Source organism: Metabacillus idriensis (assembly GCF_050483325.1).
In the GTDB taxonomy this organism is placed as follows: Bacteria; Bacillota; Bacilli; order Bacillales; family Bacillaceae; genus Bacillus_P; species Bacillus_P idriensis_A.
Genome location: NZ_JBCMYF010000033.1, coordinates 57,672 through 172,088, shown reverse-complemented (window position 1 = coordinate 172,088; position 114,417 = coordinate 57,672). Strand labels below are relative to the sequence as shown.

122 protein-coding genes, 1 other RNA gene, 2 pseudogenes and 2 other annotated features (2 of these 127 running past the window's edge) are annotated in these 114,417 nt (G+C 41.5%); of the genes and pseudogenes, 16 read left to right on the top strand and 109 right to left on the bottom strand.

The window, feature by feature from the left end:
* From glyQ to rpsU, 17 genes are all read right to left on the bottom strand, one after another.
* Nucleotides 1–345, bottom strand: partial view of a glycine--tRNA ligase subunit alpha gene (gene glyQ / locus ABEQ24_RS20120; protein WP_430008445.1) — the beginning only. Its footprint begins 546 nt before the window's first position; the window shows 345 of its 891 coding nt (coding positions 1–345); its start codon is at nt 343–345; its stop codon lies off the left edge, out of view.
* Between the two features lie 306 nt (nt 346–651).
* Nucleotides 652–1,407: a DNA repair protein RecO gene (recO, locus tag ABEQ24_RS20115; RefSeq protein WP_430008444.1), complete on the bottom strand. Its 756-nt coding sequence runs from the start codon at nt 1,405–1,407 to the stop codon at nt 652–654.
* Nucleotides 1,408–1,439: 32 nt separating this feature from the next.
* Nucleotides 1,440–1,583 carry a YqzL family protein gene (locus ABEQ24_RS20110; RefSeq protein ID WP_430008443.1) on the bottom strand — a complete coding sequence of 48 codons (144 nt, stop codon included), beginning with the start codon at nt 1,581–1,583 and terminating at the stop codon, nt 1,440–1,442.
* A 137-nt stretch (nt 1,584–1,720) separates the two neighbouring features.
* Entirely contained in the window at nt 1,721–2,635 is a 915-nt protein-coding gene (era, locus tag ABEQ24_RS20105) for a GTPase Era (RefSeq protein ID WP_133310065.1), read from the bottom strand.
* Nucleotides 2,628–3,026 (bottom strand): cytidine deaminase, encoded by a 399-nt coding sequence (locus ABEQ24_RS20100; RefSeq protein ID WP_430008442.1) that lies wholly within the window; start codon nt 3,024–3,026, stop codon nt 2,628–2,630. Before ABEQ24_RS20100 ends, era begins: the two co-directional genes overlap by 8 nt.
* 116 nt (nt 3,027–3,142) lie before the next feature.
* Entirely contained in the window at nt 3,143–3,520 is a 378-nt protein-coding gene (locus ABEQ24_RS20095; RefSeq protein ID WP_430008455.1) for a diacylglycerol kinase family protein, read from the bottom strand.
* Nucleotides 3,492–3,962, bottom strand: a complete 471-nt coding sequence (gene ybeY / locus ABEQ24_RS20090) for an rRNA maturation RNase YbeY (RefSeq protein ID WP_430008454.1) — start codon at nt 3,960–3,962, stop codon at nt 3,492–3,494. Before ybeY ends, ABEQ24_RS20095 begins: the two co-directional genes overlap by 29 nt.
* Before the next feature lie 5 nt (nt 3,963–3,967).
* A complete protein-coding gene (locus ABEQ24_RS20085; protein ID WP_430008441.1) occupies nt 3,968–6,145 on the bottom strand; it encodes an HD family phosphohydrolase in 2,178 nt (725 codons plus the stop codon).
* Nucleotides 6,146–6,207: 62 nt separating this feature from the next.
* Entirely contained in the window at nt 6,208–7,167 is a 960-nt protein-coding gene (locus ABEQ24_RS20080) for a PhoH family protein (protein WP_430008440.1), read from the bottom strand.
* A gap of 3 nt (nt 7,168–7,170) precedes the next feature.
* Nucleotides 7,171–8,355: a sporulation protein YqfD gene (gene yqfD / locus ABEQ24_RS20075; protein ID WP_430008439.1), complete on the bottom strand. Its 1,185-nt coding sequence runs from the start codon at nt 8,353–8,355 to the stop codon at nt 7,171–7,173.
* A gap of 16 nt (nt 8,356–8,371) precedes the next feature.
* Nucleotides 8,372–8,659 carry a sporulation protein YqfC gene (gene yqfC, locus ABEQ24_RS20070; protein ID WP_430008438.1) on the bottom strand — a complete coding sequence of 96 codons (288 nt, stop codon included), beginning with the start codon at nt 8,657–8,659 and terminating at the stop codon, nt 8,372–8,374.
* A 61-nt stretch (nt 8,660–8,720) separates the two neighbouring features.
* A complete protein-coding gene (locus tag ABEQ24_RS20065; RefSeq protein WP_430008437.1) occupies nt 8,721–9,167 on the bottom strand; it encodes a hypothetical protein in 447 nt (148 codons plus the stop codon).
* 28 nt (nt 9,168–9,195) lie between these two features.
* The gene (gene floA, locus ABEQ24_RS20060) at nt 9,196–10,188 is read right to left on the bottom strand and encodes a flotillin-like protein FloA (protein WP_070875430.1); all 993 of its coding nucleotides are present in this window, start codon (nt 10,186–10,188) and stop codon (nt 9,196–9,198) included.
* Between the two features lie 16 nt (nt 10,189–10,204).
* Complete coding sequence (locus ABEQ24_RS20055) at nt 10,205–11,530, bottom strand: NfeD family protein (protein WP_430008453.1); 1,326 nt, start codon at nt 11,528–11,530, stop codon at nt 10,205–10,207.
* 91 nt (nt 11,531–11,621) lie between these two features.
* Complete coding sequence (locus ABEQ24_RS20050; protein ID WP_430008436.1) at nt 11,622–11,798, bottom strand: hypothetical protein; 177 nt, start codon at nt 11,796–11,798, stop codon at nt 11,622–11,624.
* Nucleotides 11,799–12,327: 529 nt separating this feature from the next.
* The gene (locus ABEQ24_RS20045; RefSeq protein ID WP_307432223.1) at nt 12,328–12,774 is read right to left on the bottom strand and encodes a GatB/YqeY domain-containing protein; all 447 of its coding nucleotides are present in this window, start codon (nt 12,772–12,774) and stop codon (nt 12,328–12,330) included.
* Nucleotides 12,775–12,787: 13 nt separating this feature from the next.
* On the bottom strand, nt 12,788–12,961 hold the full coding sequence (rpsU, locus tag ABEQ24_RS20040; protein ID WP_015595024.1) for a 30S ribosomal protein S21: 174 nt from the start codon (nt 12,959–12,961) through the stop codon (nt 12,788–12,790).
* A gap of 209 nt (nt 12,962–13,170) precedes the next feature.
* On the opposite strand from rpsU, the gene ABEQ24_RS20035 reads away from it, so the two are divergent.
* A complete protein-coding gene (locus tag ABEQ24_RS20035) occupies nt 13,171–14,118 on the top strand; it encodes a Na/Pi symporter (protein ID WP_430008435.1) in 948 nt (315 codons plus the stop codon).
* 42 nt (nt 14,119–14,160) lie between these two features.
* On the opposite strand, the gene deoC is transcribed toward ABEQ24_RS20035, so the two are convergent.
* From deoC to lepA, 10 genes are all read right to left on the bottom strand, one after another.
* Nucleotides 14,161–14,832 carry a deoxyribose-phosphate aldolase gene (deoC, locus tag ABEQ24_RS20030; RefSeq protein WP_430008434.1) on the bottom strand — a complete coding sequence of 224 codons (672 nt, stop codon included), beginning with the start codon at nt 14,830–14,832 and terminating at the stop codon, nt 14,161–14,163.
* 182 nt (nt 14,833–15,014) lie between these two features.
* Complete coding sequence (gene mtaB, locus ABEQ24_RS20025) at nt 15,015–16,373, bottom strand: tRNA (N(6)-L-threonylcarbamoyladenosine(37)-C(2))-methylthiotransferase MtaB (protein WP_430008433.1); 1,359 nt, start codon at nt 16,371–16,373, stop codon at nt 15,015–15,017.
* Nucleotides 16,374–16,378: 5 nt separating this feature from the next.
* Complete coding sequence (locus ABEQ24_RS20020; protein ID WP_430008432.1) at nt 16,379–17,134, bottom strand: 16S rRNA (uracil(1498)-N(3))-methyltransferase; 756 nt, start codon at nt 17,132–17,134, stop codon at nt 16,379–16,381.
* Nucleotides 17,135–17,147: 13 nt separating this feature from the next.
* Entirely contained in the window at nt 17,148–18,086 is a 939-nt protein-coding gene (gene prmA, locus ABEQ24_RS20015; RefSeq protein WP_223436806.1) for a 50S ribosomal protein L11 methyltransferase, read from the bottom strand.
* Between the two features lie 20 nt (nt 18,087–18,106).
* A complete protein-coding gene (gene dnaJ, locus ABEQ24_RS20010; RefSeq protein ID WP_430008431.1) occupies nt 18,107–19,219 on the bottom strand; it encodes a molecular chaperone DnaJ in 1,113 nt (370 codons plus the stop codon).
* A gap of 218 nt (nt 19,220–19,437) precedes the next feature.
* Complete coding sequence (dnaK, locus tag ABEQ24_RS20005) at nt 19,438–21,264, bottom strand: molecular chaperone DnaK (RefSeq protein WP_430008430.1); 1,827 nt, start codon at nt 21,262–21,264, stop codon at nt 19,438–19,440.
* 24 nt (nt 21,265–21,288) lie between these two features.
* Nucleotides 21,289–21,879 carry a nucleotide exchange factor GrpE gene (gene grpE, locus ABEQ24_RS20000; protein ID WP_430008429.1) on the bottom strand — a complete coding sequence of 197 codons (591 nt, stop codon included), beginning with the start codon at nt 21,877–21,879 and terminating at the stop codon, nt 21,289–21,291.
* 84 nt (nt 21,880–21,963) lie between these two features.
* The gene (gene hrcA, locus ABEQ24_RS19995; RefSeq protein WP_430008428.1) at nt 21,964–22,992 is read right to left on the bottom strand and encodes a heat-inducible transcriptional repressor HrcA; all 1,029 of its coding nucleotides are present in this window, start codon (nt 22,990–22,992) and stop codon (nt 21,964–21,966) included.
* A gap of 177 nt (nt 22,993–23,169) precedes the next feature.
* Nucleotides 23,170–24,321 (bottom strand): radical SAM family heme chaperone HemW, encoded by a 1,152-nt coding sequence (gene hemW, locus ABEQ24_RS19990; protein ID WP_430008427.1) that lies wholly within the window; start codon nt 24,319–24,321, stop codon nt 23,170–23,172.
* Between the two features lie 98 nt (nt 24,322–24,419).
* Entirely contained in the window at nt 24,420–26,246 is a 1,827-nt protein-coding gene (gene lepA, locus ABEQ24_RS19985; protein WP_430008426.1) for a translation elongation factor 4, read from the bottom strand.
* Nucleotides 26,247–26,429: 183 nt separating this feature from the next.
* On the opposite strand from lepA, the gene ABEQ24_RS19980 reads away from it, so the two are divergent.
* Entirely contained in the window at nt 26,430–26,648 is a 219-nt protein-coding gene (locus tag ABEQ24_RS19980) for a hypothetical protein (protein WP_430008425.1), read from the top strand.
* A 107-nt stretch (nt 26,649–26,755) separates the two neighbouring features.
* Here ABEQ24_RS19980 and ABEQ24_RS19975 read toward each other — a convergent pair whose 3' ends face one another.
* The 3 genes from ABEQ24_RS19975 to gpr all read right to left on the bottom strand — a co-directional run bounded on the left by ABEQ24_RS19975 (nt 26,756) and on the right by gpr (nt 29,505).
* The gene (locus ABEQ24_RS19975; protein ID WP_430008424.1) at nt 26,756–27,097 is read right to left on the bottom strand and encodes a YqxA family protein; all 342 of its coding nucleotides are present in this window, start codon (nt 27,095–27,097) and stop codon (nt 26,756–26,758) included.
* 27 nt (nt 27,098–27,124) lie between these two features.
* Nucleotides 27,125–28,321 (bottom strand): stage II sporulation protein P, encoded by a 1,197-nt coding sequence (gene spoIIP / locus ABEQ24_RS19970; RefSeq protein ID WP_430008423.1) that lies wholly within the window; start codon nt 28,319–28,321, stop codon nt 27,125–27,127.
* A 65-nt stretch (nt 28,322–28,386) separates the two neighbouring features.
* Entirely contained in the window at nt 28,387–29,505 is a 1,119-nt protein-coding gene (gpr, locus tag ABEQ24_RS19965) for a GPR endopeptidase (RefSeq protein ID WP_430008422.1), read from the bottom strand.
* Between the two features lie 209 nt (nt 29,506–29,714).
* Here gpr and rpsT point away from each other — a divergent pair, with 209 nt between their 5' ends.
* Nucleotides 29,715–29,981, top strand: a complete 267-nt coding sequence (gene rpsT, locus ABEQ24_RS19960; protein WP_070874389.1) for a 30S ribosomal protein S20 — start codon at nt 29,715–29,717, stop codon at nt 29,979–29,981.
* Nucleotides 29,982–30,024: 43 nt separating this feature from the next.
* Here rpsT and holA read toward each other — a convergent pair whose 3' ends face one another.
* Nucleotides 30,025–31,041: a DNA polymerase III subunit delta gene (gene holA, locus ABEQ24_RS19955; protein WP_430008421.1), complete on the bottom strand. Its 1,017-nt coding sequence runs from the start codon at nt 31,039–31,041 to the stop codon at nt 30,025–30,027.
* Nucleotides 31,042–31,343: 302 nt separating this feature from the next.
* Between holA and ABEQ24_RS19950 the strand changes: the two genes are divergently transcribed.
* Nucleotides 31,344–31,478 carry a YqzM family protein gene (locus ABEQ24_RS19950; RefSeq protein ID WP_070874390.1) on the top strand — a complete coding sequence of 45 codons (135 nt, stop codon included), beginning with the start codon at nt 31,344–31,346 and terminating at the stop codon, nt 31,476–31,478.
* A 49-nt stretch (nt 31,479–31,527) separates the two neighbouring features.
* Here the strand turns inward: ABEQ24_RS19950 and ABEQ24_RS19945 are convergent, their stop codons facing one another.
* From ABEQ24_RS19945 to ABEQ24_RS19935, 3 genes are all read right to left on the bottom strand, one after another.
* Nucleotides 31,528–33,858 (bottom strand): DNA internalization-related competence protein ComEC/Rec2, encoded by a 2,331-nt coding sequence (locus tag ABEQ24_RS19945; protein WP_430008420.1) that lies wholly within the window; start codon nt 33,856–33,858, stop codon nt 31,528–31,530.
* Nucleotides 33,859–33,865: 7 nt separating this feature from the next.
* Complete coding sequence (locus tag ABEQ24_RS19940) at nt 33,866–34,414, bottom strand: ComE operon protein 2 (RefSeq protein ID WP_430008419.1); 549 nt, start codon at nt 34,412–34,414, stop codon at nt 33,866–33,868.
* A 71-nt stretch (nt 34,415–34,485) separates the two neighbouring features.
* A complete protein-coding gene (locus ABEQ24_RS19935; RefSeq protein ID WP_430008418.1) occupies nt 34,486–35,112 on the bottom strand; it encodes a helix-hairpin-helix domain-containing protein in 627 nt (208 codons plus the stop codon).
* A gap of 84 nt (nt 35,113–35,196) precedes the next feature.
* Here ABEQ24_RS19935 and comER point away from each other — a divergent pair, with 84 nt between their 5' ends.
* Complete coding sequence (comER, locus tag ABEQ24_RS19930) at nt 35,197–36,021, top strand: late competence protein ComER (RefSeq protein WP_430008417.1); 825 nt, start codon at nt 35,197–35,199, stop codon at nt 36,019–36,021.
* A gap of 77 nt (nt 36,022–36,098) precedes the next feature.
* On the opposite strand, the gene ABEQ24_RS19925 is transcribed toward comER, so the two are convergent.
* The 8 genes and pseudogenes from ABEQ24_RS19925 to ABEQ24_RS19890 all read right to left on the bottom strand — a co-directional run bounded on the left by ABEQ24_RS19925 (nt 36,099) and on the right by ABEQ24_RS19890 (nt 41,133).
* Nucleotides 36,099–36,842 carry a class I SAM-dependent DNA methyltransferase gene (locus ABEQ24_RS19925; RefSeq protein WP_430008416.1) on the bottom strand — a complete coding sequence of 248 codons (744 nt, stop codon included), beginning with the start codon at nt 36,840–36,842 and terminating at the stop codon, nt 36,099–36,101.
* Nucleotides 36,839–37,195 (bottom strand): ribosome silencing factor, encoded by a 357-nt coding sequence (rsfS, locus tag ABEQ24_RS19920; protein ID WP_430008415.1) that lies wholly within the window; start codon nt 37,193–37,195, stop codon nt 36,839–36,841. Before rsfS ends, ABEQ24_RS19925 begins: the two co-directional genes overlap by 4 nt.
* Entirely contained in the window at nt 37,192–37,770 is a 579-nt protein-coding gene (gene yqeK, locus ABEQ24_RS19915) for a bis(5'-nucleosyl)-tetraphosphatase (symmetrical) YqeK (RefSeq protein WP_430008414.1), read from the bottom strand. The genes rsfS and yqeK overlap by 4 nt, the downstream gene beginning before the upstream one ends.
* Nucleotides 37,760–38,329, bottom strand: a pseudogene (locus ABEQ24_RS19910) (nicotinate-nucleotide adenylyltransferase). Before ABEQ24_RS19910 ends, yqeK begins: the two are co-directional and overlap by 11 nt.
* Before the next feature lie 17 nt (nt 38,330–38,346).
* A complete protein-coding gene (gene yhbY / locus ABEQ24_RS19905) occupies nt 38,347–38,640 on the bottom strand; it encodes a ribosome assembly RNA-binding protein YhbY (RefSeq protein WP_133310040.1) in 294 nt (97 codons plus the stop codon).
* A complete protein-coding gene (aroE, locus tag ABEQ24_RS19900; RefSeq protein ID WP_430008413.1) occupies nt 38,634–39,476 on the bottom strand; it encodes a shikimate dehydrogenase in 843 nt (280 codons plus the stop codon). The genes yhbY and aroE overlap by 7 nt, the downstream gene beginning before the upstream one ends.
* 15 nt (nt 39,477–39,491) lie before the next feature.
* Nucleotides 39,492–40,595 carry a ribosome biogenesis GTPase YqeH gene (gene yqeH / locus ABEQ24_RS19895; RefSeq protein WP_430008452.1) on the bottom strand — a complete coding sequence of 368 codons (1,104 nt, stop codon included), beginning with the start codon at nt 40,593–40,595 and terminating at the stop codon, nt 39,492–39,494.
* Between the two features lie 7 nt (nt 40,596–40,602).
* The gene (locus ABEQ24_RS19890) at nt 40,603–41,133 is read right to left on the bottom strand and encodes a YqeG family HAD IIIA-type phosphatase (protein ID WP_430008451.1); all 531 of its coding nucleotides are present in this window, start codon (nt 41,131–41,133) and stop codon (nt 40,603–40,605) included.
* A 374-nt stretch (nt 41,134–41,507) separates the two neighbouring features.
* On the opposite strand from ABEQ24_RS19890, the gene ABEQ24_RS19885 reads away from it, so the two are divergent.
* On the top strand, nt 41,508–41,648 hold the full coding sequence (locus tag ABEQ24_RS19885; RefSeq protein ID WP_430008412.1) for a sporulation histidine kinase inhibitor Sda: 141 nt from the start codon (nt 41,508–41,510) through the stop codon (nt 41,646–41,648).
* A gap of 26 nt (nt 41,649–41,674) precedes the next feature.
* On the opposite strand, the gene ABEQ24_RS19880 is transcribed toward ABEQ24_RS19885, so the two are convergent.
* Nucleotides 41,675–42,457, bottom strand: coding sequence for a phosphatidylserine decarboxylase (locus ABEQ24_RS19880; protein WP_430008411.1), 783 nt, complete (start codon nt 42,455–42,457; stop codon nt 41,675–41,677).
* A 101-nt stretch (nt 42,458–42,558) separates the two neighbouring features.
* Between ABEQ24_RS19880 and pssA the strand changes: the two genes are divergently transcribed.
* Nucleotides 42,559–43,098, top strand: coding sequence for a CDP-diacylglycerol--serine O-phosphatidyltransferase (pssA, locus tag ABEQ24_RS19875; RefSeq protein WP_430008410.1), 540 nt, complete (start codon nt 42,559–42,561; stop codon nt 43,096–43,098).
* 34 nt (nt 43,099–43,132) lie between these two features.
* On the opposite strand, the gene ABEQ24_RS19870 is transcribed toward pssA, so the two are convergent.
* Nucleotides 43,133–43,297: a hypothetical protein gene (locus ABEQ24_RS19870; RefSeq protein ID WP_430008409.1), complete on the bottom strand. Its 165-nt coding sequence runs from the start codon at nt 43,295–43,297 to the stop codon at nt 43,133–43,135.
* A gap of 423 nt (nt 43,298–43,720) precedes the next feature.
* On the opposite strand from ABEQ24_RS19870, the gene ABEQ24_RS19865 reads away from it, so the two are divergent.
* Entirely contained in the window at nt 43,721–43,861 is a 141-nt protein-coding gene (locus ABEQ24_RS19865; RefSeq protein ID WP_133310034.1) for a YrzI family small protein, read from the top strand.
* Nucleotides 43,862–44,065: 204 nt separating this feature from the next.
* On the opposite strand, the gene sigK is transcribed toward ABEQ24_RS19865, so the two are convergent.
* A complete protein-coding gene (gene sigK / locus ABEQ24_RS19860; protein ID WP_430008408.1) occupies nt 44,066–44,794 on the bottom strand; it encodes an RNA polymerase sporulation sigma factor SigK in 729 nt (242 codons plus the stop codon).
* A 214-nt stretch (nt 44,795–45,008) separates the two neighbouring features.
* Between sigK and ABEQ24_RS19855 the strand changes: the two genes are divergently transcribed.
* Complete coding sequence (locus ABEQ24_RS19855; RefSeq protein WP_430008407.1) at nt 45,009–45,755, top strand: SGNH/GDSL hydrolase family protein; 747 nt, start codon at nt 45,009–45,011, stop codon at nt 45,753–45,755.
* Between the two features lie 62 nt (nt 45,756–45,817).
* Here the strand turns inward: ABEQ24_RS19855 and ABEQ24_RS19850 are convergent, their stop codons facing one another.
* The 5 genes from ABEQ24_RS19850 to ABEQ24_RS19830 form a co-directional block, all read right to left on the bottom strand.
* On the bottom strand, nt 45,818–46,057 hold the full coding sequence (locus tag ABEQ24_RS19850) for a YrhC family protein (RefSeq protein WP_430008406.1): 240 nt from the start codon (nt 46,055–46,057) through the stop codon (nt 45,818–45,820).
* 90 nt (nt 46,058–46,147) lie between these two features.
* Entirely contained in the window at nt 46,148–47,281 is a 1,134-nt protein-coding gene (locus ABEQ24_RS19845; protein ID WP_430008405.1) for a bifunctional cystathionine gamma-lyase/homocysteine desulfhydrase, read from the bottom strand.
* Between the two features lies 1 nt (nt 47,282).
* A complete protein-coding gene (locus ABEQ24_RS19840; protein WP_430008404.1) occupies nt 47,283–48,206 on the bottom strand; it encodes a PLP-dependent cysteine synthase family protein in 924 nt (307 codons plus the stop codon).
* Nucleotides 48,207–48,259: 53 nt separating this feature from the next.
* The gene (mtnN, locus tag ABEQ24_RS19835; RefSeq protein WP_430008403.1) at nt 48,260–48,958 is read right to left on the bottom strand and encodes a 5'-methylthioadenosine/S-adenosylhomocysteine nucleosidase; all 699 of its coding nucleotides are present in this window, start codon (nt 48,956–48,958) and stop codon (nt 48,260–48,262) included.
* 30 nt (nt 48,959–48,988) lie between these two features.
* Nucleotides 48,989–49,630, bottom strand: a complete 642-nt coding sequence (locus ABEQ24_RS19830; protein ID WP_430008402.1) for a class I SAM-dependent methyltransferase — start codon at nt 49,628–49,630, stop codon at nt 48,989–48,991.
* 276 nt (nt 49,631–49,906) lie between these two features.
* Here ABEQ24_RS19830 and ABEQ24_RS19825 point away from each other — a divergent pair, with 276 nt between their 5' ends.
* Entirely contained in the window at nt 49,907–50,107 is a 201-nt protein-coding gene (locus ABEQ24_RS19825; protein WP_430008401.1) for a DUF2536 family protein, read from the top strand.
* 54 nt (nt 50,108–50,161) lie between these two features.
* Here ABEQ24_RS19825 and ABEQ24_RS19820 read toward each other — a convergent pair whose 3' ends face one another.
* The 22 genes from ABEQ24_RS19820 to ABEQ24_RS19715 all read right to left on the bottom strand — a co-directional run bounded on the left by ABEQ24_RS19820 (nt 50,162) and on the right by ABEQ24_RS19715 (nt 71,365).
* Nucleotides 50,162–50,854 (bottom strand): YrrS family protein, encoded by a 693-nt coding sequence (locus ABEQ24_RS19820; RefSeq protein ID WP_430008400.1) that lies wholly within the window; start codon nt 50,852–50,854, stop codon nt 50,162–50,164.
* Nucleotides 50,855–50,908: 54 nt separating this feature from the next.
* On the bottom strand, nt 50,909–52,651 hold the full coding sequence (locus ABEQ24_RS19815; RefSeq protein WP_430008399.1) for a peptidoglycan D,D-transpeptidase FtsI family protein: 1,743 nt from the start codon (nt 52,649–52,651) through the stop codon (nt 50,909–50,911).
* 58 nt (nt 52,652–52,709) lie between these two features.
* Nucleotides 52,710–53,183 (bottom strand): transcription elongation factor GreA, encoded by a 474-nt coding sequence (gene greA, locus ABEQ24_RS19810; RefSeq protein ID WP_070879795.1) that lies wholly within the window; start codon nt 53,181–53,183, stop codon nt 52,710–52,712.
* 314 nt (nt 53,184–53,497) lie between these two features.
* A complete protein-coding gene (gene udk, locus ABEQ24_RS19805; protein ID WP_070879794.1) occupies nt 53,498–54,133 on the bottom strand; it encodes a uridine kinase in 636 nt (211 codons plus the stop codon).
* A gap of 3 nt (nt 54,134–54,136) precedes the next feature.
* Nucleotides 54,137–55,405, bottom strand: a complete 1,269-nt coding sequence (locus ABEQ24_RS19800) for a peptidase U32 family protein (RefSeq protein WP_430008398.1) — start codon at nt 55,403–55,405, stop codon at nt 54,137–54,139.
* Between the two features lie 24 nt (nt 55,406–55,429).
* On the bottom strand, nt 55,430–56,359 hold the full coding sequence (locus ABEQ24_RS19795; RefSeq protein ID WP_430008397.1) for a peptidase U32 family protein: 930 nt from the start codon (nt 56,357–56,359) through the stop codon (nt 55,430–55,432).
* Nucleotides 56,352–57,014, bottom strand: coding sequence for an O-methyltransferase (locus ABEQ24_RS19790; RefSeq protein ID WP_430008396.1), 663 nt, complete (start codon nt 57,012–57,014; stop codon nt 56,352–56,354). Before ABEQ24_RS19790 ends, ABEQ24_RS19795 begins: the two co-directional genes overlap by 8 nt.
* Before the next feature lie 182 nt (nt 57,015–57,196).
* Complete coding sequence (mltG, locus tag ABEQ24_RS19785) at nt 57,197–58,324, bottom strand: endolytic transglycosylase MltG (protein WP_430008395.1); 1,128 nt, start codon at nt 58,322–58,324, stop codon at nt 57,197–57,199.
* Nucleotides 58,325–58,538: 214 nt separating this feature from the next.
* Nucleotides 58,539–58,829, bottom strand: coding sequence for a DUF1292 domain-containing protein (locus ABEQ24_RS19780; RefSeq protein ID WP_070879789.1), 291 nt, complete (start codon nt 58,827–58,829; stop codon nt 58,539–58,541).
* 33 nt (nt 58,830–58,862) lie between these two features.
* A complete protein-coding gene (gene ruvX, locus ABEQ24_RS19775; RefSeq protein WP_430008394.1) occupies nt 58,863–59,279 on the bottom strand; it encodes a Holliday junction resolvase RuvX in 417 nt (138 codons plus the stop codon).
* A 1-nt stretch (nt 59,280) separates the two neighbouring features.
* A complete protein-coding gene (locus tag ABEQ24_RS19770) occupies nt 59,281–59,547 on the bottom strand; it encodes an IreB family regulatory phosphoprotein (protein WP_029279472.1) in 267 nt (88 codons plus the stop codon).
* Nucleotides 59,548–59,702: 155 nt separating this feature from the next.
* The gene (gene alaS / locus ABEQ24_RS19765; RefSeq protein WP_430008393.1) at nt 59,703–62,336 is read right to left on the bottom strand and encodes an alanine--tRNA ligase; all 2,634 of its coding nucleotides are present in this window, start codon (nt 62,334–62,336) and stop codon (nt 59,703–59,705) included.
* Between the two features lie 382 nt (nt 62,337–62,718).
* Nucleotides 62,719–63,780: an AI-2E family transporter gene (locus tag ABEQ24_RS19760; protein WP_430008392.1), complete on the bottom strand. Its 1,062-nt coding sequence runs from the start codon at nt 63,778–63,780 to the stop codon at nt 62,719–62,721.
* A 242-nt stretch (nt 63,781–64,022) separates the two neighbouring features.
* A complete protein-coding gene (locus tag ABEQ24_RS19755; protein WP_430008391.1) occupies nt 64,023–64,127 on the bottom strand; it encodes a DUF3918 family protein in 105 nt (34 codons plus the stop codon).
* Nucleotides 64,128–64,151: 24 nt separating this feature from the next.
* On the bottom strand, nt 64,152–64,343 hold the full coding sequence (locus ABEQ24_RS19750; RefSeq protein WP_430008390.1) for a hypothetical protein: 192 nt from the start codon (nt 64,341–64,343) through the stop codon (nt 64,152–64,154).
* A 14-nt stretch (nt 64,344–64,357) separates the two neighbouring features.
* Entirely contained in the window at nt 64,358–64,858 is a 501-nt protein-coding gene (locus tag ABEQ24_RS19745; protein ID WP_430008389.1) for a PRC-barrel domain-containing protein, read from the bottom strand.
* A gap of 2 nt (nt 64,859–64,860) precedes the next feature.
* On the bottom strand, nt 64,861–67,236 hold the full coding sequence (gene recD2, locus ABEQ24_RS19740) for an SF1B family DNA helicase RecD2 (RefSeq protein WP_430008388.1): 2,376 nt from the start codon (nt 67,234–67,236) through the stop codon (nt 64,861–64,863).
* A gap of 29 nt (nt 67,237–67,265) precedes the next feature.
* Nucleotides 67,266–67,919 carry a tetratricopeptide repeat protein gene (locus ABEQ24_RS19735; protein WP_430008387.1) on the bottom strand — a complete coding sequence of 218 codons (654 nt, stop codon included), beginning with the start codon at nt 67,917–67,919 and terminating at the stop codon, nt 67,266–67,268.
* 77 nt (nt 67,920–67,996) lie between these two features.
* Entirely contained in the window at nt 67,997–69,112 is a 1,116-nt protein-coding gene (gene mnmA / locus ABEQ24_RS19730; protein ID WP_430008386.1) for a tRNA 2-thiouridine(34) synthase MnmA, read from the bottom strand.
* A gap of 27 nt (nt 69,113–69,139) precedes the next feature.
* Nucleotides 69,140–70,282 (bottom strand): cysteine desulfurase family protein, encoded by a 1,143-nt coding sequence (locus tag ABEQ24_RS19725; RefSeq protein WP_430008385.1) that lies wholly within the window; start codon nt 70,280–70,282, stop codon nt 69,140–69,142.
* Nucleotides 70,283–70,297: 15 nt separating this feature from the next.
* Nucleotides 70,298–70,714 carry a cysteine metabolism transcriptional regulator CymR gene (gene cymR, locus ABEQ24_RS19720; RefSeq protein ID WP_070879780.1) on the bottom strand — a complete coding sequence of 139 codons (417 nt, stop codon included), beginning with the start codon at nt 70,712–70,714 and terminating at the stop codon, nt 70,298–70,300.
* Nucleotides 70,715–70,732: 18 nt separating this feature from the next.
* A complete protein-coding gene (locus tag ABEQ24_RS19715; RefSeq protein WP_430008384.1) occupies nt 70,733–71,365 on the bottom strand; it encodes a YczE/YyaS/YitT family protein in 633 nt (210 codons plus the stop codon).
* Between the two features lie 275 nt (nt 71,366–71,640).
* On the opposite strand from ABEQ24_RS19715, the gene ABEQ24_RS19710 reads away from it, so the two are divergent.
* Nucleotides 71,641–72,906, top strand: a complete 1,266-nt coding sequence (locus ABEQ24_RS19710; protein ID WP_430008383.1) for a replication-associated recombination protein A — start codon at nt 71,641–71,643, stop codon at nt 72,904–72,906.
* A gap of 100 nt (nt 72,907–73,006) precedes the next feature.
* On the opposite strand, the gene ABEQ24_RS19705 is transcribed toward ABEQ24_RS19710, so the two are convergent.
* The 5 genes from ABEQ24_RS19705 to ABEQ24_RS19685 all read right to left on the bottom strand — a co-directional run bounded on the left by ABEQ24_RS19705 (nt 73,007) and on the right by ABEQ24_RS19685 (nt 77,861).
* Entirely contained in the window at nt 73,007–73,768 is a 762-nt protein-coding gene (locus ABEQ24_RS19705) for a tRNA threonylcarbamoyladenosine dehydratase (protein WP_430008382.1), read from the bottom strand.
* Nucleotides 73,769–74,009: 241 nt separating this feature from the next.
* Nucleotides 74,010–74,198: non-coding RNA, 6S RNA (gene ssrS, locus ABEQ24_RS19700), on the bottom strand.
* Between the two features lie 62 nt (nt 74,199–74,260).
* Nucleotides 74,261–76,039, bottom strand: a complete 1,779-nt coding sequence (gene aspS, locus ABEQ24_RS19695; RefSeq protein WP_430008381.1) for an aspartate--tRNA ligase — start codon at nt 76,037–76,039, stop codon at nt 74,261–74,263.
* A gap of 20 nt (nt 76,040–76,059) precedes the next feature.
* Nucleotides 76,060–77,322, bottom strand: a complete 1,263-nt coding sequence (gene hisS / locus ABEQ24_RS19690; RefSeq protein WP_430008380.1) for a histidine--tRNA ligase — start codon at nt 77,320–77,322, stop codon at nt 76,060–76,062.
* 70 nt (nt 77,323–77,392) lie between these two features.
* Nucleotides 77,393–77,627, bottom strand: a binding site (T-box leader).
* A gap of 57 nt (nt 77,628–77,684) precedes the next feature.
* Nucleotides 77,685–77,861: a hypothetical protein gene (locus ABEQ24_RS19685; RefSeq protein WP_165970847.1), complete on the bottom strand. Its 177-nt coding sequence runs from the start codon at nt 77,859–77,861 to the stop codon at nt 77,685–77,687.
* Between the two features lie 134 nt (nt 77,862–77,995).
* Between ABEQ24_RS19685 and ABEQ24_RS19680 the strand changes: the two genes are divergently transcribed.
* The gene (locus ABEQ24_RS19680; protein WP_430008379.1) at nt 77,996–79,744 is read left to right on the top strand and encodes an SH3 domain-containing protein; all 1,749 of its coding nucleotides are present in this window, start codon (nt 77,996–77,998) and stop codon (nt 79,742–79,744) included.
* Nucleotides 79,745–79,867: 123 nt separating this feature from the next.
* Here ABEQ24_RS19680 and dtd read toward each other — a convergent pair whose 3' ends face one another.
* From dtd to ABEQ24_RS19645, 7 genes are all read right to left on the bottom strand, one after another.
* Nucleotides 79,868–80,314, bottom strand: coding sequence for a D-aminoacyl-tRNA deacylase (dtd, locus tag ABEQ24_RS19675; RefSeq protein WP_430008378.1), 447 nt, complete (start codon nt 80,312–80,314; stop codon nt 79,868–79,870).
* Between the two features lie 16 nt (nt 80,315–80,330).
* On the bottom strand, nt 80,331–82,523 hold the full coding sequence (locus tag ABEQ24_RS19670) for a RelA/SpoT family protein (RefSeq protein ID WP_070879772.1): 2,193 nt from the start codon (nt 82,521–82,523) through the stop codon (nt 80,331–80,333).
* A 156-nt stretch (nt 82,524–82,679) separates the two neighbouring features.
* Nucleotides 82,680–83,192, bottom strand: a complete 513-nt coding sequence (locus ABEQ24_RS19665; protein WP_223436925.1) for an adenine phosphoribosyltransferase — start codon at nt 83,190–83,192, stop codon at nt 82,680–82,682.
* A 16-nt stretch (nt 83,193–83,208) separates the two neighbouring features.
* Nucleotides 83,209–85,557, bottom strand: coding sequence for a single-stranded-DNA-specific exonuclease RecJ (recJ, locus tag ABEQ24_RS19660; RefSeq protein ID WP_430008377.1), 2,349 nt, complete (start codon nt 85,555–85,557; stop codon nt 83,209–83,211).
* Between the two features lie 60 nt (nt 85,558–85,617).
* Nucleotides 85,618–85,962: a LapA family protein gene (locus ABEQ24_RS19655; RefSeq protein WP_430008376.1), complete on the bottom strand. Its 345-nt coding sequence runs from the start codon at nt 85,960–85,962 to the stop codon at nt 85,618–85,620.
* A gap of 130 nt (nt 85,963–86,092) precedes the next feature.
* The gene (secDF, locus tag ABEQ24_RS19650) at nt 86,093–88,339 is read right to left on the bottom strand and encodes a protein translocase subunit SecDF (RefSeq protein WP_430008450.1); all 2,247 of its coding nucleotides are present in this window, start codon (nt 88,337–88,339) and stop codon (nt 86,093–86,095) included.
* A gap of 40 nt (nt 88,340–88,379) precedes the next feature.
* On the bottom strand, nt 88,380–88,673 hold the full coding sequence (locus ABEQ24_RS19645) for a post-transcriptional regulator (RefSeq protein ID WP_430008375.1): 294 nt from the start codon (nt 88,671–88,673) through the stop codon (nt 88,380–88,382).
* A 145-nt stretch (nt 88,674–88,818) separates the two neighbouring features.
* Between ABEQ24_RS19645 and spoVB the strand changes: the two genes are divergently transcribed.
* Nucleotides 88,819–90,381 (top strand): stage V sporulation protein B, encoded by a 1,563-nt coding sequence (gene spoVB, locus ABEQ24_RS19640; protein WP_430008374.1) that lies wholly within the window; start codon nt 88,819–88,821, stop codon nt 90,379–90,381.
* 3 nt (nt 90,382–90,384) lie between these two features.
* Here spoVB and ABEQ24_RS19635 read toward each other — a convergent pair whose 3' ends face one another.
* Nucleotides 90,385–91,035, bottom strand: coding sequence for a DUF421 domain-containing protein (locus ABEQ24_RS19635; protein WP_430008373.1), 651 nt, complete (start codon nt 91,033–91,035; stop codon nt 90,385–90,387).
* Between the two features lie 151 nt (nt 91,036–91,186).
* On the opposite strand from ABEQ24_RS19635, the gene ABEQ24_RS19630 reads away from it, so the two are divergent.
* Complete coding sequence (locus ABEQ24_RS19630) at nt 91,187–91,567, top strand: TIGR04086 family membrane protein (RefSeq protein ID WP_430008449.1); 381 nt, start codon at nt 91,187–91,189, stop codon at nt 91,565–91,567.
* 59 nt (nt 91,568–91,626) lie between these two features.
* On the opposite strand, the gene yajC is transcribed toward ABEQ24_RS19630, so the two are convergent.
* The 12 genes and pseudogenes from yajC to nadB form a co-directional block, all read right to left on the bottom strand.
* A complete protein-coding gene (gene yajC, locus ABEQ24_RS19625) occupies nt 91,627–91,911 on the bottom strand; it encodes a preprotein translocase subunit YajC (protein WP_430008372.1) in 285 nt (94 codons plus the stop codon).
* 21 nt (nt 91,912–91,932) lie between these two features.
* Nucleotides 91,933–93,075: a tRNA guanosine(34) transglycosylase Tgt gene (tgt, locus tag ABEQ24_RS19620; RefSeq protein ID WP_070879764.1), complete on the bottom strand. Its 1,143-nt coding sequence runs from the start codon at nt 93,073–93,075 to the stop codon at nt 91,933–91,935.
* 29 nt (nt 93,076–93,104) lie between these two features.
* On the bottom strand, nt 93,105–94,133 hold the full coding sequence (gene queA, locus ABEQ24_RS19615) for a tRNA preQ1(34) S-adenosylmethionine ribosyltransferase-isomerase QueA (RefSeq protein WP_430008371.1): 1,029 nt from the start codon (nt 94,131–94,133) through the stop codon (nt 93,105–93,107).
* 18 nt (nt 94,134–94,151) lie between these two features.
* A complete protein-coding gene (locus tag ABEQ24_RS19610) occupies nt 94,152–94,352 on the bottom strand; it encodes a DUF2905 domain-containing protein (protein WP_070879762.1) in 201 nt (66 codons plus the stop codon).
* The gene (ruvB, locus tag ABEQ24_RS19605) at nt 94,349–95,350 is read right to left on the bottom strand and encodes a Holliday junction branch migration DNA helicase RuvB (protein WP_430008370.1); all 1,002 of its coding nucleotides are present in this window, start codon (nt 95,348–95,350) and stop codon (nt 94,349–94,351) included. Before ruvB ends, ABEQ24_RS19610 begins: the two co-directional genes overlap by 4 nt.
* 11 nt (nt 95,351–95,361) lie before the next feature.
* Nucleotides 95,362–95,970, bottom strand: coding sequence for a Holliday junction branch migration protein RuvA (gene ruvA, locus ABEQ24_RS19600; protein ID WP_430008369.1), 609 nt, complete (start codon nt 95,968–95,970; stop codon nt 95,362–95,364).
* A 301-nt stretch (nt 95,971–96,271) separates the two neighbouring features.
* The gene (locus ABEQ24_RS19595) at nt 96,272–96,841 is read right to left on the bottom strand and encodes a BofC C-terminal domain-containing protein (RefSeq protein WP_430008368.1); all 570 of its coding nucleotides are present in this window, start codon (nt 96,839–96,841) and stop codon (nt 96,272–96,274) included.
* A gap of 139 nt (nt 96,842–96,980) precedes the next feature.
* The gene (locus tag ABEQ24_RS19590) at nt 96,981–97,712 is read right to left on the bottom strand and encodes a YhcN/YlaJ family sporulation lipoprotein (protein WP_430008367.1); all 732 of its coding nucleotides are present in this window, start codon (nt 97,710–97,712) and stop codon (nt 96,981–96,983) included.
* A 1,882-nt stretch (nt 97,713–99,594) separates the two neighbouring features.
* Nucleotides 99,595–99,741: pseudogene (gene safA / locus ABEQ24_RS19585) on the bottom strand (SafA/ExsA family spore coat assembly protein); the annotation flags it as partial.
* A 186-nt stretch (nt 99,742–99,927) separates the two neighbouring features.
* Nucleotides 99,928–101,037, bottom strand: coding sequence for a quinolinate synthase NadA (nadA, locus tag ABEQ24_RS19580; RefSeq protein WP_430008366.1), 1,110 nt, complete (start codon nt 101,035–101,037; stop codon nt 99,928–99,930).
* A 13-nt stretch (nt 101,038–101,050) separates the two neighbouring features.
* Nucleotides 101,051–101,881 carry a carboxylating nicotinate-nucleotide diphosphorylase gene (gene nadC, locus ABEQ24_RS19575; protein ID WP_430008365.1) on the bottom strand — a complete coding sequence of 277 codons (831 nt, stop codon included), beginning with the start codon at nt 101,879–101,881 and terminating at the stop codon, nt 101,051–101,053.
* Complete coding sequence (gene nadB / locus ABEQ24_RS19570; protein WP_430008364.1) at nt 101,868–103,454, bottom strand: L-aspartate oxidase; 1,587 nt, start codon at nt 103,452–103,454, stop codon at nt 101,868–101,870. Before nadB ends, nadC begins: the two co-directional genes overlap by 14 nt.
* 83 nt (nt 103,455–103,537) lie before the next feature.
* Between nadB and ABEQ24_RS19565 the strand changes: the two genes are divergently transcribed.
* Nucleotides 103,538–104,722 carry an IscS subfamily cysteine desulfurase gene (locus ABEQ24_RS19565; RefSeq protein WP_430008363.1) on the top strand — a complete coding sequence of 395 codons (1,185 nt, stop codon included), beginning with the start codon at nt 103,538–103,540 and terminating at the stop codon, nt 104,720–104,722.
* Entirely contained in the window at nt 104,709–105,254 is a 546-nt protein-coding gene (locus ABEQ24_RS19560) for a transcription repressor NadR (protein WP_430008362.1), read from the top strand. The genes ABEQ24_RS19565 and ABEQ24_RS19560 overlap by 14 nt, the downstream gene beginning before the upstream one ends.
* 44 nt (nt 105,255–105,298) lie before the next feature.
* Here the strand turns inward: ABEQ24_RS19560 and pheA are convergent, their stop codons facing one another.
* The 12 genes from pheA to minC all read right to left on the bottom strand — a co-directional run.
* Nucleotides 105,299–106,156 carry a prephenate dehydratase gene (gene pheA, locus ABEQ24_RS19555; protein ID WP_430008361.1) on the bottom strand — a complete coding sequence of 286 codons (858 nt, stop codon included), beginning with the start codon at nt 106,154–106,156 and terminating at the stop codon, nt 105,299–105,301.
* A 15-nt stretch (nt 106,157–106,171) separates the two neighbouring features.
* A complete protein-coding gene (locus ABEQ24_RS19550; RefSeq protein WP_430008360.1) occupies nt 106,172–106,615 on the bottom strand; it encodes an ACT domain-containing protein in 444 nt (147 codons plus the stop codon).
* A gap of 66 nt (nt 106,616–106,681) precedes the next feature.
* Entirely contained in the window at nt 106,682–107,968 is a 1,287-nt protein-coding gene (obgE, locus tag ABEQ24_RS19545; protein ID WP_430008359.1) for a GTPase ObgE, read from the bottom strand.
* A 23-nt stretch (nt 107,969–107,991) separates the two neighbouring features.
* On the bottom strand, nt 107,992–108,540 hold the full coding sequence (locus tag ABEQ24_RS19540) for a Spo0B C-terminal domain-containing protein (RefSeq protein ID WP_430008358.1): 549 nt from the start codon (nt 108,538–108,540) through the stop codon (nt 107,992–107,994).
* A gap of 294 nt (nt 108,541–108,834) precedes the next feature.
* Nucleotides 108,835–109,128, bottom strand: coding sequence for a 50S ribosomal protein L27 (rpmA, locus tag ABEQ24_RS19535; RefSeq protein WP_070879464.1), 294 nt, complete (start codon nt 109,126–109,128; stop codon nt 108,835–108,837).
* A gap of 1 nt (nt 109,129) precedes the next feature.
* Nucleotides 109,130–109,483, bottom strand: coding sequence for a ribosomal-processing cysteine protease Prp (locus ABEQ24_RS19530; RefSeq protein ID WP_430008357.1), 354 nt, complete (start codon nt 109,481–109,483; stop codon nt 109,130–109,132).
* A gap of 11 nt (nt 109,484–109,494) precedes the next feature.
* Entirely contained in the window at nt 109,495–109,803 is a 309-nt protein-coding gene (gene rplU / locus ABEQ24_RS19525) for a 50S ribosomal protein L21 (protein WP_070879462.1), read from the bottom strand.
* Nucleotides 109,804–109,818: 15 nt separating this feature from the next.
* Nucleotides 109,819–109,903 (bottom strand) — a sequence feature (ribosomal protein L21 leader region).
* Nucleotides 109,904–109,955: 52 nt separating this feature from the next.
* A complete protein-coding gene (locus ABEQ24_RS19520; RefSeq protein WP_430008356.1) occupies nt 109,956–111,389 on the bottom strand; it encodes an Rne/Rng family ribonuclease in 1,434 nt (477 codons plus the stop codon).
* Nucleotides 111,390–111,448: 59 nt separating this feature from the next.
* The gene (locus ABEQ24_RS19515; protein ID WP_430008355.1) at nt 111,449–112,315 is read right to left on the bottom strand and encodes a M50 family metallopeptidase; all 867 of its coding nucleotides are present in this window, start codon (nt 112,313–112,315) and stop codon (nt 111,449–111,451) included.
* Complete coding sequence (locus ABEQ24_RS19510; RefSeq protein WP_430008354.1) at nt 112,308–113,084, bottom strand: peptidoglycan DD-metalloendopeptidase family protein; 777 nt, start codon at nt 113,082–113,084, stop codon at nt 112,308–112,310. Before ABEQ24_RS19510 ends, ABEQ24_RS19515 begins: the two co-directional genes overlap by 8 nt.
* A gap of 199 nt (nt 113,085–113,283) precedes the next feature.
* Nucleotides 113,284–114,090, bottom strand: coding sequence for a septum site-determining protein MinD (minD, locus tag ABEQ24_RS19505; RefSeq protein ID WP_070879458.1), 807 nt, complete (start codon nt 114,088–114,090; stop codon nt 113,284–113,286).
* A 2-nt stretch (nt 114,091–114,092) separates the two neighbouring features.
* On the bottom strand, nt 114,093–114,417 hold the 3' end of the coding sequence (minC, locus tag ABEQ24_RS19500) for a septum site-determining protein MinC (protein WP_430008353.1). It continues 359 nt past the right edge of the window; 325 of the gene's 684 nt are visible here — the last part of the coding sequence; its start codon lies beyond the right edge, outside the window; it ends in the stop codon at nt 114,093–114,095.

The following is a 114,417-nucleotide window of genomic DNA, read 5'->3' as shown; positions in this document are numbered from 1 at the left end:
CCAGTTATCCTCAACGAAACGGATATCATGTTTCAGCGGATCAATGCCCAAAGCCTTTAAGGAATCCAAGTACAATTCCTGTATATTGTCAGGAGACGGCTTAATGATAACCTGAAATTGATGATGCTGATAAAGACGGTTCGGGTTTTCCCCGTAGCGGCCGTCAGCAGGACGTCGGGATGGCTCTACATAAGCTACTTTCCACGGCTCAGGACCAATTGCCTTTAGGAACGTGTAAGGACTCATCGTTCCTGCTCCTTTTTCAGTATCATAGGCCTGCATTAAAATACAGCCTTGATCTGACCAATGCTTTTGCAATGTTACTATCATGTCTTGAATATTCAAACCAAGCACCTCCACATATTTAATAAAAATATAAAACAAAAAACTCCCGTCTCTATGCTGTATGATTCAGCATAGGGACGAGAGTTAACCCGCGGTTCCACCCTAATTGCCAATGCATTTTATGTGCATCAGCCTCTTTCCGGCAAAGTCGCTCAAGAAACGCCTTTCTTCGCTTGTTATCCCTTAGCTCACACCATCCTAAGGTCGCTTTTCATAACGCTCTGCAAATACTCTTTTTCCTTCACAGCAACATATTAATTTACAAGCATCATAATAGAAACAGAAGACAAAGTCAATATGTATTCATCATGTCAGCTTTCCTTTTAACGATTCAATCTGATCTAAAAATTTCTTTGACTTTAGAAATATTCCGGAGTATTCACTGTAATAGGAATCAATCACCATTTTAATCTCTGCTTTAGTTTCAGGCTTTACAGTCACCCTGCCCAGCCTTTCTAAATCAAAATAATAAAATAAACGCAATAATTTAACGGTTGCCTGGGAAATCTGCAGTCTGTACGGATCTGCCTCAAAACATCTGTGACAGATAAATCCGTTTTCTCTTATCGAGAAATGAAAAGTTCCATCCTTGCTGCCGCAATTAACGCACGAATCAAGCTGCGGGTACATCCCAAGAACATTCACTATTTTCATCTCAAAAATATAAAGCAGGACATCGGGATCGATGCCCTCATTTAAGCGCTGAAGAGTCTGACTGAACAATTCAAAAAGAAAAGGATTAGGTTCATTTTGCTCTGTGCTTTTATCAAGCAATTCTGCGGCATACGAAGCATATGCCGTCAGAAAAATATCTTCCCTGATTCCCCGCATAGAAGAGATCGTCTCGCCCTGCTGCAGTCCTCCGAGTCCGGAAGATTTTTGAAATAAGAAATACCCGTATGTGAATAATTGAGTTGATGAGGTTAGCCTGCTATTAGGCTTTTTTGCCCCTCTGGCCATAACTCCCACTTTTCCAAGTTCACGGGTATAAATTTTCACAATTTTATTTGTTTCACCATAATCATTTGTTCTAATGACAATGCCTTCACATTTTTGAAGCAATCTTTCTCACCATCCAGAAGGATTCGGTCAGATCACGAAATTGGAAAATCTGCTTCAGCCAGCTCATGATCTTGTGAATCGGGTCCGTCACCAGTATCTTTTTCCATTTCCTTAAAAAGAAGATAGGTATCAATATTACCTGTTTGAATAAAGACTTTCCAGGTAAAATCCAACATGTAAACCCCCGCCTTTCTGTCGTTAAGACAAGCAAGCTATAGTCCAATTTCTATATTGTTATCTTGACCTGAGATCCTTCGTTTCATGTTAAACAAATTTTGTTAAATCAAGCGGTTTGCTAAAACACATTCTAAACTCAGTACTCATCTTCTCTAAATCCGAAGTCGCGAAGCTGAGTCATTTTATTGCGCCAATCCTTTTGTACTTTTACCCACAGTTCAAGGAAGACTTTAGTGCCAAGCAATGCTTCGATATCAACGCGGGCACGCTGCCCGACTTCTTTCAGCATTTTCCCCTGCTTGCCTATGACAATTCCTTTTTGGGAATCACGTTCAACAATGACTGTTGCGCTGACATAAATAGACTGATTGTTATCGCGTCTCTCAATAGCATCAATAACAACGGCGACAGAGTGCGGAATTTCTTCCCGCGTTAAATGCAGAACCTTCTCGCGGATCAATTCCGAAATAATAAATCTCTCAGGATGATCCGTTACTTGATCTGCAGGATAGTACTGCGGACCTGCAGGCAAATAGGATTCAATCTGCTCAAGAAGCGTATCGACATTGTTTCCCTGCAGCGCAGAAATAGGGATGATTTCTTTAAATGGATAATAAGCGCGATATTGATCAATTAACGGGAGCAATTGATCGGGGTGAATCTGATCAATTTTATTAATGATCAGAAAGACCGGTGTTTTTGTATGCTGCAGTTTTTCGATGATAAATTCATCTCCGCGGCCGTATCCTTCTTCAGCATTGATCATAAACAAAACAACGTCTACTTCTTTCAGCGTGTTTTGCGCTACTTTCATCATGAAGTCGCCGAGCTTGTGCTTTGGTTTGTGAATTCCTGGAGTATCTATGAAAACAATTTGAGATTCATTTGTCGTATACACGCCTTGTATTTTATTGCGTGTAGTCTGAGGTTTGTCGCTCATAATCGCAATCTTTTGACCAATCACCCGATTAAGGAACGTTGATTTCCCTACATTTGGTCTTCCAATGATGGAGACAAATCCGGATTTGTATTCTGTTTCTTTTTTATTCATGAAGATCCTCCGATGAAAATGCCCCAGGCAATAAATCTGCCACTGTCCATTCTTTTACATCACCATTCAAGTTTGTCAGGATAACCTTCATATCCTTTGGACAAAGCTCAGAAATAACCTGTCTGCAGGCTCCGCACGGTGAAACCGGACCTTCTGTATCAGCAACGATTGCAATGGCAGCGAACTCTTTGTCGCCTTCTGAGACAGCTTTAAACAACGCTGTCCTTTCAGCACAATTTGTCATGCCGTAAGAGGCGTTTTCAATGTTGCAGCCTCTGTATACTTTACCGTCTTTCGTTAATAGAGCAGCTCCAACCTGAAACTTGGAATAAGGAACATATGCCATTTCACGTGCTGCTTTTGCTTCTTTGATGAGTTGATCTGAGTTCAAAGCTCTACTTCCTTTCTGTATGGCGACATCATGTATATTTCTATTTTACCTAAAATAAGGTGAAATTTCACGCAGATGCCGCAAATGTAATTTAATTGTAAGAATTTTCTTATAACTTATAAGATTTTAGGGATAAAGATGATTAACCCTATAATAACTGCTAGCACTGCATAAATCAAAACCGCGCCTGCTGCAGCATCCTTGGCAGCTTTTGCAAGCGGATGATTTTCTGCCGTGACAAGATCAACAAGCCTTTCAACCGCAGTGTTCATCAGTTCAAGCGAGAGCATTCCCCCCATTAAAAAAAGGACAATCAGCCATTCAGTTAAACTGATATGAAAGAAGAAGGCTGCCGCGGCAACAAAAAGAGAAATCACGGTATGTATTTGAAAATTGCGTTCAGCTCCAAACGTGCTCTTTATCCCATCCCACGCATATGAAAAACTCCTGATAAAACGCTCCCGCTCAGATCTCTCTTTTGAGCCCATATGCATCCAGGATTTCTTTTTGTTTTCCAAACATTTTTTTCTCATCTTCCTCTGTCATATGATCATAGCCAAGAAGATGGAGAAGGCCGTGAACAGCAAGAAAACCAAGCTCTCTTGTAAAGGAATGACCATATTCCTCTGCCTGTTCTGCTGCACGGGGTACAGATATTATAATATCTCCTAAAATCGGAGGCATGTCCACCCCTATAATTGAAACTTCCCCTTCCCCCTGCTCTTCCATAGCAAAGGAAATCACATCTGTAACCTGATCTTTGCTGCGGTAATCCCGATTCATTTCTTTTATTTTATCATTGTCAACAAATGTAACCGACAGCTCGGCATCCTGTGCAATGCTTTCTGCATCTGCTGCAAACTGAAGGAGTGTTTCAACCATTTCCAGCTGCTTTTCTGTCAGCAATTCTGTTTCATCTGCCATATCGATGATCATTTTATTCATGCTTGTTTCACCTTCTGTTTTGAAATTTCCGGATATTCAATTCTCGAATGGAATATCCCTTTTAATGTTTCACTGAATGATTTTGCAATCATATCAAGCTCTCTGAGTGTTAAATCGCATTCGCTCAGCTGATGATCCTGAAGCCTGTCTGTTATGATGCCGCGAATCAGTTTTTCGATTTTGTCCGGAGTTGGACTTGCCATGGATCTAACTGCGGCTTCAACACTGTCTGCTATCGAAATAATAGCTATTTCTTTTGTTTGAGGTTTTGGTCCCGGATAACGAAACTCTTCTTCATAAATTTCAGGATGATTTTGTTTTGCTTTATGATAGAAAAACTTCAACAAAGTTGTTCCGTGATGCTGTTCTGCAATATCTGCAAATTCCTTTGGCATTTTGTGCCTGCGGAGAAGCTCTGCCCCATCTGACACATGTGAAATAATCACATTTTTGCTTAATTGAGGCGACAATTTGTCATGCGGATTTTCAATATTCATTTGATTTTCGATAAAATATTGAGGGCGTTTCGTCTTTCCAATATCATGATAATAGGCTCCCACACGCGCAAGAAGCCCATTCGCCCCAATTGCTTCACAAGCTGCCTCAGACAAGTTTGCCACCATGACACTGTGATGATATGTCCCCGGTGTTTCCGTTAATATTTTGCGGAGCAGCGGATGATTTGGATTTGAAAGTTCAATTAGTTTCATTGTAGACAGAATACCAAAACCCGTTTCAAAAAACGGCATAAATCCGATCGTCAAAACGGATGATACAAGACCCGAAGCAAGCGCCATGATAAAGTAAGAACCAAGTTCAATGTTTGAATAGCTTCCATTTTGCATTAACAGGATAGAAGTGATGATCAGGATATTGATCAAGGATACAAATAAACCTGTCTGGAGAATTCTTGAACGGACATTTTGCTCATTCAAAAATAAGACTCCTGCAATACTTCCAAATAGGAAGTAGACACCGATTGTGAAATTGAAGGTGCCCGTAACACCTTCATTAAAGATAATACTCCCGCATATGGCAAAAATAATACTCGTTAATATAGCAAGCCTTTCATGCAGAAGAAGTTTGATAAGCATTGCACCCATCGCAACCGGTACCAGATAACCTACATTAGAATAATCAATCTCCTGAAAGAAACTGATGATTTTTATAACAAGGATTGTAATGCTGAAAATTAACACGTAAAGAATAAGAGAATGATTCTTTCTCTCTGATGGCTTATCTGGAGCTTCAAAATAGTATATGAGTGTGGCAATAATCAGAAGAATAATCAGCATTAGGCCTGCAAACGGCTTTAGTGCAAGCTGATTATCAAGAAGCCCGACAAGATCTAGCTTTCTGTAGATGTCCCGGCTGATGTAACCGCCTTCTTCAACAAGAATCTGGCCTTGTTTTATCTGTACTTCTTTCACATCATCATATGCCTGCTGTTTTTTCTCTTCGGTCGCATCGAGATCAAAAACATAGTTTGCAATAACAGCATATCTTCCAAGCTGTACAGCTGCATTTGATAAGTCAGCCCGAAGTGTAGAAGACTTAAGATCCTCTTCTACCAGGTCCTTTGCTTCATCCTGTTTCTGAAGGGGAATTTCATCGCTCATTACGCGATTAACCGCAGTAATGACAGCATCTCTTGCAATAGACAATTCATTGTCTGAAGAGTCGAGCAGCGCTCTAAAGGTTTCATCGGGAATTTTTTCTCTAATGTCCGCTGTCAGCTTGTCCTTTAAACGTTTAAGCTTTTCATCTGCAGAAATGGAATACACTTCTTCCCCTTCAGTAACATTTTCATTCTGCATTTTTATTTCGTCTGCTGCCTCTTTATTTGTTTCTTTTGCAAAATCAAAAATGGATGTTATGACTTCTACTCTGTTTACAACATAGTCTTTTCTTAGAACATATTCATCCTCCACTGCATCATAGGCTTCCTGGCGCTTATTTTCCGTTTCATATGTATCATCAGCCTGAGTAGGAGCAATGATTGTTTGATCTGAATATGTGAAAAGTTCAACATCAATTGTTTCCGGCTTTACATTGCTGTAAAGCGAGACAAAAATGACCGCGGCGAGCATAATATACATCGAAATATGAATAAATTTATAATTCTTTAATTTATCGATCAGCTGACTAAGTTTTGGCTTTTGCTTCAATTTCATAACATCACCCCCTGCTCCCCTTTGCAATCGTGAAAAAAGTGACCCGAAATCGGGATGTCGGGTCACTTTGTCTGATCATATGCTTCGATGATTTTCGCAACCAGCGGGTGGCGGACAACATCTGATTGCTGCAGTTCGTTAAAAGCAATGCCGCTGACGGTACTTAACGTTTCTTTAGCGGCAGCAAGTCCTGATTTTACGCCTTTTGGCAAGTCTACCTGTGTAATATCCCCGGTGATGACCATTTTGGAACCAAAACCAAGCCTTGTCAAAAACATCTTCATTTGAGCAGGTGTCGTATTCTGGGCTTCATCTAAAATGACAAAGGCATCATCAAGCGTTCTTCCTCTCATGTAAGCAAGAGGTGCAATTTCAATCGTTCCTCTTTCAATTAATCTTTGTGTGTGCTCCGTTCCAAGAACATCATGCAAAGCGTCATAAAGAGGGCGAAGATAAGGATCAACTTTTTCCTTAAGATCCCCCGGCAGAAAGCCCAGGCTTTCACCGGCTTCTACTGCAGGTCTGGTTAAAATGATTTTTTTTACTCCGTTATTTTTCAATGCGCTCACTGCCATGACAACGGCCAGATAGGTTTTTCCTGTTCCTGCAGGTCCAATTCCAAAGACAAGATCTTTACTCCTGATAGAAGAGATGTAATGTCTTTGTCCGAGCGTTTTAACTCTGATTGATTTCCCCCGGGCATCTTTGCTGATTTCATCTACATATAATGCTTCAAATTCATCAAGTTTTAATCGTTTTGCCATCTCAATTCCGTATAGAACGTCGCGTTCACTAATAGTGATTCCTTTTCGGATCAGGACAAGCAGAGATTTTAAAACATCATTCACTGTCTGAACGCTGTCAGGCTCCCCGGAAACATAAACTGCTTCGCCTCTTGTAACAATGGAGACGTTCAGCTCCTCTTCCATTCGCTTTAAATGTGCATCATTGTTCCCAAAAAGAGCAACGGCTTCATTTGGATTTTCTAATTGCTGATTTATCGTAACTAGTTCTTCTGGCATGATTTAATCTCCCTGAACAATTGGTGTTGTTTTTACGATATTTTCTATAACTTGGTAGAGCACTGTTAGTTTTACTTTACCATTCTCGTTCGTCTCGTGCAAAACTTTTTGGCCCTTTATTTCTGCTTCTTCCCCCAATTCATTCATTAATTTTTTCTTGCCCTGCTCAAGCCCGGCTTTTCTCGCTCCTTCTTTGTTGTACGTTCGTGTAACAATTTCTTTTTCACGATATATTTTTTTGCCGTATCCAATCGGCAGCTCCCACTTCAGAAATTTAATGGATCTAATGTCTTCCTCCACTTCAGATTTTGTAAACATGTCCTGTTTAAACCCCCACACCTGAAGCTGCCATGAACCAACTTCTAAATAATACTTCCGCTTTTCATCGCCTGAAAAAACATTAAACGTTGTTTTAATAGGTACAACGACTTCAGCTTGATACCAGGTTTCTCCCAGTATCTCCGCTTTCGCTGCCACCTTCTGCTGATTCTTCTCATTGCCTATTAATCCAGAAACAAGCATTTGCCCTTTTTTTACATGCTCGTTTATAGTGACCGCAGGCTGTCCTTTTTCAACATACATCTTAGTAATAATTGCTTTTTTCTTTGCAACGATATGCTGGGGACTTGAATACGATATTTTTTCAGGTTCATTTTTCTCTACAACTTCAAAATGATAATTTGTGCCCTTCAGTTCAACTCCAACCCAAGTAAGTTCTTTAATATTGTTTGTCAGATTTTTTTGAATGGAATCCGGATCCAGTGTCAGGAATTGCAATTTTCCAGGCTTCACGCCCATAGCATCAAGCTCTTTTCTAATAAGATGCTCCGTGCTGGGCTTAGCTCCCTTAATATCGATTCCCCAGATCATGTTGGATAAAAGGAGAATAACGGTAAAAAACAATACGAACCCTATAACAAATCCGCTGTTTTTCAAGGATTTTTGAACGAGAAAAGGCAGACCCGACACTTTCTTCAAAGAGCATTTGCATTCATTATTTCGGGCTGCTGCCCGGATGGCATGTACATCTTTCAGCCGAATAAAAAAAGAGACCGCCTCTCCCTCTCTCCTTACATTCCACACTGGTACGTCCTTCCTGATGCAGTCATTAATAAACCTTTCTGTTCCCCTCCCTTTAATTGTGACTTTTATGACACCGTAAAAGAAATGCATCCATTGGTTTTTCATCGTGATCCTCCTGTCTTCATGATTGCTCTAAGTAATTGACTTGATCGATTTTCCCCTGTAAAAGGATTTCTTCGGGCAAAATCGCTTTTATGACAAAGGCCTCACCTTTAATCTGAAGCTGCCCCTGTTTGAGGAGAAGCCGCAGTTCATTATCTGTAAAAGTGAGCAGCCCTCTATGATTTTCAATATAAATATGTATTTGGCCGATCATCGTGATACGGGGAAGATCCATCATGACATCCTGGGGTATTTCTGCTGTTCGTGAGATCCATTTCGCTACTTGCTGTCGCCATTTTTTCGCCATAAAAAAGAACCCCCTCTCATCTCATATGTATGAGCAGAAAGGGGGTTCTAACACTTCTTTTTTAAACTCGGCGTTTAGCAGAAGGATGAGGCTTTTTAGATCTTGGCGAACCAAGAATTTCACTCCAGATAAAACCTTGAACAACATTATCCTTATTGATGACATGGTTTGCTTTCGTGTGCTCAGACTGTCTGATTTTAGAAACAGTCATAATTTCAGTCTTGATTTCATCAGCTGCTGAGCCAATTTCATTTCCAAGCTCGCTCGAATCCGTTTTTGCTGCCTGATATCCGGATTCAATTGTTTGAATCGCTTCCTTCATGCGTTCTTTAACCGGCTGCTGATTTGCGGTCTGGTCAATTGAAGGGACAGGCGCAGCAGAGGCAGGTTTTTCTTTTTGCCTCCGCTGTTGTCTTTCCTTCTTTTTTTTGCCGAATAAGGATGATACTGCAAAGATCAGACCCGCGATGACTAATGGATTGCCAAGAATAAAATCTACTAATTCCATTCTTCAGCACCTCCTTTTCGAGCTTTGACTATTTATTATCATGATCCGGCTGATCTTTTGATAACTTTCCGATTGAATCTCTCATATCTGTATCGGCATTTATATTCTCAAAATTCATATAGTCCATTACACCAATTTTTCCATTTCGCAATGCTTCAGCCATTGCAAGCGGAACCGTTGCTTCCGCTTCCACTACTTTCGCTCTCATTTCCTGCGTTTTTGCATTCATTTCCTGTTCAAGAGCGACCGCCATAGCACGGCGTTCTTCAGCTTTAGCCTGGGCAATCTTCTTATCTGCCTCGGCTTGATCGGTCTGTAAGATGGCTCCAATATTTTTGCCGATATCAACATCCGCTATATCAATCGACAGAATTTCAAATGCAGTTCCGGAATCTAAGCCTTTATTTAACACCGTTTGAGAAATCATATCAGGATTCTCAAGGACTTTTTTGTGATTGCCGGAAGAACCGATTGTACTGACAATCCCTTCACCTACACGGGCAATAATCGTTTCTTCGCCTGCGCCTCCGACTAACCGTTCGATATTTGCACGGACCGTGATGCGGGCTTTAGCCTTGACTTCAATTCCATCCATTGCCACACCTGCGATAAACGGCGTTTCTATAACTTTAGGATTTACACTCATTTGAACGGCCTCTAAAACATCCCTTCCAGCAAGGTCAATGGCGGCGCATCGTTCAAAAGACAGTTCGATATTCGCACGTTCTGCGGCAATTAAGGCATTGACTACGCGGTCAACATTTCCTCCTGCTAAATAATGACTCTCAAGCTGATTAATCGTAACACCAAGTCCAGCTTTATGCGCTTTAATTAATGGATTAATGATTCGGTTCGGGCTTACGCGGCGAAGCCTCATTCCAATAAGGGTGAAGATGCTGATTCGAACACCTGCAGCAAGTGCTGAGATCCATAGCGTAATCGGTACAAATGTAAATAATACACCTATTAATATAACTCCAATAACAATTAACCCTAATGTTAACAGCAATGACGGATCCATTGTACTCCTCCTTGTATTAAAGGATTTCTCTCACAACAACACGAGAGCCTTCTACTTTAACAACTTTTATTTTTTGATCTTTAGTAATATACGTGCCTTCTGTCACAACATCGATTCGTTCATCATCTATGAGTGCCGTTCCTGATGGCCTCATGGAAGTAAGGGCAATGCCCGTTTTTCCGATCAGCTCCAGACGGTTCCGGTTTGAAACATACCCGCTTTCAGTATTTGTAGAATCGCGCAAGATCAATTTTTTAAATATATTCATACGTTTTCCAAACACCTTTACAAATATGATGGCTGCCGTAACGGCAACGAGCAGTGCCACACCTAATGAAAATGCCATATATGCAATATCATCAGTTGCGATGAAAAAGCTTAATAGGATCGCTCCAAACCCAATAAAGCCTATTATTCCGCCGGGAACAAAAAACTCAGCGGCCACCAGAATCAATCCAACAATGAACAAAATCACAGTTTCAAGTCCAGCAAGCCCCGCAATATAATGTCCGTAAAAGAACAGGAACAGAGAGGAGAGGCCCATGAAGCCCGGCAGTCCAAAACCAGGACTGTATAATTCAACGATAAGTCCAAGACTTCCAATCGAAAGCAGAATCGGAATCACAATGGGATGGGTCACAAATCTTGCTACTTTTTCAGCGAAGCTCACTTCAATATCAATCACTTCAGCAGAACTTAAGTGCAGTTCTTTTAACAAACTGTCCATATTTTCAGCGATGCCTTCAGCATAGTTTACTTCTAACGCCTGATTTGCAGTCAATGTCAATAAATCACCCTTGCCTGCCCCAAACTCAGGAAGGTCAATATCAGGATCAGCCATCGCAAGTGCATATTTTGAATCTCTGTTATTCTGTTCGGCTGATTCTTTCATTTCAGCGAGCCAGAGAGATTCCGCTTTTTTATCAGCTGTATTGCCCTCGAGATCAATAATTGCCGCAGAACCCATCTTGGCCCCAGGGACCATGTAAATCTGGTCAGCATTTAAGGCAATATAAGCTCCAGCCGATAATGCCCTTCTGTCAATAAAAGCGGTTACAGGGATTTCTGATGCTCTTATTGTGTCCGCAATTTCAAGTGCTGCATCAACCGCTCCGCCCGGAGTATTTATATCGAGAATAATGTGGTCAGCATTTTCAGCTCTTGCTTCCTTAAAAGATCTCTTAATAAATTGTGACAGCCCTTTTTCAACGGTTTCTTCAATTGGAATGACTGCTACTTTTTCAGAATGATTATCTGCAGCGGGCATATACGCGCTGCCGAACAAGGAAAGAAACAAAACACAGCCAAATAATATGTGAAATAAACGGTTATGATTTCCCATCAACTAAATCACAAGCCTCCTTTCAATCGTAAGCTTTAACCGTAATACGTTTCAACTTAAGTATAGGTTTCGTTTTTGGGAAAAATTCTTACTAGAAAAGCGGAATCGCCCGTTTAGCTCCGACAGACAGATAAGGATCAGCCAGTGAAGGCGCTTTTTGCCTTTGCTGGATGATCCGTTCTGGCCGAGGAGTTGGGCGATGGAGCTGGACAATACAGAAAAGCGGAACCGACTGTTCAGCTCCGACAGGCAGATAAAGATTCGCCATTAAAGGCGCTTTTTGCCTTTAATGGCGAATCTGTTCTGACCGAGGAGTTAGGAGGTGGAGCTGGACAATGTGTGATGCAGAAAAACCCGTTTAGCTCCTACAGACAAATAAGGATCAGCCAGTGAAGGCGCTTTTTGCCTTTGCTGGATGATCCGTTCTGGCCGAGGAGTTGGGCGATGGAGCTGGACAATACAGAAAAGCGGAACCGACTGTTCTGACCGAGGAGTTAGGAGGTGGAGCTGGACAATGTGTGATGCAGAAAAACCCGTTTAGCTCCGACAGACAGATAAGGATCAGCCAGTGAAGGCGCTTTTTGCCTTTGCTGGATGATCCGTTCTGGCCGAGGAGTTAGGAGGTGGAGCTGGACAATGTGTAAAGCTAATACCCGGTTCAGTTAAAGTGATCTATTTTCAGCTAAAATGGTTCTTCGACAAGACTATTTTTAAGGGTTGCGGCAGCTGACTTATGATTTCCCCATAAAGACATTAAAAAACACCTTGTTCAAATGAACAAGGTGTTTTCCGTCTTTTTATGATAGCTGTCCAGCTACAGTTTTATTGACAAGCGCGCCATCAGCCTTACCTTTAACCTTAGGCATGATCGCAGCCATAACTTTACCCATGTCTGCTTTAGAAGTTGCGTTTACTTCTGCGATTGTTTCTTTCACAATAGCTTGAAGTTCTTCTTCTGAAAGCTGTTCAGGCATATATACAGTTAAAATATCAAGTTCAGCCTGTGTCTTTTCAACTAAATCTAAGCGATCAGCTTTACTGAATTCCTGGAGGGAGTCTTTACGTTGCTTTAATTCGCGAGAAAACACAGTCAGTTCCTCTTCAGCAGACAACTCCTGTTTACCCAGCTTGATGCCTTCATTTTGTAATGAGGCTTTCACCATGCGGATAACAGCCAGTTTGTCCTTCTCTTTGTTCTTCATCGCTTGTTTCATATCTTGATTCAAACGCTCAAGAAGACTCATAAATCCACCCTCTTTAGAATTTGCGTTTTCTAGCAGCTTCAGACTTTTTCTTACGTTTTACGCTAGGTTTTTCATAGAATTCGCGCTTTCTAGCTTCTTGTATAGTACCGCTTTTTGATACTGTACGTTTGAAGCGACGAAGAGCGTCCTCAAGCGACTCGTTTTTACGAACGACCGTTTTTGACATTCTTATTCCCTCCCTCCGAATACAACCAATCGACATCATCTGTTTAATAAACATGTTTATAGAAAACATGTACTTTGCAATTATAATATAACGTTTCTCAGAGGTCAACTTATATAAAAAAAAGTTCTTAATTTCGTTCATTTGTCCGGTAGATTTTTGTCATGTCCCCATGCGCTTGTCCATATATTTTTTGAATAAGAGGTGATTTGATGTGGGCTGCAGGCTTTTTCCTGCTTTACTTAATTGTCTTTTTAGCGGGTATGCATTTGCTGAAAAAAGGCCTATCTATTCTATCCGGACATGCGATGAGAGACTGGATTTATGCATGTATTAATCATCCCGTCAAAGCTTTTATCGCGGGTATTATCTTTACGGGAATCCTGCAAAGCAGTTCAGCTGTGATGGTCATTGTAATCGGTCTTGTTTCAGCGGGAGTCATCTCGTTTAAACAAACGATAGGAATTATTCTTGGAACGAATATCGGATCTACTTTCACAACCCAGCTAATCACATTGGATATTGGATCATTGATTCTGCCGCTTTTCGTTATTGGATTTCTATGTTTTTTTATGGGAGTTATTTTTAAAAAAGAAGCACTGATTCGAATGTGTGCAGCTTTTATGGGACTAGGAGCACTTTTTTCAGCGATGGCAGGCTTTGGGCGACTTGCATATCCTTTATCCCAATTAGAGCTTGTAAACGAGCTGCTGCTGTATACAAATGAACATTCTTTTGCAGGAGTCATCAGCGGTACGCTTCTTACAGGAATTATTCATTCGAGTGCTGCGACTGTAGGCATCATAATGAGTTTTTTAAATGCAGATATCCTTACGCTCAGTGCAGGCATTGCTTATGTTCTCGGAGCAAACATCGGCACATGTATAACAGGCTGGATGGCCGCTGCAGCTGCGAATCAAGATGCGAAGCTTACTGCCTATGCACATATATGGGTAAATGTTATAGGTGCAGCCGCATTTTACCCTTTCATTTCATTCTGCAGTGCAGCTGTTCAAAATCTATCTTCACAGCCTGACTTGCAGCTTGCTCATTTCAGTTTAATTTTTAATGTCATCAGTTCACTTGCATTGCTTCCTTTTGCAAATGCATTCGGCAGTTTCGTCGTTTCATTTTCAACATTTTTTAGAGGAAAAAAATAAAAAGACTGCCGAAAAAATTTCAGCAGTCTTTTTAGCCTTGTATTAATAATCAGAGTTTGAAACTTCACCTTTAACGATTGAAATTCCGGCACTTGCACCGATGCGGGTTGCACCAGCTTCAACCATTGCGAGCGCTCCTGCACGGTCACGGACGCCGCCTGAAGCTTTCACTCCAACATCAGGTCCTACTGTTTTGCGCATAAGAGCGATATCCTCGACAGTTGCTCCGCCAGTTGAGAAACCAGTAGAAGTTTTAACAAAATCCGCTCCCGCTTTAACTGATAATTCACAGGCTCTTACTTTTTCTTCGTCTGTTAATAGACATGATTCAATGATTACTTTAGTAAGCGCTTTTCCTTTAGCTGCATCTACAACAGCACGGATGTCGCGCTCAACAAGCTCGTCATTTTTATCTTTTAATGCAGCGATGTTGATCACCATGTCAACTTCTGTTGCACCTTTTGCAATGGCATCATTTGTTTCAAATGCTTTTGTTTCAACTGTAGTCGCACCAAGAGGGAAACCGATTACAGTACAAACTTTAACATCTGTACCTTTAAGTAAAGCAGCTGCTGTTTCAATCCAAGTTGGATTTACACAGACGGATGCGAATTTATATTCCTTTGCTTCTGCGCATAATGTTTCGATTTGAGCCTTTGTTGTTTCAGGCTTTAATGCTGTATGGTCAATCATACTGCCAATATTTACTGACATATGTAAGTACCCCTTTTCCATTTAATTAGTCGTCTGACCTCTTACATCTTAACACTTTTTTTAAAAAAATACGAGTACTAACTTAATTTACACAAGCAAAACAATTCTAAACCTCTTTTTTAAAGAAAGTATGTTTTCTGATTTGATCATTTAAATAAAAAAACCCGGTCTGCTCGACCAGGTTAAGAGATGTTTCGCATGCTTTCAGCTGCAGATGCATCTTCCATGACACGCACAAACTGACCTTCTGAATATGGATAGCCAGCTTTAGTAATTTTCACTTTCACAATTTTCCCGACCATTTCTTCTGTTGCAGGGAAAACAATTTTCAGGTAATTATCCGTATACCCGACATAAAGTCCGCTTTCAGGATCTTCTTTGTAGAGTTCTTCCGGGATAACCTCCAGAACTTCATCTTCATATATAGATGCGTATTCTTTCGCAAGCTGATCAGAAAGGGCAATCAGCTGATGAACACGTTCGTTTTTGACGTCCTCATCTACTTGATCTTCCATTCTGGCAGCAGGCGTGCCTGTCCGCTTTGAATATGGGAAAACATGAAGTTCTGAAAATTTATGTTCTTTAATAAAGTTATAAGTTTCCATGAATTCTTCATCCGTTTCACCAGGGAAGCCGACGATTACGTCAGAAGTGACAGCAAGTCCTGGCAATGCCTGTTTCAGGCGTGTTAAACGCTCAGCAAAGAATTCCATTGTGTATTTGCGGCGCATTCTTTTCAATACAGTATTTGAGGCTGATTGAATCGGAATATGCAAATGGCGGACAATTTTATCTGACTGATCAAGCACTTCTATGACTTCGTCAGTAATTTGACTTGCTTCAATAGAAGAGATTCTGATGCGCTTTAAGCCGTGAACCTTAGTGTCCAGCTCACGCAGCAGCATAGCGAAGTTGTAATCCTTCATGTCTTCGCCGTATCCACCTGTATGAATACCTGTTAATACGATTTCTTTATAGCCTGCATCAACTAACTGCTGAGCCTGCTTAATTACTTCTTTTGGGTCACGGGAGCGCATTAAGCCGCGTGCCCATGGAATAATACAGAATGTACAGAAGTTGTTGCAGCCTTCCTGGATCTTCAATGATGCACGAGTGCGGTCTGTAAAAGCAGGTACATCTAGTTCCTCATAAACCCGGGCCTTCATAATATTGCTGACGCCGTTGATAGGCTGTCTTTCGTTCTTAAATTGTTCAATATAGTCAAGCATTTTAACACGGTCAGATGTGCCTACAACGATATCAACACCCGGAATCGCCATAATTTCAGCAGGAGAAGTTTGAGCATAACAGCCTGTTACACAAATAACGCCGTCCGGATTTTTTCTGATTGCACGGCGAATGACCTGGCGGCTTTTTTTATCGCCAGTATTCGTTACTGTACATGTATTTATGACATAAACATCAGCCTTGCTTTCAAATTCAGAACGGTCATAGCCCGCGTCCTTAAATAACTGCCAGATAGCTTCTGTTTCATAATGGTTTACTTTACAGCCAAGTGTATGAAATGCAACGGTTGGCATGGTAATCACCTCGATAATTCAAAATAATAAGAAACAGCAGATAACACATAAAGCGGAGCCGTTTCCGTCCGTAAAATTCTCGGCCCGAGCCCGCAGGCTATAAAACCTGCATCAGTCAGCTGTTTTATTTCTTCTTCCGTCAGTCCGCCTTCCGGTCCAAAAACTACGAGAATGGACTGACCAGTATGACTCTCATTCAATGCTTTTGCAAGGTTCGCGAGTTCCCCATTTTTAGCGGATTCTTCATATGCGACGATTTTTACATCATATGAAGCGGAAGTATTAATGAGTTCCTTCCAGCTGTATGGTTCAGCAACCTCGGGAATTCTGTTGCGATAAGATTGTTCAGACGCTTCTTTTACAATCTTTCTCCAGCGCTCCACTTTTTTGACGGCCTTTTTTGCATCAAGCTTTACAACGGAACGAGCAGCATTAAAAGGGATAAACGAAGCTGCACCAAGTTCTGTGCCCTTTTGCAGAATCCATTCCAGCTTATCCCCTTTAGGCAGCCCGCTCGCTATCGTGACTGATACAGGGAGTTCGTGATCAACAGTCTGCCATTCAATGATCAAGCATACTGCGGTCTCATCATTTACCTCTTCTATCTCACAAAGCGCTGCCTGTCCGTCTGACGTACAGCAAATCAGTCTGCTGCCGGGTTTCATACGCATAACACGGGAGATGTGATGTACGTCGTCTCCCGTGATTGTCATTCTATCTGTTATATTTTCTTTTTTCTCACTTATAAAATAACGCTGCACAGATGAGCACCTCTTATTTTTTTCTTGCGATAAAGGCCACCCAGTCTTCCATAACAACTGTTTCTTCAATCTCAAAACCAGCCTCGATTAAACCGTTTTTAACTTCAGCTTTTTTATTGAGAATGATTCCAGAAGTGATGAACAAACCGCCTTGTTTCAGTATCTGGTTTGCATCGTGGACAAATCGCAGAATGACTTCAGCCAAAATATTTGCAACGACTACGTCTACAGGACCTTGAATACCGTTCAGCAAATTATTTTGAGAGACTGTGACGGCCTGATGCACTTTATTTAATTTCGTATTTAAACGTGCGCTTTCAACAGCAACAGGATCTAAATCCAGCGCCTGAACCTGCTTTGCTCCAAGCATTGCAGAAGCAATGCTTAAAACTCCGGATCCTGTGCCGACATCTACCACTAAATCGTGTTCTTTTACAGAACGCTCAAGCGCCTGAATACAAAGAACGGTTGTAGGGTGGGTACCTGTGCCAAAAGCCATCCCGGGATCAAGCTCAATAATGAGTTCATCCGAATGGACCGGTGTATAAGTTTCCCATGTCGGCACAATCGTAAATCTCTCCGAAATCTTTACAGGATGATAATATTTCTTCCACGCAGTTGCCCACTCTTCATCATTTACCTCACTTATTGAGATATCATTTTTTCCTAAATCGATATCATGAATAAGCAGGTTATTTACAGCTTCTTTAATCTCCTCAACGGTTTCGCCAAGGAAACTGTTTACCGGCAGGTATGCTTTAATAATAACACCTTCATCAGGATAATCATCAGAATTGAGGTGGTAGATTTCTCCATAAACACTTTCACGCTCTTTTAATAGATCCATTTGATCTTCAATGACGACGCCGCTTGCTCCGGCCTCATGCAATATATTCGAAATTGGTTCTACCGCTTCTTGTGTTGTATGAATACTTAACTCGGACCATTTCATTCTACCAGCTCCACTTCTGTTTATTCACCCTTGAACGCACGCTTCACTTTATCAAAAAAGCTTTCTTCATGCTCATCTGGTCTTCCCCCGCTTATTTCAGCGAATTCACGGATAAGCTCTTTTTGTTTTTCTGTAATATTAGTAGGCGTTAATACACGGACGAGAATGTGCTGATCACCCTGTCCGTAACCTCTTACATTTGCGACACCTTTTCCCTTCATGCGGAATTTAGTGCCCGTTTGTGTTCCGGCCGGCACCTTCAGTTTTACTTTGCCGTGCAGAGTAGGCACTTCAATTTCATCGCCTAATGCAGCCTGAGCAAATGTAAGCGGCATTTCACAGTAGATATCGTCTCCGTCTCTCTCAAAGAACTCATGAGATCTTACTTGGAATACGACATATAAATCACCGCTTGGCCCCCCGTTAAATCCTGGCTCTCCTTGTCCGGAAACTCTAAGCTGCTGGCCATCATCGACTCCAGCTGGAATTTTAACGGAAATCTTTTTGCGCTTTTGAACTTTGCCAGCTCCTCCGCAAGTTGAACATTTATGCTTGATCATTTTGCCTGTTCCGCTGCAATGATGACATACGCGGCGGTTGACAATTCTGCCGAATGGCGTGTTCTGCTCAACGTTCAGCTGCCCTGATCCGCTGCAATGTTTACATGTTTCCGGTTTAGTTCCGGGCTTTGCTCCAGATCCGTCACATGTATCACATGTTTCCTCACGCGGAATTTCAATGGTTGTATCCTTGCCGAATACAGCATCTTCAAAGGACAGAGTCATTGTATACTGAAGGTCAGCACCTTGCCTTGGCGCATTTGGGTCACGTCTTCTGCCACCGCCAAAGATTGAACTGAAAATATCGTCAAAACCGAATCCTCCGCCAAAGTCAGATCCTCCAAAGCCCTGATTAGGATCAGTATGTCCAAATTGATCATATTGCGCACGCTTTTGATCATCTGTCAAAACCTCATAAGCCTCTGAAATTTCTTTGAATTTATCGGTTGCATCCGCATCTTTGTTGATATCAGGATGATATTGTTTAGAAAGCTTGCGGTACGCTTTTTTCATTTCATCCTTTGTCGCGCTCTTACTTACTCCAAGCACTTCATAGTAATCACGCTTGCTCATAATTTCTCACTCCCGAATTCTCACATAAAGTAAATTGTATCACTCGATTTAACCTGATTGCAAGATATTGTTTACGTATAGAAGGTGTTTTCATACCCATAATCTATTCATACATTTCTGAAAAGTCTTTTCTTTCTTCATGAAAAAAAGTCAAAGTCAAGACAAGCCTGACTTTGACTTTCCTTATGCGGAATGAAGTCACTCATTTCCGCTCAGTATTATTTTTTATCGTCGTTTACTTCTTCATATTCAGCATCAACTACGTTGTCATCTTGCTTTGCGCCTGCTGCACCTTCAGCACCTTGCTGCTGTTTTGCCGCTTCTTCATACAATTTCATTGATAATTGCTGAACGATTTCTTGAAGTTCATCTTTTTTCGTTCTGATTTCTTCAAGTTCATTTTTTTCAATAGCAGCTTTTAATGCGTCTTTTGCTTCGTTCGCTTTTGCGACGTCAGCTTCGTCTACTTTACCTTCAAGATCTTTCAGAGTCTTTTCAGTTGTGAAAACCAGCTGATCTGCTTCATTGCGAAGTTCAACTTCTTCTTTGCGCGCTTTATCCGCATCTGCATTTTCTTCTGCTTCTTTTACCATGCGTTCGATTTCATCATCACTTAAACCTGTTGAAGATTTAATTGTGATTGTCTGTTCTTTATTTGTGCCTAAATCTTTTGCACGCACATTTACGATACCGTTTTTATCAATATCAAATGACACTTCAATCTGCGGTACTCCGCGCGGAGCCGGCGGGATATCCGTTAATTGGAAACGGCCTAATGTTTTATTATCTGCAGACATTGGACGCTCACCTTGAAGGACATGGATGTCTACAGCTGTTTGGCTGTCAGCAGCCGTTGAAAATACTTGTGATTTGCTTGTTGGAATCGTCGTGTTGCGCTCGATTAACTTTGTGAATACGCCGCCCATTGTTTCAATTCCAAGTGAAAGTGGTGTTACGTCAAGCAATACAACGTCTTTCACATCACCAGTGATGACGCCGCCTTGAATTGCTGCACCAAGTGCTACAACTTCGTCCGGGTTAACGCCTTTTGATGGCTCTTGGCCAAGCTCTTTTTTGATTGTTTCTACAACAGCAGGGATACGAGTAGATCCGCCGACAAGGATTACTTTATCAATTTCATTTTTAGAAAGACCTGCATCTTTAAGTGCCTGGCGAACAGGACCCATTGTTCTTTCAACTAAATCAGAAGAAAGCTCTTCGAATTTAGCACGTGACAATGTTACTTCCAAGTGAAGAGGTCCAGCTTCTCCAGCTGTGATGAAAGGCAATGAAATCTGTGTTGAAGATACACCAGAAAGATCTTTCTTAGCTTTTTCAGCAGCATCTTTCAAACGCTGAAGAGCCATTTTGTCTTTTGAAAGGTCGATGCCGTTTTCTTTTTTGAATTCTGATACTAAATAATCAATGATTACTTGGTCAAAATCATCTCCGCCAAGACGGTTGTCTCCAGCCGTTGAACGAACTTCGAATACTCCGTCTCCAAGTTCTAAAACGGACACGTCAAATGTACCGCCGCCTAAATCGTAAACAAGAATTGTCTGATCTTGGTCTGTTTTATCTAAACCGTAAGCAAGTGCTGCTGCAGTTGGTTCGTTGATAATACGCTCAACTTCAAGTCCTGCAATTTTACCTGCATCTTTAGTTGCCTGACGTTCAGCATCATTGAAGTATGCCGGTACTGTGATAACCGCTTTTGTAACAGGTTCGCCTAAATAGTCTTCTGCATATGCTTTTAAATGCTGAAGGATGATTGCAGAGATTTGCTGAGGAGTATTCTCCTTGCCCTCTACCTCTACTTTATAGTCCGTTCCCATGTGTCGTTTGATGGACATAATAGTATTTGGATTTGTAATAGCCTGGCGTTTTGCTACTTCGCCAACCTGGCGCTCGCCATTTTTAAATGCTACTACTGAAGGAGTTGTGCGGTTGCCTTCTGCATTTGGAATAACCTTAGGTTCTCCGCCTTCTAATACTGCAACACATGAGTTTGTTGTACCTAAATCGATGCCGATAATTTTCCCCATCGTAGAAACCTCCTAATATGTAAGTTATTGATTCACTTTAACCATTGCTGGTCTGATAATGCGGTCTTTCAATTTGTAGCCTTTTTGGAATTCTTCAATGACAACATTGGATTCATATTGATCATCTTCCACCTGCATAACAGCCTGATGAAGATGCGGGTCAAACGGCTGCCCTTCTGCCTGAATGGCTTCAATGCCCTCATTTTGCAGCGCCTGAACCAGCTGGCGGTAAACCATATCCATTCCCTGCAGCAGGGATTGTGTTTTTTCGTCATCCGTATCTATTTTTAACGCTCTTTCAAAATTATCAAGAGCCGGCAGTATTTCGGTTATCAGATTTTGAGAACGATATTTTTGGGCAGCCTCAAGATCAAGACGTGATCTTCTTCTGAAGTTATCCAGATCTGCCTGTACGCGGTACATGCGGTTTTCAGTTTCACTAAGCTTGGCTTCAAGTTCATCAATCTTAGCTTTGGCTGCTGTTAACTCATCAGATTCCTGTGCTTGTTCAGCTTGTGTATCAGAATCCATTGATTCGCCCTCTTGGTTTACCAACGTTTCTTCTTGTGATGCTGTTTCATTTTCTTTTAAGCTTTCTTTTGCGTCGTTAGTCAATTTCTTTCACCTCCCTTAAAGTGCAAAGCCATGGAAAGGGAGCGGAAAACAATTTTCCACTCTCTTACAATATGGACAATGTTTTTATGAGTGATACAGATTTGTTAAGGCTTTGGACATATCTTTTGTGACTCTCTGCAGCAGACTGATCACTCTGGAATATTCCATTCGTGTCGGGCCAAGAACGGCAATCCGCCCTATTTGTTTATTATCAACAGAATAGGTTGCTGTTATCAGACTGCAGTTTTCCATTGCGATATTCTGATTTTCTTTGCCGATTTTAATTGTAATTCCTGAATCATACGCCTGCAGAATGTTATATAATTCCTGCTCTTCTTCAATCATTGTCAAAAGGGTTCTGACACGCGAGATATCATTGAATTCCGGCTGGCTTAACATATTTGTTTTCCCGCCGAAGTATATCTTTTCATTCGCGTTCATCGTGAATGTTCCAGATAGAACTTTCATGATGGAGTCATAGTTTTGAATATGATTCCTCAGCAAGTTTACTATTTCTTTGTATATTTTGTCATGCAATTCGACAATCGGGACGTTAAATAACCGCTCATTTAATATGTTTACCATTTTCTCAATATCCATCGGATCAATTGTTCCCGGAAAAGAAATGGTTCTGTTTTCAACATGGCCCGTATTTGTCACAATGATTGCAACAGCTGTATCTTCACTGATCGGAACAATCTGTATTCGTTTCAGGCGATTTTCGTTTACTTTAGGACCTAAAATAATTGACGTGTAATTCGTTAAATCCGAAAGAATCTGAGCAGACTTCTGCACTACTTTTTCAAGTTCGAAAATACGCTCGGCGAAGACAGACTTAATCGTAACAACATCCATATTTGTCAGTTTCTGCGGAGCAAGCAAGTGATCCACATAATAGCGGTACCCTTTCTCCGACGGAACTCTGCCTGATGAACTGTGAGTCTTTTCAATAAAACCCATTTCTTCAAGGTCAGCCATTTCATTTCTGATAGTTGCAGAACTGAAAGTGATCGTTTCTTTCTTAGAAAGAGTTCTTGAGCCGACCGGCTGAGCAGATTGGATAAAATCATCAACAATGACCTGAAGTATTAAAAGCTGACGATCTGTTAACATTATCATCACCTCTGTTAGCACTCTGTATGCGCGAGTGCTAAATCTATAATAAAAAGTATCAAATCAAACGTTAAATGTCAATTATTTAGATTAAATTCCTAACGAAATTAAAGGTTTATCAATTGAGAAAAGGAAAACAAAAAGACACGCGCAAAAACGCCGTCTTTTCTGTTTACCCTATTCAGCAGGCACAACACCTAAAAACGCCTGAAAAACTTCATTTCCCAGCAATTTCCCCTTATGCGTGAGTGAAATGGAGTCCTGTCCATCATTTAACAGGCCTTTTTCAGTTTGTTCCTGTATCTGCACTCCAAAAACATTTGCTATAGGTATGCCGAATTTATCTGCAAACCTCTTTTTACTGACGCCTGAAGATTTACGCAAACCGAGGAAAAGTTCCTCTTCCATCTTTTCAGCTTCTGTTACTTGATGCTCATTCAGATAGGGAAAGCCTGTTTCTTCAATCATCTGCATATATTTTTTCAGCGGACCTGCATTTGCCCGCCTGATATTGTCTGTGTAGCTGTGGGCTCCCGCCCCAATTCCGTAGTACTCTTCATTATTCCAATACGTAAGATTATGTCTGCTTTCATAACCAGGAAGGGCAAAATTGCTGATTTCATATTGATGAAAACCATGCTGTTCCATCTCCTCCATGAGATATTCATACATGACGGCTTCATCTTCCTGAGGCGGAAGAACCAGTCTGCCTTTGGACATTAAATTATAGAAAACCGTTTTGGGTTCAACAATGAGAGAATACGAAGAATAATGTTTAACATCAAGACCAAATGCAACCTTCAGGGAATCTCTGAAATCATGGATTGTCTGCCCAGGCAGCCCGTACATTAGGTCAATGCTTATATTGTCAAAGCCTGCTTTTTTGGCAAGCTCAATGCTTTTCATGACATCAGCCGATCGGTGAGTGCGCCCGATTTTTTCAAGCAGTTTATCGTTAAATGTCTGCACCCCGAAACTCAGGCGGTTTACTCCAAGGTCTTTCATCACCTTTAACTTTTCATATGAAAGATCGCCAGGATTCGCTTCTACTGCAAATTCGTGTAAAGAAGAGGATGGCATAAACTCCTCATTTATTGCTGTCAGGAGCTTTCCCATTTGTTTTTCATTTAAAGCAGTTGGTGTGCCTCCGCCTATAAAAATTGTTTCAAGCGAATCTGCAGGGTATTTTAAAAGAGTGTTTTTCATTTCCATTTGCATGCTGTCAAGGTACTCATCAACTGGCTGATTTTTCAAAAAGACCTTGTTAAAATCGCAATAATGACAGATCTGTTCGCAAAAAGGAATGTGAAGATATGCAGCTTTGACCATTTTTCTCACCTTCTAATAAAGAAGCCGCAGTACGTTGACTGCGGCAAATGTTTTTTCTTACGTTATCATAATTTTTGCTTGAATGAAAATAATTGGAATTAGTTATCGTCCATTTTCAGAACAGCCATGAAGGCTTCTTGAGGAACTTCTACAGAACCAACCGTTTTCATGCGTTTCTTCCCTTCTTTTTGCTTCTCAAGAAGTTTCCGTTTACGGGAAATGTCTCCTCCGTAGCATTTGGCAAGGACGTTTTTGCGCATTGCTTTGATTGTCGAACGGGCAACCACTTTTTGTCCGATCGCCGCCTGAATCGGCACCTCGAATTGCTGGCGCGGAATCAGTTCTTTTAATTTCTCTACAATGATTTTACCGCGGTCATAGGCTGAATCTCTATGAACGATAAATGACAGGGCATCAATTTTCTCATTGTTAAGCAGGATATCCATTTTCACAAGCTGGGACGTTTTATAGCCGATCAGCTCGTAATCAAATGACGCATACCCTTTTGTGTTTGATTTTAATTGGTCAAAGAAATCATAAACGATTTCCGATAATGGAAGTTCATAAACGATGCTGACTCTGTTTTCATCTAAATATTGCATATCGATAAAGTTGCCGCGTTTATTCTGGCAGAGCTCCATGACAGCACCGACATAATCGTTTGGTACCATTACGGTCGCTTTCACATATGGCTCTTCAATCCGGTCAATCTTTTGAGGATCAGGAAGATTGGATGGGTTGTCAATCCGGACTTCGCTGCCATCTGTCAAAAAGACATTATAAATTACACTTGGTGCAGTTGTAATTAAATCAATTTTAAATTCACGTTCAATCCGTTCCTGGATAATTTCCATATGCAGAAGTCCAAGGAATCCGCAGCGGAATCCAAAGCCAAGAGCCTGAGATGTTTCCGGTTCATATTGAAGCGCCGAATCATTCAGTTCCAATCTTTCTAAAGCCTCGCGGAGATCGTTGTATCTAGCCGTATCAATTGGATACAGGCCGCAATAAACCATCGGATTTAATTTACGGTAGCCTGGAAGCGCCTCGGTTGCACCATTTTTAGCGTCCGTAATCGTGTCGCCTACTCTTGTATCGCCAACATTTTTAATGGCAGCTGTTAAGAATCCGACATCGCCTACATTTAATTCATCAAGCAATAGAGCTTTTGGTGTGAATACACCGACCTCTGTTACTTCAAATTCCTTGCCCGTTGCCATCATCTTGATTTTCTGGCCGACTTTAACTGTTCCCTCTACCACACGAATATATGCCACAACACCGCGGTATGCGTCATATAATGAGTCAAAAATAAGCGCTTTTAGGGGCGCATCAGGATCACCTTGTGGTGCAGGCACTTTTTCAACTACCTGTTCCAATATTTCTTCAATTCCGATGCCAGCTTTAGCAGAAGCAAGGACAGCTTCTGAAGCATCAAGACCGATTACATCTTCAATTTCCTGGCGGACACGTTCGGGATCAGCGCTTGGAAGGTCTATCTTGTTGATAATCGGAAGAATTTCCAGATCATTATCAAGAGCCAAGTAGACATTCGCAAGAGTTTGAGCTTCAATTCCCTGAGCAGCATCAACAACCAGCACCGCTCCTTCACATGCAGCCAGACTGCGGGAAACCTCGTATGTAAAATCGACATGTCCCGGTGTATCAATCAAATGGAAAATATATTCTTCTCCATCTTTTGCTTTATATTTTAATTGTACGGCATTTAATTTAATTGTTATTCCGCGTTCTCTCTCAAGATCCATTGAGTCAAGAAGCTGATTTTTCATTTCTCTTTGTGTTAACGCTGACGTTTTTTCAAGAATTCTGTCCGCAAGCGTTGACTTCCCATGATCAATATGGGCAATAATCGAGAAATTGCGTATCTTGGACTGTCTCTTTAATTTATCTTCTTTATTCTTCATAATCGTTCTATCACTCCTACTAAACTGGCCAATGCACTAAATTTAATTATATCAATAGGGAGAGTAACATTCAACACCGAAAAGCGGAACCGCCCGTTTAGCTCCGACAGACAGATAAGGATCCGCCAGAAAAGGCGCTTTTTGCCTTTACTGGCGGATCCGTTCTGGCCGAGGAGTTGGGCGGTGGAGCTGGACAGCACCGAAAAGCGGAACCGCCTGTACAGGCCGAGCAGTCAATACCGAATTCATGGGGTTTCCAATTTAATTGGAGGGGTTTCCGAATTAATTGGAGGGGTTTCCAATTTAATTGGAGGGGTTTCCGAATTAATTCATGGGGTTTCCAATTTAATTGGAGAATTTTTGTTCTGGCCGAAGACTAGCAGGCTGAGCATGACACTATAAAAGCGATATTGCCCAGTTAGTGCATGCAGACAGATAAGGGATTCAGCACCTCACAAAAAAGAGGAAAGCCTCCCTTGCGCTTCCCTCCATCCTATTCAATCTTCCATTTAGTGAAACAGGCTTTCAACCAGACTTGCCAAAAAAGTAATAAAACCAGTTATGACTGCACTTGCCAGCGCGGCAAATTTTTTTCCCATCTGTGAAAAGAAGTTGAACGCCTCCATCTCCTCAAGCTTTTCCTGTTTTTCTTCGAGATTATGGCTGACGCCTAATACGGAAGCTTCCAGTTCTCCTGATGAATCATTTTTCACTTCAAAAGCGCTGCTCAAATCGGGGTCTTCGTATCCTTTCAATTTTACGAGACCCTGATTGGCCTGCTGCATGCCAAACAGCACACCAAGCAGTAATATTGAGCATAGGACAAAGCACTTCAGCATGAATTTCATCATCATACTTCCCTCTAATCTGAATTTATCTTATTTTTTTTCAGGAGCTGCAGCATTTACTTTTTCAGCCTGCCAGTAATACTCACTGAAAATATCTGCCACTGCATCTGCTGTGCGGTTAAGTTCCTCAAGGTTGTTATCGATGCCGCCGAATTCAATCAGCATCGCATTTTCTGTAAGATCCTGATTATACAGGCTGTTTGAACCAGGAGTATCTTTAAGGAACACACCCCTGCTCAGCCCCGGGTATTTAGCTTCAATTTTTATATGGAGGTCGGATGCCAGTTGCTTGTTTTTATCATGAAGAGGATTTTTCCCTCCTATGACGAATGCAACCTTGGCATATTTCTTCCCGTTAATATCTGCGGTTGTTATTTTATAAGGCTGTGAATCACGGTGTATATCAATGACATACTGAATCTCTTTATTTCCCGCCATTGCTGTTTCAACCGTTGGCCGGGACATCGTATAGGCTTTTCCAAAAGACCAGCCCTTTTCATTCAGTTTTTTCATAAAGTTGGTTTTATCTACGTTTGTTCCGATCCCTTTATCTTCAAGTGCTTTTCCGAGTCTGTCTCCTATAAGTGTTACGTTTGCTTCAGAATGATAAGCACTGTTTGCATTTTTGACATTCTTCAGCATAGGCAAATAGGATTCTGTTGTATGTGTATGGTAAATGTAAACCACTTTTCGTTCACCTGTTGTCGCAATTGGCGGTGTTTTTGACTGATCCGTCTGATCATCCGCACCTTCCAAGTCAGCGATTGAGGCTTCACGCTCCTCTAAAAGCACCTCTGTCGGCGGCGGAGATTCAATTGGCATTGTTGTATAATCTGTTCCTTCTCCAGCAACGACAATTTCGCTGTCAAATAGGGTGAATCCAGGAAGCTCTCTTCCAAGCAGACTTCGGGGATCTTCCGGATTGATGCTTGTTGCCGCTTTGAAAAATAGCGATGATACACTCGGCGGTTTAGATTCTTCAGGCAGATCCTGAATAAAATAGCGATTTTCAAAACCAAGCAGATGAATAAAAGAATTGCCGGTTATATTATTTGTTAATTCATTAATTGATTTTGAAGTGATTCTATATTCAGGCTTTAGGGAAGTCAGCGCGCCTGAAAGTAAAAATACGAGCATAAACCCGATAAAGCCGAGTGCAAATCCTTTTTTTAAGCTTGTCCCATTCAAAGTGACTATGATTCCGCGATTAGTTCGAGAATGCTTCATCTTCTTCCTCCTTCAAAGCTTGCCTGCTTAACTATATGCAGAAGCAGGAGAAAGTAGACTGATTTTTAATGCGTATATGATCTCGCGTTGCTGCTGTCCACCTGTTGATGAAGTGCCTCATTCAGTCCATTCGCTACCACTGTTGCCATGTCTTCAATAAAGGTATCGACTTCCTTTGGAGTCACCATCAAATTGTGTCCAAGCGGAGAGAGGACTTCGTGGATCAGCCTTCTTTTTTCTTCATCTTCAAGAGTTCCGATGATACCGAGAAATTGCTGTTTATGTTCATCAGAAGGAAGATCCTCATCGGTGAGAACTCTCTTTTTTCCAAATGACATCCCTGCCGGAGTGAGCGACTTAGAAGGACGGTCTCCCTCCTTCATCTCTCTTCCGAAGTGCTTTAAGATAAAATCAATCGTATCGCTTGTGATTGAAACAGCATCCACCACTGTCGGAATGCCAAGTGCAATAACAGGTATGCCCAGGGTGTCCATGCTTAACTCTTTGCGTTTATTTCCTACGCCAGATCCCGGATGAATACCTGTATCTGAAATTTGAATGGTCGTATTTACACGCTCAATCGATCTTGCAGCAAGCGCATCAATGGCAATGACAAAATCAGGATTGCTTTTTTCAATAATGCCGGTAATAATATCGCTTGTTTCAATTCCTGTAATCCCCATTACCCCAGGTGATATCGCGCTCACTGGTCTGAAGCCTTCCTGCACATTTTCAGGCTGAAGCTGAAATAAATGACGTGTAACAAGAAGGTTTTCTACAACACGGGGGCCAAGCGAATCTGGGGTCACATTCCAGTTGCCAAGACCCACTACAAGGCAGCTTGCATCCTTTGGAATCTTCAAACCATCCATAAAACTGCTGAATTCTTTTGCAAAAACATCAACAACCTGATTTTGCAGGGCGGTATCTTTTTGGCGGATTCCCTGTACTTCAAGGGTCAAGTAATTTCCCGGCTTTTTTCCGGTAAGCTCTGCTCCCTTTTCGGTAATTTGAAGAGAAGTTATTTTCACTCCATTATCATCCCGCTCTTTAACAATTACGCCTTCAATCTCGGGTGATTTCTTTTCGGGCTCAGGCGTTTTTGTTTCAGCTGCCAAATCGCGTGCTTCAATGGCCAAATCTGTTCGGACTGAATACATACTTAAATCTAAAGGTTCTTTCAATGTCATAACCTCCTGGCTGCATAGTCTTTCTTATTCTGTATTTTTGCCTTAATTTCCAGCTTTCATTCTTGACAGTCATAAGCCGTGATAATTTCCTTTACAATTATATTGCAATCTATATGCCCGTTTGATAAAATATCACTTGTTCTTATTATTGATGAAAATGTCGAGTATAATAGATCTCGAATGCTTTTTAGGAGGTGAAACGAATGCCAAACATCAAATCTGCAATCAAACGCACAAAAACTAACGCTGAGCGCAATGCACACAATGTAACAATCAAATCTGCTATGCGTACTGCTATTAAAAGAGTAGAAGCTCTAGTTGTTAACAACGATGCTGACAATGCAAAAGCTGCACTAGCTGTAGCTTCTAAAAGAATTGACAAAGCTGCTCAAAGTGGTTTAATCCACAAAAACGCTGCTGCTCGTTACAAATCTCGTTTAACGAAATCTGTAAACGGTCTTTCAGCATAATAAAAAAATCCTCTTCCCGAGAAGAGGATTTTTTTTATGGGCTTTATTTGAACAAGCGCAGCAAAAATAGTTCCACGGCGAGTCTTTTATCCATTTTGCCGGTTTTCATGTCATAATCTGCGTCACCCAGCTGATTCATGATCGATGTCAATTCCATCGTTTGAAAAAGCTGTGCCTGCTGCATGGCAAGCTTCACCCTGAATGGATGCACCTTTAAATTCCCTGCAATCTGCTGTTGTCCGTATCCCAGAACAGAAAGCTCTTTCACTTGAAGAATCAGTCTGAACTGATTAATAAGCAAGGATAAAATCTTTATTGGTTCCTCGTTTGCTTTTAGCAGATCATAAAAAATCTGCATGGCACGAGTCCTGTCTTTGCGGATAACCTTCTCAATCAATTCGAAAATATTTTGCTCAAGTGTTCTTGAAACAAGAGAAGAAACAATCTCTTCCGTTATCATTCCGCCTTCACCCGCATATGTACTCAGTTTGTTTATTTCTTGTGAAATGGCCATTAAATTTCCAGCTGTCAGCATATATAGCTGATCTCTTGCTGAGTCTTGAAGTGCAATGGCATTTACATCTGCGAGTTCTTTCATCCACTTTTTTGTTTCAAGCTCAGACAAGCCATTCATTTCAACTGTTTCAGACATTTTTTTTACTGCTTTAGTGATTTTTTTTCGTTCATCCAGCTTTTCGTAAGGTGCTACAATAACCAAAATAGTATAGGGAGCGGGACTTTTCAAATACTCCTCTAATTTTTCAATGCGGTGTTCAATCTTTTCTTTCTTCTTTTCACTTGTTAAAAAGTGAGGATGCTTAAGAATAACCACTCTTTTTTCACCTAAGAAAGGCAGTGTTTCTGCATCTTCAACAGCAGCTTCCAGTGCTGTTTCAGTCAAGTCATACTGCGCAAGGTTAAAATCCATTTCAGACGGATCCAAAGCAGCTTCAATAATCCGCTGAACGGTTTCCTGAATAAGATAAGATTCCTTTCCAAGAAGCAGGTAAACGGGCTTAAGCTGTTTATTTTTCAAATCTTTCCAGACGTTTGATATCATTTTATCACCCAGTTTCAATCATTCTTTTCTAATCCTATCGGTCCCCTGCCTGTTTAGCAAGTACGGATTTTGCAAATGGGGCAAAATGAACAGGGAACAGGCTTAGCCGGTTCCCCTATATATAAACGCCGCCGCCCATGTCCCAGGATACATGTGCAGGCAAGCGATCGATATGTTGTCATTATTTTTCTCACGCAGATGGGTTTCTATAGGTGTAAAGTGTTGTCAAAACCCGTATTGGAAAATGATAGATTTTTTGTATGATTTGGCTTATACTATAAGGCATATAGGAGGGGTAAATTGTGAATGAATTTGAAAAGAATGTTCAAAGCAAACGCAACGATGCAGTAGACTCGGGAGTAGGATTTATCGTTTCATTCGGGTTCTTTGCCACTATTTTCGTATTGGCAACAGTTATTAAGTTAATTGGTTCATGACAACCCTTACATAGAGACTGCAGAGCAGTCTCTTTTTCATTTTCATAAATCATTTATCTGATACGCTATCGTATGGAGGCTGCACGGAAAACGTTCCACTGTCACCATGAAATTTATAAGTAATCGAACCATCCCTTTTTGTTTGAAGTTCTGACACATCATATTTCTTCAATAGCTGAAGGACTTCATCATGAGGATGGTTGTAACGGTTGTTCTCCCCTGCTGAAATGAAAGCAAACTCCGGCTGAAGCTGCTTTAAAAACGATTCGGATGTAGAACCTTTGCTTCCATGATGACCAACCTTTAATACGTCGGCTTTCAGTCCTGTGTATTTTTCAAGGATGCGCTTTTCTCCTTCATGCTCTAAATCACCCGTAAACAGCCATTTCAACCCTCCAATCTTTGCAAATATAACTAGTGAATCGTCATTTTCACTGTCTGTTAACTTGATTGGAGATAAAATGTGCAATTTGAAAAAATCGTCAGTTACAGCGTCCCCGCTTTTTAAAACAGAAACCTCCGTCCCTGTCCTTTTCGCTTTATCAATGATTTCCTGCTCAAATTCCCCTCTCAAAAAACCATATGGCACGATCAGCTCTAAGACACGGATTTCATCAAGAAGATCGATGACCTCCCCAGCGTGGTCAGCATCTCCATGAGTCAGAATCAGTTTATCCAGGGTTCTTTTGCCTTTTGATTTTAAAAAAGGAATAAGTGTATCTTCAGCAATTGAATAAGAACTGCTTTTTTCTTTCCATTTTTCCTGATTAAATGTCAGCATACCGCCAGTATCGATTAAGTATGTCCCCTGATTATGCGGTGCAGAGAGGTAAATGGCATCACCCTGTCCAACATCAAGCATCACAATCTCACCTGTTTGAACAAAATACTCTGATTCATGCTGATAGATAAGCAGAAGCGCAAGGAATGAAACGAAAATCCTCATTTCTTTTAATCGATTGGATTTCTCATATGCGATAAAAGCCTGACATAAGAACAATGGAAACAGAAACAGAAAGAAAAAAGATGGTTTGCCAAATAGAAGCATAAATGAAGGCAGGCTGTTGATAAACAGCACTAGATCATTGCTGATTTGCAGCAAAAAGTCCGTTAAAGCGATGAGGAATGATCCTAATGGCGGAAAAGCAATCATCGTAATCACTGATACAAGTGATAAAGGAAGAATTACCACGGAATAAAAAGGCACAAACAGTAAATTCATCGGAAGACTTAACAGGGAGATTTGATAAAAACTGTACAAAATGACCGGAAGGGATGCGAGCTGGGCAACTGATGATACGGCAACCAGCTGATAAATGCGGTTAGGCATTTTTGAAAAAGCCCTGGCTGACAGAATAAGAGCCATACTCACTGAAAAGGATAATTGAAAGCCAACATTAAATAAATAATATGGATCGGCAAAAAGCAAAATAAGAAACGCAATGGAGATAACATCAATTGTGGAGAGCTGCAGCTTCAATTGTTTGGATGCCAGATAAAGCATGCTCATCCCTGCAGCCCTGAGAACGGAAGGCGCTCCTCCAGCGAGTATGCAATAAACGGGCAATGAGAGGATTAAAAGAAGTTTTGTTTTTTCATGTGTCAATCCTGACCTGATCAAGATAAAGTATAGCCCGGAAACTAAAATCCCGACATGAAGACCGGAAATTGCAAGTAAATGAATGATGCCAAGCTCCTGATATGCCTTATTGATTTCTTCGGAAATATGAGCACGTTCCCCGTAAAGAAGCGCCTGCACAATTCCCCGGGATTCCTCTGGAAATACTTTAGAAATAAACAGGATGCCAGCTTGTCTGTATTCTTTCAGTTTTTCAGACACCGTTTGATTACCTTTCCTGCATTGCTCAATAGAATCGGCCTCTAGAATCCAATGAATCCGATTGTTTTTAAGGTAATCTGCGTAATCAAAAGCATTTGGGTTTGTTGCATGTTTAGGGGGCGTTAATTCCCCTGTAAAAGTACAAGTTGTGCTGATCTGCAATAGCCTGTACCTATCTTTCTCTTCCTCTGAACGGAAATAGTACACGGCACTTATTTTCTCTTGATTAACAATAATTACACCCTTCATATGATTGCCGTCTATTTCAGGAAAATCAGCGAATTTCCCCTGAACAGTATGTCTGCCCTCATTAAACCTCGATGCATTATTTTTTTCTACTGCATGGAAATGAAAAAAGAAGAGAAGAAAAATGGCCATACAGCCAATGAGCAAAGTCATTTTTTTTCGGAAAAGGAGATAGGCACAAAAGAGAAGAATGATGAAGGAGGACGTATAAAATGGAAATTTTGCAGCAGCAACGGCTAAACCGGCTGCTGCCGCAAAATAGATGAGCTTTCCTTGATAGCTTATTTTAGACATGCTGAAATTATACGCTGCTTTTGAACAGCTTATTTGCTTTTTCTAAAAGCGAGATGCGTTCTTGGTCATCCTCTACTTTTTCAAGCAGCTCGCAGATGAATTTTTTCTGTTCAGAAGTAAAAGTGTCTGCTTCCGCCTCAACTTGCTCTACATGAACACCCGCTTGTTCAAACAGCTCCGCTGCATACGGATGATTTTTGTAGCTTTGTGCAAAATAGACCTTTTTGATTCCGCTTTGAATAAGGGCTTTGCAGCATTGCAGACAAGGAAAATGTGTCACATATATTTCTGCGCCTGCAGTCGGCACGCCAAATTTAGCACATTGCAGCAGAGCATTCATTTCTGCATGAATGGTTCTGACACAGTGATTATCGATGACATAGCATCCCTCATCTATACAATGGACGCCTCCTGCAATTGAACCGTTATACCCTCCGGCTATGATGCGTTTGTCTCTTACAATTGTTGCTCCTACTGCAAGGCGAGTACATGTGCTTCTAAGAGCAAGCAGATGACTTTGCGCCATAAAATACTGATTCCAGGAAATTCTGTTCATGTTATCCCCCATTTGTAGAAGTAGCTGCAGCTCTTCCTTTAGTGTATAGATAGTAGGAAAAGCCCGTCAATTCATTTTACTGAAATATTGTCTTTTAATTTTTCGAATGATTTTTCACCTATCCCTGAAACGTTCATTAGATCCTCTATTGTTTTGAACCCGCCCGCTTCTTCCCGGTATGAAAGAATCGCTTCCGCCTTCGCAGGTCCAATCCCTGTAAGCGTCTGAAGATCCTCTGCGGTTGCTTTATTAAGATTGACTTTCTGCTCTCCGGCATCAGCTGCTGCTTTAGGCTGCTGAACTAAATCTTCTGCTGTCTCACCCTGTTTTGGAATATAGACAACCATTCCATCCTCAAGGAGCGCTGCAAGATTGATTTGAACAGCATCCGCGGCATTCGTTAACCCTCCTGCTTTTTCTATCACATGATGAAACCTTTCTCCGGACTGCATTTCATATACACCAGGCTTTTGAACCTCTCCCTTCACATCAACAATGACGGTCTGGTGTGCTTCAATCTCTCCTGTTTCAGGCTCTTCTTTTAAATCATGCTTTCCGGTTAATAAAGCAGCCTCATCTTCGTTCATTTGAGGGTTTTGTTCTGCAGTCATTGAATTTTGCTGTGTTTGATGCAGGAAGAAGGCTGCGGCAATTCCAATTACACCAATTAAATATTTATATTTTTTTAGAATTTCCATGCATTGCTCCTTCAAGTGATTCATATTTTTTCATCTATTTTCATAAAGTGTAGGAGAAAGTATGTTAAAGGAGGGGATGAAACATTGAACGCAGGCTTTATTGGAACAGGGAATATGGGGAAAATATTGATTGAAGCGTTTATTGAATCGAATGCACTTAAGCCCTCAGCCATTCATATTACAAATCGAACGTTTGAGAAAGCGGCAAATCTAAAAAAAGAGTATCCAAAAATCAACTTATATCTAACACCTGAAGAAATCGCTCGGCAAACTGAGCTTATTTTTATATGTGTGAAGCCGCTTGACATTCACCCCCTTTTAGTAAAATTATCACCCTATTTACGAAAAGATCAGTGCATCATCTCTATAACAAGTCCAATTAATGTTGAGCAGCTTCAGTCTATAGTTAATTGCCAGGTCGCCCGTGCCATTCCAAGCATAACAAACCGGGCCTTATCAGGTGTGTCGCTGCTTACTTTCGGAAACTGCAGTCCCTTTATGCGGAAGTCAATTGAAGAATTATTTCAGGCTATTTCAAATCCTTTTACAATCGATGATCACATAACAAGAGTTTCATCAGATATCGTAAGCTGCGGCCCGGCATTTTTCAGCTATCTCCTTCAAAGGTTTATTGATGCCGCAGTCAGAGAGACAGAAATCACAAAACATCAGGCTGTTCAATTGACGAGCGAAATGGTCATTGGGCTTGGAAAGCTGCTCGAAAGCGAACTGTATACACTTCCGACATTACAGGAGAAGGTGTGTGTAAAAGGCGGTGTAACCGGCGAAGGCATAAGTGTTATGGAAGCAGAAATCGGCGAGGTGTTTGAGCACTTATTTCAGAGAACTCACAGGAAATACAATGAGGACCTAAGAGAGGTAAAAGAACAATTCGATAGATATGAGTGATGTATTAGATTTCTCCATCCGTTTCTATTTTCCTTCCGTTCATGAAAAAAACCATCGAAAAATATATTCGATGGTTTTTATTTCTTTACAGCGACAAAAAAGATTCTCTCAGAATCAGTTTCTGGAGGCTGATTTTTAAAATCTGCCGTTATCTCGAGTAACGTAAAACCTGCTTGTTTAAGCATCTCTTCATATTGATTTACAGAGTAAGTTCTTTGAGTATGATATTCATCAAATCGCTCATACATAGAACCCCGTTTTACAAAAAAGGACAAATCGTGTTCAATGCTGTCAGGTGCATCTCCAATAAAGCTGTTCCAGATATAACTTACTTCTTCGTTATTATCAGCAAATGTAGCCTCATTGAATATTTCATGTATTTTAAATAAGGAATGTACATCAAAAACAAGGAGGCCGCCTGGAGCAAGCTGTTCAAATGCAGCATTTAATGCTGCATGAACATCGTCCTCTGTGTCCAGGTAATTTAGAGAATCACAGCAGATAAAAATACCGTCAAACAATTGGCCAAGCTCACCGGGCAGCCTCATATCATGCTGAAAATATGGAATGGTTAATCCCTCGGCTGCCGTTTTCTGAAAGGCAATCGACAGCATTTCTTCACTGATGTCCATCCCTGTAACTTGATATCCCCTTTTTTTCAGCCTGATGGAAATTTCTCCAGTCCCGCAGCCTAAATCAAGGACATAGTTCCCGCCATTTCCAAACTCAGCCATTCTTTCATGAAGGAATTCAGTCCAAAGAGCATAAGGAGCCTCTTTCATCAGTTCATCATAAATCTCGGCAAACCCTTTATAAATCATTGTGAAAGGACTTTCTCCAGATTTTCAGACGGAGCATCTCCCCAGAGTTTTTCAAGCTTGTAATAGTTTCGCTCATCTTTATGGAAGACGTGTGCCACAACATCACCCATGTCAATCAGCACCCAGCGTGCCTCATCAAATCCTTCCAGGCGCTTTACCTCGATGCCGTTTTGTCCTGCCTGATCTTTCATCTCTCTTGCAATTGCCTGTACTTGTTTATCTGAATTACCGTGACAAATTAAGAAGTAATCTGCGATTAATGAGATTCCTTCCATTTTCAGAGCTGTGATATCTTCTCCTCTTTTGTCATCTGCTGCTTTTGCTACAATTGCCAACGTTTCTTTACCAGTCAATATAATGTTCCTCCTTTTTCTTCAAAAACCAAAAAATTGTAAGATTGCAGAGTCTCTGGATAGATTGCCTGATTTTTTTTCAGCAAAAATAAAATCGTATTTTTCATCGACACAATCAGTGCTTTATTTAAATCATTCTTTGCAAGCTCTCTTACTTCATCTGCACCCGGAAAGATTCTTCCAGGTTCAATGTAATCCGCGACATAAATTACTTTATCAAGCAAGGTCATATTTTCTCTCCCAGAAGTATGATAACGGATCGCATCCAAAACCTCTGCATCATTTATGCCTGCTTCTTTTTCAACAAGAAAAGCACCTACTGGAGCATGCCATAATTCCGGACTGTGAATTAACAATTCCTTAGTCATATTCTGCTCGACAATGATTTGTTTCATCTCATCTTTGCTGCGGAATTTTGCATAATCATGAAAAATGGCCGCTGTCTCAGCTTTTTTCACATTTGCTCCATATTGTTTTGCAAGTGCAATTGCCGTTTCCATTACCCCGATTGTATGCTCATATCTGTGATCTGTTAAATGTTCCTTCACTAAAGCTAAAGCTTTATCACGTTCCATATAAGTGATTCTCCTCAATATAGCCTCTCACTTCATCCGGCAGTAAATAATCTGTTGAATGGCCAAGTCTTATCCGCTCTCTAAGCATAGTTGAAGATACTTCAAAAATTGGCGCATCAACTTCAATGACTGGATATTCTGTATCTGATTCAAAGCCTGTACGTTTAACGCCTACAAATTGAACGAGTTCAATCAGCTGATCAATTTTATGCCATTTGGGCAAAAATTCAATCATGTCTGCTCCAATAATAAAGTAAAACGAGCAGTCTGGAAAATGGTTTTTCAGCAATGTAATTGTATCGTAGGTGTATGAAGGACCGTTTCTCTCAAATTCAATGCTCTGAACCTTAAATCCCGGCTGCTTTTCAGTACACAGCTACAGCATATGGAGCCTGTGTATGCTGTCTGTTATGGCTTCCTTGTCCTTATGCGGCGGATTTTGGTTTGGCATAAACCAAATTTCATGAAGATGAAGAGAATGCAATACTTCATTTGCCATTAATAAATGTCCAAAATGAGGAGGATCAAATGTGCCTCCAAATATTCCGATTTTCTTCATCTTCTCAGCCTCCCCATTTATCTAGGCAGTTTAAGCTGTTTATTTTCTTTTGATTCTTTATATAAAACGATCGTGTTGCCGATTACTTGAACAAGCTCAGCTTTTGCTCCTTTTGAAAGAGCTGCCGCAACTGAATCGCGATCCTCTTCACAGTTCTGAAGAATACTCACCTTGATCAATTCCCTGACTTCAAGTACATCAGCAATCTGCTGAATCATATTGTCATTTACCCCGCCTTTTCCCACTTGGAAAATCGGGTTTAAATGATGTGCTTCTGCACGTAAAAAACGTTTTTGTTTACCAGTTAACATGTAAATCCTCCTAATTGTTCGTAAACTAAGTTACTCATTCTTGCTGTATCCGGCTTTTCACCGGTCCATATTTCAAAGGAAAGAGCTGCCTGATGGACAAACATCCCTACTCCATTCAACGTTTCTGCTCCGGCCGCTTCAGCTTCCTTTAATAGAGCTGTCTTCAGCGGGTTGTAGACGATGTCACTTACAATTGAGCCTTTTTTTAGATTTGTCAGCTCAAATGGCTTCTGTTCAGTATTCGGGTGCATCCCGATCGCAGTTGTCTGAATGATGACATCATAGTCTGAAAGTTTCTGTTCTGCCTCGCTCAGTGAGAGAACCCTTCCGGCACTTGGTACAGGGCATCCCTTCATAAGCTCTTCAGCTTTGACAAGTGTCCTGTTTGCAAGATCGATTCTATCGCATCCTTCTGCGGCAAGGGTGAAATAAATGGCTCTTGTTGCCCCTCCGGCGCCAATAACTAAATACCTCTGCTCGTGCAGAGGTTTGTTCAAAAGGTGTTTTAAAGACTGCAGATAACCAAGCCCATCTGTATTATACCCAATCAGACAGCCATCTTTATTTAGGACCGTATTAACCGCTCCAAGCAGTTCAGCACTTTTATCAAGCTTGTCTAAATATGGAATAATGGAAACTTTATGCGGAATGGTCACATTAAAGCCGGCTATCCCTAAAGCTTTCATTCCTGCTGTTGCAGCCTGCAAGTCATCCTTTTCAACATGAAATGCATGATAAGAAGCTTTAAACTCTTTTTGCAAAAAAGCATCATTGTGAATAAGCGGTGACATGGAATGCCCGACAGGACAGCCAATCAGTCCATATACTCTATTCATGAAAGTCTCTCCCAATCAGATTAATGATGGTCTCAATGTAACATTTACACCTTTTGGGGCATATGCTGTTATTTTCTTATTCCCTTCGTTTACCGTCACCCATCCAAGTCCTGAGAAAACAATATCTGTTTTATCTTCTTTGATTGTGAATTCGTGCGCAGTAAGTTCAGGGAATTGTTCCAATTGCTCCATGCGCGGAGGCGTAAGCATATCACCTGCGTGTCTTTTATACAGTTCATCTGCGTTTTCCTGTTTTGTCCGGTGGATATTTAATTCGGAAGGAACGTAGCAAGTCAGAGAAGTTCTTCCGCCGATTAAATAATCCAGGCGCGCAAGGCCGCCGAAAAATAAGGTCTGCATTTCATTTAATTGAAAAACCTTTGGCTTGACTTCCTTTTTTGGAGACAAGAGCTTGAGGTCGTTTTTATCTACGAAATGAGCCATTTGATGATGATTGATGATTCCAGGTGTATCATACAAGGAAGACCCATCATCAAGAGGAATCTCAATTAAATCAAGAGTCGTGCCAGGGAAGTGTGAAGTCGTAATTACGTCTTTTTCTCCTGATACCTCTTTAATAATCCGGTTAATAAATGTAGATTTTCCTACATTTGTGCAGCCCACTACATAAACATCCTGACCATCGCGGTATTGCTCAATCGCATCCGTTACTTCAGGAATGCCCTGACCTCTTGCAGAACTGATCAGAAAAACATCAACAGGATTCAATCCAAATTCCTTCGCTTCACGCTTCATCCAGTTGATTAATTTTTGCTTCTTAACGGATTTGGGCAGAATATCCGCCTTATTGCCGACTAGCAAAATCGGATTTCCTCCAACAAAACGCTGAAGACCGTTCAGCCAGCTTCCGTTGAAATCAAAAATATCAACGATCTTCACAACCAGGGCATTGGTGTCGCCAATTCCATGAAGGATTTTCAAGAAATCTTCATCCGTTAAGGAAACATCTTGTATTTCATTATAATTTTTTAAACGGAAGCACCTTTGACAAATAATCACTTCTTTTTGCAGGGCACTCTCAGGCGCATATCCAAGCTCGTCCGGATTTTCCGTTTGAATCTTTACGCCGCAGCCAATGCAGACAAATTGTTCTTCTATCACTAGATTAATCCTCCCATTGAATTAAGCCTTTTCTTTTAAGAGCAGCTAAAATTCTGCGTTCAATTTTACGGTTCAGTCTTGTTACAAAACCGTCTGTAGAAGCAACAGGCACAACTAAAATGGTATGAAAACCATTGCGGTTTCCTCCGAGTACGTCTGTTAAAAGCTGGTCACCAATGACAACCACGTCTTTTTTTTCAAGGTTCATATTCTTTACAGCCCGTCTGAATGCTTTTCCCATAGGCTTTCTTGCTTTATATATAAATGGAATGTTAAGCGGATCTGAAAATGATTTCACCCGTTTTTCTACATTATTAGAAACAATAGTCACAGCGATTCCATGATCTTTCACATCTTTAAACCATTCAATCAGCTTTGGTGTAGCGCTTGGACGGTCCCACTCTACAAGGGTATTATCCAGATCAGTAATAATCCCCTTTACTCCCCGCTCTTTAAGAGCCACAGGAGAGATTTCAAAAATATTTTTTACATATTCACCGGGCAGGAATAGATTTAACATATATAAACACCTCATCGAACATTTTTTGGCCAAATTACATCATATCTGATTTTACACGTTCTTTCAAAAGAAACTTGACAGCATCGGAAAGCAACAGCAGGTATTCAATATATTTTTCGACAAATTTTGTAAAAAATCAACACCTGTGGATAAGCTTATGCACATTATACACTCATATAAATTCCTCTGATTTGGAAATTATAAACAAGATATTAACAACTTATCCACCATCTTCTGTGGATAAGAGAACGATTGTTCTATTTTTTAATTCGTGTTAGATTTAATTTACTAGCAGAAAATAACATATTAGTATATGCATGGTGTTGATATATAGAACCTTTACCTTATCCATAATTGGAGGTGCAAGCCGGAAATTCCGGCGGATAAAGATGCGAAAACTATCTGATGAACTATTGATTGAATCGTATTTTAAAGCAACAGAGATGGATTTAAGCGAAGATTTTATTGAATTGATCGAAAATGAAATTAAACGCCGATCTCTGACTCACGTTTTAAAAGCATCCAGCTAGCTTTTAAAGCGTGATGTCCTCTCTTTTCATTTTTTCACAGCAAGTACCTCTCCTGCTTTCACTTCCTTCTGCAGAGAGACTGAATCTGCAAAATCAGTCTTATCTTTCTCAAACAGCAGAACAACTGTAGACCCAAAAGAAAAATAAGCCAGCTCTTCCCCTTTTCGAACCTTTTCATTAGCATGAGTTAATTGAATGGTGTTTATTAACATCGCACCAACTTTTACAACGGCAATATGATTATGATCTTCTTCTTTAATTTCCGATATCGTCCGGAAGTTCTTTGACAGCGGTGATTTTCCGTACTTAAGGCCCCAGCTGTTAACAGGATACGATGTGTTTCCAAGGTCATACTGTCTGACAACCGTCCCTGAAGCGGGACTGTGGATGCGGTGGTAATGACTTGGACTTAAATAAAGAACAATAAACGAACCATTTATATATTTCTCTGCTAAAACAGGATCTCCAAGCATATCATTAATGGAATAAGGCTGATTTTTGACAATAATGGCATCACCGGAAGTAATCGTGCCAAATTGTTCAATAACGGCATCAACTGGACTTATGATATGATTTGGGTTACCATCAAACGTTCTGGCATCTTTTTTTAATTCCCTAATAAAAAAATCATGCAGAGACGGATAGGCATCGATCTGCTTTTCTGTTTCATTGACGTTGACTTGATAAATCTTCGCATAGGATGGAATAATAAAACGGCTTCGTGAAGATTTGGCAAATTTCATGATATAATTTGAAACAGGCAAAGAATTGGTTAGTTCAATAAGATTTTGGTACAGTTTTTTTCTCAATTTAGTCCTCCAAAAAAAATTACTTTACTACATTGATTTTCATGAATAGAATGAAAGTAGGCCAATTTGGTCATTTTATGCAATTATAAGGAAGTGCAATTATGTTTTTTATAAGTTATGTAGATGCAACAGTAAAAAAAATAAAAGCAAATACAGCTAACCTGCTGACGCTCGTTAATCTCGGTCTAGGCGGTTTTGCAATTCTATATACAATAAATGATGTCTTAAAACTAAGCCTGCTGCTCATTTTTCTCGCAGCGCTTGCTGACAGGTTTGATGGAATGGTTGCAAGGAAATTTAATATTGAATCAGAGCTCGGAAAACAATTGGATTCAATGAGTGATATTATATCATTTGGAGTAGCCCCTGCACTACTTCTTTATAAAGGAATTCTTTTTGAGTTAGGTGCCCCGGGCGCATTTTTCACAGTTTTATACATTGGATGCGGCGCTTTCAGACTGGCCAGGTTTAATATATCCGACAACTGCGGTTTCTTTAGCGGTCTTCCAATTACGGCAGCAGGCTGTATTTTAACGTTAAGCTATCTTTGGAAAGATTTTATGCCTGCTTATAATTACATTTTTTTGCTGATGATTTTATCATTCTGTATGATCGCATCATTCAAAATACGGAAAATGTAGAAAACACCTCATGGAATGAGGTGTTTTTTTATGGCTATCTGCAGTAATTATTGTAGTAATAACCTCCTCCAAGAACAAGGAGAAGAATGAGCAGAACTACAATAAACGCATACCAGTAGCCAAAGCCTGCGTATGGTGCATAAGGGTATGGGTACGGATATGGAGCAGGCGGTCCATAAAACGGTGCACACGATCGCATTTAAGAGACCTCCTTTATCTGACTGTACTGATAAAATATGTGTCACACGCCTGCTATGTATAGGCAGGTGCCGGACATCCGAGGGGGTAATATGAGCAATTTCCTTTTTTTGAAAAAAATGTGCCTAATTTGTGAAAAAAGGGTTTACAATTTCATCTAACGTGGATATAATTACCATTGTAATCAAAATTATGAAAAGGGAGGTCGAATCAAATGTTGATCAATCAATTAAAAATGAATCAATTAAATATGTTTCTATTCGGCCGAACTGGTGTACAATCTTAATTTAGCATTGTCCTTACCGCCACAGGCTGAGTAGTTTCTGCCTGTGGCGTTTTTATGCTCATTTTCATATAAACGTTTCACGCCACAGGTATGTCCTGCGGCGTTTTTTTATGGAAATCATTTAAAGGAGGTGATAGTATGACCATCCACTTATTGTTTGTTACTTTAACCATCAAACGAAAGCAAAAATCAATCGATCAAGTGCTGCATGAAGAACAAGTTTATCAATCTTATGAAGCCATGATGAACAAATGCTTTCAAATGTACAACGGCAACTAATTTCTGCCACAATCATAATCAGAAAGGAGAGAGTTAAAATGATGATTCAAATGGTTTTAAGAATGCACCTCAATGTGGAGAAGGATACTGCATAGTCAAACCATCCATACGGCTGCAGCATCTCACATTTATAAAAGATGTTTTTTACTAAAAGAACCTATTAAAAAGAAAAAAGCGAAGAAACCTCACAGGTTCTTCGCTTTTTTATCCTTTGCCCTTTTGCTGGTTTTTCTTTTCTTTTTCTGCCCGGTAAAATTCATGAAACATCTTCATTAAGGCCCTTTTTTCAATCCTTGAAACATAGCTCCTTGAAATTCCAAGCTCCTTCGCAATCTCGCGCTGTGTTTTCTCCTTTTGCAGATCAAGCCCGAACCTTCCGACAATCACTTCCTTCTCACGTTCATCAAGAATATCAATGAATTCCTTCACTTTCTCAAGCTCCATATTCAGCTGAATGGTATCAATGACATCTTCCGATTCAGATTTTAAGACATCAATCAGGCTTATCTCGTTTCCTTCTTTATCCTGTCCGATAGGATCATGCAGGGAAACATCTTTCTTTGTTTTCTTCAGAGCTCTTAGGTGCATGAGAATTTCATTTTCAATACACCTTGCTGCATAGGTCGCGAGTTTTGTGCCTTTTCCTTCTGAGTAGCTTTCAATTGCTTTTATCAGACCAATGGTTCCGATCGAAATAAGATCCTCTGAGTCCTCGCCGGTGTTTTCAAACTTCTTGACAATATGTGCTACAAGCCGCAAGTTATGTTCAATCAGCATGTTGCGGGCATGTTCATCCCCTGTCGCCATAAGCCTGAGATACTTCTTTTCATCATTTGCTGACAAAGGCTGCGGGAAGGCATTGTTTTTGACATATGATACTAGGAAGACTAATTCTTTCAATAAGTACCCTAAAGCTGCTAAAACCCCTGACATTGACCCACCTCCATGTACAGAATGTAGGCTTTAGCCTATAAATCATTTGTATGTATCGGGGTGCATGTTTGTGTCTGTACTAAGAAAGATTGTACGGAATAATCCCCGATTTTATTTATGATTAAAACGCATACATTGTGACACTTTTGAAAACCCTATTGATTCTTCCATATTTTTGATCAATAATGGATTTTAGTGATTTGGAGGTGCTTTTTTGAAAAAGTTTTTATCTCTTGCCGCTTTTCTGCTGATTTTGATTTTAGTGAGCTGCGGAAATCGTTCAGAAAGATATACGATTGTGGCATTTGGCGACAGCAATACGCGCGGTGCCAACTGGACTATCCGCAATTATCAGGATACTGATAAATGGGTGAATTTGATAAAATCCACTTTACCTGTAAATGACAGACAGGCTTTAATCCATAATGCCGGAGTTGGCGGTGAAACTACTGAGGATGCAAGGAAACGATTTAAGCATGATGTGCTGAAAATGGATCCGGATCTCGTCTTCATTATGTTTGGAACAAATGATGCTGTCATTTTGCCGAATGGAAAACCTAAAGTAGACCGTGCGCGTTTTAAGGAAAACCTTCTTTACTATGTGCGTGAAGTAAGAAATGCAGGAGGCACACCTGTCTTAATGACCTGTTTGCCGATTGTAGAAGGAAATGGAAACGATAAACTCTATTACACCCGCTATCCTAAGAAGCTTTATGCCCATACAGACGGAGCCAGAAACTGGCATAACTCATACAACGATATTACCCGAGAAGTTGCATTTAAAAATGATGTCACGCTAATCGATAATTGGACAAATATGGTAAAGTTCGCCGGAGGGGATTCAGATGAAGCATTATTAAAATCAGGAATCATCGATCCATCAGGCAATCATATGACACCGCAGGGAGCAGAACTGATTTATTTATCTATCCTTGAAAGCAAAGTACTTGGTCCTAAGTAAAAGAACCCATCCTATAGCAGGAATGGGTTCTTCTTTTTATATAAACTAAAAAACACTCTATTTTAAACGTCTTCCTGCTCATCTAATCGTTTCTTATATGTGATGGAGCGTTTCATGCAGTAAAAGGATGCTGCCAAGAAGACTGCAGTCGTTCCCATCATCACATATTCTTTAAAATGGCTTGGCTCTTGGCCCTGTGCCGGAATCAGCATGCCGATATATAAAAAGACACTGACTGCGAGCAGCACGAATGCGTATCTCTTGTAATCTGTCATTAGGTGCTTAACATCTTTTTTATTCATCTTTCTATCACCTGCCATGAATGTGTCTCTAATAAAACGATAACATATACAAGCGGTGATTTATGCATGTAAATTCCGGCAAAAGAGGAATTAGTTTAAAGCATTTTTTAAGTCTTCAATCAAATCCTCAGAATCTTCAATTCCTACAGATATTCTTACTAAACCATCTGTGATGCCAAGTTCCATCCGGCGTTCTGCCGGAATTGAAGCATGCGTCATTTTTGCCGGAACAGAAATTAAACTCTCAACTGCACCCAAGCTTTCAGCCAAGGTAAAATACTTCACTTTTGACAGGACTTCTTCTGCTTTCTTTTCGCTTCCTACATCAAACGAAACCATTCCGCCGAAACCTGCTGCCTGTTTTTTGGCAATTTCATGGTTTGGATGATCGGCAAGGCCTGGATAAAATACTTTTTCAACAGCTGGATGCTGGACAAGGAAATCAACAATCGCAGCAGTATTTCTTTCATGTGCCTCCATGCGCAGTGCAAGGGTTTTAATTCCACGGATCAGCAGCCATGAATCTTGAGGCCCAAGCACTCCTCCTGTTGAGTTCTGGACAAAGTGGAGCTGTTCAGCCAGCTCCTCAGAGTTCACAACTACAAGCCCGCCTACAACATCACTGTGGCCGCCGATGTATTTTGTTGCACTATGAAGAACTATGTCCGCTCCCAATAAAAGAGGAGTCTGCCAATACGGAGTGCTGAATGTATTGTCTACAATCGTAAGCAGGCCGTGTTTTTCAGCAAGAGAAGCCGCAGCTTCAACGTCCGTAATTTTAAGCAGCGGATTTGTCGGAGTTTCAATGAAGAGCGCTCTTGTATTTTCTTTAACCGCTGATTCAATGTTTGATAGATCGCTTGTATCAACAAAAGTAGAATCGATGCCAAGACGGTTTAACACTTTTGTCATGACACGGTATGTTCCCCCGTAGACATCATCTGTTAAAATAACATGATCTCCGCTGTTAAAAAGCATCATGACTCCTGTTATGGCCGCCATTCCTGAACCAAATGCAAAGCCCGCATGCCCTTCTTCCAGATCCTTAATCAGCTCTTCTAAAGCATGCCTTGTTGGATTGCCGGTTCTTGAGTACTCAAAGCCTTTATGGTTGCCGACTCCATCTTGTTTGTATGTGCTTACTTGATAGATTGGCGTCGATACCGCTCCTGTATGAGGATCACCGACAATACCGCCGTGAATCATCTTTGTTTTACGTTTCATTCTAAATTCCTCCCTCATAAATTTTTTTACTTAAATAACGTTCACTGCTGTCAGCGAAAATGGTGACGATATTCGTTCCCGGTTCAGCCTTTTCCGCTTCTGACAGCGCTGCATGAAGCGCTGCTCCCGACGAGCTACCCACAAGCAGTCCCTCTTTTAAAGCAAGTTCTTTCACACGGTCAAATGCGTCTTTATCTAAAACGGTATGAATGCTATTAAAATAGGATTCGTCCATATAACCCGGCAGGAATTCCATGCCGATGCCTTCTGTTTTATGCGGTCCTGATTCGCCGCCATTTAAGATGGAGCCCTCAGGTTCAACGATGACTGCCTTGATCTTTGCATTTTTTTCTTTTAAATATTGAGCGGTGCCCATAAACGTGCCGCCCGTCCCCGCTCCGGCAACAAAAACATCGATGCGTCCATCCAGCTGCTCCCAAAGCTCCGGTCCGAGTGTTTTGTAATAGGTAAGAGGGTTTGCAGGATTTGCAAATTGCTGCGGACAATAAGAATCAGGAATCTCTTCCAGCAGTTCCTGCGCTTTTTTTATAGCTCCTTTTATCCCATCACTTGTAGGTGTATTGACAACCTTTGCACCCAGGGCTCTCATAATATCCTGCTTTTCCATGCTGAATTTCTCAGGAACGCACACGACAACATTGACATTGCGGCTTAACGCAGCAAGAGCAAGACCAATTCCGGTATTGCCTGCTGTCGGCTCAATAATGGTTCCGCCCTCTTTTACTTTGCCGGTTTTAATCGCTTCATCGATTAATTCAACTCCAAGACGGTCTTTAATGCTGCCGCCAGGGTTAAAAAATTCAAGTTTTGCAAAAAGGCGCACTCCTGCAGGCAGTTCAAATTGTGTAATCTCCATCAGCGGTGTATGCCCAATAAGTTCTTCAATGCCCTTTACAACTTTCATTTTGTTCACTCCCAAGAATTTAAAAAAGGGATCAAAGACGTGATCCCTGTCTATTAGCTTTTTAACGCACTCACAATACTTAAAACAAGCTGCGCGGAGTTCTTGGCTGCAGTATCTAAATACTGTTCAAAAGATACATCCGATTCTTTGCCTGCAATATCAGACAGCGATCTGATAATGACAAAAGGGACTCCAAATTGATGCGATACCTGAGCAATAGCCGCTGCTTCCATTTCTACCGCATAAAGGCTGTCAAATTTTGTACGGATATATGCCACTCGTTCCGGATCATTCATAAATGAATCACCAGTTGCAATCAGGCCTTTTACCACTTGTATGCCAGTTTGCCCTTCTGCTTGTTCTACAGCAATTTCAACCAGCTTTGAATCCGGCAAAAACGCTGGCGGCATGCCCGGAACCTGCCCGTATTCGTAATTGAATGCTGTAACATCAACATCATGGTGTCTCACTTCAGATGAAATGACAACATCCCCGACGTTCAATGATTGATGGAAACCGCCTGCTGATCCTGTATTAATGACATAGTCAGGCTTAAATCGGTCAAGCAGAATCGTTGTGCTCACTGCTGCGTTTACTTTTCCGATTCCTGATTTTAATAAAATCACTTCAATTCCTCTATATGTTCCTGTCGTAAATTCACTTCCTGCAATTGTTTCAGAAGAAGGATTTTCAAGCTGTTCTCTTAGTATTGATACTTCCTCTTCCATTGCTCCGATAATTGCTGCTTTCATTATTTAGTCAAATCCTTTCCAAAAGGCGAATTATTGTTTCACTGCTTCCATTAACCAGACAAATTCATTCATTTGTGTGAAGGTAACATCAAAAGAGTTGCTTTCAAAAATACGGCGCATGACAGGATGTGTTGTGTAATATTCTGTTTCAAGGTCATTTGCCAGGTTTAAGAAATGATGCTTTTTTGATTTTTCGATCATGGCCTGATGCGCCTTCTGATCGGTAAAAACAGTGTCAGCAAACACTATTTTACCACCTTTTTTAAGAATACTGCCATAGATTCGGACAGCTTTCTCCTTTTCATCATCTGTCAGATGATGAAAAGCATACGTACTTACAATCGTTTCAATTTGTTCTGTTGGAACTGGAAATGTCAGAAAATCTCCATCGGTGATTTTAACCGCGCTGCCAAGCTTTTCTGAAGCCTTTTCACGCATTGTTTTTGAAGGTTCAATTCCATATACTTTTTTTCCTTTATTTAAAAGCTCATTCGTTAAATTTCCGGTCCCGACGCCAAATTCAAGAACCGTTTTTCCGGACAGCTCAGTGACAGCTTTAAGAATGTGATCATAGCCTGCAAAAACTTCTTTGTATTCTTCATCATGTCCGCCGACTGTTGAATCATACGAATGTGCCCAATCCTCAAATAACTCTACAAATTCTCTCCCCATTTATGCCACTCTCCATTAGATGCTATAAATTTAATAATTCCTATCTGTATACTATGAATTAAAAAATGAACTGTTCTTAATTTACCATAATCCCTTTCAATTAGGCAATGAAAAGTCTTTCCATTGGTCATTTCAGCAGACTAAGCTGCAAAATTTACGAAAAGAGCACAAAACCTTCCTCATAGACGTAAATGAGTCTAATTCAAAAATAACACTCGTTGCGGAAACATCCTTTTGGTAAAATAACAGTGCATGAGAATGGAGGACTGCCTGATAATGTTTAAATTGGATTTTATTAAAGATAAAGTGGAATTTTTTGAAGCGGAAAAAATAAAAGATCTGGAAAAAAAGATTAATGAGCAAATCGAGGTTAATAAAGCCATTTTACTGGAGCTTCATTCTGTATCGCATCAAATGCATGTGACAGAGGAAGGCAGAAGGTTTTATAGTGCTGCTGTGCATTTTAAGGCTAAGTAGATATTACTTAATAAAAAAAGATGAGACCCGGACACCGGATCTCATCTTTTTGCATTATCTTGTTTCTGTTTGCTTTAATTTTTCCACCTTAACTGGCTTCCAGCCTTCATTTTCAACCCAGGTAATTTCTACTTTGTAGTTCTGTGTTTTATCCTTTGAGGAAATGGTTCCTTTAGCATCGTTAGGACTTCCATTGTTGCCAATAAACCAGATTGTCATATCTGATTCGCTTAAGCCTGTCGCATAGCTCATCGCCTGAATCATTTCAGCCCAGTCCTGTGAATTCTTGTCATACTGTGCAGCATGCGGCTCAGATTGAGACGTGCCTACTGGCTGCCAGCCCGGATTTTCAATAATCTGGTCAACATTGGAATTTGGATCTCCTTCTGTGACCACTTCTTCACCGGCTTCTGACTCTTCAGCCTCTTCTTTTTTTGCATTTTCTTCTTCTTTTGCAGCATCCGCTTCTTCGCTGCTGTCCTGATCAGACTCAGCGTCTTCTTTTGCTGTTTGTTCTTTATCTTTTTCTTCTTTATTTTTGTCGTTTTCGATTTGATTTGATCCCGTTTCTTCTTTCGTGTCCTTTGAAGCCTGTTCACTGTCATCTCCGCCAAGCATCAGCTGTGATCCAATAACGAGTATCAGGATAACCACGATGCCAATTAAAATGTTCAGGACAACATTTGCTTTTCGGCGCTTATCACGATTTTCAAAACGCGATCCTTTACTTAGTTTGCTCAAGTGCATTACACTCCTTTATCCCTCTAACATTCTGTTTTATTCTATCATTAGAATAGATTTCTATCTAGTAGAAGCATTTTCTAGCCCGGCTAATTCATTTGCCATGTCATAATAAATACTATTCGCAGAAGATTGTGCACTCTGTGTATCAAGCTCTACCACAACCATGGCATATTTAGGCTGATGTGAAGGAAAAAAGCCTGCAAACCATTTATGTACTGTCCCTTTTCCTGTTTCTGCAGTCCCTGATTTACCTGATACCTCAAAAGGCAGACTTTGAAACCTTCTGCCGGTCCCTTCCTGATCGGTTACGACTAAACGCAGCAGGTGCTGTAGCTTTGCAGCTGTATAAGGTGAAATATTGCCGCTTTCGGGTTCTGAATCAGAAAACTTAAACATAGTAGTTCCATTTTTATATAATATGCTATCTGCAATTTTCACTTGTTTTTTTTCGCCGCCACGGGCGATTGCCGCCATCATGTTTGCCACTGAAAGCGGTGTGACCCGAACATTTTTTTGTCCTATAGCTGTTTGAGCTATTGCGCGTTCAGCAGATTTATCCGTCTTATCTCCCCAAATGTGCGGAGTTTTCTCTTCAGGAAATTGCTCAAAATCTTCATAATGATACACAGGTCCGCTCCAGCCGGTTTTTTCAGTTAATCCCAATTTTTTGGCGTATTCCTCTATTGTGTCAGGATCCTTTTCCATTAATTCGCCTGCAATTGCAGTAAATGTATAATTGCAGCTTTCAGCAAAGCTTCTTTCTAAATCCAAGACTCCTTTATCGTGCTCTTTATCAGGTTCACCGTACATATCAAGACTGCAGTTATATTTTCTGTTCTGATCGATTCCGTTTTCGATCCCAGCTGCAGCAATGACTGTTTTAAACACGGAACCGGGTGCAATTGGGGTCAGCATCAGATTCGCATAGGTATCATGCTCTGAACGGTCCATTTCAGGTTTGCTGACCATCGCAAGAACTTCGCTCGTTTCTACATCCAGAAGCACAAGACCTCCTTTTTTCACCTTATACCGGTTCATTGCCTCATTCGCCAAATCCTGCATAGTGCTGTCAATGGTTGTCTTAACGCTTACTGGATAAAAGGGGTTGGCATCAGCAATATATTTAACATTAGTGCCGAACAGCGGATTGCCGTCTCCATCAACATGGTAAAGAAGTTTCGTTTCAGCGTCGGGAAGAAGAAATTCATCAAACGCCTTTTCGAGACCTGTAATCCCGATTTGAGTCTTAGACGATAAATTTTTCTTATCAGGATATTTTTCTCTCAGCACTTCAGCATTTTCACCTGTTATTCCGATGAAATGATCAGCTGCCTGACTTTTCTTTTTTGTTTGCTGATAAATAGCAAATACTCCTGGAATCTCCAAGTCATTTATTTTATTGATAGCAGAATCAGACAGCTCGAATCCTTCATTTGATCCAAGGATCAGCGGTTTATCCGCTTCTTCTAATAATCTCTCCAATTTGGATGGCGGAACATTGACAGTCTCTGAGAGTTTGCTGATTGGCCAGTCAATCTTCTTAAGAAAAGGAAATAAAACAAGCTTTGCTTCCTGATCGTGTCCAAGAGGACTGCCATTTCTGTCTACAAAACGACCGCGACCATCATCAATCATGACTTCCTGTGTCCGCTGGCTGACGCTTTCCTCGATCAAATTGATGTTCCTGTCTGTAAATGATTCCGTGTGAATCATCTGGATATCTGCAAGTCTCAAAATTAACGCAAGCATGGATAAAAAAATGCCTATCGCAATTATTTTCATTCTTTTTTTTGTTTTCATAGAAAAACACCTCGTCTTTAGACTAGTGTCGACGAGGTGTTTTTTTATTAAACCTATATTATTTAACGTTTGTAATTTTCACATGCATTTCTCCGCCGGGAGTCTGTACATTCACTTCATCTCCAACTTGACGGCCCATCAGGCTTTTTGCGATTGGAGAATCATTTGAAATTTTGCCTTCAAAAGGATCGGCTTCAGCGCTTCCTACGATTGTATATGTTTCTTCATCGCCATTTGGAAGTTCAACAAATGAGATTGTTTTGCCGAGTGTTACAACATTTGTATCGGCATCTTCTACGATGATCTTCGCATTGCGGATCATGTTCTCAAGCGTAGTCACACGGCCTTCAACAAAAGCCTGCTCTTCTTTAGCTGAATCATACTCAGAGTTCTCTGAAAGATCCCCGAAGCTGCGGGCAATCTTGATTCTTTCGACTACTTCTTTGCGCTTGACGGATTTTAAATATTCCAATTCCTGTTCAAGCTTTTCTTTACCTTCAGTTGTCATAGGAAATACTTTTTCTTGTGCCATGATCTCACTCCTTCTAGTATAACTGTCCCCTAAAAAAATATGGTATGTAAAATGCACTGTGATAATGGGGAGGGCTTTAAAGCTTCAGCCCTCACACGGCAATATGCATATGCTGAACTTTTTCAGGTGATCTTGTGAGGAAATAGCCTTGAATGTAGCTTAAAAGCAAGCCTGCGGCTTGCTTTTCCTCATAGAGCACAGAATGCTCAAGTTTACTTTAAATGAGAATTTTTACTCAGTCAATGATGAACCCTGAGAAACTTTAACAGCCTATACATAATATGGTCACAGTACTCTTTATCTATGCTATGTTATTACAAAATTGCATTTAGTTCAAGAATTGTTTGAATTTTTGTAACCATAAGGTCAATCGCGACATGATTTTGACCGCCTTCTGGTATGATGATATCCGCATAACGCTTAGTAGGCTCAATGAATTGATTGTGCATCGGCCTTACAACCGAAACGTACTGCTCAATCACAGAATCAATGGTTCTGCCGCGTTCCTTGATATCCCGCAGCATCCTTCTGATAATGCGGATGTCGGCATCTGTATCCACATACAGTTTCATATCCATCAAGTTGCGGAGCCGCTCGTCTTCTAAAACCAGGATGCCTTCAAGAATGATCACATCTTTAGGTTCTACTAGAAGAACATCTTCCGAACGAGTATGGAGCTTGTAATCATAAACAGGCTTTTCAATCGCTTCATAATTCAGAAGCTGTTTAATGTGCTCAATTAACAGCGTGTTATCAAAAGCAAGAGGATGATCATAATTCGTATTCAGTCTCTCCTCGTATGGAAGATGACTTTGATCCTTATAATAAAAATCCTGTTCAAGCATCAGGATGGAATGACCTCTGAAATGCTCATAAATTGATTTTGTCACACTAGTTTTACCAGAGCCTGAGCCTCCTGCAACTCCGATTACAATGGGCTTTTTCCCCATAATTTACTTCCCCTTTCGCATCATGTTATTTGGGAAGACTTTTTGATCTGCTTTAAACTTCACAATTTGCAGAGGATGACGGGCAGCATCGAGCTCATTGCCGTCTTCGTCCCATAACTTATCAACCGTTTGTGTAAAGTTCGCTATTTCAGGTCCGAAGAATTCAACTTCATCACCCGGTTTAAAATGGTTGCGCTGCTGAAGAGTAATCATACTTGTTTCCTCATTGTAATCAAGGACAAGTCCAACAAAGTCAAATGTCGTTTTCTTTCCATGAACGCCGAACATTTGCTCTTCAGTACCCGGAACTCCTTCAAAGAATGCAGGCGCAGTGTCACGGTTAGCACATTTATCAAGCTCATCAAGCCATTCTTTTTGAATCACGAAGTTCTCAGGATCCGCACAATATGCATCAATTACTTTGCGATAAACGCTGACAACTGTTGCTACGTAGTGAATGGATTTCATGCGTCCTTCAATTTTCAGGCTGTCAATTCCAAGCTCGATCATTTTTGGAATGGATTGAATTAAGTTTAAATCTTTTGGACTCATTGCAAATGCTGCATCATCCGCGCCAAACAATGCTTCCTCACCGTTATCAGCAAGTTTATAGAGATCATAATCCCAGCGGCATGACTGACAGCAGCCTCCGCGGTTTGAATCCCTTGCAGTCATATGATTGCTCAGTACACAGCGGCCGGAATATGCAATGCACATTGCCCCATGGATAAACGTTTCAATTTCGATATCCACTTTCTCTTTCATTTCTTTAATTTCTTCAGCGCTCGTTTCGCGGGCAAGCACCACGCGCTCAAGACCTTCCTCTTTCCAGAACTGAACAGCTTTCCAGTTTGAGAGTGATTGCTGTGTGCTCAGATGCACTTCAAGCTTCGGCGCTACTTTGCGGCATGTCTCAATAATCATCGGGTCAGCAACAATGATGCCGGCTACTCCTGCATCCTGCAGCCCCATTAAATATTCTTCAAGACCGTCCATGTTTTCATTATGCGCAAAGATATTTGTCGTTACATAAATTCTTGCACCGTACTTGTTTGCAAATTGAACACCTTCAGCCATTTCTTCTTGTGAAAAGTTGTCTGCATTAGATCGCAGGCCAAATTCTTTTCCGCCGATGAAAACAGCGTCAGCCCCATAATGCACGGCAATTTTAAGCTTTTCTAAATTTCCGGCCGGAGCAAGAAGCTCAGGCTTTTTTGTTATCACACGTTTGCCGTCTATGATTTGTGAGATGTTATCGTTAACAGTCAACATACTAGTTCCTCCTTCATTTTATTTTTAGTACACTGTTTCCTTAAAGAAAAATCCTGTATCTAAAGGCCTGTTCTCAGGCTGAATTTCTTCTATGTCCGCAAGCAGCTGATCTTTTACATCTTCATATTGATCACGGTCTTCAGTACATAAATCAATAGCTTTCCGGTATTTCTTTGTAACTTCAATTAAATACTCAGACGTCTGAAGGACACCATCGATTTTAAATGAGTCAATGCCGGCATCTATCATATCTGAAAGTTCATCAATAATGCACATATCGTTGGGACTCATGATGTGGGTGCCATTTGCATCCTCATAAATCGGGTATTTGTTGCTGCGTTCTTTGTCATGGAGGAACATTGATTTTTCATCATGGATGCTCTCAATTTTCATAGCTTTACCCTGGTATTCATAGTAGTTGCCTATCAGGGAGCGTTTTGACTGAAACATGCATGTCATGCCATGAACCTGTACTTCAATTTCCACTTCAGCATTTTCTTTTGTTTCAATGATTGAATCCATGCTTAATTCACGTGCCAAAACAGCGCGTTTCGCACCTTTTTTGCCCCAGTAATTGCACGTATACCAGTTGGTTGCTGTCGTTTCTGTATTCCAATGGAGCTTCATTTCAGGCGCTGCTTCTCTGGCAGCCATTAAAACAGCCGGATCTCCAAAGACGACTGCATCCACTTTTAACTCATTTAAGAAACGTAGATAGTCATACAATTCTTCTATTTTTTCATTATGAAAAATGGCATTCATGGCAGCATATACTTTTACGTTTTTTGAATGAGCAAGAACTGTTGCTTCTTTCATTTGATCACGGTTAAATTCACCTGCAAGACGAAGCCCATAACGCTGTTCTCCGATTACGACCGCAGCAGCGCCTGCTTCAGCCAGGGGAAGAATATCTTCAACTTTTGTTGGTGTAACAATTAATTCTGGTTTATTCATCTTTTTCACCTCGTTTTATACTTACAGCCATTCCATCACCAACTGGGAAAATCGCTGTGTGATAGGCTTTATTTGACATCAGCCACTCATTGTATGTCCGTATCTTTCTAAGAAGCGCGCGCCGTCTGCGATGAAAGGACATATCCTCATCTTCAGATGCAACTAAACCTTTAAAGAGGACGTTGTCTGTAATAATGCAGCCGTCCTTTGAAAGCATTGGTTCGTACATTTCAAAGAATCGCATATACTGACCCTTAGCTGCATCTATAAAAATCACGTCATAAGGACCTTTTTCTTCTATTTGCTCCTTAAGCTCCAAGGCGTCACCATGCAAAACCGTAATTCGGTGTGCCAATGCATTCGCTTCAATATTTATGGCTGCTTGTTTAAATCGCTCTGCATTTCTCTCAGCCGTAACAATTTCTGTATCCGGGAGAGCATTGCACATGCGAATCGCTGAATAGCCGATTGCAGTGCCGATTTCTAAAATCTTTTTTGGCTGTTTCAGCACCAGCAGACTAAGGAGAACTTCTATTCCTGTCTTTTCCATAATGGGCACGGCGTGTTCAAGCGCGTATTGCTCCATCTGTCTGACTGCTTTGTCTTGATCAGGAAGAAGGCTCTCTATATATGATAAAATCGTGTCGTTTTCCATTGTCTTCTCCTTCAAACGGTGCTTATTCACCGTTAAAGTGTGTCTTAAGTCATGAAAATAAGAGTTCTTTCGGAGAACTCTTGTCATTATTTGTTATTTTGTTTATCTTTCTCTACACAACTCGATATATTTTACCACAACAGAAAAGGGAATGCGAATATTTTCACGTTCCCTTCTGTTCTTTATTTATTGGTAATATGCTCTGCTTTAGCTTTATTGTGCTCTTCAAGCGTTTTGGTGAAAATGACTTCACCTTTTTTAGTGGCCAGGAAATAGAGAAAATCTGTTTTTTCAGGTTCCAATGCCGCTTTCATGGATTGATCTCCGGGATTTGCAATCGGCCCTGGAGGAAGTCCTTTCACCTTATACGTATTATATGGTGATTCCACTTCAAGGTCTTTGTAGTAAACTCTGTCCTTATGCTCCCCAAGTGCATACAGCACAGTAGGATCTGTCTGAAGAGGCATTTGCTTTTCTATCCGGTTGTAGAATACACTTGATATTTTATTCCGGTCAACTGATTTTGTGGCTTCTTCTTCAATCAAAGATGCCATTGTAATAAATTGATGGACGGATATCTTCTTTTCTTCCAGCTGCGGAAGGTACGATAAAACAACAGTATGTGTCTTTTTAATCATCTCTTCTAAAATAAAATCAAGAGAAGGCTTTTTCTCATAAAAAGGATAAGTCGCAGGATAAAAATAGCCTTCAAGAGGATATTTAATATTCTTGCCATAGATATCCTTTGTCACGGTTTCCGGATATTTCTTCTGCATGGCAGCTATAAATTCTTTATTATTCATCCTGTCTGTGACTTCTTTTTCGGTAAATCCTGAATGCTTGGCAATTGATTTAGCAATGTCCTTTATTTGGATTCCTTCGGGAACCGGAATTTGAAATACGACATCTGTAATCACTTTTCCGGATTTAAGACTGGCCACAATATCTTCGATTTCCATCGAAGGTGTTAATTTGTAGTCTCCGGCCTGAAATCCTGACTCATTTTTAAATTTCACATAGTATTTGAATACTCTTTGATCCTTAATAATCTTTTTTTCTTCTAAAATGGCCGCAATTGTGGAAACGGATGATCCTATAGGAATGTTTACATTAATTGCATTTTTGTCCTTTTCATCTACAGGCTGCAGCGCAGACTTTATATATAAAAAGCCGCCACCGATTAATCCTGTCATCAAAATGACTAAAACAACAAAAATCACCAGGACGATTTTTCGGATGACTTTAGCTTCCTGCTGTTTTTCAAGGAGTTTATTTTGAATTGAATGTTTGTTCGAATCAGCTTCTGACATTATCGGATGTATCCCCCTTTCATCAAAATGATTATACTACATAATCACTGTTTTTTCGCCAAATTCTAGCATTTTTTTAAGGAAAGTCCGCTTTAAAAAAGAAAATTTATCATTACCATTCCATGTTTGACAATCCTACCATAGCACTATTATCTCCTTTGAAGATATTTTTCTATTTTAACGCAAAAAAAAACCGTCCTCAGACGGTTTCTTCTTATTTTTCTTCTTCTTCTTCATTATCAAGGAATGTATTCAGCATCTCTTCTACAAGATCCCACTCTTCTTCTGTTTCAATCGGTGCAAGTTCTCCGTCTACACCGTCAGCTGTAGGCTCAAAGCTTGATGCATGAATTTCAATTTCTTCTTCATCATCCTGTTCCCCAAGCGGGTAATAAAGCACATATGATTTTCCGAATTCTTCAGAAGCAAATGTGAAAAGAATTTCACAAAGCTGTTCATTTCCATTTTCGTCTACTACTGTAATTTGTTTTTCTCCGTGTTCCATTGCAGTCACCTCATCTATAGTTTGCTGTCAGTTTTAATTCAGGCTATCCAAATATCCCTGTAAAATCATTACTGCAGCCATTTTATCAATTACTTTTTTCCGTTTCTTTCTGCTGACATCTGCTGAAATCAGTACTCGTTCAGCTGCCATGGTTGACAATCTCTCATCCCATAGTATAACAGGGACTCCGAATTTTTTCTCAAGCTTCAAAGCAAACGCCTGGCTTGCTTCACCTCTTGGCCCAACTGTTCCATTCATATTCTTTGGGAATCCGAGAACGATTTTTTCTGCTTGATGTGCGTCCACAATTTGTGCGAGACGCTCGAGCCCAAAGTTGCCGCCCTCTTCATCAATTTTAATCGTCTCAAGCCCTTGTGCTGTCCAGCCAAATTCATCGCTGACAGCAACTCCAAGAGTTTTGGAGCCAAAATCCAAACCGATAATTCGCATATTAATCCTCTCTATGATGGTGTAAGTACGATTTAACCAATTCCTCAATGAGTTCATCCCGTTCAAGCTTGCGGATTAAATTTCTTGCATCGCGATGACGGGGGATATATGCAGGATCTCCAGAGAGCAGGTATCCAACGATTTGGTTAATCGGATTATAGCCTTTTTCTTTCAAAGCATCGTATACAGTGAACAGGACTTCATTCACATTCGTTTCAACTGCTTCCTCAGAAAAGTTAAACTTCATCGTTTTATCAAAGGAACTCATCACTCGCACCTCTTTCCCAGATTCAGCTATGGAATCTGCTTGTCCATTCATACTACCATTCTACACTAACTATCGAAATTATAAAACGGATTTCACTTTCTGGCGGTATCTTTAAAGAAATTCCTCCAGAAAGCAAAAGTTCACAGATGCAATTTCTAGATGGTTTTTACCCATTCTAATGCATAGTTTAAGGCTTCTTCAAGTTTTTCAGGATCCTTGCCGCCAGCCTGTGCCATATCCGGCCGGCCGCCTCCGCTGCCGCCGCATCTTACAGCTACCTCTTTAATCAATTTCCCTGAGTGGTAACCCTTTTCGACTAAATCACTTGTAATTCCTGCTGCCAGGCTTACTTTTCCGTCATGAGCGGCTCCAAGGATGACAATGGCTGAACCTAATTTTTGCTTTATTTCGTCAACCATTGTTCTCAGACTGTTCATGTCTTTAGCATTTACTTTGCTTGATAGAAGAGTCACACCATCAATTTGAACAGCGTTTCCAAGTAAGCTTCCAGCTTCTACATTGCCCAATTTAGCTGTTAATGATTCATTTTCTCTTTGAAGAGAGCGGACTTCACCAAGAAGAGCATCTACACGGCCTGCTGCATCTTTTGGATTTGATTTCAGCTTCGATGAGACATCAGCAAGAATGGAAAGCTGGTCTTTTATCAGCTGATAAGCGCCTTGTCCGGTAACTGCTTCGATTCTTCTCGTACCTGCACCTATTCCTGTTTCGGATGCAATTTTAAACAGTCCGATAGAAGAAGTGTTGTCAACATGACAGCCTCCGCACAATTCAAGACTGTAATCTCCTACTTGAACGACTCTGACAATATCTCCGTATTTTTCGCCGAAAAGAGCCATTGCTCCCATTTCCTTCGCTTCAGCAATTGGTTTCAGCTCAATATTGACCCCGATGCTTTTCCAGATTTGTTCGTTTACAATTTGCTCAATCTGTTCAAGCTCTTCAGGATGGACTTGACCAAAATGCGAAAAGTCGAATCGAAGTCTTTCAGATGTTACGAGAGATCCTGCCTGATTGACATGTCCGCCAAGCACATCTTTAAGAGCCTGATGCAGGAGATGTGTCGCAGTATGGTTTTTAATGACTGCACTTCTAGTTGTTCCGTTAACAGCTGCTATTACTTCATCATTTGTTTTTAAAGTGCCGCTGATCACAGTTGCAGTGTGCAGATTTTGTCCATTTGGAGCCTTCTGGACATGCTTTACTTGAAGTTTGACTGCATCATTTTCAATGGTGCCTTCATCTGCAATTTGGCCGCCGCTCTCAGCGTAAAATGGCGTTTCATTTAAAATAAGCTGTACTTCATCTCCAGCATGTGCCTCGTCTGTCAGCTCGCCGCCTTTCAGAAGTACAGACACTGAAGCTTTTGCCGTCAGCTGAGAGTAGCCGACAAATGTGCTTTCAGCTGTAATTTCGCCAAGGACTCCTCCCTGCACCTGCATAGAATCAACATCCTGCCTTGCAGCACGTGCACGTTCACGCTGGCCTTCCATTTCTTTTTTGAAGCCATCATGATCAATTTCCATTTGTTCTTCCTGTGCATACTCTTCTGTCAGTTCAACAGGGAATCCGTATGTATCATACAAACGGAAAACGTCTGTTCCAGGAATGATGCTGCTTCCTTTTGCTCTTTGCGTTTTCACAACTTCAGCCAAGATGGACAAACCGTCATTTAATGTTTCATGGAAGCGTTCTTCTTCATTTTTGATCACTTTTTGAATAAACTCCGTTTTAGCTTTTACTTCCGGGTAGAAGTCAACCATAATTTCTCCGACAACCGGGACAAGTTCAAACATAAACGGTCGGTTTATATTAAGTTTTTTCGCATATCTTACTGCTCTGCGCAAAAGACGGCGGAGGACATACCCGCGGCCTTCGTTTGATGGAAGGGCGCCGTCACCGACAGCAAATGTAACTGTACGGATATGATCGGCTACAACCTTGAAGGCTTCATCCTTTTCTTGATCAATTCCGTATTTTTCGCCAGAAATTGTTTCCGTTGATCCAATGATTGGCATAAACAAATCTGTATCGAAGTTAGTCGGAACGTCCTGAATAACTGATACCATCCGCTCAAGACCCATTCCTGTATCAATGTTTTTCTTTGGGAGAGGTGTATATGTACCGTCTGAATTATGATTGAACTCTGAGAATACGAGGTTCCAGACTTCAAGGTAGCGCTCATTCTCTCCGCCCGGGTATAATTCAGGATCTTTCGGATCATTTCCATAAACCTCGCCGCGGTCATAGAAAATTTCTGTATTCGGTCCGCTTGGTCCTTCGCCGATATCCCAGAAGTTCCCTTCAAGACGGATAATTCTCTCTTCAGGCACTCCGATTTTATCTTTCCAGATCAAGAAAGCTTCATCATCTTCAGGGTGAATCGTAACGGACAGTTTTTCAGGATCAAAGCCGATCCACTCTTCACTCGTTAAGAATTCCCATGCCCACTCGATCGCTTCTACTTTAAAATATTCGCCGATTGAGAAGTTCCCAAGCATTTCAAAAAATGTATGGTGACGGGCTGTTTTGCCGACATTTTCAATATCATTTGTACGGATTGATTTTTGTGCATTGCAAATTCTTGGATTTGCCGGAATAACTCGGCCATCGAAGTATTTTTTCAGCGTTGCTACACCGCTGTTGATCCAAAGCAGCGACGGATCTTCATGAGGAACCAAAGAAGCGCTTGGTTCAACTGCATGGCCTTTTTCCTTGAAGAAATCTAGAAACATTTGACGAACTTGTGCTGAAGTTAGTGTTTTCATCTTTTTTCCTCCTCGTATTGCGTTTGTTGTTCTAAAAGAAAGCTGCGGCATACACCTTCACTCAGAAAAAAAGCCTCTTACAAAATAAAAAACTCCCGTCTCTGTGAAAATCATAGAGATTTCCACAGGGACGAGAGATTGCTCGCGGTACCACCCTGATTATGGACGTACTGTCCATCAGCTTCATTTAACCGTAACGGGGTTAAGACGGCAGGGTTTGCCTGCACTCTGGAATAGCCTTCTGCTTCCCTTCATCCCGGAATTTCTCTCAGCCTTGGAAATTCCTCTCTTGTCAGATGGTCTGAAACGTACTCGTTCCTTCATCGTTTTTATAAAATATGCAGTGTATACGCAGAATTATAGTGCATAGGCTGTACCAATGTCAATGCTGTCTTCTCAATTGCACGAGATGCATCAGTGTCACTTTTAAGACTGCTAATACAGGAACAGCTAAAATCATGCCGATAATCCCGGCAATTTCTCCTCCTGCAAGGAGGGCAAGCATAATGACAATCGGATGCATATGAAGACTTCTTCCAACGATTAACGGACCGAGGATATTCCCTTCGATAAATTGCAGGGAAAAGATAATAATGATCACAATCAGGACGGTATTCATAGACATCGATGCTGCAATAATAACTGCCGGAACAGCGCCAATAATCGGTCCGAAGTAAGGAATGACGTTCGTTATCCCTATTAAGATCCCTATGACTAAAGGATATTTAATATCAAAAAACCAAAGCGAGATAAATGCCAGAAAACCGATGATGAAACAGACCAGCAGCTGGCCCCTTATGTAATTGCCCAATGACTGATCGACATCGCGGATGAAAATGACTGCTTCAGGTCTCCACCGTTTCGGAGTTAAATACCAGGCGGCTTTTTTTATTTGCTCATAATCCTTCAGCATATAAAATACGAGAAAAGGAATGAGAGCTATAATTAAAAGATAATCGAAAACTCTTCCTAAGCTAGTTAAGATCTTGTCAATCCAATATGAAAACCAGGCTTCAATATTTTGAAAAGCTGTTTCAATTCTCGCGTGAATTTCTTCTGGGAACCGGTCAGTATGATCATGAACCGTTGACAGCCATCCCTGATATTTTTGTTCAAATACCGGAAAACTTTCAGAAAGATCCTTAAGCTGTGCAATGATGACCGGGATTCCCCTGTATAAGCCATAACCTATTCCGCCAAAGAAAAGAGTGTAGATAATTAAGATTGAGAGTGTGCGCGGAACCCCGGTGGAATGCAGTTTTTCAATGACCGGATGCAGCAAATAGGTAATGAAACCCGCGATTAAAAAAGGAAGAAGGATAGCTTTGATGATAATAAAAAAAGGATCCCAAAGGACTCTAAGCTTTAAAAAAAGAAAAATGGAAAGCAAACACAATAGAAAAATGCCGATTCTCATCAGCCATTTAAAATAACGTTCCTTCAAAGAGCATCCCTCCTCACCTTTAGTTTGGGGAGGAGCGGATGAAATATGCATGAAATTAATAAAAGCTGTAGCCGCCAAAGCCCAGCTATTAAAGATCCGGAAAATCTGCTGGTTATGGCCATTCAGCGTCTCTTCTTTCTTCAGTAAGTATGCCTGCATTTTTTCCGGGTCATAAGTTTTTTGCCTGTTCATTTTTCTGCACAATAAAAAATCCTCTGCCTTATTAAGCAGAGGACTCGTCATCAAAACTTCTTCATTATTCGTTTTCGCATTTTTTTCATCGAACGTTTGGACAGCGGAATGCGTCCAATCAGATCCGAAAGCATTGAGGACATTTTGCGGTTCATGGCGTATTCCTCCTTCATAACTGGCTACATGCTGATTGTTCGATCATCATCTGTGAAAAGATCATCAAGAGAACTTAGTGAACCGTCCTCTTCTACTTGATGGGTAAAGATCTGGCCTTTGGATATGGACAGCTCGATAAAGCAGCCCCAGCAATAATACTGTTTCACGCCAATCTTCCCAATATCCTTACTTTTACAATTCGGGCATTTTAACAATACGGTGCACCTCGCTAATGAATAAAATCCATGACGATTGCATCTTTGCTAATGGTTAAAGACCCTGGAGGATGAATCATTCTTTTTCCCTCCATCATATCTGCAAAGAATCCGTCCGTCAGTTCATATGCTACAATGGTGCCCACTTGTTCAGAAAAGTATACATCAGCAAGAAGTCCAAGCTTCTCGCCTTCCGTAGAATAGACCGCTTTGTACTGGATCCGGCGGTGTGATTGCAGGAAATAAGCTTCTCTAAATTCAGACATCGATTTCAGACTGCTTCTGCCATTAACCATTATTCCGTCCTTCCCTATCGAACAAATCGTTTCTGCGGGAATTATGCGGCCTTTCCTGAATATGCCTTTATCATTTAGTAACAGCCCAATAAAAGAGCCATTTGCATCAAAACAAACATCAGATACAAAACCGGTGATTAATCCGTCATCTACATCAACTGCCGGCATGCCCCTGAGCTCTGTAAATGTCCGCAGGAGAAACTCCCCCTTTCCGAACATTCTTAGATTTTGTTGTCTTCCATAAAGTCATACGGGGTAATGCCTTCCATTCCGATCATGGCATCAGCAAGTGCAAAGGGAAGCTCATCTGTCAATTCTTCAATATCATGCTGTTTTTCAGACAGCTTCATTTTTAAAGAGGTCTGCCGGCTTAAATAATCTCTGTTTTCAATTCCCCGCAGCAGGGCATCTTGTTCCCCGCAAAGGATTAAAAACTGCTTGCTTCTTGTTATAGCCGTATAAATCAAGTTTCGTCTAAGCATTCTGTAATAGCTTTTGACAACAGGCACAACTACAATCGGAAATTCGCTTCCCTGTGATTTGTGAATGGAACAGCAGAAGGCATGCGTAAATTGATTAAAGTCAGATTTTGTATACGTGACCTCATTGCCATCAAAGGAAATGACGATCATATCTTCTTTTTCAGTATTTTCCTTGGCATAAAAAATGGACACAATTTCGCCGATATCACCGTTATACACATTGCTTTCAGGTTGATTCACAAGCTGGAGCACTTTGTCGCCGGATCTGTACACCGTGTCGCCGAATTTCATTTCCCTTTTGTTTTCAGCTTTAGGATTAAACAGCTGCTGCAGCATCATATTAAGCTGATCAATGCCTGCAGGCCCGCGGTACATCGGGGCAAGCACCTGAACATCACGGGCTGTATATCCTTTTTTAATGGCGTTCGAAATGACTTTCTCCACTACTTCCTTTACCTGTGCACCGCTGCATCGAATAAAGGACCTGTCTTTAGTGGGCGCAGTCAAGTTATCCGGCAGCCTTCCTTTTTTAATTTCATGGGCAAGTTCTATAATGGATGAACCTTCAGCCTGTCTGTAAATATCCGTCAGCCTCACAACAGGAACTGCCTGAGACTCCAGTAAATCGCGCAGCACTTGGCCTGGTCCCACAGAAGGAAGCTGATCTTCATCACCAACCATGATGACTTGTATATGTTCAGGAAGAGCTTTAAACAGCTGATTGGCAATCCACGTGTCTACCATCGACATTTCATCGACAATCAGCAGTTTTGCACCAATCGGGTTATCTTCCCCGTGATCAAATCCTTCTGCACCGTTCCACTTTAACAGCCGGTGAATGGTTACAGCAGGCAGGCCAGTCGCTTCAGTCATTCTTTTTGCAGCCCGTCCTGTCGGGGCAACTAACGAGATTGGAAAAGGCTCTTCTTTTTTATAGTCTTTTTGCTCAAGGGAACAGCCATGCAAATCTGCATAAAGCTCTACAATTCCTTTAATAACAGTCGTTTTTCCAGTACCAGGTCCTCCTGTCAGCAAAAGCATTGGCGACATCAGAGCGGTTTGAATGGCTTCTTTTTGAGTCGGGGCGTACTGCACATTCATTCTCTCTTCGAGTTTTCCAAGGGAAAGCAAAAACTCTGATTCAGGAAAAATGCTCTCGTATTCCGTCTGCAATAGGACACGCTGGATACTTTTCACAAGTCCCTGTTCAGCAAAAAAGAGTGATGGCAGATAGGCCCTGTCTTCCTCAATAATAATGCCTTTATCCTCTGCAAGTTTAATCACTTGTTCTGAAATATCGGTTTCAATAATTCCAGAATTCTTAGATGAATTCAGCAATTCCATTGATTTTATAATTAACTGCTCAAGTGATACATATGTATGGCCCTCTTGAAGGCAAAGATGTTCAATCGTATAAAAGCAGGCAGCTTTAATCCGCTCAGGGTGATTTCCGCCGAGGCCCATTTGACCGCCAAGCTCATCAGCGCGAACGAACCCGATTCCTTCTATATCTTTAACAAGCTGAAAAGGATTCTCCTGAATCATCTGAATGGTTTTTTCCTGATAGGCCTGGTAAATTTTCATGGAAAGCTGAGGACCGAAGCCAAGCTGATTTAAAATGATCATTGCCTGCTCAAGACCCTGATGCTCCTTCAGCTGATCAAGCAGCTGTTTTGCCTTGTCTTTGCCGAGTTTCGGCACCTTGCCCAGTACAGAAGGATCTTCCATCATTTTCGAAATGGCGCCTTCTCCGAGAACATCGACTATCGCTTCAGCTGTTTTCCTGCCTATTCCTTTAAACAGGTCACTTGATAGGTATTGAATGACACCATCGCGTGTTTTTGGAATTTCCTTCCGGTAATGTTCAGACTGAAATTGCTGCCCGAATTTAGGATGCTGCGTAAGCATTCCAAAGAAGGTATATGTTTCATCTTCATGCAGAAGAGGAAAATAGCCCGTCACGGTTATTTCTTTTTGATCATAATTTTCGCTCGTTTCAAGAACCTCCGTCTTTAAGACGGTATAATGGTTTTGGTCATTCTGATAAATAACCGTGATGATCTTTCCTTTTAAAAACCGTTCCTGCTCTTGAAACAGGTCCGCCTTTTGCTGCACAAGATCTCCTCCTCCTGTTTCCCTGTTTCTTACAGCGTCTGCATAAGCTGCTTCAAATTAGCCGCCATATCATGGTCCGGCTGAATGTTCAAAGCTTGATCGAGCATTTCCATGGCCTTTTTTGCATCCTCTTTAAATGCGTAGCCAACACCTAAATTATAGTATGCGTCCGCATGGCCTGGATCCTTTTCAACTACAATCTGAAATTGACGAATCGCTTCATCAAGTGATTCCTGCTGAGCTAAACATAATCCATATTGAAAGCGCGCTTCCGTGTCCTCTTCATTTAATTCCACTGCTCTTTGTAAATATGGAAGAGCCGGCAGCGGCTGTTCCATCTGGACATAGCTCATTCCAAGCATGAAAAAGACATCCGAATGATCCATTCCTTTTTGAATCGCTATTAAAAACATTTTTTGGGCTGCTTGAAACTGCTCGGTATTGTAATACACATTACCGGCACCATAGTAGGCCGTAGTCGTCTTTGCATCAAGTTCTATCGCTTTTTCAAAAAATGTTATGGCTTTTTCAAATTCGCCTACTGCTGCCAATAAATTTCCGAAGTTCACATAACAAACAGCATCTGTTGGATTTTCTTCAATAGCCTCTGAAAAATATCCTGCCGCTTTCTCAAAATCGCCTTTTTGCATGGCTTCAATTCCTAATATACTTTTATCGCTCATGATCAGTACCACTCCCGGCATCAAATTTTTAAAGAAAAAACCTCAACCGACGTTGAGGTTTAAACTAGGTTGCATCTTTAACCAACATACCAGATTTTATCATTCTTTTTAAATACTTCATCAATTGTTCCGCCGCCAAGACATTCGTCATCTTTGTAAAAAACAACAGCCTGTCCAGGTGTAATGGCCCTGATTGGTTTATCAAATATCACTTGTGCAGTTGTTTTATCAGTCATTTTCACTGTGACAGCATGATCTTCCTGACGATATCTGAATTTTGCCGTGCAGACAACTTCTCCTTCAGGGAGTTTGTCTGAAACCCAGCTGATGTTTGTAGCTGTAATCGAATCTGAATAGAGCAGATCATTGTCAAAGCCCTGATCCACATACAAGACATTTTTTTCAAGGTCTTTTCCTACCACAAACCAGGGATCCCCGCTGCCGCCGATGCCAAGACCGTGGCGCTGTCCGATTGTGTAATACATCAGGCCGTCATGCTTGCCTTTTACTTCTCCTGAAAGAGTCTGCATTAAACCGGGCTGTGCAGGAAGGTAGCCGCTTAAAAATTCCTTGAAGTTGCGTTCTCCGATAAAGCAGATGCCCGTACTGTCTTTTTTCGCAGCTGTCGCAAGATTTGCTTCTTTAGCAAGCTCACGCACTTTTGATTTAGGAATATTACCGATTGGGAACATCACTTTTGATAATTGCTCTTGAGTCAGCTGATTGAGGAAATAGGTTTGATCTTTATTTTCATCAGCGCCTCTGAGCATTTTGTAGTCCCCGTCGCGGAATTCGACTTGCGCATAGTGCCCTGTTGCAAGATAATCTGCTCCAAGAGAAATCGCATGCTCTAAAAATGCTTTGAACTTAATTTCTTTATTGCACATGACATCGGGATTCGGGGTTCTTCCCGCTTTATACTCATCTAAAAAATAAGTGAATACTTTGTCCCAATATTGTTTTTCAAAGTTTACTGCATAATAGGGAATTCCGATTTGATTGCAGACCTGAATCACATCATCATAGTCTTCAGTAGCGGTACAGACTCCATTTTCATCCGTATCGTCCCAGTTTTTCATAAAGATGCCGATCACATCGTAGCCTTGCTGTTTTAATAGAAGTGCCGCAACGGAGGAATCAACCCCTCCTGACATTCCAACAACAACACGTGTGTCTTTAGGTGTTTTTTGCATCTTTTTCACCTCCAAGTGTCAATCATTCTAAGCTGTTAATCTTTTTACAATCCGTGCTGTCTCCAAAGCGGCCTTCTCAACTTGCTCAATCGTATTTCCAAGACCAAAACTAAAGCGGAGAGATGCTTTTGTCCGTTCAGCACCCTGTCCGTACATGGCAGTCAGAACATGCGAAGGCTCAATGGAACCTGCCGTGCATGCTGATCCGCTTGATACAGCAATCCCTGCAATGTCCATGTTCACAAGCATCGACTCCACATTTGTCCCTGGGAAATAAAGATTTAATACATGAGGCAGACTGCTGTCTATCTCACCATTTATTTCAAAAGAAACATCTTCCGTCTTTAATATATCTATTAGTTTATCTTTAAACTCTTTGTAAAGGACCGTTTTTTGCTCTCTGGATTCAAGTGCAAGCTGAACTGCGGATTTCAATCCTGCAATGCCGGGTACATTTTCCGTTCCCGCCCGCCGTTTCAGTTCCTGCTCTCCGCCGTGAGAGTGCTGTTTAAGCGATATTCCTTCCTTTACATAAAGAAAACCGGTCCCTTTAGGTCCATTAATCTTGTGGCCAGAAGCAGAGAGCATATCTATACAGCTCTCTTTCACATTCAAATCAAGGATTCCGAATGCCTGTACAGCATCTGTATGGAAAAGAGCCTGATGATCCTTCAATACCTTGCCGATCTCATCAATCGGCTGAATCGATCCCGTTTCGTTGTTGCCATACATGATCGTAACCAATATGGTTTCAGGCGTCAGTTCCCGTTTAAGATCATCAATTGAAACAATGCCGTTTTGATCAACAGGCAAATAGGTAACAGCAAACCCCTGTTTCTCCAGATGCTTGCATGTATTTAAGACCGCATGATGCTCAATCTGTGTCGTAATGATGTGCCGGCCTTTATGCTGGTTTGCAAGAGCAGAGCCGATTATCGCTAAATTATCAGCTTCTGTTCCGCCGCCCGTAAAAATAATTTCCTTCGGTTTTGCATGCAGGCTCCGCGAAATCACCGCTCTCGCCTCATCAAGCTGTCTTCTGCTTTCTCTTCCAAATGAATGGATGCTTGAGGGATTGCCGAATACATCCTGCATGTGAGGAAGCATCTCGTTAATTACTTCCGGATGCATTGGGGATGTAGCAGCATGGTCCAAGTAAATTCGCTCCATTTTACTCCCTCCTTTTTAAATATAAAACATATAAGATTCCTGCTCGCCATCTGAGTAGTTTGCTAAATCTTCAAGAGTTGTATTATCAAGCACATCTTTTACCGCATCGCGTATGCGGATCCACAGGTGACGCTTAGCAGGCTCTTCGTCTTCAAGCACTTCCACGGGGCTGATCGGCCCTTCAAGAACTCTGATAATATCCCCTGCTGTAATGGCATCTGGTTCATTTCCGAGAACGTATCCTCCGTATGCTCCGCGGATGCTTTTGACTAAACCGGCATTGCGGAGCGGTGCGATCAATTGCTCTAAGTAGTGTTCAGATAAATCATGCGTCTGGGCGATGCTTTTTAATGAGGTCGGCCCTTCCCCGTGTTTCTTTGCAAGCTCTATCATAATGGTAAGACCATAGCGGCCTTTAGTTGAAATTTTCATATATACACCCCTATAATTCTAGCTAACTTGATGAACATCTGCTTCTTTTCTTATTGTTTTTTCCAGCAGGGCATTGGTTGTTTTCTGGCATTGCGGAAGGGTAAACCCGATGACATAGCCAATGGACAGAGTGCAGACGATTGTTCCGATGAAAACCGGTCCGCCCAAAATCCAGCCGAAAAAAAGAACAATGACTTCAATCCCTCCGCGAATCCTTGATACCTTTATGCCGGTCTTTTCAACCAAAGCAAGCATTAATGTGTCTCGAGGTCCTGCACCGCAGCCTGCAGATATATACAAGCCGATTCCATAACCCATCACAATAATACCAAGCAAAAGCATCAGTGCTTTCCCGGCATACCCTGACGGTGTCTGCATAAACGGCATTGATAAGTATAAATCTATAAACAGACCTACCGTCAGCATATTAACAAAGGCACCTGCCTGAGGCACCTTTCTTGTAAAAATGGAAGACAATAGAAGAATGGCTCCTCCTACAATAATTGCCCAAGATCCAATCGTTAAACCAAACTGGTAATATAATCCTATATGAAGCACATCCCATGGTGATGTGCCAAGTTCAGCTTTTATCGTAAGGACGATGCCAAAAGACATAATGAGCAGGCCCAAGAAATAAATGCCCCATCTCATACTGAGCTCCTGATTCTTTTTACTTCGCAAAGCATTCATCGATCTTCACTTCGCCTCTCATCTTTTGAAAATCTGAAACCATTTATTTTTTGCTGTTAAAATTTGTTTTTTTCTTCAATGAACCTATGCCATTATAGCATATTATCCTTCGGCAGAGCATTCAAATTAACTCGCAGGGTTCCTATTAAAGATAAAAATCAATTCATATGACTAAGAGGAAAAGTCATGATAAGCTAAGTAAAATAAGATCAGTGCTTCGTCTTGGGAGTGATAACATGAAACCTCTGGCATTTCGAATGAGACCAGAAAACATTGATGAAATCATCGGGCAGGAACATTTAGTCGGCAAAGGAAAAATGATTGAGCGGATGGTAAAAGCAAAACACTTGAGCTCGATGATTTTGTACGGCCCTCCCGGAATAGGAAAAACATCCATTGCAACAGCGATTGCAGGAAGCACAAATACCGCTTTCCGTAAGCTGAATGCAGTTGTGAATAATAAAAAAGACATGGAAATCGTCGCAGAAGAAGCGAAAATGTCCGGTAAGGTCATTTTAATTCTTGATGAGGTCCACCGTCTGGATAAAGCGAAACAGGATTTTCTCCTTCCTTACCTGGAGGATGGAAAAATCATTTTAATTGGAGCTACGACAAGCAATCCCTATCATGCCATCAATCCGGCCATCAGAAGCAGATGCCAGATTTTCGAATTAAAGCCTTTAGAAGCTGCTGATATAATAACAGCTCTAGAACGGGCTTTAAAGGATGAAAAGAAAGGGCTTGGCAGCTATCGTGCCGTTATTTCCGAGGAAGCCCTGATGCACTTTGCCTCTAGCTGTGCAGGTGACGTCCGGTCTGCTCTTAATGCTCTGGAACTTGCTGTCATCTCTTCAGATCCAGATGAAAATGGCGAAATTCACCTAACACTTGAAACAGCAGAAGAGTGTCTTCAAAAAAAGAGCTTTGTCCACGATAAAGATGGAGATGCCCACTACGATGTCCTTTCTGCATTTCAAAAATCAATTCGAGGATCCGACGTAAATGCTGCCCTGCATTACCTCGGAAGATTGATTGAAGCTGGAGATCTGATCAGCATTAACCGCAGGCTGCTGGTCATAGCATATGAAGACATTGGACTTGCAAGCCCTCAGGCTGGTGCGAGAACATTGGCAGCCATTGAAGCAACAGAAAGACTTGGATTGCCTGAAGCTCGAATCCCGCTTGCAAATGCAGTCATAGAGCTTTGTCTCTCTCCAAAATCCAACAGCGCCTACAGTGCACTCGATGCTGCCATTGCAGATATCCGGGCCGGGAAAAGCGGTGAAATCCCGCCTCACCTGAAGGATGCCCATTACAAGGGAGCAGAAAAGCTTGGCAGAGGCATCAACTATCAATATCCCCATGACTTCGAAAATGGCTGGGTAAAGCAGCAATATCTGCCGGATTCACTAAAAAAGAAAAAGTATTATGTCCCTAAACAAACAGGAAAATTCGAACTTTCCCTTTCACAGATCTATGAAAAGCTGATGAAACAGCAATAAAGAAATGCGGAATCACCCGGTTAGCGCAGACAGATAAGGATACGTAAGAAGACAATAAGAAAAGCGGCATGATTTCAGATCATGCCGCTTTTTTTATCATTTAGTCGTTTACACGTGCAATCTTAATATCTTTTAAAAGCTCCATAATAACATGTCCGCCCATGATCAAACCTGCTACAGACGGAACCCATGCATTTGAAGATGGCGGCATTTTCGCTTTGCGGATCGGCGCGGCATCATTTCCTACCTTCAGACGTACATCCTCGCGAATGACAATCGGGCTTTCATCAGAGAAAACAACCTGAATGCCTTTTCGGATTCCTTCTTTGCGAAGACGGGTTCTGACCACTTTTGCAATTGGATCTGTATGGGTCTTTGAAATATCGGCAATTTGAAATCTTGTCGGATCCGTTTTATTTGCCGCACCCATGCTTGAAATAATCGGAATGCCTCTATTTAAACATTCTTTCATTAAGTGAATTTTATAGGAAATCGTATCAGAAGCATCAATGACATATTCAAGTCCATAGCTGAAAAACTCTTCATATGTTTCTTCTGTGTAAAACATCTTCAGTGCTATGACATCGCACTCTGGATTAATTTCTTTAATGCGGTCTCTCATCAAATCAGCTTTTGGCTGACCGACAGTTGAGACGAGCGCATGAATTTGGCGGTTTACATTTGTAATATCAACATCATCTTTATCAACAAGCAATATCCGTCCTACTCCTGAACGTGCAAGCGCTTCTGCAGAGAAAGACCCTACGCCGCCAATTCCAAGGACTGCAACTGTGCTGTTTATTAAAATTTCAATTCCTTCTTTGCCTATTGCAAGTTCGTTACGGGAAAATTGATTCAGCAAAACTCTCAACTCCAATTATTTAATCCATGACTGTATTTTTCCTGAAAATGAATATATCATACTTTCAGTTAAAAACAAGAGCTATTTCTGCACATTTATAACGATGCATTATATTTGCGTTTATCTGTCTTTCATGTAGCCCGTCAAACAAAATCGTACACAACAATACAAAAATCATTTATCAGCAAAATAAAAACCTGCATAAGCAGAAAGCTTATGCAGGCTGAATTCTCGTTCGTTAAGAAGTCCCAATTGTGCCGTCGCTGCTATCTTGGTTTTGAACCCGCTCACAGCAGGTGGGTGTCCTGTTTCATGTATGATAAGTCCTCTGATCGAATGATGAGGCATTTACAAAACACTGAAAACGTGAACTCCCGGATCAAGTAATGTTGGATCAAAACTAAGTGTACGACGTACACATCAGGACTTCTTTTTATCTTGTAAAAAGATTACCACAACAAGGTGCGGTTTTCAAGTCATTCATTCTGGGCATTATTCACCCTTTTTCAGTTTTAAAGCGAGGTTAAGATCTGTTAATTGCTCTGTGCTTACTTCACTTGGAGCATGTGTCAGAAGGTCGCTTGCACTTGCCGTTTTAGGGAATGCAATGGTATCGCGCAAGTTCGTTCTGCCGGCTAAAAGCATAACCACACGGTCAAGTCCAAGGGCAATTCCGCCATGAGGAGGGGTGCCATATTCGAATGCTTCTAAAAGGAAGCCAAATTGTTCAACTGCTTCTTCTTCAGAGAAACCAAGGAGTTTAAACATTTTTTGCTGGATGTCTTTTTCGAATATACGGATTGATCCCCCGCCGAGCTCATATCCATTTAAAACAAGGTCATAAGCCTGAGCTTTCATGCCTGCAGGATTCGTCTCGAACAGCTCAAGATCTTCGCGTGCCGGCATTGTAAATGGATGATGCGCGGCAAAATATCGTCCCGCTTCTTCGTCATATTCAACTAAAGGCCAGTCAACTACCCAAAGGAAATTGAATTTGCTTTCGTCGATTAATCCCAGCTCTTTACCCAGTTTAAGACGCAATGCACCAAGTGCATCTGCCACGACTTGCTTTTTGTCTGCAACAAAAAGCAATAAGTCTCCTGTCTCTGCTTCAGTCACTGTTTTCAAGCTTTCTTGTTCTTCAGCAGGGAAGAATTTTGAAATAGGGCCTTTCAGCTCCTGCTCCTCCACTTTGAGCCATGCAAGGCCTTTTGCCCCATATTGAGAAACGAACTCTGTTAAGGCGTCAATATCTTTTCTTGAATAAGAAGCTGCTGCCCCTTTAACATTAATCACTTTTACTTCTCCGCCGTTTTGCACAGCACCGCTGAACACTTTAAATCCGCTGTCTTTTACAAGTTCAGAAACATTGACAAGCTCTAGTCCGAAACGTGTATCAGGCTTATCAGATCCATAGCGGCCCATTGCTTCATCAAACGTCATGCGAGGAAGCGGAAGGGTTAAATCAATGCCTTTTGTTTCCTTCATGATACGCGTCATCATTTCTTCCATCAAGGACATAATTTCATCCTGACTCATAAATGACATTTCAATATCCACTTGTGTGAACTCAGGCTGGCGGTCAGCACGGAGATCTTCATCTCTAAAGCAGCGTGCGATCTGGTAGTAACGGTCAAATCCAGATACCATCAGCAGCTGTTTGAAAATTTGCGGTGATTGAGGAAGAGCATAGAATTCGCCTTCATGCACACGGCTCGGCACTAAATAATCACGTGCTCCCTCTGGAGTGCTTTTCGTTAAAATAGGTGTTTCTACATCTAAAAATCCTTTTTCATCAAGGAAATTCCGGATGGATTTGGAAACATTGTGGCGCATTTTGAATGTTTCAAGCAAAGCTGGTCTTCTTAAGTCCAGGTAACGGTACTTTAAGCGGACATCTTCTGATACTTCTTCTGATTTATCTTCAATCAGGAAAGGCGGATTTTTTGCCGCATTGATGATTGTGACTTGTTCAACCTTTACTTCAATTTTACCAGTCGAAAGATTAGGGTTTACTGTTCCTTCTGTGCGTCCGACAACTGTGCCTTCAATATCCAGTACATATTCACTGCGGATTTTTTCTGCGACTTTCAGAGCATCTTCTGAAACTTCAGGATTGATCACGATTTGAACAATTCCAGTTCTGTCTCTTAAATCGATAAAAATGAGCCCGCCCAGGTCGCGGCGTTTTTGCACCCATCCTTTTAATACTACTTTTTCTCCGATTGCTGCTTCTGTTACTTCACCGCAATAATATGTTCGTCCAAACATGTTTGTCTCTCTCCTTTTGGCTATGCTTTTATATAGGCTGTTAGCTCATCTATTGATACTTCGACTTGTGTGCCTGATTCCATGTTTTTAACGGAAATGATGTTCCGTTCAAGCTCATCTTCGCCCAATACAGCAACAAATTTAGCTTTATAGCGATCGGCTGCTTTAAATTGAGCTTTCATTTTTTTATCCTCATAATCTTTTTCTGCAGTCAATCCCGCTTTTCTGAGTTCATATACAAGAGATACAGAACGGTCTTTCGCTTTATCCCCAAGTGCCACAACGAAACAATCAATCGACTGTACGATTGGAAGCTCTACTTTTTCTGCATCAAGAGCAGCAAGAAATCTTTCAATACTGAGTGCAAATCCGATTCCCGGTGTTTCAGGACCTCCGAAATCTTTCACAAGCCCATTGTATCTTCCGCCTCCGCAAAGAGTTGTGATCGCGCCGAATCCTTCTGCGTCGCTCATGATTTCAAATGCTGTGTGGTTGTAGTAATCCAGTCCGCGCACCAAATTAGGGTCAACTGTAAACTCAATATTTAAATCCCTTAAATATTGCTGGACTTTATTGAAGTAAGCTTTTGATTCTTCATTTAAATAATCCATTATTGAAGGGGCCGATGCCATAAGCTCATGATTACGGTCTACTTTGCAGTCAAGGATCCGAAGCGGGTTTTGCTGCAGCCGCTTCTGGCAATCTGAGCAAAACTCGCCGATTCTTGGTTCAAAATGAGCAATTAAAGCTTCCCGGTGAGCTTTTCTGCTGTCAGCATCTCCAAGACTATTGATAATCAGCTTCAACTTTTTCAATCCAACGGTACGGTAAAGCTCCATTGCAAGAGAAATGACTTCTGCATCCATTGCAGGGCTGTTGCTTCCAAGCGCCTCAACCCCAAACTGAACGAATTGACGGAAGCGTCCTGTCTGCGGCCGTTCATAGCGGAACATTGGTCCTATATAGTAAAGTTTTGTAGGCTGAGACGGCTGTGCGTATAATTTCTTTTCAACAAATGCACGGACCGTTGATGCCGTTCCTTCCGGGCGAAGGGTCATGCTTCTTCCTTTTCGGTCCTGGAAGGTATACATTTCCTTTTGGACAATATCCGTTGACTCGCCTACACCTCTTTGAAATATCTCTGTGTGTTCAAATATTGGCGTCCGGATTTCTTTATATTGATAGTATCTGCAAATTTCACGCGCTGTGTTTTCGATATATTGCCAGCGTTCAACATCTCCAGGAAGGATATCCTGAGTGCCTCTCGGAATTTGAAATGACATGTTTTACTCCTCCAATTTCATAAACCTTCAAAAATTTTGAAAACAAAAAACTCCCGCCCCTACATAAAAATGTAGGGACGAGAGTTAGATCCCGTGGTGCCACCCTAGTTGAAGCAATAAATGCTCCCACTCAAGACAGTTAACGCCTGTCACGTCCGCCTCCTATTAAATGCACGCAGCATCGTTCAGAGGGAAACCTAAGGAGTGTTCTCTTCATCAAGTCATCATGCGAAAAGCTTTCAGCCACGGCTTTTCCTCTCTTATCATGTGTCATCTTGACTACTCTTCTCCATCAATGGTTCAAAATTATGTAGTTCTTGCTAAGATTTATATACTATCATACGAATGTTTCAGGCTTTGTGTCAAGAGCGATTTAATTGTTTTTTTAATTTCTTCACTTCTCTCAAACTTAAACCATACTCGCTTGCAAGCTCATACAAATTAGAATTCTGTTCTTTTTCAGCAAATTCATGAAAATTAACTCCAAATACATCATTATTGTTATAATGAGTTGTCTCGCCTTTGTCACTGTGCCTCATACTCATTGCTCCTTTTTAACTGTCTATCCTTTAGCATTTCCTTTTTCCCGAAAAATATATCAAATGTCACAAGGGATAGCCGATATAAAAAGCGAAAGTATTATAAGTTAACTATGAAAAAGGAGGATCGATCATTGTTTCGAAAACTACTCGTTTCCATTATTAGCATCCTGCTTATCATGTCTCAGCTTCAAATGATGCCCAAATCTGCATCAGCTGAAACAAAAAAAGCAGTCATTGCTGTTGATGGATTAAACATCAGAAGCGGCCCTGGACTAAGCTATTCAGTCATCGCCAGTGTGAAAAAAGGGGCTGTGTACTCCATCACAGACCAGAAAAATGATTGGTATCAAATCCAATTATCAGGCAATAACAAGGGCTGGGTAGCCTCATGGCTGGTCACTCTTCAGCAATCCGGCCAAGCACCGAAAGCAAGCTCAGGCAGTTCTTCTGATACGGTCAAATCTAATGCCGAAGATTTAAGAATTCGCAGCGGCCCCGGCACAAGCTTTCAGGTAACAGGCACATTTGACAAGGGAAAAACGGCAGCATTTGTTCAGCAAAATTCAAATTGGGTCGAGATCTCCTACAATGGGAAAAGAGGCTGGGTTTCCAGTCAATTTGTTTCCATGCAAAAAAAGGAACAAGCTAAAGCACCTGATCCATCAGGCTCCAGAAGCGGAAAGGTCATTGCGACTTCACTGAACGTGCGCAACAAGCCTTCAACATCAGCCGCCACTATCGGCAGCTTGAAAAAAAATGCTTCTGTTGCAATTACTAAGACACAGGATAAATGGCACGAAATTCAATTTAACGGTCAAAAAGGCTGGGTACATAGTGATTTCATTTCTGCAGATTCCGTGCAGGCGCCTGTAAGCGGCGGCAAAAAAGGAAAAGTAACAGCGAGCTCCCTGAATGTCCGCAGCAGCGGCAGCTTAAATGGCTCTGTAATTGGTTCCATTACAAAAAATGCAGAGGTCGACATTCTTGAAACAAAGAACAGCTGGCATCATATTAAATACTCAGGAAATAAAAAAGGCTGGGTTTCCAGTTCCTATATTTCCCTTTCTGGCGGACAGGGAAATACGGAAAAAGGCAACACACCAAGCCAATCTAAAGTCAGCATTTTGCAGGATGGGACAAATATTCGAAAAGGCCCATCTACGAATCAAAGCATTTTAAGACGCGCTAATGCAGGAGAACAATTTTCTGTTATCAGCAAAGAAGGCGATTGGTTTAAGATCCAACTCTCAGGCAATACTGCAGGTTATGTAGCAGGATGGGTAGTATCACAATCAGGTGAAGGCAGTTCTGTCTCAAGACCGGGCGGAGATGTTACCTCTTACTTGAAAAATAAAACCATTGTTCTTGATCCCGGACATGGCGGACGTGACGGAGGAGCAATCGGCACTAGAGGCTCACTTGAGAAGAATCTCACGATGTCTACTGCCAAGCTCGTTTATGATAAGCTGAAAGCTTCTGGTGCGGACGTGCATTTAACACGCAGCAGTGACAGCTATATAAGCTTAAGCTCACGTGTAAGCACAGCTCATTACAGAAATGCAGACGCTTTTATAAGTCTCCATTTTGACAGCATCAATAATAGAAGCGTTAATGGAATGACGTCTTATTACTACAGTGAGTCTAAAGATAAGCCACTGGCATCACCTGTTCATTCGGAATTAATGAAACAAACGAAGTTAAAAGACCGCGGAACAAAATTTGGGGATTATCATGTAATCCGCGAAAATAACCAGCCTGCTGTTCTCCTCGAACTTGGCTATGTCAGCAACAGCACCGAGGAGCTTACCGTACGCTCAAATGCCTATCAGGAAAGAGTGGCACAAGGGATCTATTACGGACTGGCGCAGTATTTTAAATAAGCAAAAAAACACTCAGGCTCTCGCTTGAGTGTTTTTTTGCTTGTGTGCTGGTTCAAAGGATTTCATCTTTTTACATTTCATAAAACAGAAAACCGCCGGGCACTCGAGTGCCCGGCGGTTTTCTTAATTCGCCTGTGATTCCAGAATCAATGTAACAGGACCGGCATTTGTAAATGAAACATCCATCATGGCGCCAAACTCCCCTGTTTGAACGGCAATGCCTTTTTCACGAAGCTTTGAATTGAAGTAATCATATAAAGGCTCTGCTTGATCAGGTTTCGCAGCTGCCATGAAATTCGGTCTTCTTCCTTTTTTGCAGTCACCGTAAAGAGTGAACTGAGAAATGGATAAGACTTGTCCCCCCACATCAATCAGGGAAAGATTCATTTTTTGTTCCGCGTCTTCAAAAACTCTCAGATTGGCAATTTTATCTGCAAGGTAGTCAGCATCCCGTTCAGTGTCCTCATGAGTGACACCTACTAAAAGCATAAATCCTTCAGAAATTTTGCCGGCTGTTTCGTTATTTACTTTTACTTCTGCATCTTTAGCGCGCTGGACAACAATTCTCAAAACAGAAAAACCCTTTCTAATTCATAATTCTTCTTACGGAATAAATATCAGAAATCTGCTTAATTCTCTCCACAACTTTGTGAAGATGGCTTATGTTTGAAATGGCAATCGCCATGTTGATTGTAGCTACTTTGTTGCGGTCAGATTTGCCTGCAACTGACGAAATGTTGGTCTTTGTTTCATTGACAGCCTGAAGGACCTCATTTAAAAGTCCTCTTCTGTCATAGCCGAGTATTTCGATTTCAACGTTGTACTCTTTGCGGCCATCAAGCTGTGTTTCCCATTCAACCGGGATCAGACGGGCCTGTGCTTCTTCTGTATGCACATTTGGACAGTCATCACGGTGAACAGATACACCGCGTCCTTTTGTAATAAACCCGACGATTTCATCGCCTGGTACAGGGTTGCAGCATTTTGATAAACGGATCAGCAAGTTGTCAATTCCCTTTACACGGACCCCGCTGTCACGCTTTTTAGATGAATATGGACGCACTTCAGAAATGACTTCTGAAATATCTTTCTCTTGTTCCATATCGCGTTTTTTGCGCCATTTTTCAGTCAGGCGATTCGCAACCTGTGCAGCCGTGATGCCGTTATATCCTACAGCAGCATACATATCTTCATCATTTGAGAAATTGAATTTTTCAGCAACACGCTTTAAATTATCACTCGTTAATACTTCTTTTAATTCAAATTCGAGATTTTTAATTTCTTTCTCGACCATTTCTTTGCCCTTGTCTACATTTTCCTCGCGGCGCTGCTTTTTGAAGAATTGGCGGATTTTATTTTTCGCCTGAGACGTTTGGGCAAGCTTTAGCCAATCCTGACTAGGACCGTAAGAATGCTTTGATGTCATGATTTCGATGATATCGCCGGTTTTTAATTTATAATCAAGGGTAACGATTTTGCCGTTTACTTTTGCACCGATTGTCTTGTTGCCGATCTCAGAATGGATGCGGTAGGCAAAGTCAATCGGAACAGAGCCTGAAGGCATTTCAATCACATCGCCTTTAGGCGTGAAAATAAACACCATATCAGAAAATAAATCGATTTTTAATGACTCCATAAATTCTTCTGCATTCGTTGTATCATTTTGGAACTCAAGAATTTCGCGGAACCATGTTAATTTTTGTTCAAGTGTTGACTGCTCTTCTGTCTCTTTTCCTTCTTTGTAAGCCCAGTGCGCAGCGATCCCGTATTCTGCAATCGTGTGCATATCATTCGTTCGGATCTGAACTTCAAGAGGATCCCCTTTAGGACCAATCACTGTAGTATGAAGGGATTGATACATATTGGGCTTCGGCATGGCAATATAATCTTTGAATCTGCCCGGCATCGGTTTCCAGCAAGTGTGGATTATGCCCAGGACCGCATAACAATCCTTAATGCTGTTCACAACAATCCGAACAGCAAGTAAGTCGTATATTTCATTGAATTGCTTATTTTGAAGGGCCATCTTTCGGTAGATGCTGTATATATGCTTTGGACGGCCTGAAAAATCAGCTTTAATATTTACTTCATGTACCCGGTTTTTCACTTCTCCAATGACTTCTTCTAAATAAAGCTCGCGTTCTGCACGCTTTTTCTTCATCAAATTCACGATGCGGTAATACTGCTGCGGATTCAAATAGCGCAGAGCTGTGTCCTCAAGCTCCCACTTTATCTTTGAAATCCCCAGCCGGTGTGCAAGCGGCGCGAAAATTTCAAGTGTTTCATTAGAGATTCTCCGCTGTTTTTCTTGCGGCAAGTGCTTAAGAGTGCGCATATTGTGAAGACGGTCAGCAAGTTTAATTAAGATCACACGAATGTCCTGTGCCATTGCGACAAACATTTTACGATGATTTTCAGCCTGTTGTTCTTCGTGAGATTTATATTTAATTTTTCCGAGCTTTGTAACCCCGTCCACTAGCATGGCGACTTCATCATTAAATGTTTGTTTCAAGTCATCAAGTGTCACGTCCGTATCTTCTACGACGTCATGTAAAAATCCACCCGCGATTGTCGACGGATCCATGTCCAAATCAACTAAAATCCCTGCGACCTGTATAGGATGAATTATATATGGTTCACCCGATTTACGGTATTGTTCACGATGCGCTTCTTCTGCAAAATCATAGGCTTTCTGAATGAAAAGCAAGTCTTCATCCGTTAAATATCGTTTTGCCTTCTCTATGACCTGCTCAGCAGTCAGTACTTGTTCATTAGCCATGGAATCACCTTTACAATGAAAACTTTATTGTACCTATTATCATGAAAAACACAGAAGAAGTAAAGAGAAATACTGACTTTTCTGTGGCAAAATAATGGCTGGTACCTGCCTTAATATAGAAAAAGCACCCATTCCCGAGTGCTTTTCCCTATGTGATTAAAATTTCATCAGAGTCAAAATATCGTAATCATCCAATTTGCTGCGTCCGTCAAGGTAGCTTAATTCAATTAAGAAAGCAATGCCGGCAACGACTCCGCCAAGCTCTTCTACCAATTTTATGGATGCTTCAATCGTTCCGCCTGTAGCAAGCAGATCATCTGTGATTAACACGCGCTGACCCGGTTTGATGGCATCTTTATGCATTGTCAGCACATCTTTGCCATACTCAAGTCCATACTCTACGCGTACAACCTCGCGAGGAAGCTTGCCTTCTTTGCGGACTGGCGCAAAGCCTACTCCAAGTGAATAAGCTACAGGGCAGCCGATGATAAATCCGCGGGCTTCCGGTCCTACAATTATATCAACGTTTTGCTTGCGCGCATATTCAACGATTTGATCTGTTGCATAGCGGTAAGCTTCACCGTTGTCCATTAGTGTAGTAATATCTTTAAATTGAATACCAGGCTTCGGATAATCCGGAACCACTGTTACATATTTCTTTAAATCCATATTAAGTTTGTCCTCCTCATGCATTGACAAGCGTTGACGATATTTTCATTCTTTCATCAAACCATGTTTTTAAATCCTGGTATGACGAATATAATAGCGTATTTTCAAGCTCTAATTGCTGCAGCTTAGAAGCATACGCAGTAGATTCGGCTAGATCTCTTTTTGGCGGATGATGATTGACAGAAATAATGCCATTCTCTATTGTAGCAAATTCCAGGTCAAAAAACACCTGTGACATGAAATCTATTGTTTCTTTTGACCAGCCTTTATGCCTGGCAAGCGCTTCTGCATGTTTTTTTAAGTCAAATGACCCTTTTTGTTTCAAAAATCCATAATACCATTTAAAATGTTCCCTTGTCGGGATTGTGGCAAAAAAATGTTCCATATGCTGATGGAAAATAGCATAGATCCGGTCAGGACGGGCCTGTTCAAAAAGAGCATTCAGATGGTCTATTGAAGATGGCGTATCAATGAACGTGACATATTTATTCTTTAAATCCAAACCTTCTGCTGCTTGGCCATTTTCCCAAAAAAGAAGATTAAGGTCCAGACCTTCAAGCAAAGTGAGTGTTTCCTTTTGGAAAACAATATGGACATTTTTTTTGTCATTCATTTTTTCAACCGCTTTGTGAAGATTGCGGGTGCCTCTGGCATCAAACAGCTGCCATTCATTTACAGCCAGATCCTGAATCATAAATTGCGGTTTACGGAAGTTATTCCATTCATTAATGGATAATTCACCAACCATTGACACTTTTGCAAGAGGTGCCATATGATCGTGCAGATGCCCGAATCCAAATCCGATACAATCTAGCTGCTGATGATTTTGTTCAACCGCAAGCTTCAAATGTGTTTGATCTGAACCTATTTTCCTCATTGATCCAAGTTGAACAGAGTCAAGCAGGAAGAGAGGCTTTGGATTGCTCATTCCAAATGGAGCAAGCAGTCCGATTTCTTCGATGGAGTCCGTAGTAATTTCGGTTAAAGCACATTCCGCATCAATTTTTTTAAGGGGAATGAAGTCGTCTTCAGTCAGCTTATCAGCTGCAAGAGCATTCAATCGCTGCCTTAATTGATCAACATCTTCTATGTTAAGAGTCATTCCAGCAGCCATTGGATGTCCTCCAAAATGCGGCAGAATCTCCCGGCACTCTGACAAATTAGCAAATAAATCAAAACCGGCTATGCTTCTTGCAGATCCCTTAGCCATTCCCTTGCCGTGATCAATATTTAAGATAATTGTAGGCCGGTAATATTTCTCCACCATTCTCGAAGCTACTATTCCGACAACCCCGGGGTTCCAATCTTCTTTTGCTAGAACAAGCACCCGATTTTCCTCAATCGGATACAAAGATTCTACTTGTGCAATCGCTTCTTCGGTAATTTGCGAGACGATTTTCTGTCTTTCTTTATTGAGCAGGTCAATGTCTTTTGCAAGACTTTGAGCCTCATCAGCGTCTTCTGTCATAAGGAGATGAACAGCCGGATCAGCAGATTCGAGCCTCCCTACGGCATTTATCCGCGGCCCGATCGCAAATCCGATCGTCTCTTCATTTACATCTTTTCCTTCAGCTCCTGCCACTTTAAGCAGCGCTTTTAATCCTTTTCGTTCTGTTCGTTTTAGTTGCTGAATTCCTAGACGTGCAATCAGCCGATTTTCTCCATGAAGCGGAACAAGATCGGCGATGGTTCCGATTGCAGCAATTTCCAGCAAATGCTCAGGAGCTTGCCCGAGCAATGCATGGGCAAGCTTAAAAGCTACACCAACACCCGCTAACTCTTTAAATGGATAGGGGCAGTCAGGCTGCTTTGGATGGATAATCGCGTAAGCATCAGGAAGAACCGGTCCCGGTTCATGATGATCGGTTATGATCAGATCAACGCCAAGCTCTTTTGCAAGAGCCGCTTCATTCACGGCGGAGATCCCTGTATCCACTGTAATAATTAAAGAGAAGCCTTCATTATGAGCATGTCGGAAAGCCATCTCATTTGGACCGTAGCCTTCAGTAAATCGATTAGGTATATAAAAATCAGCAGCAGCTCCGAGTGAGTTCAGCGTTTCAAGCAGAACAGTCGTAGAACTCACTCCATCTGCATCATAATCTCCAAAAATCAAAATCTTTTCTTGATTTGCAATGGCATCATTTATACGCTTAACCGTTTTGTCCATTCCAAGAAGCAGGAATGGATCAATAAAACCATGCTTTTCGATATTCAGGAATTGGTCCGCCTGTTCAGCAGTCTCAATTCCGCGATTTAGCAGCAGGGAAGCAACCAGAGGCGTAACATTCATCGCATTTATCAATTCATCAGCTTTATCCGGATGGGGTTTGGAAATATCCCATCTAGTCTTCGCTTTCAGCAAAAAAATCACCCCTTAACCACACTATTATACTAGAGTAGGTAAGGGGTGACAAACTGGAAATTATAATTCCTCTGATGTTTGGCCTATTTGCTTGGCGCCATGTGCACTGCTGTTCGTTTCATGAACACGCGGATCTTTTTTCAGCGATTCGTTTTCATTCAATAATTCTGTCTTTTCTTTTTCAAGGACTTTCACTTTGCGCTGAAGAGCGTAAATTCTTGTTAATCCTGCAGAAGCAATCATTAAGCCTCCAAGCAGAACAGAACCTAGAATAATCAGAATCAGCGGCCATTTGGCTTCGCCGAATAAATAATCCACTTCAACCGGATCCACATTTATGACAGCAAAAATTGCAACAATAAGTGCAAAAAGGATCGCAAATATAAAGCTCCATTGTCTCTTCATTTTCTTTCCCCCTTTTGAAAAATCTCTTTTCATTTACCCTTTTTTGGCATTCATTAAAACAAATGAATATGTTCTTATCCTAACCAGTCAGGGTCAAAATTAAAGAACCGCGATTTCTCGCGGTTCTTTGTTAAACGACTGGTTCGTCATTTTCCTGAACTTTTTTCATCGTGCTTTTCTTCTTAATCTCTTTCCATTTCCAGATCATCCAAAGCTGCGAGGCGATGAATAAGGAGGAATATGTTCCTGAAACTAACCCAACCAATAGGGCAATTGAGAAGTTCAGAATCGACTCACTGCCGAAAATCAGCAAAGCAATTACAGCGATAACAACTGTTAAAACAGTGTTTAAAGAACGAGTGAACGTCTGCTGAAGACTGCGGTTTACGATAGTTTTTAAATCATCGTATGTTTTCACTTTTGTCTTTTTATATAGCTCTCGTATCCGGTCAAAGGTGACGATCGTATCATTAATCGAGTATCCTACTATCGTCAATATGGCTGCAATAAAAGTGATATCCACTTCAAGCCTTGTGATGCTGAAGAACGCAATGATAAAGAATGCGTCATGTAAAAGCGCGATAATTGATGCAAGTGCCATTTTAAATTCAAAGCGGATGGAAACATAAATGATAATTCCGATAGATGCAATTAAAATTCCGTACATTGCATTTCGGGCAAGTTCCTTCCCGACTGTCGGCGAAACTGTGCTTACGCTCGGTTCTTTTCCATATGCTTTGTTAAAATGATCCTTCACTTCGGCAATTTCATTTTTGTCAAGGACGCCGATAAGTCTCGCAACGGCAATTTGATTATTATTGCCTGAGAGAACGATGTCTTTTGTTTCAAGATCAAGTTCAGCAAATTCCTTTTCCACTTCTTCTGCTGTTAATGATTGATCTGAGCCCACCTCAATACGTGTGCCGCTGGCAAAATCAATGCCAAGGTTCAGCCTCATCACAAGCAAAAGAACAATTCCGGCTACAAGGAGCAGGCCAGATAGAGCAAAAAACTTTTTCCGATGCTTAATAAAATCCACGTTATCAAAGCTTGTAGGTGCGTCTACATCTTCAGTGGACTTGCTCAAATCAATAATATCTTTCTTCTTCACGCCGAAATATCCCTGTTTCTTATCCAGCCATCTGCTCTCTACAAGGAGCCACAGCAGGATTCTTGATAAAAAGACAGATGTTAAAAAGCTCAAAAGAATACTTAATATAAGCATTGTTGCAAAGCCTTTAACAGAGCTTGTTCCAAAGAAGAACAGTACCCCTCCTGCAAGCATCGTTGTAATATTTGCATCAAAGATGGTTGCAAAAGAGCGTCTGCTGCCAGCTCTGAAAGCAGATCGGACTGATTTTCCAAGCTTGATTTCTTCTTTGATCCGCTCGTAAGTAATAATGTTGGCATCAACCGCCATCCCTACTCCTAAAATTAAGGCAGCGATACCTGGCAAAGTTAATACCCCATTCATCCAATCGAATATCTGAAGAATAAGATAAATATACGTACTTAAAGTAACAACAGCGATGATACCTGGCAATCTGTAGAAAAACAGCATAAAGGCAAAGATGATTCCAATGCCGACAATACCCGCAAGAACCGTTTTCTGCAGTGCTTCTTCACCAAACTGCGCTCCTACGGAAGTAGAATACGTTTCATCGAGTTTAACAGGAAGAGATCCTGCATTTAGAAGATTCGCCAGATCCTTAGCTTCTTCAACTGTGAACTGTCCAGTAATGGTTACATCAGTTGTGTTGAAAACTTCGCCTACATTCGGATTTGATAAGAATTTAGGAGATTCTTTTACAACTTCTTTTTTATACGAATCGCCTTCTTCAAAATCAAGCCAGATGACAAGCTGATTTTCAGGCTGCATAGCTACGATCTTTTCTGTTACGCTTTTAAACTTGGCAGCATCCTTCAGTTTAACTGCCACAATTGGTTCTTGTGTATCGGGATCAAACGTCTGCTTGGACGCGCCCTCCACAAGATCCGAACCATTCATCATGACTTTATCGTTTACATCACGGAATGTCAGTTCTGCCTGTGTTGAAAGAATTTCTCTTGCCTGGTTTTGATCCTTTACACCGGCAAGCTGCACTCTGATTCTGTTTTCGCCTTCAATCTGGATGTTCGGCTCACTGACTCCAAGCACGTTCGCTCTCTTTTGCAGAGCATTCACTGTACTGACAAGGGCATTGCGGTCAATTTTGTCGCCTTCATTAGCAGGCTCTACATCATAAAGAATTTCAAATCCGCCCTGAAGATCCAGACCAAGCAAAATATTATCTGCGGCTTTGTTACCAAAAGCGCCAATCAAACTGCCTACGCAAAGGACGAGTAAGAAAAAAGCAAGTATGCGTCCTTTTTTTATCATGTTGTTTCCTCCTTAAAGAAAAACCATTCAATATGTATTATCCTTCACTTATACCAAGCTTTTTGCCTTCTTCGCTTTCAAACCAGCTGCCCGCCTTATAGGATTCAATCGTAGCAAATGTCATGAATTCGTTTGGCTTGATGGCCATGATATCAGCAACCATTTCATACACCATCAGCTCATTCTTTTTCTTCCATTTTTTATTTCTTAGGAAATTCCAAAGCTCTTCTACTGTCACCTCGCCGTAATCAAGAATTTTAAATTCCTCTGCTTTGCTGACTAGCGCCGGCTTTACGTGATGGCGGTATTTTTCGATTTCAACTTTTTCCATCATGACACGCTCCTTCACCTGATCATTTGCGGGATAATTTATTTTGAATAAGCCTTAAGCTTGAACATACTTGTCATGCTTGGCCAATCATAGCGCATATAGTAATTGTATATGATTACAAGCTATTTGAGAAGGAAGGAAAGCCATGTCAAAGCAAACATTTCTGCAGGGAACGTTAATCTTGATTGCGGCCGGTCTCATTACAAGGGTTCTGGGCTTTATAAACCGGATAGTTGTGGCTCGTTTTATCGGGGAGGAAGGCGTTGGGCTATATATGATGGCGATGCCTACACTGGTTCTGATTATTACGATTACCCAGTTTGGTTTGCCTGTAGCAATATCAAAATTAGTTGCGGAAGCTGAAGCTGAGGGAAATCAGCGGAAAATCAAAAAAATCCTGATTGTGTCGCTTGCCATTACAGGATCACTTAGTCTTTTATTTACTCCGGCGATCGTTCTTCTCGCTCCCTATTTATCAAATTCTTTACTGACTGACCCAAGAACACTGTATCCTCTCCTTGCGATAACACCGGTTGTTCCAATTATCGCCATTTCATCTGTTTTAAGAGGATATTTTCAAGGAAAGCAGAACATGCGTCCTGCAGCAATCTCACAGGTACTTGAGCAAATCGTCCGAATCTCATTAATCGCGGTTTTCACAAAAACATTCCTGCCATATGGAATTGAGTACGCAGCAGCAGGAGCCATGGCATCTGCTGTCATCGGAGAACTGATTTCTCTCCTCTATTTATTCTCAATGTTTAAAATGAAAAAGAAATTTAAAATCCGCAGGAAGTTCTTTAAATCTCTGCACGACGGAAAAGATACCTTCCAAAACTTAATGAGCATAGCGCTTCCGACAACCGGAAGCCGCATGATCGGTTCCATTGCCTGGTTTTTTGAGCCGATTGTTGTGGCCCAAAGCTTGGCTATAGCAGGATTTACAGCAGCGATGGCAACCAAACAGTACGGCGAATTAACAGGGTATGCCCTTCCGCTTCTAATGCTTCCGTCCTTCATTACATATTCCTTATCTACTGCACTAGTCCCGGCAATCAGCGAAGCTATGGCGCAAAAAAAGCTGCACCTTGTCCAGCACAGGCTTCAGCAGGCATTCAGACTGTCACTTGTGACAGGCGGATTCGCCGTAGTTATTTTATATATTTATGCCACGCCAATGATGACCGTCATGTACGGAAGCAGCCACGCCGCCATTTTTGTTCAGGTTATGGCTCCATTTTTTATCTTTTATTATTTTCAGGGACCTCTTCAAGCCGTTTTGCAGGCTCTAAACTTGGCAAAAGCAGCCATGATTAACAGCTTTGTCGGATCTGCTATTAAAACAGCCCTGATCTTTCTTTTAGCAACGCGGCCATCTCTTGGAATCATGGGGGCCGCACTTGCTATTGTAGCGGGAATTATGCTTGTCACGCTGCTTCATTTAGCAACCGTCATGAAGGTGATCTCTCTCTCAATTCGAATTGGAGAATATGCCAGGTGCTTTTTGACAATGATTCTCTCCGGCATAGCAGGTTTTTATTTCTACAAGCTGCTTTCCCTCGGCATGGGAAAAAAGTTAATTCTTTCGGTTATGTTTACTTTTACAGTTTACTGCATTCTTTTGGTTATCTTCCGCTTAGTTCACAAGGAAGAAATAAAAAGGATACCCTATATAGGAAACACGCTTTCTAAGTTTGCACCACGCTGATGATTATTTTTCATCTCTCAAATCGATGAAAAATGCCCCTTTATTATGTGTGCAAAAGGAGATATTTTTGATATCAAAATAGCCCAGATCCCTAAGCTGCTGCCGGAGCCAGAAGTCTGTTTTGCCAATGCGGTACAGGTTCTCCTCCTGAATTGTACCGTCAATAATTAACGGCAGCTGCAGCTCCTGATGTTCATGGTCATTTTCTGTTTTTATAACAGAAAGCTTACCAGATGGTTCAAGGATGGCAAAATCCACTTCACTTAAATCATTAATATCTTTTTCCCTGAGCTGGGTAAGAAGATCATCAAAATTATACCGCTGGGTTTTCATCGCATGTTCATTGATTTTGCCTCTATCAATGATGATTGTCGGTTTTCCGTCCAGCAGTTTTCTTAGTTTTTGATTTTTAAGCGACAGATAAGCAAGTCCAATTTGAATTCCCAAAAGTAAAAACATTGGAATAATGGTATGTATTAAGGGATCCTCCGTATTTTCAATCGCCATTACCGCCATTTCGGCGATCATCAGAAAGACAACAAGATCAAGGATGCTTAATTCGCCAATTTCCCGTTTTCCCATCAGTCTGAAGATAATAACAATCATAAAATATAAAAAAATCGTCCTTGCTATTATAATTAATGACTCTTCCACTATAGATCCCCCTTTGCTTGCATAGATAGGTTTATTTTGAACGGATAAATCATTTTCATGTAAAGCAAATTGATTCTATTTTGTTTGGATGTGAATAGGATGGTAATAAGACGAGCAAAAACAAGCTGACAGGGATAAGGGGGAGATTGCAATCGAAACGCGAAGATGGAGTAAAGCCATTCTTTACGGATTATCCAGCATTTTGATGGCAGCACTTGCAACAAGTTTACTTTTTTCATTGCTGCTTAAATTCACTGGATTAACGGAAGATTCCATTAAATGGTTTATACTGGGCCTCTCATTTTTAGCTGTTTTCATCGGAGGTTTTATTGCCGGCGGAAAAGGAAAAGAGCGCGGATGGCTTGTAGGGGGCACAACAGCGGTCCTTTATACATTAATCATCTTTTTATTTCAATTTTTAGGATATGGAAAAACATTTACAATGGAGCAGACGATGTATCATGGAGGTTTCCTTGCTATTGCCATGCTCGGCGGAGTAATGGGAGTGAATTTATCGGGTTCTTCGAAATAATTCAGAAAAAGGAAAAAGAAGCGCAAAGACTGCGCTTCTTTTTGTTCATGCCTTATGTATTAGGCTTTTTCCATCGTGATGCCTTTTTGTTCAACAACGTCGCGAACAGCGCGGCGGTCAAATGTGAGGCGTGAGCCATCGCCGGCTTTGACGATTACTTTTTCTTCGTCGATTGAATCAACGATGCCGTGCATACCGCCAATCGTTACGATTTTGTCGCCTTTTGAAAGACTGTCCTGCATTTCACGCACTTTCTTCTGCTGTTTCTGCTGAGGACGGATCAATAAAAAGTAAAAGATCGCAAACATTAAGATTAACGGACCAACCGTAGTTAATAATTCCATATTTTTCACCCCTTTCAAGTGTTAGAAGTTTTTAGCATTCGGCTTGTTAAACCCATATTGTTCAAAGAATTCATCTCTGAAATCGCCTAATCGGTCTTCACGGATTGCCTGTCTGACCTGCTCCATTAATTTTAACAGAAAATGAAGGTTATGGTAAGAAGTTAATCGGATCCCGAAAGTCTCGTCACACTTCATTAGATGACGGATGTAAGCGCGGCTGTAATTGCGGCAAGTGTAGCAGTCGCAATTCTCATCAATCGGACCGAAATCACGTGCATACTTAGCATTTTTTACAACTAAACGCCCGCTGCTTGTCATCAAGGTGCCATTGCGCGCAATTCGTGTCGGCAGTACGCAGTCAAACATATCAATTCCTCTGATAGCTCCGTCAATTAAAGAATCCGGAGAGCCGACGCCCATCAGATAACGAGGTTTATTGGAAGGAAGCAATGGAGTTGTCGATTCAAGCACACGATTCATAATGTCTTTTGGTTCTCCAACGGAAAGACCGCCGACAGCATAGCCAGGGAAATCCATTGAAACTAAATCTCTGGCACTTTGCTTTCTTAATTCTTCGTATTCTCCGCCCTGTACAATTCCAAATAACCCTTGATCTTGAGGACGCTCATGAGCGTTCAGGCAGCGCTCTGCCCATCTGCTTGTCCGCTCCACTGATTTTTTCATATAGTCATATTCAGCAGGGAACGGCGGACATTCATCAAATGCCATCATAATATCAGAACCGAGAGCATTTTGAATCTGCATCGCTTTTTCCGGGGACAAAAATAATTTATCGCCGTTCAGATGATTTCTGAAATGCACGCCTTCTTCTTCTATTTTGCGGAACTCGCTCAAACTGAAGACCTGAAAGCCGCCTGAATCCGTTAAAATCGCGCGGTCCCAGTTCATGAATTTGTGCAGTCCCCCCGCTTCCTTTACGATTTCATGACCGGGACGCAGCCATAAATGATACGTATTGCTTAAGATGATGCCTGCACCCATCTGCACGAGTTCTTCCGGGGACATTGTCTTTACAGTAGCCAACGTTCCTACGGGCATAAACACAGGCGTTTCAAATGACCCATGAGGTGTATGAACACGGCCGAGTCTTGCACCGGTTTGTTTACAGGTTTTAATTAATTCATAACGTATTGGTGATGACACCTTTTTTCCTCCTTCAAGGCTGTTTTTCTTTAGATGATAAGCATGGCATCGCCAAAGCTGAAGAATCGGTATTTTTCTTTGACTGCCGTTTCATAGGCATTCATGACATGCTCTCTTGTTGCCAGGGCACTTACAAGCATGATCAAAGATGATTTAGGCAAGTGGAAGTTTGTTACCATTCCATCAATTGCACGGAATTCATAGCCGGGATAAATAAAGATGTTTGTCCATCCGCTGTCCTCAATGAATGTTCCATTATTTTTTGAAGCGATGGTTTCAAGAGTGCGTGTTGAAGTAGTCCCAACCGAAATAATCCGTCCGCCATCAGCGCGTACTTGATTAAGCAGCTGGGCTGTTCCTGCACTCATTTGATAAAATTCAGCATGCATCTCATGTTCTTCAACTACATCAGCGTTTACCGGCCGGAAAGTTCCAAGACCAACGTGCAGAGTGATAAAGACAATATGAACACCCTTATCTTTCAATTGATTTAAGATCTGCTCTGTAAAATGCAGTCCAGCAGTCGGGGCTGCAGCTGACCCTCTCTCTCTGGAGAAGACAGTCTGGTACCGCTCCTGGTCATCCAGCTGCTCTTTAATATATGGAGGAAGCGGCATTTTCCCCAAAGAATCTAATGCTTCATAAAAAATTCCTTCATACTTGAACTCAAGCAATCTCCCGCCGTGTTCAGACTCCCCTGTGCAGACAGCATGCAGAATGCCGTCTCCAAATACAAGCTCCGTTCCGATTTTCACACGTTTTGCCGGTTTCGCGAGGACTTCCCAGACATCTCCCTGCTCTTGCTTAAGCAACAGCAGTTCAATTTTAGCCCCTGTGTCTTTTTTCTCCCCAATTAAACGGGCAGGCAGAACACGGGTATTATTCAGTACGAGACAGTCACCTTCATGAAAATAATCAATGATGGATCTGAATTGTTCATGCTGAATTGTGCCAGTCTCTTTATTAAGGACCATCAGTTTAGAAGCATCCCTTTCTAAAAGCGGCACTTGTGCAATTAGTTCCTCAGGCAAGTTAAAATCAAATAAATCTACTTTCATTATTTTTCACCTTTTCTATTATTTAAACCGTCCGAAAACATTAAACAAGATCGTAAGCAAAATACTGATTACAATGGATGTAACGATCGGAAAATAAAACGTTGTGCTGCCTTTTTTAAAAACAAAATCACCAGGCAGCCTTCCTATGAGCTGCATGAATAATCCTGCAAAAAAAAGAACGGCGCCCATCATCATCAGGATTTTGGGGAATTGGGTCATTTTTCTGGAGCCTCCATTTGAAAGTGATGGTAAACTGCTTCCGTTACCATTCTACCCCTTGGAGTGCGTTGTATAAAACCGATTTGCAAAAGATACGGTTCATATACATCTTCAATCGTATGTGATTCTTCTCCAATTGTTGCTGAAATCGTATCAATTCCGACTGGACCGCCTTTATACTTTTCAATGATCCCCATTAATAGCTTATGATCGATATGATCGAGGCCCAATCTGTCGACCTGGAGCTTTTCCAATGCTTCATTAGCAAGGCTTCCCGATACTGACGGCTCGCCAAGAACCTGGGCAAAGTCCCTTACCCGTCTTAATAGCCTGTTCGCTATTCGAGGGGTACCCCTTGATCTTCTTGCAAGTTCCAGCGAAGCTTCTTTTTCCATGCCAATCCCTAATATATCCCCTGTCCGTTCAACAATGAGAGACAGCTGCTCTTCATTATAATATTCCAGCCTGCTGAGAACTCCAAACCGGTCTCTAAGCGGTGCTGTAAGCAAGCCGACGCGCGTGGTAGCCCCTATAAGCGTAAACGGCGGCAGATCGAGGCGGACAGAACGGGCAGATGGACCCTTTCCAATCACAATGTCCAGACAGAAATCCTCCATCGCCGGATACAGTACTTCTTCAATTGAGCGCTGCAGACGATGGATTTCATCAATAAATAATACATCACCGGGCTCAAGAGCTGTTAAAATGGCAGCCAGGTCTCCCGGCCTTTCAATAGCCGGTCCTGATGTTGTGCGGATATTTACGCCCATTTCGTTTGCAATAATCGTTGCAAGCGTTGTTTTCCCAAGACCCGGAGGACCGTATAAAAGGACGTGATCCAGTGTTTCGCTTCTGAGTTTAGCGGCTTCAATAAAGACTTTCAAGTTTTCTTTTACTTTATCCTGTCCAATATACTGAGATAAAGTCTGAGGTCTTAAACTTAGCTCGATTGCACCTTCATCTAAGTCCGCTTCACTTGATACAAGACGTTCATCCATGTCTTTTCACCTTACTTTAATAGCTTTTGCAAAGCTTTTTTCACATACTGATCTGTTGATAGCTCTTCTTCCCTAAGAGACGGAATAACTTTATTAATTTCGCGTTCAGCATATCCAAGCACCTTTAGAGCTTCAAGTGCCTCATTCAGGGCTTTTGAAGCTGTTTCTTTTTGTTCATGCTCCTCATGCGTAAACAAATCCGGGGCAAGCTCGCCTGCTACATCGGCAAGCTTTCCTTTCAGATCAAGAATAATCTGTCTCGCAGTCTTCTTCCCTACACCAGGAAACTTAACAAGAAACTTCTCGTCCTCATTTTCAATCGCACCGACTACTTGCGAAGGATTTCCTGAAGCAAGTATGGCAAGCGCTCCTTTTGGCCCGATTCCTGTAACGTTCAGGAGCTTCATAAATAATGCTTTTTCTTCTCTTGTATGAAAACCATATAAGGCGAGGATATCTTCTCTGACATGCTGATATGTATAAATCGTCACTTCTGAAGATCGATTGCGCTGAAAGCTGAATGGATTTGGAGTGTGCACCTGATAACCGATTCCGCCATGGTCAATGACAATATATTCCGGAGTAACAAAATCAATATAGCCTTTTATAAATTCAATCAAAACGTTAGTCACCTCTTTACAACTGTACCTCATTGTATCATAATTTTTTCTTTTGCCTGTAGTATTAATCATTAAAAAAGCCGTCTTCTTATGGATTGTTATTTTTCTGACGCAATTAAATGGGACAGTCAGCTAAAAAAGCGCTGCAATCTTAGTTATGGAGCAGCAATTCTCCTGTTTAAATGCTTCAGATGCAGCAAAGACAAGCACCCCTTAATCACTATCCAGCATTCAGTAATAATCCTAAAAAATATGATCCTTTTATACACAAAAAAAGCCAGCGCTTTTGCACTAGCTTTCTTTATTTCATATCTGCCGGTGATGAATAGGCTTTATATGACTGAATGACCTTTAAGTACTGATCTTTTGATTCTATGCGTATTCCCTGCCTTAATTCATCATGCTTTCGTGTTTCAAGTTTTTTAACATCAATTTGAAAGAATGACTGAATAATTTCCGAAGCATCATCAGGCTTTCCATTAAAAATAGAAAAGACACCTTCTGATGAAATGCCGAAATACCCGTTAGCTTTTAGTAAAGGGGAGATATCATCCACTTCTTTTTGAAAAATAACCTGATGATCGTCCTGATCAATTAATTGCCAATCCTCATATTTCGCCCAAAAATCTTCCATTGCCAGAATGGTTTCCGTTTTCACTTCTTCACTGATTTCACCATCCAAATAGATTCGTTCGAGCACTACCGTGACAGTCAGCGGACCGCTTACCTCATAGACTTTATTTTCCGTTTCTGCTGCATTCTCTGATGCACTTGATTCTTTCTGCTCGAAAGAAGGAATAATGAAAAATAATGTGACTATGACGCAGGCAAAGGCAACAATCAGTAAACGATGAGACGAAGACGACATCATCACATACACCCCATATCATGAGCTATTTACCATAAAGGCAAGTATTCGTCATTTCTAGTGTGACCAAAATTAGAAATATTAACCTTTCTATTTAGATAATAAAAAAGGGGCATCTATATACAGATACCCCTTTTATTATTTATCTTGCTTGCTGAAAGGGCTCTTTCATGACATTGCCCATATCATCAAAAAGATCTCTAATATCTTTATTAATTGTATTTTTCGGCTGTCCTGTTTCAATATTGTCATTAATCGTTCTGACGCGGGTAAATGTGCCTTCATCAGTGACAACTTTAATATCTTTGCCTTCAGCTGCAGGACGTACTGCATTCAAAACGGCATTTTTAACGTCTTTATCGTTTTTATCATCTGTATCAATGGCAACAAGCACCTGATCTCCATTTACAACCGTGCGGACATCATCGACATCTTTGACATCTGCCGCTTTTTCAGAAACATTTTTAGCAATGGCTTCATCTTGGTCATTATAAAAATTGACTTGCTTCACCTGACCATGATAATTTTCATCATTTCTGCTGAAACGGTTGTCTTTTTCAATCATGCCGTCTTCATTTGAAAGCGGGGCAGTTGGATTGTCCATTCTACCATTATGAAAAGCGGTATCACGATCATTTACTTTTGTGAAGTAATTATCATTCATGTCGCCTTCCATCATTTCTGTCAAAGGTCCATCATTATCCACGTTATCTACGCCATCGTTGTTATTATTCCTGTGTTCATCTGAATAATAACCGATAGGTCTTGTTGAATCATCATATCTCGTGTCAAGTGCGCCTTCATTATTGTTGCAGCCTGCAAGTCCAGTCGCAGCTATAGCAATTGCAGCAAATGCAGTAACTTTATGCCTCAATATTAAAACCCCCCTGATTTTCCTGTAGCGAGCAAATTCGCTCTTGTATAGGTTGCTCGCTTTAGAGAAGCAATAATCTGTTAGTTAACGGTAAGTCCTTTAAATAATGGAGACGATTTGTGTTATAGGGTGATTATGGAATTGGGGAAAAATAAATGAAGAATCTGTTTCAAATTTTCACATGGGGATCTTTTATTGTGCATGTATGGCCCGCCAATGGCCTGTTTTGCGGCTTGCTTTTTTTGCCGGAAAACACATATTGGTTTGATGAGAGACCTTTTTAAAAGCTTATTCGCTAAACGATTTTTCGCGTATGATTCCTCTATTTCTTGAAAGAGCATGAAGTGTGGAATCAAAGCAACTGTACCCGCACACGAAATATAAAAAAAAAGAGACGAACAATATGTTTCGTCTCTCACATCTATCTATATTAATCGTCGTCGTCATCATCTTCAAATCTTGGCATTCCAAATTGACCATCCTCGCCGAATTGTCCAGGCATTCCGCCGAACTGGCCGCCCTGAACAAACTGTCCCGGGATTCCGCCAAATTGACCGCCCTGAACAAACTGCCCTGGCATTCCGCCAAATTGACCCTGGCCAAACTGTCTCGGCATTCCGCCAAATTGGCCGCCTTGACCAAATTGTCCAGGCATTCCGCCGAACTGGCCGCCCTGACCGAATTGTCCAGGCATTCCGCCGAATTGACCGCCCTGACCAAATTGTCCCGGCATCCCTCCATAACCTTGCTGAGGTCCGCCGCAGCCGCAATCTTCTTTATCCATTGCAGGGCTTACTTGCGGAGGCATATTGTTCATCATCCCTTGATCCCAAGCACCTGCTACACCCTGCGGCATATTAGGACCGCCGCTGAACGCTCCTTGAACTTGAGGCGGAAATCCGAATCCCGGACCCGGCATCGGCGGAGACATCGGATAGCAGCCCGGCGGATATCCTCCTGGACCGCCAAATCCTGGACCTCCAAATCCCGGACCTCCGAATCCCGGACCCCCGAATCCCGGACCTCCAAAACCTGGGCTTCCGAATCCCGGGCCTCCAAACCCTTGCTGACCAAACGGCATTTGCATTTGCTGCTGTGGCATATATGCTCCCATTACGTCATCATCGTCATCATCATCATCAAATTGCATTTGCTGCGGCATTCCCATGCCAGCTCCCTGCTGAAACGGCATGCCATAGGGCTGCATTTGAGGACCCCCAAATCCTGGTCCGCCAAATCCTGGTCCGCCGAATCCCGGACCCCCGAATCCCGGCCCGCCAAACCCCGGTCCTGGCATTACGGGTGAAACTGGATAACAGTCATCCCCGCCCGGAAAGCCTGGACTTCCAGGTGCCTGATCCTGGGCTCCTGCGACTGCACCAGGATTCTGATACGGTGCACCGCCCTGGCCGCCAGGAAATCCTTGTGGACCCTGACCGCCCTGATAAGCCCCCATTACTCCTTGCTGCGGCATGTTCGGCTTATTTTCCATATCCTTTGCGGCCTCCTCTTTAGTAGCAGGTGAAACTGATTTTGGCTTTTCAGCCGGTTTTTGAACTGGTTTTTCGGCTGGTTTCATCATCTCAGGCAGAACATTTGACGGCTTTGGCGGAAGCTGCGGCTGCGGTGCCTGCGGCATCATGCCCATATTCAGCATGTAGTAGTTATTGATATCTAGCTCCGGATATGCTGGCTGTTTAATGTTCGGCACTGGAGGAACATATGGCACCGAGGGCTTTTCTTTTGGAACTTCCTTCGGTTTGGTATCTGTGACATCCATCACTTGTTTCGGTTTTTCTTTTGCAAAAGGATGCTCGGATTTCGGCATTTCCTTTTTTCCTGAAAAGTTAACCTTTGTTTCATTTTTAACAGGTACTCCGCCGCTTGGAACCTTTATTTTCATTCCAGGCATGATTAAGTCAGGGTTGCTTAGCTGAGAGTTCATCTTTTTCAGTTCTTCAAAATCTACCCCATATTTTTTGGCAATTTTCCAAAGCGTATCGCCTTTTTGAACAATGTGGATTTTCAACCTTTCCCCCTCCTATGCTTGAAACTTTATCGCATATGATTAGCAGGCAATTATGCCATTCTTCTTCATCACAACTTATGCTTAAGAAGACAAATATATGTTTCTCGGCCAATAAAAAAACTGACAAACTTAAGATGAAGGCAGCTATTGACTGCACTTAGTTCATCTTATTTTGTCAGTTCCATTTTATACGTGTTCAAGCATTCGCTCTAAAGCGAGAACGGCATGTTCAGCTGTTTCTGGATCAACTTTAATTTGATTGATGATTTTACCTTCATTTATTCCTTCAAGTGACCACAATAAATGCGGAAGATCGATTCTGTTCATCGTTAAACATGGACACATAAACGGATTCAGCGAAACAATTTCCTTATCAGGATGCCGGTCAATAATCCTTTTCACAAGATTCATTTCTGTTCCAATCGCCCATTTGCTTCCGGCAGGAGATGCTTCAATCGTGTCGATGATATATTTTGTTGAACCTGCCAGATCACTTGCAGCAACTACTTCCCTGCTGCATTCCGGATGTACGATGATTTTCATATCAGGCTTTTCAATGCGCAAATCTTCGATATTTTTCACCGTGAATTTTTCATGGACGGAACAATGTCCTTTCCATAAAATCACGATAACGTCCTCTGGATTCCCATCATACTCAAGTTCGTTTGTCAGCGGATTCCAAATCGCCATCTTATCAAGCGGAACGCCTAAGTTATAAGCCGTATTTCTGCCTAAGTGCTGATCCGGCAAAAATAGAATCCGCTGTTTTTGGTTAAGAGACCAGCGCAGCATTTTTTCTGCATTTGAGGAAGTGACTGTTGCTCCGCCATTTTTCCCGACAAAGGCTTTAATTGCTGCTGTTGAATTCACATAGGTCAATGGCAGAATGGTATCCCCATACATTTTCTGAAGCTTTGTCCATGCCCGCTCAGTCTGATCAATATCCGCCATGTCAGCCATTGAGCATCCCGCTCTCATATCAGGCAGCAAAACAGTTTGCCCTTCACTAGTCAGCATGTCTGCTGTTTCAGCCATAAAATGCACACCGCAAAAAACGATGTATTCTGCCTCTTTGTTTTCTGCAGCTGCCTGTGCAAGCTGCAGGGAATCCCCCGTAATATCTGCAAACTGAATAACCTCATCCTTTTGATAGTGATGACCGGGTATCAGCAGCCTGCGGCCAAACTTTTCTTTAATCTGTTTCACTCTTTCGATCATTTCCACTTCTGAGAGTTCTTTATAATGAGGAGGCATTTTTTCATTTGTTTCAAATTGAAGCATATCCAGTACATTCATTGTAAGTTCCTCCTTATTCTGCATTCATGCTTAAATCAAGGGATTTGGCGGAATGAGTCAGCATTCCAAGTGAAATATAGTCCACTCCGGTGCCGCCGTATTCAGCCAGGTTTTGAAGGGTAATACCCCCGGAAGCTTCTGTAATGATTGACGGAGGTGTCAGATCGGCAAACGCTTTTACTTCTTCAGGGCTCCGGTTATCAAACATAATGATGTCCGCCTTTGCTTCAATGGCTTCTAGGAGCTGTTCCTCAGATTCGATTTCAACTTCTACTTTTATCATATGTCCTGCATGCGCCCTGACTTGTTTTACAGCTTCAAAAATAGACCCGCTGCTTGCAATATGATTATCTTTAAGCATGATTCCGTCATACAAGCCAAATCTATGATTGTATCCGCCGCCGCACCGAACAGCATATTTTTCAATCATTCTCAGGCCTGGTGTCGTTTTCCGGGTATCAGTAATCTTCGTATGAGCAGAATTCAGGCCAATCACTGCCTGGTTTGTCAGAGTGGCAATTCCGCTCATTCTTTGAAGCAGGTTAAGGATGACTCGTTCTCCAGTAAGAAGGGAACCTATTGGACCTTCAATAACAGCTGCTTGTTCACCCTTATTTATTTGTTCTCCATCTTGTTTCAGAAGTTTAACCGATATATTGCGATCAAGAATTTCATATCCGATCCTGATTACATCCGCACCCGCAAAAGTCCCGTTTTCCTTGGCTGTAATCACAGCTTTTCCCCGCTGGGCTTTTGAAAAAATATACGAGCTTGTAGCGTCATGATCGCCGATATCTTCAATAAAGAAAGCTTCTAATTGTTTTTTTAGTTTAAGTAAATTCAATTTCCATCACCTCTGAATCATTCTTTAACTCTGTATCATATTTAGAAAGAAGAATTTGTTTTTTCAGCCATAGCCGGTCTTCTTTATAAGGATAATCTGTTCTAAAATGGCCGCCCCTGCTTTCTGTTCTTCTCAGTGCCGAAGCCACAATAAGCCAGCCTGCTGTCATCATATTCATTTTTTCATATTCTTCATTTGTGAAGTTATTCACATTGATATCCCAAAAAGAGATTGGCAATAAAAATTTTTCAAACCAGCATTTTGCACTAGAAAGTCCTTCTTCAGAACGCTCAATGGCAGCAAAGTTTGTCATCATCCACTTTATCTCTTCTTTGGAAGGGAAAATGATATCCTGCTTCGTGCCAGTTCTGGTTTTCGCCGACTCAGCAGCCTCTGCAAATGCATCTTGAGAAGAATTTAAGATATGCATGCCTAGACGGCTGCCAAAAACAAGGCCTTCAAGCAATGAATTACTTGCCAGTCTATTTGCACCGTGAACACCTGTGCATGCAGCTTCCCCAACCGCAAATAATCTGCTGACAGACGTTTTGCCATCTATATCTGTTTTGATGCCGCCCATAAGAAAATGCATCCCGGGGGCTACTGGAATCAAGCCTTCCTCCAGATTGACACCATGTTTTTTACACATGGCTGAAATCGTTGGAAAGCGGCTTTCAAATGCACTGATGGATGAGATGTTAAGGAACACGCGATGGCCTTTTTTCATCTGTGAAAAAATCGTTCTTGCTACGATGTCCCTTGGAGCAAGATCTTCAAACTCATGGATCCCTTCCATAACTCGAATTCCACACTCATTTTGAAGGAAGGCTCCTTCTCCTCTTACTGCCTCAGATATAAGCCCTACACATTCACCATTTATCAGAAGCATCGTCGGATGAAATTGAGTAAATTCCATATCTGTGAGGACAGCACCTGCTCGAAATGCCATTGCAAGTCCGTCACCTGATGTAACAAGTGAATTGGAAGTATGTTTGTACAGGCTGCCGCAGCCGCCCGTTGCGAGAATGGTATGTCCTGCAAAATACTGCTTAATGTCACCATGTGCATTCCGTGTAACTGCTCCTCTGCAAATTCCATCAATGATAATAAGGTCAAGCGCCATTTCATCTTCTATGATTTCTGTGTTTTCATTAAGCTGCGATAATAAAAATTGAATGACAGCTTTTCCTGTGGCATCTCCGCCTGCATGGAGAATTCTGCTGAATTTGTGTGCTCCTTCTTGACCAAGCAGTATATGACCATGTAAATCCCGGTCAAACTGAAATCCATCTTTTATAAGACCAAGAACTGCTTTTGCCCCTTGCTTTACAAGCAATTCAGCTGCAAAAGCATCATTGTGATGAGATCCTGCTATCATCGTATCTTCGTAATGATCCTTCCAGCTGTCATATTTGTCCACAGCTGCTGCAATGCCGCCTTGGGCAAGCATAGAATTGCTCTCGTATTTAGTTGATTTAGTAAGGATGGTGACTTTTCTTGAAGATTGAAGCTGATAGGCTGCAGATAGAGCTGCAATGCCGCTTCCGATAATGACTGCATCCGTTTGAGGCACAAAATAACCCCCTATTCTTTACAAGTGTCTTGACACCTATATTTACATAAAACTAAAATAATGACAAGAGATTTTTTTGAACCATGAAAGGAGACTCAAATTTGATCTATTTAGATTACGCGGCTGCAACACCCATCAGTGATGAAGCCCTCCATGTATTTGCCGAGGCATCAAAAAAGGCGTTCGCAAACAGCAATAGTCTGCATGATGAAGGAGATGCCGCCAGAACGTTATTAGAAGCTTGCCGCGGACAGATAGCAAACCTGATTGGCGGTCAAGCCTCTGGAGTTAGCTTCACAAGCGGAGGCAGTGAATCGAATGTTCTTGCCATTGAAACACTCTTAAAAAATTCTCCTGATCATAAAAATCATATAATTGCGTCTGCACTGGAACATTCTTCTAGCTATAATTATTTACAGACTCTTAAGCAAAAAGGCTTTGAGGTAACATTTTTATTGCCGGATAAACATGGTAAACTACCTGTAGAAGCAATAAGAGATGCCTTAACAGAACAAACCGCCGTTGTTTCCATTCAGCACGCAAATTCTGAAATAGGCTGCATCCAAAATCTAGAGAAAATCGGTTATTTTTTAAACGAAATGCCTGTTTATTTTCACAGTGATTGTGTTCAGTCGTTTGGAAAGATCCCCATTAAAGCGGATGCGTGGAAAGTGGATGCGATTTCTGTCTCAAGTCATAAGGTGTATGGACCAAAAGGAGTCGGCGGTCTCTATTTGAATCCGCGCAAACACCTTATACCTGCTGTTTCGGGCGGCACTCATGAAAATGGATTTAGAGCAGGCACGGTGAATGTACCGGGGATTGCAGCATTTACTTATGCTGCCGCGTCAGCTTGTTCTGTCATGCAATCAGAATTCAGCAGACTGGAATCGCTGAAGGAGAGATTATCAGCAAAGCTCAGCGACTATCACGAATATATCCATATTATCAATAAAGATCTGGATGATCAGCTCCCATCTATTATCGGCCTTGTGATTCGAGGGATCGAGGGACAATATATGCTCCTTGAAGCCAACCGGAGAGGAGTGGCCATTTCAACAGGCACAGCCTGCCAAATAGGCATGCAGACTCCCTCAAAGACGCTGATGGCTATCGGGTTGACCAGCGATGAAGCTCTGCAGTACATCCGGATTTCAACTGGTAAACATACGAAGGCCGAAGATCTTGATAAAATGGCTGATATCATAAAAAAAGCAATTAGCGAGAGGTATATGGAAAGAAGGGAAAGACTGCATGAACGAAGGTAAAATTCCTGGAACGAAAAGAAGAGAATTAATCCTGAATTGGCTGAAAGAAACGAAAGTTCCAATGAAAGGCAGCGACATGGCAAAGAGGACTAATGTCAGCAGGCAAGTCATTGTTCAGGACATTTCTTTGTTAAAAGCACAAAATGAACCGATCCTTGCAACGAGCCAAGGCTATGTTTATATGAAACAGGAAAATGAAGAACTGCCTGCCTTTAAGCGCATTATCGCAAGCAGCCACAAACCCGAAGCAACGGCTGAAGAACTGAATATCATTGTTGATTATGGGGTAACCGTGAAAGATGTGATTATTGAACATCCTGTATACGGAGAATTGACAGCTTCCATTATGGTAAGCAACCGCATGGAAGTCCGTGATTTCATTGAGAAAATTGAGGGTACAAAGGCAGCTTATTTATCCCAGCTCACTGAAGGATTGCACTTGCATACATTAGTAGCGGACCGCAGGGAAAAATTAGATGAAGTATGTGCTGCTTTGAAGACGGGGGGGTTTCTTGTTGACGAAGAAGATTAAACTAGGTAAAAACCGGCTTGCATTTTTGCAAGCCGGTTTATTTTTCAGATAGAATAAGCGCTGTATGTACCAAGATTCCGGACACTGCAGCCCAGAGCCTCAAGTTCTGCCATCGCACCCGGAATCAGGACATCGTCCATTTTCATATCAATGTCGATTATAAAAAAGTAGTTTCCAAGACCTGTTTTCATTGGCCTGGATTCGATTTTTGACAAATTCAGCTTTCTCCATGAAAAAGCAGAAAGGACTTGGTGAAGAGCACCCGACTGATCCGAAGGCAAGGTAATCATGAGAGTTGTCCTGTCTGTGATCTTATTCAATTTGGTCTTGATATATGTATGCTGGTTTGGGTGCAGCACAGCAAATCGGGTATGATTATGGGCATAATCATGGATATTCTTGCGGACAATTTTAAGATTATATTCTTCAGCTGCCAGTTCATTTGCGACAACCGCGATATTTTCTTCAGGATGCTCCTGAATGTATTTTGCAGCAGCACCTGTAGATGTCGCGTACTCATACTTCGCTTTAGGAAGCTGTTGATGAAGAAATTTATGACATTGGGCAATGGCATGGGAATGAGAGTATACTCTTTCTGCATCTTCCCAAGAATCTTCCCTTGATGGGTGAACCATCAAGTGCTGCTGAATCGGCGCCACAATTTCTCCAATGATAGAAAGCGGCTGTTCATGAACGAGGTAGTCGATTGTTAAGTTAACAGAACCCTCTAACGCATTTTCAAGCGGGACAACAGCTAAGTCAATTCTCCCCTCAGCTGCTGCATCCATGCATTGCGGGATGGTCAAAAATGGAACATGCCCGTCATGATCTTCGAAAAACTTTGTGACGGCAAGATGTGTAAATGTAGCTGCCGGTCCTAAATAACCAACTTTATATGACATAAGAAATCCTCTCCCCTAAGCTCCAGATCCTAATATCTCTACTTTCTCAACAAATTCAAGTCGCTTCAGCCTGGCCATGACGCTATTGATATCTTCTTTCATCCCATTTGTATTTAAAGACAGCGTTACATTTGCGCGTCCCTGCAGCGGAATCGTCTGATGGATTGTCAGGACATTGCAGCCTGCTGTGGCTACAACTGCGAGAAGCTGTGATAAAGTGCCTGATCTGTCTTCGAGATGAAAAAAGAGCGTGATAATGCGCTCGTTTACCATTGTATGGAATGGAAATACAGCATCACGGTATTTATAATAAGCGCTTCGGCTCATATCCACGCGCTGAACAGCCTCTGCAACAGAGTCTGCTTTTTTTCGTTCAATCAATTTTTTGACCTCAAGCGTTTTTCTCATCGCCTCAGGCAGAATGTCTTCCCGTACTAAAAAAAAGGTTTCTTCCTTCATGACCTGCTCCTTTTCTCTATCTGCCTGTGAAAAAAGAAGAGCGGATTAAGGCTCTTCTTCTTTAGGCTACTCAACAAATTCAAATTCAAATTCAAGCAATCGCACGATATCTCCGTCTTTTGCTCCTCTTTGACGAAGCGCTTCGTCGACTCCCATTCCGCGCAGCTGTCTTGAGAATCGTCTGATTGACTCTTCGCGCAGGAAGTTTGTCATTTTGAAGAGATACTCCACTTTCTCTCCAGATACGACAAATGTTCCGTCACTGTCACGGGTAATTTCAAATTCTGCTGCTTCTTTATCGAATTTATAAAGAACACGGTGATTGGAAAGATCCTCTTCCTCATAAAGCGGGAATTCCGGTGTCTTTTCAATTGTGTTCATGATTTCAAATAAAAGTTCGCGGACGCCCTCACGGGTAATAGCAGAAACAGGGAAGATCGGAAGGTCATCTTCAAGCTTTTCTTTAAAAGCAGCAAGGTTTTCTTCTGATTCCGGCATGTCCATTTTATTTGCAACGATAATTTGCGGTCTTTCTGTCAGACGCAAATTGTATTCTTTAAGCTCAGCATTGATAGTCAGATAATCTTCATAAGGATCACGGCCCTCGCCGCTTGACATATCAATCACATGAACGATGACTCGGGTTCTCTCAATGTGGCGCAGGAATTGATGGCCAAGTCCCACTCCTTCATGTGCACCTTCAATTAATCCAGGCAAATCCGCCATAACGAAGCTCCTGCCATCTCCTGTTTCAACTACACCCAGGTTCGGCACAAGCGTTGTAAAATGGTATTCGGCAATTTTCGGTTTTGCAGAGCTTACCACAGAAAGCAGCGTTGATTTTCCAACACTCGGGAAACCGACTAAACCAACATCTGCAAGAAGCTTAAGCTCCATAATGATGTTCCGTTCCTGTCCGGGCTCTCCATTTTCAGAAAGCTCAGGAGCAGGATTGGCAGGTGTGGCAAAACGGCTGTTTCCGCGTCCTCCGCGTCCGCCTTTTGCAATAACAGCCTGCTGTCCGTGCTCAGTCAGGTCAGCAATAACCGTCCTTGTTTCTTCTTCCATAACGACTGTTCCCGGCGGAACTTTAACAATCATCGGCGTTGCATTTCTGCCATGCTGATTTTTCGACATGCCGTGCTGTCCGCGGTCTGCTTTGAAATGACGCTGATAGCGGAAATCCATTAATGTGCGCAGGCCCTCTTCCACTTCAAAAATAACGTCAGCGCCTTTACCGCCGTCGCCTCCTGCAGGTCCGCCCTTAGGAACATATTTCTCGCGGCGGAACGCAACAAGCCCGTTTCCTCCGTCGCCGCCTTTTACATATATTTTCACCTGATCTATAAACATGGTAATCCTCCGCTCCAAGCCAATTATACGACTGCAACCGTAATGGTCAATTCGTCCGGGGAAAGCTCATAATGCTTTACAGACACCTGATTCTCTTCATTTGATTTCAGCCAATTTAATAACAGTGCTTTCTCTGTTATTATGCCATTAAAATCAAAAAAGAATCGAACTTGTCCCTGATTGGCTTCTGTTTCTATTGTGATGCTTAAGTGATTCTCATTGCACTTGTCAACGGAATCGTCTAGAATCTGAAAGAATTGCCCGCACCATGCAGCAACCTTCACATCGTATTCCGATAAGTCATAAATGGAACCAAGGACTTCATACTCCAGAGAATAGTGATGCCTTTTCCAATTGAACGTCATTAAGAGGCTTGCAAATGAAAGCATTTTTAAATTGCAGAGCTTTGATTCGCTTTGTGCTTCGATGACGATTTCTTCAATAATCTGCTGTACGCGATCGTGTCTATTTAATGATAAGTTTCCTTTGATTAATTGCAGTTTATTCATCCAATCGTGACGTGAATGACTTAACACGTCAACAATATTCCACTCTTCATTTGTTTTTTTCATGTCGGCACTCCTACTCCCTTTTTCTCTATTCTTTTCTCTAGGAGCTTTAAGACTTGGAAACTGAATGTCGTACTAAATTATAACAAACTATCCGGGGGAAAATAAGTGCAATTTGAAAAAAGCAAGAGGAAATCAATGGTATGGGGAGGTTTTCTTTCTAAAAGTGACTGTTTTCTTAAGATTTCTGTTTTGTATTCATCATTCCGCTACCAGGTGATTTTACACTTGGAGCTCAAGACAGAAATAAAAAAAAAGAAAAACTCTAACCAGAGGCTAGAGTTTTCCTAAAAGAAATTATGCTTCTTGTGCTACAGGATATACGCTAACTTTTTTACGGTCACGTCCGAAACGCTCGAAACGTACAACTCCGTCCACTTTCGCGAAAAGAGTGTCGTCACCGCCGCGGCCAACGTTTTCACCTGGGTAAATTTTCGTTCCGCGTTGACGGAAAAGGATAGAACCACCGCTTACGAATTCGCCATCCGCACTTTTAGCGCCAAGACGCTTAGAGATTGAATCACGACCGTTCTTAGTAGAACCTACTCCTTTTTTAGAAGCGAAGAACTGAAGATCTAAACTTAAAAACATTCTAGTCCACCTCCTGCTGATTGTTATTTATCGTAATTTTTATGAAATGTCCATAGTTCAATTCAATTGACTGCAGCGATACGAGCATGCCTTCAAGCAGAAGCTGAGCCTGTTCGCCCGCTTTTTGCTCTAGATCATGAGGCAGCTGAAACGAAAGAAATCCTCCGTCTCCTCCCTGTTCAACAATCGGCGTTATGCCTGTTAACTTATGTATCGCATTAACAGCGCCAAATGTGACGGCAGATGCTCCGGCACAGACAATATCCTTTCCATGTACATCGAAATCGGCATGTCCAGATAATGTAAAGGATTCAATTAATCCGCTGCTTGAGCGGTTAATGACTGCTTTGATCATCTTAAATGGCCTTAAGCGTTGATTGCGTCAATAACAAGTTTCGTGTATGGTTGACGATGACCTTGTTTTTTGCGGTAGTTTTTCTTAGCTTTGTATTTGAATACAGTGATCTTTTTAGCGCGGCCTTGTTTTTCAACTTTCGCTGTAACAGTCGCTCCATCAACGATCGGGCTACCAACTTTCACGTCATCTCCGCCAATGAATAAAACTCTGTCAAAAGTAACAGTGTCGCCTTGTTCACCAGCAAGCTTTTCAACGTAGATCGCTTGACCAGCTTCTACCTTGATTTGTTTTCCACCAGTTTCAATAATTGCGTACATTCCTATGCACCTCCTAATTAGACTCAGACTCGCCAGCAGACAGGTGATCCGGAGCAATCCGAAAAACTTTATACCTGCATCTGTGCGGTTGTAGCACGGGTGCTACAATCAATAACATAACAATACTATCAAAATAGGCTCCTGTATGTCAATTATATTTTATCTTTATTTTTCAAAAGCCGCAGAATCATTTCACGATTTCCCAGCTGCACAATTTTATACTGATCGGTCCATTCTTTCTTTTCCGTCAAAAAGATCTCAAAGTGCAGCGCCTTTTCAAGTCGTTTAAGATGTTCATCCTTTATCCCTCTTAATACTTCAGCAGCATGGATAGGCAGTTCAATTAAGGCAGCCTCATGCTCCATGTACTGCAGCTCCCACAGTTCACGCTCAATTTTAAAAGCGATTGTTTCAGGAGAGAGCACTTGCCCTGTGCCCGTGCAGACCGGGCAAGGATCCGTGAGGAGAGATGGAAGATCAGGACGCACTCGTTTACGGGTCATTTGAAAAATATTCATTTGAGTAAAACCAAGCATTTGTGTTTGAACTCTGTCCTGCTTCGCTTCCCTCTGCATTTCGCGCAAAATCGCCTGCCTGTCCTCCTGCCTGGGCATATCAATGAAATCAATGATGATCATTCCGCTTAAGTTGCGGAGCCTGATCTGTCTTGCCGCTTCTCTTGCCGCTTCTAAATTCGTCTTCATTACCGTATCCTGCAGAGAAGATTTGCCTGAGAATTTCCCTGTATTTACATCAATAGCGGTTAATGCTTCTGTCTGATCGATCACAAGATAGGCTCCATTTTTCAGCCAAACCATCCGTTTAAGCGCTTTTTCTATTTCCTGTTCAATCTTGTATGCGTCAAAAACAGGCTGCTTTGATTGGTGAAACACAACTTCCAGGGTCTCATACCTGCTTTTTAATTCCAGGGCAAGATCACTGTCATCGCTTACGATCTGGTGCAGCGTATCCGGATCAATTTCCCGCAGGATTCTGTCAAAGAACGGCGTTCCTTCAGTTAAAAGAGCAGGAGCCTTCGGATTTCCATGCAGCAGAGCCTCATATTTTTTCTTCAAATATCGATATTCGTTATGTAAAGTTTCTTCTGCTTGTCCGCTTGCTGCAGTCCGGAAAACAAGTCCTTCATTCTCTTCGCAAAAATGAGTTCCAATGGACCTGAGCCGCTCCCTTTCAGATGGCTCCTCTATTTTTTTTGAAACAGCCGTATAGCCAGAAGTCGGCATATATACAAGATATTGTCCTCCAAATTCAAGGTTTCCGGTCAGTTTTGGCCCTTTATGTTCAGTTGCTTCTTTTGCCACTTGAACCAAAAGCTGCTGTCCTTCATTCAGCTTGGCTGATTTCAAATCAGGGGGAAGATCATTAACTGAAAGGTATCCGTTCTTTTCTAAGCCGATATCGACGAAAGCAGCCTGCATGCCTTTAAGAACATTTAAAACACGGCCCGCATATATGCTGCCGGCCGTTTCCTTTATATGATGGATGTGAATTTCCTGAACTAGATTTTCTTCAATCAGTGCACAGCGATTTTGACTGCCTTTTGCATTTAGAACTAACTTACGCAAGGATCATCCTCTTTTCTGTAGATGTCTTTCTCATATTTACTCATTTTATCAGCCCTGCGTCAATAATCATAATTCAGCTCGCCGACAGTTGATTGTGTCCGCTTATCAGCAAAAAAGGCATGAAGAAGCTCATTTTCATCGAGCTCAAACAGCTTCTTTCCATTTCGTTCAACAATAATCGGATGCTTGCACCCCCGTCTGAATTTCAGCAGCGTTTGATAGATGGGCTCCCCTTCATCTACAATGATCGGCTCTAATACTCCAGGGTCCTGCTGGTTCCCGTAATATCTCTCGAGCAAAAATCTCATGCTCACAAAACTGCGGTGTTTATATTCCATATATAAAGAATAAATAAGGAAACCTGCTATCACCCAAACGTTAAGCTGCTGGGGGTAAAAAATCAGGAAAAACAGAAGATACAAGGCTAAGGAGCCAGCTGAAACCATAAGCATCGTTCGATGAGCATTCTGATAAGACCGCTTCATTGATACGAGCAAAAACAGCAATTTCCCTCCGTCAAGGGGCCAAATCGGCAATAAGTTGAACAGAAGAATCATGACATTGTAAAAGGTAAATAGCTGATAGGTTTCATAACTAAGAAATCCTGCCGTTTGCAATAGAAAAGCTGCTCCCTGAAGCGGAAGATGCTGCAGAGGTCCTGCGGCAATTGTCAGAAGCTCTTCCTTCAAAGGCCTGTTCCCGTGCTCCTCAACTTCTGCCACACCTCCAAATGGAAGCAGAACAATTGATTTCAGTCTCCAGTTGAAATGTCTGGCTGTCATCGCATGTCCAAGTTCATGTATGAGAATAATGGACAGCAAAATCAGCAGGGACTGAAAGTGAGCCGTCATAATCGAAATCCCCATGATTACCCATAGAATAGGGTGAATATGAATATGCAGAAAAACAGATAAATATTTAGTCAAAGGATATCACCTGAATCGGGTCGATAAATTGATCACCCTTTTTTATAGCGAAATAATATGTCCCTTTTTGGTCTTCTGACGCTTTGATTTTGCCGATTTCTTTTCCGCTTTCCACAAAATCATACAGGGAAACATTCACTTCCTCCAGATTGCCGTACCAGCTCTCGGTTGAATCTGCATGCTGAACGACAACCGTCAAACCAGAGTCTTCTTTATTAGCAATTTCAATAACAACCCCTTCATTCATTGCCTCTACAAGGTTGCTGCTCGTTTCTACCATCACACCCTGGCCATTATCTTCAAATGTCTCAAGCACTTTTCCTGAAGCAGGGGCTGTGAATTCTGCATCTTCAGACTTTGGTGCCTGATCAGAAGTTTTAATCAGGGCAAGCGGGTCGCCAAACTGATCACCGTACCACTTTGAAATCATCGCAAACTGAAATTCCTCTTCAAAGGTACTTGAGACCACACTCTGAACTTTTTCAAATGGAGGCGAATCATTCTTAAAAACGATGGCAGACGCGAGAACTAAACAAGCTCCAATCAACAGTTTAAACATAAAGACATCCGGTTTAAATAATGGGTGGGAGCCGCCTCCGCCTCTTTCAGGATCATACGTGTGAAAAGCGGAGCCTCCATATTTTTCTTCATCATCTGTGTATGTTAGGTCGGGCAGCTGTTTTTGAGGTTTTACCCTCTCAGCTCCTAAATTGCGGTCCCGTTTTCTTTTTGCCATTCTCCTGCGCAAATCATCCGCTCGATTCCCCATTGAAACACCCATCCCCTCGAATCACATTTACTCAATTTTATGCCTTGTCCGTATGGAATATGACAAGCCTGGGATGGTCATCCACGAGTTTTTGAAATGCATCAGCAGTATAATTCATATAAAAAAAGCAATCTCCTAAAATCAGAGATTGCTTTTAATAAAAAGAAAGATAAAATTTTGCTCTCTTAATCTTGAATCCTTATACTCTAACGCCGAAAAAGCGTTTTATTTTTGTAAAGACTCCTGGATTTGCATCTTCTAATGATTGCAGCGGAATCGATTCTCCAAGAATCCGTCGGGCGATGTTCCGGTATGCAATAGAAGCGCGGTTGTTTGAATCCATAGCGATCGGTTCACCATTATTTGAAGCCTTAATGACATCATCATCGTCCGCTACAATTCCGATTAAATCGATCGAAAGATGCGTTACAATCTCATCCACATCAAGCATGTCCCCATTTTTCATTAAATGGTTGCGGATTCGGTTGATGACAAGCTTCGGCGGTTCAATGCCCTCTTCTTTCTCAAGCAAACCGATAATGCGGTCTGCATCACGCACTGCTGATATTTCAGGAGTAGTCACAACGATTGCCTTGTCAGCACCTGCAACAGCGTTTTTAAACCCCTGCTCGATGCCTGCCGGACAATCAATGACAATATAGTCATAGTCTTGCTTAAGCTCATCTACAAGCTTCTTCATCTGTTCAGGATTTACAGCCGATTTATCACTCGTCTGCGCAGCAGGAAGCAAATAGAGCCTGTCTTCAAAGCGTTTATCTTTTACAAGCGCCTGATGAATTTTACAGCGGCCATCCACAACATCCACTAAATCGTAAATGATGCGGTTCTCAAGCCCCATCACAACATCGAGGTTTCGCAGGCCGATGTCTGTATCTATGAGACATACACGTTTTCCTAAAATCGCTAAAGATGTTCCTAAATTAGCAGAAGTCGTTGTTTTGCCAACTCCGCCTTTGCCAGAGGTAATAACGATAGCCTCACCCACGGTCAAATTCCTCCTTCAAACCTTGTCAAGTTAGGTCGTAAATGAGTCAACTGCTGCAGTCGATCAATGATGATTGTTTCACTTTCATCTATGTAAGCACATTCCATCTCGTGCTTTTCTGACTGAATATAATCAGGGGCACGGTTTACGATGTCACAAATTCTGATTTGCGACGGTTTCATCACCGAAGCGGCGATGACAGCCGATTTGTTTCCATTATATCCAGCATGTGCAATGCCTCTAATCGTTCCCATGATAAAAATGTTTCCGCGTGCAATAACAGTGCCGCCCGGGTTAACATCTCCGATCAGGAGCAAATCGCCTTCA

What these genes read in the sequence shown, in the direction of transcription:
- ABEQ24_RS20110 (WP_430008443.1), bottom strand. Translation starts at nt 1,583, where the DNA reads ATGTTGGATTTTACCTGGAAAGTCTTTATTCAAACAGGTAATATTGAT.
- era (WP_133310065.1), bottom strand. Translation starts at nt 2,635, where the DNA reads ATGAATAAAAAAGAAACAGAATACAAATCCGGATTTGTCTCCATCATT.
- ABEQ24_RS20095 (WP_430008455.1), bottom strand. Translation starts at nt 3,520, where the DNA reads ATGCATATGGGCTCAAAAGAGAGATCTGAGCGGGAGCGTTTTATCAGG.
- ybeY (WP_430008454.1), bottom strand. Translation starts at nt 3,962, where the DNA reads ATGATCATCGATATGGCAGATGAAACAGAATTGCTGACAGAAAAGCAG.
- ABEQ24_RS20085 (WP_430008441.1), bottom strand. Translation starts at nt 6,145, where the DNA reads ATGAAATTGAAGCAAAAGCCAAAACTTAGTCAGCTGATCGATAAATTA.
- ABEQ24_RS20080 (WP_430008440.1), bottom strand. Translation starts at nt 7,167, where the DNA reads ATGCCAGAAGAACTAGTTACGATAAATCAGCAATTAGAAAATCCAAAT.
- yqfD (WP_430008439.1), bottom strand. Translation starts at nt 8,355, where the DNA reads ATGAAAAACCAATGGATGCATTTCTTTTACGGTGTCATAAAAGTCACA.
- yqfC (WP_430008438.1), bottom strand. Translation starts at nt 8,659, where the DNA reads ATGGCGAAAAAATGGCGACAGCAAGTAGCGAAATGGATCTCACGAACA.
- ABEQ24_RS20065 (WP_430008437.1), bottom strand. Translation starts at nt 9,167, where the DNA reads ATGGAATTAGTAGATTTTATTCTTGGCAATCCATTAGTCATCGCGGGT.
- floA (WP_070875430.1), bottom strand. Translation starts at nt 10,188, where the DNA reads ATGGATCCGTCATTGCTGTTAACATTAGGGTTAATTGTTATTGGAGTT.
- ABEQ24_RS20055 (WP_430008453.1), bottom strand. Translation starts at nt 11,530, where the DNA reads ATGGGAAATCATAACCGTTTATTTCACATATTATTTGGCTGTGTTTTG.
- ABEQ24_RS20050 (WP_430008436.1), bottom strand. Translation starts at nt 11,798, where the DNA reads ATGGCGAATCTTTATCTGCCTGTCGGAGCTGAACAGTCGGTTCCGCTT.
- ABEQ24_RS20045 (WP_307432223.1), bottom strand. Translation starts at nt 12,774, where the DNA reads ATGAGTCTTCTTGAGCGTTTGAATCAAGATATGAAACAAGCGATGAAG.
- rpsU (WP_015595024.1), bottom strand. Translation starts at nt 12,961, where the DNA reads ATGTCAAAAACGGTCGTTCGTAAAAACGAGTCGCTTGAGGACGCTCTT.
- ABEQ24_RS20035 (WP_430008435.1), top strand. Translation starts at nt 13,171, where the DNA reads ATGTGGGCTGCAGGCTTTTTCCTGCTTTACTTAATTGTCTTTTTAGCG.
- deoC (WP_430008434.1), bottom strand. Translation starts at nt 14,832, where the DNA reads ATGTCAGTAAATATTGGCAGTATGATTGACCATACAGCATTAAAGCCT.
- mtaB (WP_430008433.1), bottom strand. Translation starts at nt 16,373, where the DNA reads ATGCCAACCGTTGCATTTCATACACTTGGCTGTAAAGTAAACCATTAT.
- prmA (WP_223436806.1), bottom strand. Translation starts at nt 18,086, where the DNA reads ATGAAATGGTCCGAGTTAAGTATTCATACAACACAAGAAGCGGTAGAA.
- dnaJ (WP_430008431.1), bottom strand. Translation starts at nt 19,219, where the DNA reads ATGAGCAAGCGTGATTACTATGAAGTGCTTGGAGTAAGTAAGAGCGCG.
- dnaK (WP_430008430.1), bottom strand. Translation starts at nt 21,264, where the DNA reads ATGGGGAAAATTATCGGCATCGATTTAGGTACAACAAACTCATGTGTT.
- hrcA (WP_430008428.1), bottom strand. Translation starts at nt 22,992, where the DNA reads ATGTTAACAGATCGTCAGCTTTTAATACTTCAGGTCATTGTTGATGAT.
- hemW (WP_430008427.1), bottom strand. Translation starts at nt 24,321, where the DNA reads ATGGTCAAAGCTGCATATCTTCACATTCCTTTTTGCGAACAGATCTGT.
- lepA (WP_430008426.1), bottom strand. Translation starts at nt 26,246, where the DNA reads ATGAAGAATAAAGAAGATAAATTAAAGAGACAGTCCAAGATACGCAAT.
- ABEQ24_RS19975 (WP_430008424.1), bottom strand. Translation starts at nt 27,097, where the DNA reads ATGATGAAATTCATGCTGAAGTGCTTTGTCCTATGCTCAATATTACTG.
- spoIIP (WP_430008423.1), bottom strand. Translation starts at nt 28,321, where the DNA reads ATGAAGCATTCTCGAACTAATCGCGGAATCATAGTCACTTTGAATGGG.
- rpsT (WP_070874389.1), top strand. Translation starts at nt 29,715, where the DNA reads ATGCCAAACATCAAATCTGCAATCAAACGCACAAAAACTAACGCTGAG.
- holA (WP_430008421.1), bottom strand. Translation starts at nt 31,041, where the DNA reads ATGATATCAAACGTCTGGAAAGATTTGAAAAATAAACAGCTTAAGCCC.
- ABEQ24_RS19945 (WP_430008420.1), bottom strand. Translation starts at nt 33,858, where the DNA reads ATGTCTAAAATAAGCTATCAAGGAAAGCTCATCTATTTTGCGGCAGCA.
- ABEQ24_RS19940 (WP_430008419.1), bottom strand. Translation starts at nt 34,414, where the DNA reads ATGAACAGAATTTCCTGGAATCAGTATTTTATGGCGCAAAGTCATCTG.
- ABEQ24_RS19935 (WP_430008418.1), bottom strand. Translation starts at nt 35,112, where the DNA reads ATGGAAATTCTAAAAAAATATAAATATTTAATTGGTGTAATTGGAATT.
- ABEQ24_RS19925 (WP_430008416.1), bottom strand. Translation starts at nt 36,842, where the DNA reads ATGATTTATAAAGGGTTTGCCGAGATTTATGATGAACTGATGAAAGAG.
- yqeK (WP_430008414.1), bottom strand. Translation starts at nt 37,770, where the DNA reads ATGGAACGTGATAAAGCTTTAGCTTTAGTGAAGGAACATTTAACAGAT.
- yhbY (WP_133310040.1), bottom strand. Translation starts at nt 38,640, where the DNA reads ATGTTAACTGGTAAACAAAAACGTTTTTTACGTGCAGAAGCACATCAT.
- aroE (WP_430008413.1), bottom strand. Translation starts at nt 39,476, where the DNA reads ATGAATAGAGTATATGGACTGATTGGCTGTCCTGTCGGGCATTCCATG.
- ABEQ24_RS19890 (WP_430008451.1), bottom strand. Translation starts at nt 41,133, where the DNA reads ATGAGGTGTTTATATATGTTAAATCTATTCCTGCCCGGTGAATATGTA.
- ABEQ24_RS19885 (WP_430008412.1), top strand. Translation starts at nt 41,508, where the DNA reads ATGCGAAAACTATCTGATGAACTATTGATTGAATCGTATTTTAAAGCA.
- pssA (WP_430008410.1), top strand. Translation starts at nt 42,559, where the DNA reads ATGTTTTTTATAAGTTATGTAGATGCAACAGTAAAAAAAATAAAAGCA.
- ABEQ24_RS19870 (WP_430008409.1), bottom strand. Translation starts at nt 43,297, where the DNA reads ATGCGATCGTGTGCACCGTTTTATGGACCGCCTGCTCCATATCCGTAC.
- ABEQ24_RS19865 (WP_133310034.1), top strand. Translation starts at nt 43,721, where the DNA reads ATGACCATCCACTTATTGTTTGTTACTTTAACCATCAAACGAAAGCAA.
- sigK (WP_430008408.1), bottom strand. Translation starts at nt 44,794, where the DNA reads ATGTCAGGGGTTTTAGCAGCTTTAGGGTACTTATTGAAAGAATTAGTC.
- ABEQ24_RS19850 (WP_430008406.1), bottom strand. Translation starts at nt 46,057, where the DNA reads ATGAATAAAAAAGATGTTAAGCACCTAATGACAGATTACAAGAGATAC.
- ABEQ24_RS19845 (WP_430008405.1), bottom strand. Translation starts at nt 47,281, where the DNA reads ATGAAACGTAAAACAAAGATGATTCACGGCGGTATTGTCGGTGATCCT.
- ABEQ24_RS19840 (WP_430008404.1), bottom strand. Translation starts at nt 48,206, where the DNA reads ATGAAAGTTGTAAAGGGCATTGAAGAACTTATTGGGCATACACCGCTG.
- mtnN (WP_430008403.1), bottom strand. Translation starts at nt 48,958, where the DNA reads ATGAAAGCAGCAATTATCGGAGCAATGGAAGAGGAAGTATCAATACTA.
- ABEQ24_RS19830 (WP_430008402.1), bottom strand. Translation starts at nt 49,630, where the DNA reads ATGGGGAGAGAATTTGTAGAGTTATTTGAGGATTGGGCACATTCGTAT.
- ABEQ24_RS19825 (WP_430008401.1), top strand. Translation starts at nt 49,907, where the DNA reads ATGTTTAAATTGGATTTTATTAAAGATAAAGTGGAATTTTTTGAAGCG.
- ABEQ24_RS19820 (WP_430008400.1), bottom strand. Translation starts at nt 50,854, where the DNA reads ATGCACTTGAGCAAACTAAGTAAAGGATCGCGTTTTGAAAATCGTGAT.
- ABEQ24_RS19815 (WP_430008399.1), bottom strand. Translation starts at nt 52,651, where the DNA reads ATGAAAACAAAAAAAAGAATGAAAATAATTGCGATAGGCATTTTTTTA.
- greA (WP_070879795.1), bottom strand. Translation starts at nt 53,183, where the DNA reads ATGGCACAAGAAAAAGTATTTCCTATGACAACTGAAGGTAAAGAAAAG.
- udk (WP_070879794.1), bottom strand. Translation starts at nt 54,133, where the DNA reads ATGGGGAAAAAGCCCATTGTAATCGGAGTTGCAGGAGGCTCAGGCTCT.
- ABEQ24_RS19800 (WP_430008398.1), bottom strand. Translation starts at nt 55,405, where the DNA reads ATGTTGACTGTTAACGATAACATCTCACAAATCATAGACGGCAAACGT.
- ABEQ24_RS19795 (WP_430008397.1), bottom strand. Translation starts at nt 56,359, where the DNA reads ATGAATAAACCAGAATTAATTGTTACACCAACAAAAGTTGAAGATATT.
- ABEQ24_RS19790 (WP_430008396.1), bottom strand. Translation starts at nt 57,014, where the DNA reads ATGGAAAACGACACGATTTTATCATATATAGAGAGCCTTCTTCCTGAT.
- mltG (WP_430008395.1), bottom strand. Translation starts at nt 58,324, where the DNA reads ATGTCAGAAGCTGATTCGAACAAACATTCAATTCAAAATAAACTCCTT.
- ABEQ24_RS19780 (WP_070879789.1), bottom strand. Translation starts at nt 58,829, where the DNA reads ATGGAACACGGAGAAAAACAAATTACAGTAGTAGACGAAAATGGAAAT.
- ruvX (WP_430008394.1), bottom strand. Translation starts at nt 59,279, where the DNA reads ATGCGAATTATCGGTTTGGATTTTGGCTCCAAAACTCTTGGAGTTGCT.
- ABEQ24_RS19770 (WP_029279472.1), bottom strand. Translation starts at nt 59,547, where the DNA reads ATGAGTTCCTTTGATAAAACGATGAAGTTTAACTTTTCTGAGGAAGCA.
- alaS (WP_430008393.1), bottom strand. Translation starts at nt 62,336, where the DNA reads ATGAAAACACTAACTTCAGCACAAGTTCGTCAAATGTTTCTAGATTTC.
- ABEQ24_RS19755 (WP_430008391.1), bottom strand. Translation starts at nt 64,127, where the DNA reads ATGAACCGCAAAATGTCCTCAATGCTTTCGGATCTGATTGGACGCATT.
- ABEQ24_RS19745 (WP_430008389.1), bottom strand. Translation starts at nt 64,858, where the DNA reads ATGTTCGGAAAGGGGGAGTTTCTCCTGCGGACATTTACAGAGCTCAGG.
- ABEQ24_RS19735 (WP_430008387.1), bottom strand. Translation starts at nt 67,919, where the DNA reads ATGAGCGATAAAAGTATATTAGGAATTGAAGCCATGCAAAAAGGCGAT.
- mnmA (WP_430008386.1), bottom strand. Translation starts at nt 69,112, where the DNA reads ATGCAAAAAACACCTAAAGACACACGTGTTGTTGTTGGAATGTCAGGA.
- ABEQ24_RS19725 (WP_430008385.1), bottom strand. Translation starts at nt 70,282, where the DNA reads ATGGAGCGAATTTACTTGGACCATGCTGCTACATCCCCAATGCATCCG.
- cymR (WP_070879780.1), bottom strand. Translation starts at nt 70,714, where the DNA reads ATGAAAATTTCAACTAAAGGCCGCTATGGTCTTACCATTATGATAGAG.
- ABEQ24_RS19715 (WP_430008384.1), bottom strand. Translation starts at nt 71,365, where the DNA reads ATGAGATGGGGCATTTATTTCTTGGGCCTGCTCATTATGTCTTTTGGC.
- ABEQ24_RS19710 (WP_430008383.1), top strand. Translation starts at nt 71,641, where the DNA reads ATGAAACCTCTGGCATTTCGAATGAGACCAGAAAACATTGATGAAATC.
- aspS (WP_430008381.1), bottom strand. Translation starts at nt 76,039, where the DNA reads ATGTTTGGACGAACATATTATTGCGGTGAAGTAACAGAAGCAGCAATC.
- hisS (WP_430008380.1), bottom strand. Translation starts at nt 77,322, where the DNA reads ATGTCATTTCAAATTCCGAGAGGCACTCAGGATATCCTTCCTGGAGAT.
- ABEQ24_RS19685 (WP_165970847.1), bottom strand. Translation starts at nt 77,861, where the DNA reads ATGAGGCACAGTGACAAAGGCGAGACAACTCATTATAACAATAATGAT.
- ABEQ24_RS19670 (WP_070879772.1), bottom strand. Translation starts at nt 82,523, where the DNA reads ATGGCTAATGAACAAGTACTGACTGCTGAGCAGGTCATAGAGAAGGCA.
- ABEQ24_RS19665 (WP_223436925.1), bottom strand. Translation starts at nt 83,192, where the DNA reads ATGGATTTAAAGAAATATGTAACAGTGGTTCCGGATTATCCGAAGCCT.
- ABEQ24_RS19655 (WP_430008376.1), bottom strand. Translation starts at nt 85,962, where the DNA reads ATGAAGAGACAATGGAGCTTTATATTTGCGATCCTTTTTGCACTTATT.
- ABEQ24_RS19645 (WP_430008375.1), bottom strand. Translation starts at nt 88,673, where the DNA reads ATGGAAAAAGTTGAAATCGAAAAATACCGCCATCACGTAAAGCCGGCG.
- spoVB (WP_430008374.1), top strand. Translation starts at nt 88,819, where the DNA reads ATGTCAAAGCAAACATTTCTGCAGGGAACGTTAATCTTGATTGCGGCC.
- yajC (WP_430008372.1), bottom strand. Translation starts at nt 91,911, where the DNA reads ATGGAATTATTAACTACGGTTGGTCCGTTAATCTTAATGTTTGCGATC.
- queA (WP_430008371.1), bottom strand. Translation starts at nt 94,133, where the DNA reads ATGAAAGTAGATTTATTTGATTTTAACTTGCCTGAGGAACTAATTGCA.
- ABEQ24_RS19610 (WP_070879762.1), bottom strand. Translation starts at nt 94,352, where the DNA reads ATGACCCAATTCCCCAAAATCCTGATGATGATGGGCGCCGTTCTTTTT.
- ruvB (WP_430008370.1), bottom strand. Translation starts at nt 95,350, where the DNA reads ATGGATGAACGTCTTGTATCAAGTGAAGCGGACTTAGATGAAGGTGCA.
- ABEQ24_RS19595 (WP_430008368.1), bottom strand. Translation starts at nt 96,841, where the DNA reads ATGATGTCGTCTTCGTCTCATCGTTTACTGATTGTTGCCTTTGCCTGC.
- nadA (WP_430008366.1), bottom strand. Translation starts at nt 101,037, where the DNA reads ATGAATGTACTGGATATGCTTCAATTTGAAACAAATGAAAAAATGCCT.
- ABEQ24_RS19565 (WP_430008363.1), top strand. Translation starts at nt 103,538, where the DNA reads ATGAAAGGAGACTCAAATTTGATCTATTTAGATTACGCGGCTGCAACA.
- ABEQ24_RS19560 (WP_430008362.1), top strand. Translation starts at nt 104,709, where the DNA reads ATGAACGAAGGTAAAATTCCTGGAACGAAAAGAAGAGAATTAATCCTG.
- pheA (WP_430008361.1), bottom strand. Translation starts at nt 106,156, where the DNA reads ATGTCATATAAAGTTGGTTATTTAGGACCGGCAGCTACATTTACACAT.
- ABEQ24_RS19550 (WP_430008360.1), bottom strand. Translation starts at nt 106,615, where the DNA reads ATGAAGGAAGAAACCTTTTTTTTAGTACGGGAAGACATTCTGCCTGAG.
- obgE (WP_430008359.1), bottom strand. Translation starts at nt 107,968, where the DNA reads ATGTTTATAGATCAGGTGAAAATATATGTAAAAGGCGGCGACGGAGGA.
- ABEQ24_RS19540 (WP_430008358.1), bottom strand. Translation starts at nt 108,540, where the DNA reads ATGAAAAAAACAAATGAAGAGTGGAATATTGTTGACGTGTTAAGTCAT.
- rpmA (WP_070879464.1), bottom strand. Translation starts at nt 109,128, where the DNA reads ATGTTTTTAAGTTTAGATCTTCAGTTCTTCGCTTCTAAAAAAGGAGTA.
- ABEQ24_RS19530 (WP_430008357.1), bottom strand. Translation starts at nt 109,483, where the DNA reads ATGATCAAAGCAGTCATTAACCGCTCAAGCAGCGGATTAATTGAATCC.
- rplU (WP_070879462.1), bottom strand. Translation starts at nt 109,803, where the DNA reads ATGTACGCAATTATTGAAACTGGTGGAAAACAAATCAAGGTAGAAGCT.
- ABEQ24_RS19510 (WP_430008354.1), bottom strand. Translation starts at nt 113,084, where the DNA reads ATGGGGAATCGAGCGGATGATTTGCGCAGGAGAATGGCAAAAAGAAAA.